This is a genomic window from Paenibacillus sp. EKM206P, from assembly GCF_011066155.1.
Taxonomy (GTDB): Bacteria; Bacillota; Bacilli; order Paenibacillales; family Paenibacillaceae; genus Paenibacillus; species Paenibacillus polymyxa_D.
Map to the genome: position 1 here is coordinate 1 of NZ_JAAMNQ010000002.1, position 115,343 is coordinate 115,343.

108 protein-coding genes, 1 tRNA gene and 1 rRNA gene (1 of these 110 running past the window's edge) are annotated in these 115,343 nt (G+C 45.0%); 79 read left to right on the plus strand and 31 right to left on the minus strand.

The features are described 5' to 3' along the window. The 3 genes from G9G53_RS03685 to gyrA all read right to left on the minus strand — a co-directional run. Positions 1-64, minus strand: a 16S ribosomal RNA gene (locus tag G9G53_RS03685); the annotation flags it as partial. Positions 65-385: 321 nt separating this feature from the next. After that, positions 386-1,474 (minus strand): HD-GYP domain-containing protein, encoded by a 1,089-nt coding sequence (locus G9G53_RS03690; protein ID WP_029518982.1) that lies wholly within the window; start codon positions 1,472-1,474, stop codon positions 386-388. Between the two features lie 212 nt (positions 1,475-1,686). Beyond that, complete coding sequence (gyrA, locus tag G9G53_RS03695; RefSeq protein WP_165145425.1) at positions 1,687-4,251, minus strand: DNA gyrase subunit A; 2,565 nt, start codon at positions 4,249-4,251, stop codon at positions 1,687-1,689. A gap of 466 nt (positions 4,252-4,717) precedes the next feature. Here gyrA and G9G53_RS03700 point away from each other — a divergent pair, with 466 nt between their 5' ends. Then, the gene (locus G9G53_RS03700) at positions 4,718-5,545 is read left to right on the plus strand and encodes a YheC/YheD family protein (RefSeq protein WP_029518980.1); all 828 of its coding nucleotides are present in this window, start codon (positions 4,718-4,720) and stop codon (positions 5,543-5,545) included. A 141-nt stretch (positions 5,546-5,686) separates the two neighbouring features. Here the strand turns inward: G9G53_RS03700 and gyrB are convergent, their stop codons facing one another. The 6 genes from gyrB to dnaA all read right to left on the minus strand — a co-directional run bounded on the left by gyrB (position 5,687) and on the right by dnaA (position 12,007). Continuing rightward, positions 5,687-7,597: a DNA topoisomerase (ATP-hydrolyzing) subunit B gene (gyrB, locus tag G9G53_RS03705; protein WP_013308100.1), complete on the minus strand. Its 1,911-nt coding sequence runs from the start codon at positions 7,595-7,597 to the stop codon at positions 5,687-5,689. Between the two features lie 30 nt (positions 7,598-7,627). Beyond that, positions 7,628-7,879 (minus strand): extracellular matrix regulator RemB, encoded by a 252-nt coding sequence (remB, locus tag G9G53_RS03710; RefSeq protein ID WP_007433255.1) that lies wholly within the window; start codon positions 7,877-7,879, stop codon positions 7,628-7,630. A gap of 16 nt (positions 7,880-7,895) precedes the next feature. Then, positions 7,896-9,011 carry a DNA replication/repair protein RecF gene (recF, locus tag G9G53_RS03715; protein ID WP_013308098.1) on the minus strand — a complete coding sequence of 372 codons (1,116 nt, stop codon included), beginning with the start codon at positions 9,009-9,011 and terminating at the stop codon, positions 7,896-7,898. A 54-nt stretch (positions 9,012-9,065) separates the two neighbouring features. Next, on the minus strand, positions 9,066-9,284 hold the full coding sequence (yaaA, locus tag G9G53_RS03720) for a S4 domain-containing protein YaaA (protein ID WP_029518979.1): 219 nt from the start codon (positions 9,282-9,284) through the stop codon (positions 9,066-9,068). A gap of 47 nt (positions 9,285-9,331) precedes the next feature. After that, positions 9,332-10,474, minus strand: coding sequence for a DNA polymerase III subunit beta (gene dnaN / locus G9G53_RS03725; protein ID WP_029518977.1), 1,143 nt, complete (start codon positions 10,472-10,474; stop codon positions 9,332-9,334). A gap of 186 nt (positions 10,475-10,660) precedes the next feature. Further along, on the minus strand, positions 10,661-12,007 hold the full coding sequence (gene dnaA / locus G9G53_RS03730; protein ID WP_029518975.1) for a chromosomal replication initiator protein DnaA: 1,347 nt from the start codon (positions 12,005-12,007) through the stop codon (positions 10,661-10,663). A 1,073-nt stretch (positions 12,008-13,080) separates the two neighbouring features. Between dnaA and rpmH the strand changes: the two genes are divergently transcribed. From rpmH to G9G53_RS03785, 11 genes are all read left to right on the plus strand, one after another. After that, on the plus strand, positions 13,081-13,215 hold the full coding sequence (rpmH, locus tag G9G53_RS03735; RefSeq protein WP_007433250.1) for a 50S ribosomal protein L34: 135 nt from the start codon (positions 13,081-13,083) through the stop codon (positions 13,213-13,215). 263 nt (positions 13,216-13,478) lie between these two features. Further along, on the plus strand, positions 13,479-13,829 hold the full coding sequence (gene rnpA, locus G9G53_RS03740) for a ribonuclease P protein component (RefSeq protein WP_029518974.1): 351 nt from the start codon (positions 13,479-13,481) through the stop codon (positions 13,827-13,829). 71 nt (positions 13,830-13,900) lie between these two features. Further along, positions 13,901-14,767, plus strand: a complete 867-nt coding sequence (locus G9G53_RS03745; RefSeq protein WP_029518972.1) for a YidC/Oxa1 family membrane protein insertase — start codon at positions 13,901-13,903, stop codon at positions 14,765-14,767. Then, positions 14,764-15,525: an RNA-binding cell elongation regulator Jag/EloR gene (gene jag / locus G9G53_RS03750; RefSeq protein WP_069012579.1), complete on the plus strand. Its 762-nt coding sequence runs from the start codon at positions 14,764-14,766 to the stop codon at positions 15,523-15,525. Before G9G53_RS03745 ends, jag begins: the two co-directional genes overlap by 4 nt. 128 nt (positions 15,526-15,653) lie before the next feature. Next, the gene (mnmE, locus tag G9G53_RS03755) at positions 15,654-17,030 is read left to right on the plus strand and encodes a tRNA uridine-5-carboxymethylaminomethyl(34) synthesis GTPase MnmE (protein WP_165145428.1); all 1,377 of its coding nucleotides are present in this window, start codon (positions 15,654-15,656) and stop codon (positions 17,028-17,030) included. Between the two features lie 97 nt (positions 17,031-17,127). Further along, positions 17,128-19,017, plus strand: a complete 1,890-nt coding sequence (gene mnmG, locus G9G53_RS03760) for a tRNA uridine-5-carboxymethylaminomethyl(34) synthesis enzyme MnmG (protein ID WP_029518968.1) — start codon at positions 17,128-17,130, stop codon at positions 19,015-19,017. After that, positions 19,017-19,739 (plus strand): 16S rRNA (guanine(527)-N(7))-methyltransferase RsmG, encoded by a 723-nt coding sequence (gene rsmG / locus G9G53_RS03765; protein WP_029518967.1) that lies wholly within the window; start codon positions 19,017-19,019, stop codon positions 19,737-19,739. The genes mnmG and rsmG overlap by 1 nt, the downstream gene beginning before the upstream one ends. A 412-nt stretch (positions 19,740-20,151) precedes the next feature. Next, positions 20,152-20,970 (plus strand): nucleoid occlusion protein, encoded by an 819-nt coding sequence (noc, locus tag G9G53_RS03770; protein WP_029518966.1) that lies wholly within the window; start codon positions 20,152-20,154, stop codon positions 20,968-20,970. Between the two features lie 186 nt (positions 20,971-21,156). Continuing rightward, positions 21,157-21,918 (plus strand): ParA family protein, encoded by a 762-nt coding sequence (locus G9G53_RS03775; protein WP_023991152.1) that lies wholly within the window; start codon positions 21,157-21,159, stop codon positions 21,916-21,918. Continuing rightward, positions 21,911-22,753, plus strand: a complete 843-nt coding sequence (locus G9G53_RS03780; protein WP_029518964.1) for a ParB/RepB/Spo0J family partition protein — start codon at positions 21,911-21,913, stop codon at positions 22,751-22,753. Before G9G53_RS03775 ends, G9G53_RS03780 begins: the two co-directional genes overlap by 8 nt. A 198-nt stretch (positions 22,754-22,951) precedes the next feature. Further along, entirely contained in the window at positions 22,952-23,473 is a 522-nt protein-coding gene (locus G9G53_RS03785) for a DUF4446 family protein (protein WP_165145430.1), read from the plus strand. On the opposite strand, the gene yyaC is transcribed toward G9G53_RS03785, so the two are convergent. Then, the gene (gene yyaC / locus G9G53_RS03790; protein ID WP_165145432.1) at positions 23,427-24,032 is read right to left on the minus strand and encodes a spore protease YyaC; all 606 of its coding nucleotides are present in this window, start codon (positions 24,030-24,032) and stop codon (positions 23,427-23,429) included. The genes G9G53_RS03785 and yyaC overlap by 47 nt on opposite strands. Positions 24,033-24,290: 258 nt before the next feature. Here yyaC and G9G53_RS03795 point away from each other — a divergent pair, with 258 nt between their 5' ends. From G9G53_RS03795 to G9G53_RS03805, 3 genes are all read left to right on the plus strand, one after another. Continuing rightward, positions 24,291-25,241: a mechanosensitive ion channel family protein gene (locus G9G53_RS03795; RefSeq protein ID WP_165145434.1), complete on the plus strand. Its 951-nt coding sequence runs from the start codon at positions 24,291-24,293 to the stop codon at positions 25,239-25,241. After that, positions 25,231-25,455 (plus strand): DUF951 domain-containing protein, encoded by a 225-nt coding sequence (locus G9G53_RS03800; RefSeq protein ID WP_025723137.1) that lies wholly within the window; start codon positions 25,231-25,233, stop codon positions 25,453-25,455. Before G9G53_RS03795 ends, G9G53_RS03800 begins: the two co-directional genes overlap by 11 nt. Positions 25,456-25,532: 77 nt before the next feature. Further along, positions 25,533-25,623 (plus strand) — tRNA-Ser (locus G9G53_RS03805). Between the two features lie 220 nt (positions 25,624-25,843). Here the strand turns inward: G9G53_RS03805 and G9G53_RS03810 are convergent. Beyond that, positions 25,844-26,161, minus strand: a complete 318-nt coding sequence (locus tag G9G53_RS03810; protein WP_029518959.1) for a hypothetical protein — start codon at positions 26,159-26,161, stop codon at positions 25,844-25,846. A 366-nt stretch (positions 26,162-26,527) separates the two neighbouring features. Further along, positions 26,528-26,722: a YjzC family protein gene (locus tag G9G53_RS03815; RefSeq protein WP_029518958.1), complete on the minus strand. Its 195-nt coding sequence runs from the start codon at positions 26,720-26,722 to the stop codon at positions 26,528-26,530. Between the two features lie 318 nt (positions 26,723-27,040). On the opposite strand from G9G53_RS03815, the gene rpsF reads away from it, so the two are divergent. From rpsF to G9G53_RS03975, 32 genes are all read left to right on the plus strand, one after another. Next, positions 27,041-27,325, plus strand: a complete 285-nt coding sequence (gene rpsF / locus G9G53_RS03820; RefSeq protein WP_013312802.1) for a 30S ribosomal protein S6 — start codon at positions 27,041-27,043, stop codon at positions 27,323-27,325. Positions 27,326-27,374: 49 nt separating this feature from the next. After that, on the plus strand, positions 27,375-27,866 hold the full coding sequence (ssb, locus tag G9G53_RS03825) for a single-stranded DNA-binding protein (protein WP_013312801.1): 492 nt from the start codon (positions 27,375-27,377) through the stop codon (positions 27,864-27,866). Between the two features lie 21 nt (positions 27,867-27,887). Further along, positions 27,888-28,160 carry a 30S ribosomal protein S18 gene (rpsR, locus tag G9G53_RS03830; RefSeq protein WP_013312800.1) on the plus strand — a complete coding sequence of 91 codons (273 nt, stop codon included), beginning with the start codon at positions 27,888-27,890 and terminating at the stop codon, positions 28,158-28,160. Positions 28,161-28,682: 522 nt separating this feature from the next. Beyond that, positions 28,683-30,422: an ABC transporter substrate-binding protein gene (locus tag G9G53_RS03835; RefSeq protein ID WP_165145436.1), complete on the plus strand. Its 1,740-nt coding sequence runs from the start codon at positions 28,683-28,685 to the stop codon at positions 30,420-30,422. Positions 30,423-30,490: 68 nt separating this feature from the next. Beyond that, complete coding sequence (locus G9G53_RS03840) at positions 30,491-31,453, plus strand: ABC transporter permease (RefSeq protein ID WP_023991143.1); 963 nt, start codon at positions 30,491-30,493, stop codon at positions 31,451-31,453. 11 nt (positions 31,454-31,464) lie between these two features. Continuing rightward, positions 31,465-32,388, plus strand: coding sequence for an oligopeptide ABC transporter permease (gene opp4C / locus G9G53_RS03845; RefSeq protein WP_029518954.1), 924 nt, complete (start codon positions 31,465-31,467; stop codon positions 32,386-32,388). 13 nt (positions 32,389-32,401) lie between these two features. Beyond that, complete coding sequence (locus G9G53_RS03850) at positions 32,402-33,385, plus strand: ABC transporter ATP-binding protein (RefSeq protein WP_165145438.1); 984 nt, start codon at positions 32,402-32,404, stop codon at positions 33,383-33,385. Beyond that, complete coding sequence (locus G9G53_RS03855; RefSeq protein ID WP_013312795.1) at positions 33,382-34,347, plus strand: ABC transporter ATP-binding protein; 966 nt, start codon at positions 33,382-33,384, stop codon at positions 34,345-34,347. The genes G9G53_RS03850 and G9G53_RS03855 overlap by 4 nt, the downstream gene beginning before the upstream one ends. A gap of 159 nt (positions 34,348-34,506) precedes the next feature. Beyond that, positions 34,507-35,448, plus strand: coding sequence for a D-alanyl-D-alanine carboxypeptidase family protein (locus tag G9G53_RS03860; protein WP_069012452.1), 942 nt, complete (start codon positions 34,507-34,509; stop codon positions 35,446-35,448). Positions 35,449-35,683: 235 nt separating this feature from the next. Further along, positions 35,684-36,742: an LCP family protein gene (locus tag G9G53_RS03865; RefSeq protein ID WP_165145439.1), complete on the plus strand. Its 1,059-nt coding sequence runs from the start codon at positions 35,684-35,686 to the stop codon at positions 36,740-36,742. Between the two features lie 45 nt (positions 36,743-36,787). After that, positions 36,788-37,216, plus strand: coding sequence for a CBS domain-containing protein (locus G9G53_RS03870; RefSeq protein WP_013312792.1), 429 nt, complete (start codon positions 36,788-36,790; stop codon positions 37,214-37,216). Positions 37,217-37,337: 121 nt separating this feature from the next. After that, complete coding sequence (locus G9G53_RS03875) at positions 37,338-37,640, plus strand: MazG-like family protein (protein WP_013312791.1); 303 nt, start codon at positions 37,338-37,340, stop codon at positions 37,638-37,640. A 5-nt stretch (positions 37,641-37,645) separates the two neighbouring features. After that, positions 37,646-38,563, plus strand: a complete 918-nt coding sequence (locus G9G53_RS03880; RefSeq protein ID WP_165145440.1) for a DUF2232 domain-containing protein — start codon at positions 37,646-37,648, stop codon at positions 38,561-38,563. A gap of 11 nt (positions 38,564-38,574) precedes the next feature. Beyond that, positions 38,575-40,563: a DHH family phosphoesterase gene (locus G9G53_RS03885; protein WP_165145441.1), complete on the plus strand. Its 1,989-nt coding sequence runs from the start codon at positions 38,575-38,577 to the stop codon at positions 40,561-40,563. Further along, positions 40,560-41,003, plus strand: coding sequence for a 50S ribosomal protein L9 (gene rplI / locus G9G53_RS03890; RefSeq protein WP_165145442.1), 444 nt, complete (start codon positions 40,560-40,562; stop codon positions 41,001-41,003). The genes G9G53_RS03885 and rplI overlap by 4 nt, the downstream gene beginning before the upstream one ends. A gap of 2 nt (positions 41,004-41,005) precedes the next feature. After that, entirely contained in the window at positions 41,006-42,364 is a 1,359-nt protein-coding gene (gene dnaB / locus G9G53_RS03895; protein WP_013373892.1) for a replicative DNA helicase, read from the plus strand. A 377-nt stretch (positions 42,365-42,741) separates the two neighbouring features. Then, on the plus strand, positions 42,742-44,028 hold the full coding sequence (locus tag G9G53_RS03900; protein ID WP_029518946.1) for an adenylosuccinate synthase: 1,287 nt from the start codon (positions 42,742-42,744) through the stop codon (positions 44,026-44,028). A gap of 203 nt (positions 44,029-44,231) precedes the next feature. After that, positions 44,232-45,056, plus strand: a complete 825-nt coding sequence (locus G9G53_RS03905) for an ABC transporter permease (protein ID WP_069012367.1) — start codon at positions 44,232-44,234, stop codon at positions 45,054-45,056. Between the two features lie 53 nt (positions 45,057-45,109). Then, complete coding sequence (locus G9G53_RS03910; RefSeq protein WP_029518944.1) at positions 45,110-46,141, plus strand: ABC transporter ATP-binding protein; 1,032 nt, start codon at positions 45,110-45,112, stop codon at positions 46,139-46,141. A gap of 98 nt (positions 46,142-46,239) precedes the next feature. After that, entirely contained in the window at positions 46,240-47,409 is a 1,170-nt protein-coding gene (locus G9G53_RS03915) for an extracellular solute-binding protein (RefSeq protein ID WP_025723151.1), read from the plus strand. Between the two features lie 2 nt (positions 47,410-47,411). Further along, positions 47,412-48,254: an ABC transporter permease gene (locus tag G9G53_RS03920; RefSeq protein WP_165145443.1), complete on the plus strand. Its 843-nt coding sequence runs from the start codon at positions 47,412-47,414 to the stop codon at positions 48,252-48,254. Between the two features lie 31 nt (positions 48,255-48,285). After that, positions 48,286-49,800 carry a hypothetical protein gene (locus tag G9G53_RS03925; protein WP_165145444.1) on the plus strand — a complete coding sequence of 505 codons (1,515 nt, stop codon included), beginning with the start codon at positions 48,286-48,288 and terminating at the stop codon, positions 49,798-49,800. After that, on the plus strand, positions 49,797-50,264 hold the full coding sequence (locus tag G9G53_RS03930; RefSeq protein WP_029518940.1) for a hypothetical protein: 468 nt from the start codon (positions 49,797-49,799) through the stop codon (positions 50,262-50,264). The genes G9G53_RS03925 and G9G53_RS03930 overlap by 4 nt, the downstream gene beginning before the upstream one ends. Beyond that, positions 50,257-51,264: a CehA/McbA family metallohydrolase gene (locus tag G9G53_RS03935; RefSeq protein ID WP_165145445.1), complete on the plus strand. Its 1,008-nt coding sequence runs from the start codon at positions 50,257-50,259 to the stop codon at positions 51,262-51,264. Before G9G53_RS03930 ends, G9G53_RS03935 begins: the two co-directional genes overlap by 8 nt. Before the next feature lie 27 nt (positions 51,265-51,291). Further along, a complete protein-coding gene (locus tag G9G53_RS03940) occupies positions 51,292-52,008 on the plus strand; it encodes a GntR family transcriptional regulator (protein ID WP_165145446.1) in 717 nt (238 codons plus the stop codon). 147 nt (positions 52,009-52,155) lie between these two features. Next, positions 52,156-52,812 carry a hypothetical protein gene (locus tag G9G53_RS03945; RefSeq protein WP_165145447.1) on the plus strand — a complete coding sequence of 219 codons (657 nt, stop codon included), beginning with the start codon at positions 52,156-52,158 and terminating at the stop codon, positions 52,810-52,812. A 365-nt stretch (positions 52,813-53,177) separates the two neighbouring features. Next, the gene (locus G9G53_RS03950; RefSeq protein WP_165145448.1) at positions 53,178-54,701 is read left to right on the plus strand and encodes a M23 family metallopeptidase; all 1,524 of its coding nucleotides are present in this window, start codon (positions 53,178-53,180) and stop codon (positions 54,699-54,701) included. 232 nt (positions 54,702-54,933) lie between these two features. Further along, positions 54,934-55,665 (plus strand): response regulator YycF, encoded by a 732-nt coding sequence (yycF, locus tag G9G53_RS03955; protein WP_025723159.1) that lies wholly within the window; start codon positions 54,934-54,936, stop codon positions 55,663-55,665. Between the two features lie 71 nt (positions 55,666-55,736). Next, positions 55,737-57,491 carry a cell wall metabolism sensor histidine kinase WalK gene (walK, locus tag G9G53_RS03960; RefSeq protein ID WP_430627999.1) on the plus strand — a complete coding sequence of 585 codons (1,755 nt, stop codon included), beginning with the start codon at positions 55,737-55,739 and terminating at the stop codon, positions 57,489-57,491. Next, positions 57,488-58,828, plus strand: a complete 1,341-nt coding sequence (locus G9G53_RS03965; RefSeq protein ID WP_165145450.1) for a YycH family regulatory protein — start codon at positions 57,488-57,490, stop codon at positions 58,826-58,828. The genes walK and G9G53_RS03965 overlap by 4 nt, the downstream gene beginning before the upstream one ends. 18 nt (positions 58,829-58,846) lie before the next feature. Beyond that, the gene (gene yycI / locus G9G53_RS03970) at positions 58,847-59,611 is read left to right on the plus strand and encodes a two-component system regulatory protein YycI (RefSeq protein WP_165145452.1); all 765 of its coding nucleotides are present in this window, start codon (positions 58,847-58,849) and stop codon (positions 59,609-59,611) included. A gap of 6 nt (positions 59,612-59,617) precedes the next feature. After that, the gene (locus tag G9G53_RS03975) at positions 59,618-60,424 is read left to right on the plus strand and encodes an MBL fold metallo-hydrolase (RefSeq protein ID WP_023991120.1); all 807 of its coding nucleotides are present in this window, start codon (positions 59,618-59,620) and stop codon (positions 60,422-60,424) included. Here the strand turns inward: G9G53_RS03975 and G9G53_RS03980 are convergent. Then, positions 60,393-60,599: a hypothetical protein gene (locus tag G9G53_RS03980; protein ID WP_025723164.1), complete on the minus strand. Its 207-nt coding sequence runs from the start codon at positions 60,597-60,599 to the stop codon at positions 60,393-60,395. The genes G9G53_RS03975 and G9G53_RS03980 overlap by 32 nt on opposite strands. A gap of 502 nt (positions 60,600-61,101) precedes the next feature. Between G9G53_RS03980 and G9G53_RS03985 the strand changes: the two genes are divergently transcribed. Then, the gene (locus G9G53_RS03985; RefSeq protein ID WP_165145454.1) at positions 61,102-62,337 is read left to right on the plus strand and encodes a S1C family serine protease; all 1,236 of its coding nucleotides are present in this window, start codon (positions 61,102-61,104) and stop codon (positions 62,335-62,337) included. 86 nt (positions 62,338-62,423) lie between these two features. On the opposite strand, the gene G9G53_RS03990 is transcribed toward G9G53_RS03985, so the two are convergent. Beyond that, a complete protein-coding gene (locus G9G53_RS03990) occupies positions 62,424-64,145 on the minus strand; it encodes a cellulase family glycosylhydrolase (protein WP_165145456.1) in 1,722 nt (573 codons plus the stop codon). Positions 64,146-64,378: 233 nt separating this feature from the next. On the opposite strand from G9G53_RS03990, the gene G9G53_RS03995 reads away from it, so the two are divergent. From G9G53_RS03995 to G9G53_RS04010, 4 genes are all read left to right on the plus strand, one after another. After that, positions 64,379-65,143, plus strand: coding sequence for a class I SAM-dependent methyltransferase (locus tag G9G53_RS03995; RefSeq protein WP_165145459.1), 765 nt, complete (start codon positions 64,379-64,381; stop codon positions 65,141-65,143). 105 nt (positions 65,144-65,248) lie between these two features. Next, complete coding sequence (locus G9G53_RS04000) at positions 65,249-65,416, plus strand: CxxH/CxxC protein (RefSeq protein ID WP_007433184.1); 168 nt, start codon at positions 65,249-65,251, stop codon at positions 65,414-65,416. A gap of 122 nt (positions 65,417-65,538) precedes the next feature. Beyond that, positions 65,539-66,444: an AraC family transcriptional regulator gene (locus G9G53_RS04005; RefSeq protein WP_165145461.1), complete on the plus strand. Its 906-nt coding sequence runs from the start codon at positions 65,539-65,541 to the stop codon at positions 66,442-66,444. A 28-nt stretch (positions 66,445-66,472) separates the two neighbouring features. Beyond that, entirely contained in the window at positions 66,473-66,961 is a 489-nt protein-coding gene (locus G9G53_RS04010) for a DinB family protein (protein ID WP_165145463.1), read from the plus strand. An 82-nt stretch (positions 66,962-67,043) separates the two neighbouring features. On the opposite strand, the gene G9G53_RS04015 is transcribed toward G9G53_RS04010, so the two are convergent. Next, positions 67,044-67,388 carry a helix-turn-helix domain-containing protein gene (locus tag G9G53_RS04015; protein WP_165145465.1) on the minus strand — a complete coding sequence of 115 codons (345 nt, stop codon included), beginning with the start codon at positions 67,386-67,388 and terminating at the stop codon, positions 67,044-67,046. Positions 67,389-67,450: 62 nt separating this feature from the next. After that, positions 67,451-67,795: a helix-turn-helix domain-containing protein gene (locus G9G53_RS04020; protein ID WP_069012356.1), complete on the minus strand. Its 345-nt coding sequence runs from the start codon at positions 67,793-67,795 to the stop codon at positions 67,451-67,453. Between the two features lie 165 nt (positions 67,796-67,960). Between G9G53_RS04020 and G9G53_RS04025 the strand changes: the two genes are divergently transcribed. The 3 genes from G9G53_RS04025 to G9G53_RS04035 all read left to right on the plus strand — a co-directional run bounded on the left by G9G53_RS04025 (position 67,961) and on the right by G9G53_RS04035 (position 70,487). Further along, positions 67,961-68,821 (plus strand): DNA-binding protein, encoded by an 861-nt coding sequence (locus tag G9G53_RS04025; RefSeq protein WP_165145467.1) that lies wholly within the window; start codon positions 67,961-67,963, stop codon positions 68,819-68,821. A 151-nt stretch (positions 68,822-68,972) separates the two neighbouring features. Beyond that, positions 68,973-69,452 carry a 23S rRNA (pseudouridine(1915)-N(3))-methyltransferase RlmH gene (rlmH, locus tag G9G53_RS04030; RefSeq protein ID WP_069290734.1) on the plus strand — a complete coding sequence of 160 codons (480 nt, stop codon included), beginning with the start codon at positions 68,973-68,975 and terminating at the stop codon, positions 69,450-69,452. 795 nt (positions 69,453-70,247) lie between these two features. Further along, complete coding sequence (locus G9G53_RS04035) at positions 70,248-70,487, plus strand: hypothetical protein (protein WP_165145469.1); 240 nt, start codon at positions 70,248-70,250, stop codon at positions 70,485-70,487. Positions 70,488-70,704: 217 nt separating this feature from the next. Here the strand turns inward: G9G53_RS04035 and G9G53_RS26705 are convergent, their stop codons facing one another. After that, positions 70,705-70,836 (minus strand): hypothetical protein, encoded by a 132-nt coding sequence (locus G9G53_RS26705; RefSeq protein WP_274386333.1) that lies wholly within the window; start codon positions 70,834-70,836, stop codon positions 70,705-70,707. Positions 70,837-71,029: 193 nt separating this feature from the next. On the opposite strand from G9G53_RS26705, the gene G9G53_RS04040 reads away from it, so the two are divergent. From G9G53_RS04040 to G9G53_RS04055, 4 genes are all read left to right on the plus strand, one after another. Then, positions 71,030-72,898, plus strand: coding sequence for a TaqI-like C-terminal specificity domain-containing protein (locus G9G53_RS04040; RefSeq protein WP_165145474.1), 1,869 nt, complete (start codon positions 71,030-71,032; stop codon positions 72,896-72,898). Positions 72,899-72,903: 5 nt separating this feature from the next. Further along, positions 72,904-73,989, plus strand: coding sequence for a DNA adenine methylase (locus G9G53_RS04045; RefSeq protein ID WP_202984578.1), 1,086 nt, complete (start codon positions 72,904-72,906; stop codon positions 73,987-73,989). 77 nt (positions 73,990-74,066) lie between these two features. Next, on the plus strand, positions 74,067-75,806 hold the full coding sequence (locus tag G9G53_RS04050) for an AAA family ATPase (RefSeq protein ID WP_165145478.1): 1,740 nt from the start codon (positions 74,067-74,069) through the stop codon (positions 75,804-75,806). Then, the gene (locus G9G53_RS04055; RefSeq protein ID WP_165145481.1) at positions 75,793-77,124 is read left to right on the plus strand and encodes a 5-methylcytosine restriction system specificity protein McrC; all 1,332 of its coding nucleotides are present in this window, start codon (positions 75,793-75,795) and stop codon (positions 77,122-77,124) included. Before G9G53_RS04050 ends, G9G53_RS04055 begins: the two co-directional genes overlap by 14 nt. A 335-nt stretch (positions 77,125-77,459) precedes the next feature. Here G9G53_RS04055 and G9G53_RS04060 read toward each other — a convergent pair whose 3' ends face one another. Both G9G53_RS04060 and G9G53_RS04065 read right to left on the minus strand, forming a co-directional pair. Then, positions 77,460-78,314 (minus strand): hypothetical protein, encoded by an 855-nt coding sequence (locus G9G53_RS04060; RefSeq protein ID WP_165146371.1) that lies wholly within the window; start codon positions 78,312-78,314, stop codon positions 77,460-77,462. Between the two features lie 5 nt (positions 78,315-78,319). Next, positions 78,320-78,841 carry a sigma-70 family RNA polymerase sigma factor gene (locus G9G53_RS04065; protein ID WP_165145484.1) on the minus strand — a complete coding sequence of 174 codons (522 nt, stop codon included), beginning with the start codon at positions 78,839-78,841 and terminating at the stop codon, positions 78,320-78,322. A gap of 568 nt (positions 78,842-79,409) precedes the next feature. Between G9G53_RS04065 and G9G53_RS04070 the strand changes: the two genes are divergently transcribed. The 4 genes from G9G53_RS04070 to G9G53_RS04085 all read left to right on the plus strand — a co-directional run bounded on the left by G9G53_RS04070 (position 79,410) and on the right by G9G53_RS04085 (position 83,390). After that, a complete protein-coding gene (locus tag G9G53_RS04070) occupies positions 79,410-81,380 on the plus strand; it encodes an elongation factor G (protein WP_165145487.1) in 1,971 nt (656 codons plus the stop codon). A 105-nt stretch (positions 81,381-81,485) separates the two neighbouring features. Then, positions 81,486-82,046, plus strand: coding sequence for a DUF4303 domain-containing protein (locus tag G9G53_RS04075; RefSeq protein WP_165145490.1), 561 nt, complete (start codon positions 81,486-81,488; stop codon positions 82,044-82,046). Between the two features lie 32 nt (positions 82,047-82,078). Beyond that, positions 82,079-82,720: a hypothetical protein gene (locus G9G53_RS04080; protein ID WP_165145493.1), complete on the plus strand. Its 642-nt coding sequence runs from the start codon at positions 82,079-82,081 to the stop codon at positions 82,718-82,720. A gap of 142 nt (positions 82,721-82,862) precedes the next feature. Next, entirely contained in the window at positions 82,863-83,390 is a 528-nt protein-coding gene (locus G9G53_RS04085) for a hypothetical protein (protein ID WP_165145496.1), read from the plus strand. Between the two features lie 67 nt (positions 83,391-83,457). Here G9G53_RS04085 and G9G53_RS04090 read toward each other — a convergent pair whose 3' ends face one another. Then, a complete protein-coding gene (locus G9G53_RS04090) occupies positions 83,458-83,838 on the minus strand; it encodes a hypothetical protein (RefSeq protein WP_165145499.1) in 381 nt (126 codons plus the stop codon). A 158-nt stretch (positions 83,839-83,996) separates the two neighbouring features. On the opposite strand from G9G53_RS04090, the gene G9G53_RS04095 reads away from it, so the two are divergent. The 3 genes from G9G53_RS04095 to G9G53_RS04105 all read left to right on the plus strand — a co-directional run bounded on the left by G9G53_RS04095 (position 83,997) and on the right by G9G53_RS04105 (position 86,883). Next, complete coding sequence (locus tag G9G53_RS04095; RefSeq protein WP_165145502.1) at positions 83,997-85,331, plus strand: SMI1/KNR4 family protein; 1,335 nt, start codon at positions 83,997-83,999, stop codon at positions 85,329-85,331. A gap of 189 nt (positions 85,332-85,520) precedes the next feature. Next, positions 85,521-86,054 carry a YceI family protein gene (locus G9G53_RS04100; RefSeq protein WP_165145505.1) on the plus strand — a complete coding sequence of 178 codons (534 nt, stop codon included), beginning with the start codon at positions 85,521-85,523 and terminating at the stop codon, positions 86,052-86,054. Between the two features lie 226 nt (positions 86,055-86,280). Beyond that, positions 86,281-86,883 carry a class I SAM-dependent methyltransferase gene (locus tag G9G53_RS04105; RefSeq protein WP_165145508.1) on the plus strand — a complete coding sequence of 201 codons (603 nt, stop codon included), beginning with the start codon at positions 86,281-86,283 and terminating at the stop codon, positions 86,881-86,883. 136 nt (positions 86,884-87,019) lie between these two features. Here the strand turns inward: G9G53_RS04105 and G9G53_RS04110 are convergent, their stop codons facing one another. Together G9G53_RS04110 and G9G53_RS04115 are read right to left on the minus strand one after the other, a co-directional pair. Next, positions 87,020-88,441: an MDR family MFS transporter gene (locus G9G53_RS04110; protein ID WP_165145511.1), complete on the minus strand. Its 1,422-nt coding sequence runs from the start codon at positions 88,439-88,441 to the stop codon at positions 87,020-87,022. 316 nt (positions 88,442-88,757) lie between these two features. After that, positions 88,758-88,997, minus strand: coding sequence for a hypothetical protein (locus tag G9G53_RS04115; RefSeq protein WP_039272034.1), 240 nt, complete (start codon positions 88,995-88,997; stop codon positions 88,758-88,760). Positions 88,998-89,341: 344 nt separating this feature from the next. On the opposite strand from G9G53_RS04115, the gene G9G53_RS04120 reads away from it, so the two are divergent. Both G9G53_RS04120 and G9G53_RS04125 read left to right on the plus strand, forming a co-directional pair. Next, positions 89,342-89,929, plus strand: coding sequence for a sensor domain-containing protein (locus G9G53_RS04120; RefSeq protein WP_165146374.1), 588 nt, complete (start codon positions 89,342-89,344; stop codon positions 89,927-89,929). A gap of 100 nt (positions 89,930-90,029) precedes the next feature. Continuing rightward, positions 90,030-91,829 (plus strand): helix-turn-helix transcriptional regulator, encoded by a 1,800-nt coding sequence (locus G9G53_RS04125; protein ID WP_165145514.1) that lies wholly within the window; start codon positions 90,030-90,032, stop codon positions 91,827-91,829. A gap of 201 nt (positions 91,830-92,030) precedes the next feature. Here the strand turns inward: G9G53_RS04125 and G9G53_RS04130 are convergent, their stop codons facing one another. Continuing rightward, a complete protein-coding gene (locus G9G53_RS04130) occupies positions 92,031-94,025 on the minus strand; it encodes a serine hydrolase (protein ID WP_165145517.1) in 1,995 nt (664 codons plus the stop codon). Positions 94,026-94,231: 206 nt separating this feature from the next. Further along, a complete protein-coding gene (locus tag G9G53_RS04135) occupies positions 94,232-95,320 on the minus strand; it encodes a GntR family transcriptional regulator (RefSeq protein WP_029518896.1) in 1,089 nt (362 codons plus the stop codon). A gap of 291 nt (positions 95,321-95,611) precedes the next feature. Between G9G53_RS04135 and G9G53_RS04140 the strand changes: the two genes are divergently transcribed. From G9G53_RS04140 to G9G53_RS04165, 6 genes are all read left to right on the plus strand, one after another. Then, positions 95,612-97,225, plus strand: coding sequence for a xylulokinase (locus G9G53_RS04140; protein WP_165145520.1), 1,614 nt, complete (start codon positions 95,612-95,614; stop codon positions 97,223-97,225). A gap of 1 nt (position 97,226) precedes the next feature. Next, on the plus strand, positions 97,227-97,922 hold the full coding sequence (locus tag G9G53_RS04145; RefSeq protein ID WP_013373853.1) for an L-ribulose-5-phosphate 4-epimerase: 696 nt from the start codon (positions 97,227-97,229) through the stop codon (positions 97,920-97,922). Between the two features lie 41 nt (positions 97,923-97,963). Continuing rightward, complete coding sequence (gene araA, locus G9G53_RS04150; protein ID WP_029518894.1) at positions 97,964-99,388, plus strand: L-arabinose isomerase; 1,425 nt, start codon at positions 97,964-97,966, stop codon at positions 99,386-99,388. A gap of 172 nt (positions 99,389-99,560) precedes the next feature. Further along, positions 99,561-100,424, plus strand: a complete 864-nt coding sequence (locus tag G9G53_RS04155) for a hypothetical protein (protein ID WP_165145523.1) — start codon at positions 99,561-99,563, stop codon at positions 100,422-100,424. A 138-nt stretch (positions 100,425-100,562) separates the two neighbouring features. Beyond that, complete coding sequence (locus tag G9G53_RS04160) at positions 100,563-101,351, plus strand: class I SAM-dependent methyltransferase (RefSeq protein WP_029518892.1); 789 nt, start codon at positions 100,563-100,565, stop codon at positions 101,349-101,351. Between the two features lie 238 nt (positions 101,352-101,589). Continuing rightward, entirely contained in the window at positions 101,590-103,089 is a 1,500-nt protein-coding gene (locus G9G53_RS04165) for a malate:quinone oxidoreductase (protein WP_029518891.1), read from the plus strand. Positions 103,090-103,353: 264 nt separating this feature from the next. Here the strand turns inward: G9G53_RS04165 and G9G53_RS04170 are convergent, their stop codons facing one another. After that, positions 103,354-104,100, minus strand: a complete 747-nt coding sequence (locus G9G53_RS04170) for an SDR family oxidoreductase (protein WP_049817054.1) — start codon at positions 104,098-104,100, stop codon at positions 103,354-103,356. A 185-nt stretch (positions 104,101-104,285) separates the two neighbouring features. On the opposite strand from G9G53_RS04170, the gene G9G53_RS04175 reads away from it, so the two are divergent. Beyond that, positions 104,286-105,209: an AraC family transcriptional regulator gene (locus G9G53_RS04175; protein ID WP_029518889.1), complete on the plus strand. Its 924-nt coding sequence runs from the start codon at positions 104,286-104,288 to the stop codon at positions 105,207-105,209. A 31-nt stretch (positions 105,210-105,240) separates the two neighbouring features. Beyond that, positions 105,241-105,816, plus strand: coding sequence for a histidine phosphatase family protein (locus tag G9G53_RS04180; RefSeq protein ID WP_165145525.1), 576 nt, complete (start codon positions 105,241-105,243; stop codon positions 105,814-105,816). Between the two features lie 91 nt (positions 105,817-105,907). Here G9G53_RS04180 and G9G53_RS04185 read toward each other — a convergent pair whose 3' ends face one another. From G9G53_RS04185 to G9G53_RS04205, 5 genes are all read right to left on the minus strand, one after another. Beyond that, entirely contained in the window at positions 105,908-106,975 is a 1,068-nt protein-coding gene (locus G9G53_RS04185; protein ID WP_165145527.1) for a DUF4367 domain-containing protein, read from the minus strand. After that, a complete protein-coding gene (locus G9G53_RS04190; RefSeq protein WP_165145529.1) occupies positions 106,936-107,526 on the minus strand; it encodes an RNA polymerase sigma factor in 591 nt (196 codons plus the stop codon). Before G9G53_RS04190 ends, G9G53_RS04185 begins: the two co-directional genes overlap by 40 nt. A 904-nt stretch (positions 107,527-108,430) precedes the next feature. Beyond that, positions 108,431-109,879 carry a DEAD/DEAH box helicase gene (locus G9G53_RS04195; RefSeq protein WP_029518884.1) on the minus strand — a complete coding sequence of 483 codons (1,449 nt, stop codon included), beginning with the start codon at positions 109,877-109,879 and terminating at the stop codon, positions 108,431-108,433. A 235-nt stretch (positions 109,880-110,114) separates the two neighbouring features. Continuing rightward, positions 110,115-110,561 carry a GNAT family N-acetyltransferase gene (locus G9G53_RS04200; protein ID WP_029518883.1) on the minus strand — a complete coding sequence of 149 codons (447 nt, stop codon included), beginning with the start codon at positions 110,559-110,561 and terminating at the stop codon, positions 110,115-110,117. An 80-nt stretch (positions 110,562-110,641) separates the two neighbouring features. Beyond that, complete coding sequence (locus G9G53_RS04205) at positions 110,642-111,223, minus strand: TetR/AcrR family transcriptional regulator (protein WP_029518882.1); 582 nt, start codon at positions 111,221-111,223, stop codon at positions 110,642-110,644. 316 nt (positions 111,224-111,539) lie between these two features. On the opposite strand from G9G53_RS04205, the gene G9G53_RS04210 reads away from it, so the two are divergent. From G9G53_RS04210 to G9G53_RS04220, 3 genes are all read left to right on the plus strand, one after another. After that, positions 111,540-112,601, plus strand: coding sequence for an LLM class flavin-dependent oxidoreductase (locus tag G9G53_RS04210; protein ID WP_025722808.1), 1,062 nt, complete (start codon positions 111,540-111,542; stop codon positions 112,599-112,601). Positions 112,602-112,625: 24 nt separating this feature from the next. Then, on the plus strand, positions 112,626-113,564 hold the full coding sequence (locus tag G9G53_RS04215) for an alpha/beta hydrolase (protein WP_165146376.1): 939 nt from the start codon (positions 112,626-112,628) through the stop codon (positions 113,562-113,564). Between the two features lie 298 nt (positions 113,565-113,862). Further along, positions 113,863-114,819 (plus strand): endo-1,4-beta-xylanase, encoded by a 957-nt coding sequence (locus G9G53_RS04220; RefSeq protein ID WP_165145531.1) that lies wholly within the window; start codon positions 113,863-113,865, stop codon positions 114,817-114,819. A gap of 196 nt (positions 114,820-115,015) precedes the next feature. Here G9G53_RS04220 and gnd read toward each other — a convergent pair whose 3' ends face one another. Further along, on the minus strand, positions 115,016-115,343 hold the 3' portion of the coding sequence (gnd, locus tag G9G53_RS04225; protein WP_165145533.1) for a decarboxylating NADP(+)-dependent phosphogluconate dehydrogenase. 1,076 nt of this gene lie beyond the right edge of the window; only the last 328 of its 1,404 coding nucleotides appear in the window; the start codon falls outside the window, past its right edge; the stop codon is at positions 115,016-115,018.

The following is a 115,343-nucleotide window of genomic DNA, read 5'->3' on the forward strand; positions in this document are numbered from 1 at the left end:
CGACTTGCATGTATTAGGCACGCCGCCAGCGTTCGTCCTGAGCCAGGATCAAACTCTCCATTAAAGACCAACCGAAGCTGGTTTATAGAAAGAGCGATAAGCTCATTTTGAAACTGACGAGATAAAAAATATCTCTTGTTTGATTTTGCGAACAAAATCGTTTTACTCACTCGTTGTTCAGTTTTCAAAGATCAAACATCCATTGTCCGCCTCGGCGTTTTGTTCAACCCCTCAGCAACTTTTATAGTGTATCATAATCCCTAGAGTTATGTCAACACTTTTTTTTCAAAAGTGTTTTTCGCTCTTCTTGATAACACTTGAAGCGACAAGAAATAATATATCATACTTTTCTTACAGTATGCAACTCTTTTTTCAAAATACTTAGTTAAGTAACAATACACTCAATATAAAGCTCTCTTTGCAGCATTAAGTTAATAATTTCCCCATCTACTTGAATCAACGGACGAGTCGGATGATCTCGATCAGCAAATATTATTTCCCCTGTACGGTTATCATTGAGGCGCACCTTGGTTCCATTATTGAATTGGGTTAACTTATGAATAAAAACTTGTACAACACTTGGGTCCAGCTTTCCAAATGATTCTGACTTGATTTGCTCTAGAACCAGATACGGTGATTGGGCAGGCCGGTATGTTTTCTCTAGAGTCATGGCATGGAATACATCAGCCACTCCAACGATTTTAGCGTAGATGTGGATTTGTTCACCTTTAAGACGCAGTGGATATCCAGTACCGTCCACTTTCTCATGATGCTGAAGAGCTGCCAAACGCACACCTTCGTTAATAGCTTTCACATTTTTAAGCAACTGGTATCCTAGTGATGTATGACTACGTATTTCTTCTTGCTCTTCCCACGTTAGTTTGGAGGGCTTGTACAGAATGGCCGGGTCCATTTTAGCGTTCCCTATGTCATGAAGCAATCCAGCAAAAGCCACCTGCATCCAATCCTTTTGAGGTAATCCGATCCATTGTGCAATGGAGTAGGAAGTAAGGGAGGTTAGCACGGCGTTGTGAAAAATATAGTCCACTTCGATCATGGCGGGCGGAGTATAGGTCATTACATTATAGCGCTGAATATGCACCAGTAAGGACTCCAATTGTCCTCGCAGTTCATATATAGATAAATTAGAGACGAGTACCGATTGAAATGCGTTCTTAACGAGCATCACCATTTTGTCATACTCATCCTGAAATTGTTCAGATTCATCTCGTCCATCTAACGAAGGTCCTTGCGATTCAGATATTCCAGATCGAACAGTCGTAGACTCGCTACTGGATTTTGTAAGATCATCCGTCCCTACCTCAACTTGCTGAATCAGGAACGCCTGTAAAATCTCCAAGTCACGTGGTAGCAGAATGCGCCCTTTCGGTAGCAGCAAGCTGCCCATTTCTGTAAATACATCGCTTTGCAATCTAAGTCCTGCTTTTAATTCGGATACGGGTACAGTTGTCATGGTCAACCTCTCTGTTCTCACAACAGCTGCTCCAGCTGCCAGTTATGATGTCATTATATTACTTGGGATTGATCCTGTACATTCATTTTATGCCATTTAAAGCATACTTGTCTGAATTCGTTAGCCAGAAAAAGAAAGACTCCCCGACCAAATAGTCAGAGAGTCTCTTCCATCTAAAATTTAGTAACTACTGTTGTTCCATATTCAGGCTCTTATTCGCCCTCAGAAGATTCTGGGTCGTTACCTTCCGCACCTTCTGTATTCGTTTCGAGAGTTGGTTCAACAGATGATAGAGATGAGCCCTCTCCAGCTTCCCCACCCTCTAATAATTCTTCAAGCAGTTCATCCTGCTCCTCATTCTTGTTCGCTCGACAAACCGTTGCAACCGAATCATCATCGCGAATATTAATCAATCTTACCCCTTGTGTATTCCGACCCATCGTGGAGATTTCCCCCATGCTGGTCCGAATCAAGGTGCCACTAGCTGTAATAATCATCAGATCCTCTTCGGTTTTTACAACCTTGAGACCGACAACTGGACCATTTTTTTCCGTAACATTAATCGTCTTGATCCCCTTACCTCCACGGCTTTGGATACGATAATCCATAACAGGGGTACGCTTGCCATAACCTTTGGCCGTTACAATCAGGATATCTAGGCTGGTATCCACGATGTCCATACCAATTACAGCATCACTCTCATCAAGGTTGATCCCTTTAACCCCTGTAGCGCTACGGCCCATAGACCGTACATCACTTTCAGGGAAACGGATAGACATGCCTTGTGCTGTACCAATAATCATTTCCTGCTGTCCGTCCGTCAGCTTCACTTCGATCAGGGCGTCATCTTCACGCAAGTTAATGGCAATCAAGCCACCTTTGCGGATATTTGCATAGTCGTCAAGCGGTGTCTTCTTAATAATCCCATGCTGAGTCGCAAAGAAAAGATAGCTATCCTCCACAAATTCCTCGATTGGAATTACCGCATTGATCGACTCACCCTGTTCAATCTGAATCAGGTTAATAATCGGTGTTCCCCGGGCTGTCCGGCTTAGATCAGGAATCTCATAGGCCTTAATTCGATATACCTTACCCTTGTCGGTAAAGAATAACAAATGATGATGTGAATTCGTAATGAACAGATGCTCTACGAAATCCTCATCTTTGGTATCCATACCAACTACACCACGACCACCGCGTTTTTGACTGCGATAGGTGGTAACAGGAAGGCGTTTGATATATCCCGTATGGGTTACAGTAATAATAACATCTTCACGCGGAATGAGATCCTCATCCAGAATACTCTCTTCACCCACTGTAATTTCAGTGCGACGTTCATCAGCGAAACGCCCTTTAAGTTCATTCAGCTCTTCGCTAATGATGTTGAGTACCAGATGCTCGTTCGCCAAAATCTCACGGTATTCCGCAATCTTTTGTATTAGCTCGTTATATTCGTTCTCAATCTTCTCACGTTCCAAACCGGTTAAACGTTGCAGACGCATATCGAGAATAGCCTGAGACTGCTCAAGAGTGAGCGAGAAACGCTCAATCAGTCCTTCACGAGCTGCTTCTGCAGTTTGGGAAGAACGAATCAAGGCAATAACTTCGTCCAGATGGTCAAGAGCAATGCGCAAGCCTTCCAGAATGTGTGCTCTAGCTTCGGCCTTTTTCAGATCAAATTCTGTCCGGCGACGAATAACTTCGACCTGATGTTTGAGATAATGATACAAGACATCCTTCAGGTTTAGAATCTTCGGTTCGTTGTTTACAATGGCAAGCATATTAATACCGAAATTCGACTGCATAGCCGTATGTTTAAACAAATTATTCAGAACGACATTCGGGTTCACATCTCTACGCAACTCAATAACGACACGCATACCCGTACGGTCCGATTCATCACGAAGATCCGTAATGCCTTCAATACGTTTGTCACGTACTAATTCGGCAATTTTCTCAACAAGGCGAGCCTTATTCACTTGGTAAGGCAGCTCATGCACGATAATCCGTGCTTTATTGCCGATCTCTTCTATGGTGGTCTTTGCACGCATGGTCACAGATCCGCGGCCCGTCTGGTACGCCTGACGGATACCAGAGCGTCCTAAAATATAACCTGCTGTCGGGAAATCCGGTCCTTGAATATAATCCATAAGTTCCATCGGCGTAATGTCAGGGTTTTCGATCAGTGCTTGTACACCATCGATAACCTCTCCCAAGTTATGCGGAGGAATATTGGTAGCCATCCCGACTGCAATCCCGCCGACCCCATTCACCAGCAAGTTAGGATAACGTGCTGGTAATACGACAGGCTCGCTCTCTTCACCATCGTAGTTCGGCATAAAATCAACGGTCTCTTTGTTCAAATCACGTAGCATTTCCATGGCAATCTTGGACAACCGTGCTTCGGTGTAACGCATCGCAGCGGCCATATCTCCATCCACGGAGCCAAAGTTACCGTGTCCATCCACCAACATGTAACGCAAGGAAAAATCCTGCGCCATCCGCACCATCGTATCATATACAGCCGTATCACCATGAGGGTGATATTTACCGATAACTTCGCCGACGATTCTTGCCGATTTTTTGTAAGGCTTATCTGGCGACATGCCTAGCTCGGACATCGCATACAAAATACGACGGTGTACCGGCTTCAGTCCGTCCCGCACATCAGGCAAGGCACGGCTAACAATAATACTCATGGCATAATCCATAAAGGATTCGCGCATTTCCACTCCGATATCCCTATTGATGATTTGCGAGTTACTTTGATCCGCCATGCTGGTCCTCCTTCTTATCCTTCAATACAATGCTCTCTATGTGAAAAGCCTAACAAGATACTGCCTATACACTCCGCTCTCTGCGCAGGATTTTGGCTGAAATCCTCATCTGTATAATTATATTACTTTCACAAAAAGAGCACAATTAAACGCATCTGTCCTCTTTACAGCGTAAATCCCTCGTCATTCTCTTTCTGCCTGTAGCAGATCGCTATTCTCTTGTACAACTCACAAGCCCTGATTATAACAAATTCCCCAGAGCTGGGGATTAGCCCCCACCATAAGGGCCTTTTCCACATACAATACGTATACGGTCAGGGTTCAATTAGCAAAATTCCGAAAAACGCCGTATTTCTCTATTATATCATTGTTTTACGCGCTTGTCCTTTAGTTTCCCTTGTTTTGTTAAAGTGTTGCGGATTCCAAGTACATGACTCATATTTCGAAAAGAAAGGGATGAGATTACTTGTCTATTCAACGAGTATCCAGTAAGTGGACCAAAACAAATGCCATTCTCCCCAATCCGACATTGGCTGCTTATGTACCGGAAACACGGTTGTACACATTTGATCACTTAAACGAAATGTTGGCCGTGTATGGTACTGTCTATATTAAGCCGGATAACGGTACTTATGGAAAAGGGGTTATGCGGGCAGAGAGGCTGACAGAGCCGCTCCCGCCGACAGAAGAAGGAATCATCGAAGAGAGAACTTGGTATGTGCTTCGCTATGAAGTAGACATTTTCACCTTCGAAAGTCTAGAAGATCTGCACAGAGTGGTTTCTTCCCGCATACGAAAACGTCCATATCTGATCCAACGTGGAATTCCACTTCTTCAGCATGAAGAACGCCCCTTCGATCTGAGGGTATTAACCCAGATGAACTTGAGACACCAATGGGAAACAACACTTATTGTAGGACGCGTAGCTGCTCCTGACAAAGTCGTCACCAATCATCACAGCGGTGGGACAACACGCTTTTTCAATGAGCTGGTCGCTCCATATATGGATGTAAAGGAAGCTGTACGACTGGAGCAAAAATTATCGAAAATGGGCGAACGGGTAGCCTGGCAGTTGCAAAAAAAATACCCACGTTTAAGGGAAATCGGATTAGATGTGGGACTGGATCAGCAAAATTATCCGTGGATTCTTGAGGTTAATACGAGACCAGCAATCAAGGTATTCTCTTCCCTTCCAAACAAAAGCCTCTATCATAAAATATTCAGATATGCAGTAGGCTACGGCCGATACTCTCCGTCGACAGGTAAACCCGTGCGCTCTAAGAAAAAAGCCTAAAACAATGAGATTAGATATTCAAATACACCCGGGCTGGTTAATGACAAGAAAAGGGACGCCCATTTGGGCGCCCCTCGTGAACTCTTACAAAATACTACCTAATGAGCATGTAATACAGCCACTAGGAAGGAACGTTACACATTAGAAATCAAGATTTTTCACGTACTTTGCATGCTCTTGGATAAAGTCACGACGAGGTTCTACATTATCACCCATCAAGGTATTGAACAGTGTATCAGCCAGCATCGCGTCACTGACAGTTACCTGAAGCATAGTACGACTCTCAGGGTCCATCGTAGTTTCCCAAAGTTGGGTCGCATTCATCTCACCCAAACCTTTATAGCGCTGTACATTGTACTTCGCGTTTTCTCCAAATTCCCTGATGATCTCATCACGTTCCGCCTCGGAGTTCGCATAACGTACAACTTTGTTACGCTCTACTTTGAATAATGGTGGTTGAGCAATATAAATATAGCCTGCATCAATGATTTTACGCATGTACCGATAGAAGAACGTCAGCAACAACGTACGAATATGGGCGCCGTCGACATCCGCATCTGTCATGATGATGACCTTGTGATAACGGGCTTTGGCGATGTCAAAGTCGTCTCCGATCCCTGTACCCATTGCTGTTACCATCGACCGGATTTCATCACTGGACAAAATACGGTCCAAGCGTGCCTTTTCAACATTCAGGATTTTACCACGAATCGGCAAAATAGCTTGAAAGTGACGATCACGCCCCTGCTTGGCTGATCCCCCTGCGGAGTCACCTTCGACAATGTACAGTTCACTAATCGAAGCATCCTTAGAGGAGCAATCCGCCAACTTGCCTGGGAGCGAACTGATTTCCAGCGCACTTTTGCGACGTGTAAGCTCACGCGCTTTACGCGCTGCTTCCCGGGCACGTGCTGCTTGTAATGATTTATCTACCACGCGGCGGGAAACAGACGGATTTTCCTCTAGGAACTCCTGGAGTTTCTCTGCGAATAAGGATTCGACAATCCCTCGCACCTCACTGTTACCCAGCTTTGTCTTGGTCTGACCCTCAAACTGTGGTTCTGGAATTTTGACGGAGATAATTGCCGTCAATCCTTCACGCACATCGTCACCGGTCAGGTTGGCATTGTTGTCTTTAATCAAGCCATTTTTACGTGCATAATCGTTTATAATCCGGGTTAATGCACTCTTGAAACCTGATTCGTGAGTTCCGCCCTCATGGGTGTTGATGTTGTTGGCAAAAGAATAAATATTTTCGGTATAGCTGTCGTTATATTGCAATGCAACTTCGACTTGAATCATATCCCGCGAGCCTTCGACATAAATCGGCTGTTCATGTAGTGCTTCTCTTTTTTGATTCAAGAATTGCACATATTCACTGATTCCGCCCTCGTAATGGAATGTATCGCTAGCTCCCGTCCGTTCGTCAGTCAAGCTGATTGCAATGCCTTTATTCAGGAAAGCCAACTCACGAATCCGCGTTTGGAGCGTATCATAATCATATACGGTCGTTTCTGTAAAGATTTGATCGTCCGGATAGAAGGTCGTTTGGGTACCCGTCTCGTCTGTATCACCGATGACTCTGACATCATACTGCGGAGCACCACGGTGATATTCCTGCTCATACAGATGTCCGTCTCGTTTAACATGAACAATCATTTTGCTGGAGAGAGCGTTCACTACCGATACCCCAACCCCGTGCAGACCACCGGATACCTTGTACCCTCCGCCTCCGAATTTACCGCCTGCGTGAAGCACAGTCATAACGACTTCCAGCGCAGATTTTTTCATTTTGGCGTGCTCGCTTACTGGAATACCACGTCCATTATCTGTAACGGTAACACTGTTATCTTCGTGAACCACAACTTGAATGCTGTCACAATAACCCGCCAGCGCTTCGTCAATGCTGTTGTCCACAACTTCCCAGACCAGATGATGGAGACCTTTGGCGCTTGTGGAGCCAATATACATCCCGGGACGTTTCCGAACCGCCTCCAGGCCCTCAAGGACCTGAATCTCGCCCGCATCATAAGACGGTTGATTCATAGACATGCCTTTCACCTACTTCTATAGATTCTATGGTTAAGCATTGGCAACAAACTGGTTTGCCCGCTTTTTGAGTGTTGTTGAGGAGATGGGGGAATAATACACCGTATTCTGAGTAACTACGATGGACTTGGCTTCCTCTTCGCCAATCATCTCGACATGCTTTTGCTGTTGGGCATGGTTCACGTATTGCTTGGAGATTTTAGAGGATTTTTCAATCGAGATATCGAAAATAGCCACAAGCTCTGACGAGCGGATGATTTTTTCTCCACCCAGATGAATATACATAGCGGTCACTCACTCCTTAGTGTTCCACATGCCCGTCGTGGACGTGATAAATATTGGCATCCTTGAGTCGTTCTGCGTTCAAAGTCTCAACCCCGGTTGCCGTGATAAAGGTCTGTACTTTGCTTTGGAAGGTCTCGATCAGCTGGGTTTGACGATAGGGATCCAGCTCGGACAAAACATCATCCAGCAGCAAGACAGGATATTCACCAATTTCCTCATGAATTAACTCAATTTCGGCCAACTTCAAGGACAGGGCCGTCGTCCGCTGCTGCCCCTGAGAGCCATACGTATGCACTTCTCTGCCGTTAATGGCAAAGGCTAAATCATCACGATGGGGTCCCGCCAAAGTCATGCCACGGCGGATTTCCTGTTCCCTCATTTGGGATAACTTTATCATAAATCGCTCCAATAAGACAGCTTCATCTTCCTCCTCTGGCTCACTGAAGGAGGGAACATAGGTTAATTTTAACTCTTCCGTCCCACCTGCGATCCCTTCATGAATAGCCTGAGCCCACTTTTGTAGCTTTGTTATAAATTGTTTCCGCTTTTTAACAATTTTAACACCATGCTCAACAAGTTGCTCATTCCATACCTCCAGCATCAGCTGCACTGACGCCATATCCTTACCCCAAGCTTGCTTGAGCAGGTTATTTCGCTGAACCAATACTTTCTGGTATTGCTGCAAATGATACAGATAGCCTGGCGCAACCTGGCCGATTTCCATGTCAAGAAACCGGCGGCGAACCCCCGGTGTTCCTTTCACAATTTCCAGATCCTCAGGTGCAAACATGACCACATTTAACGAACCGATAAAATCGCTCAATTTACGCTGCTCCAGTCCGTTGATCTTTGCTTTTTTGCCTTGTGTGGATAACGCGAGATCCAGTCTGATTTTCCCGTATTTTTTATCCACATCTGCGGCTAGGTGAGTGGAAGTAGCCCCGAAAGAGATTAACTCCTTGTCGCGGGACGTTCGATGACTTTTGGTTAAAGCTAGTACAAAAATCGCCTCTACCAGATTCGTTTTGCCCTGCGCATTTTGTCCGATCAGCAAATTAACGGGACCAAATTCATTCAGTTCCAGCTGCTCATAGTTCCGGTACTGCTGCAAAACAATGTTGTTCACAAACACATAGGGTCCCCCTTGTTACTCCGTACCTAAAAGGAGTCCTTGCCACCCAGGCGATCATGCTCCTGCTGTAACCTCGAAACTTCCGTTGTCCTCTACTTCTACGGTATCACCTGGGTACAGTTTTCTTCCACGACGTTCTTCCGGTTCACCATTCACACGGACTTGTCCCTCTTGCAGCAGGGCTTTAGCCATGCCTCCTGTGGATACACAATCGGCTAATTTTAAAAATTGATCGAGCTTGATGTATTCGGTCTGTATAGATATTGGTTTCAAGGCTTGTTCATCCTTTCGGTTGTCCTCAGGTGGGTTAACGCTAGACATCAGTTGGTTGTGCGATATGGCAGGATGATATACAGCGCATTGCTGGAATCTGCCGGTTTTAAAATAATGGGACTCATAATGCCGGTAAAAGCAATCGTCAGCTGCTCGCTGTCAATCACCTTCAGCACGTCAAGCATGTATTTGGAGTTGAACGAAATTTTGAGCGGCTCCCCCTCAAATTTGGACACCGTTACTTCCTCACGCACTTTGCCAAGCTCAGAGGAACTAGAGGAAATTTCCAAACCGCCATTTTCCAGCGACTGCATTTTTACGATATTCGTTTTTTCCTCACGGGACAGCAAATAAGCACGGTCAATTGACTCACTTAAACTTTTTGTATCCACAATCAGTTCTGTTTTGTAGGAGGTCGGAATAATTCTAGAAGTATCAGGATAGGTGCCGTCCAAGATGCGGGAATAAAATAGCACCCGATCTACTTTGAATAATACCTGATTGTCCGCTACTACGATATCCACAAGCATATTTTGGTCTGGAATAATTCTGCTCAGCTCATTCAGCGTTTTGCCCGCAATGACAACATTGCTAAAGCGCAAGCCTTCAGACGTCTCCAAATGAGCGCTGCGGGTGGCAAGGCGGTGGCGGTCCGTTGCCACAAACTTCAGTTCCCCCTCAGCCAGATTCCACAACACGCCGGTTAAAATCGGTGTCGTTTCGTGGGTGGAAATGGAGAACACCGTCTGTTTAATCATATTTTTAAGTAAATCTCCTGGCACAGAGATGACTTGATTTTCTTCAATGTTGGGAAGCACCGGGAATTCTTCAGGATCTAAGCCAACAATCTGAATTTCAGTTGCACCGGACGAGATAAAGGTTTGGAATTGGTCTTTTACCTCCATACGGATCTCCTGCGACGGCAACTTTTTGATAATTTCGACAAAGAATTTGGCTGGCAGCACAACACTACCGGGTTGTTCGACCTGAACGACAGTTTGGTCACCATCCTCCATCGGAATAAAGGATTGAATGGAGATGTCTGTATCGCTGGCGGTCAGCGTTACTCCCTGGTGATTCACATCCAGCTTAATACCACTCAGAATTGGAATCGTAGTCCGACTTGATATCGCTTTGGATACATGTTGTATAGCCTCGTTCAAAACGTTTTTCAGAATGCTGATCTTCATAAGTTCCTCCTACGGGTTTTAATCCTTCAAGCACGCGTTGACGCGGGCCTTATTTAGGTGATGTATATCTTTAAAATATATTAGTAATAGTAATAGGCGCACTGAATATGTGGATAAGTCACTGTAACCCTAATAAAATCAAGCCTATCCACATGTGTATAAATTGTGTATAGGCTCTGAACTTGTTCAGGTTGGATTTTTGATTTTTTCTATTAGGTTGTTGATAACTTTAAACAGATCCTGATCCACTTGAATGGACTTGGAGATTTTTTCGTGCGCATGAATGACAGTCGTATGATCACGCCCACCGAAAGCTTCGCCGATTTTCGGCAAAGAATAGTCGGTTAGCTCACGAGACAGATACATGGCAATCTGTCGTGGAAAAGCTACAGCCTTCGTCCGTTTACGCGCTTTAAAATCCTCCAGCCGTAAATTGTAAAATTCCCCGACTTGGTGCTGTATATCCTGGATCGTGATCATTTTTGGTCGACTGGACGGGATAATATCCTTCAGCGCCTCAGCCGCGAGATGACTTGATACATCCTGATTGGTTAAGGAGGAATAAGCGACAACGCGAATAAGCGCCCCTTCTAGCTCACGGATGTTTGTATCGATTTGATTAGCGATATACATCATGGCTTCATTGGGAATATCCAGGTTTTCTGCCCGCGCCTTTTTACGAAGAATAGCAATTCTCGTTTCCAGATCCGGCGGTTGGATATCCGTTATGAGTCCCCACTCGAAGCGAGAGCGTAGCCGTTCTTCCAGCGTTGGAATCTCTTTAGGTGGCCGATCGCTTGAGATTATAATCTGCTTGCGTTCCTCATGAAGCGCGTTGAACGTGTGGAAAAATTCCTCCTGCGTCGATTCCTTACCCGCAATGAATTGAATATCGTCAATGAGCAGAATATCAATGTTGCGATATTTATTCCGAAAACTTTCCCCGCGGTTGTCCCGGATAGCATTAATGAATTCATTCGTAAACTTCTCCGACGATAAATAAACGACCTTGCTGGCCGGATTGTGCTCCAAAATATAGTGTCCGATAGCGTGCATCAGATGCGTTTTTCCCAGCCCTACACCACCGTATAAAAACAGCGGATTGTAAGCTTTGGCCGGCGCCTCGGCGACGGCCAGCGATGCCGCATGGGCAAAACGGTTCCCCGATCCGATGACGAATGTATCGAATGTATATTTGGGATTCAGCATATGGGACACAGCTTCTTCATGAACGACCGGCTGCTGCTGAGGTTGTTGCTGAAGGTCGACCTCGGCGGGCTTGTTCTCTTCAATAACGAACTTGACCTCTAGCTGTTTGCCCAAAATCTCATAAACCGTTGCTCCGACTAGCTTGGTATAGCGGCTTTCAAGCCATTCCACGGCAAAAGTTGTCGGTGCAGAAATCACAATGGAGTGGTCATTTAGTTTCGCTGCCTTGGTAGCCTTAAACCAAGTGTCGTAACTCGGCTTACTCAGCTTGGTTTGTATGATGGATAGAATTTGCTGCCATAGTTCAGAGGTATGGCTGTCCACAGACGTCACTCCTTTTAAATCCTGACATTTTACCGAATTAAGCTGCAGAGAGCTGCTCTCGGCGCTTCGGCAAAACGCCTAAAATCACAAAAATGTTGTTGAAGGCCATAAAAAGACATACCGCCGCCTAAAACATGCGGCAGTGTGGTGAGAGAACGCAGCACAAAATGACCCTGAAAAATAGCTAATGGAAATCCCGCTGCTGACCAGCAGAAGAAAGGCGATATTTCTCAGGAGGGAATGTGCGGCACGATCCGTTCTCTTGATCCCGCAGGCCAAAACGGGACTGCAATATGTCGAAATCAAATGAAAAATGTAGAATATATCCCCAGAATCCCGAATCCGCACAAAAATAAAAAGATGGATAAATTGAACTTGTTCACAACTTTATCCACAGGGTGTTGATAATATGGAGGGTAAAACAACATATTCACATTCAAAAGTAATATCATCATAGCAAAAGAAGCCTTGTATTTCAATGACTCGTGGTTATTTATCCACAAATTCAATCTGTTGTGTACAATTTTTATTCACAACACAAGATATTGTTTATAATTTGTTCAGTTTTCGACAATAACTCTTTTTCGCTCTAAAATGTTATGCACAGGTTATGACCATTTAAATCACAATTCAGTTCTTTTTGTGAATCTGTGTATAATTGCCGTTGCCTTTTGGTCACAGAGGCTTATTTTTCTGTTGAAAATTTCCGGTAACGTTTCCGACAATATTTTTGAACGAACCTGATAACGTCGATCTGAAAATAGGATGGATTCAAGTTACAGAATGAATAAATGTAAAAAGGACAGTTTTGGAGGAGTGAAAACTACAAATAGAATGCTGATAATGGAGGAAAGACGAAAGGAATTTTATGAAATAAGGGAATAAAAGAGTGAAGTGAGTCAGCGGGGTAAAGAGGAGGAGGCTTCCTGAAGGGGAAAAAGAGGAAGAGGGTTTATAAGTACATTGACTTTGACCGCTATTTGTGGTTAAATGTACAAAGGTGTTTTTTGTGGAGATTGCTATGTTAGGTATATTCCATATAAAACGTATTCCTTGTAAGGAGGTGCAGCACAATGAGACCGACTTTCAGACCGAATGTCAGCAAACGTAAAAAAGTTCACGGCTTCCGTAAAAGAATGAGCACGAAGAATGGCCGTAAAGTTTTGGCAGCTCGTCGCCAAAAAGGTAGAAAAGTATTGAGTGCGTAATGCGTGCATAAAGACCACTACGGTGGTCTTTTTTTTCATAATTGAGGTATTCAGGGATGCGATCCCTTCTTCTTTTGTTGTAAAAATGTAGTGAAAGAAGAGGGAGAAGCCCAGCATCCTGTCCTATATTAGATGAAGCTTTTGAAAACGGATATAAAATAAGCGAGATTACCATGTTGGAATGTTGTCCATACTTCTTACTATATAAAAGGTAAAGGTTAGCTTACCGACATGTGTAAAAGAGATGAGCAAGGAGAAGCGCCGTGCAAAAAAAATTGCGTCTACGAAACCGGGCGGACTTTGGGCGCGTATACCGCCATGGCAAATCTTTTGCCAACCATCAGTTTGTGGTGTACTGGTTCCGCCGCAGAGAGGTAGAGCAGTTCCGCGTCGGAATTTCGGCCAGCAAGAAGATCGGCAATGCAGTAGTTCGCAACCGGATGCGCAGAATCGTTAAGGAAATTGTGCGCCATCATGAGCATGAATTGGTGGAGCAGATTGATCTGATTTTTATCGTTCGTAAGGGTGCAGTTACTAAGTCGTATCAAGAGCTGGAGAAAAGCGTGCTGCACGTTCTACGCAAAGCCTCGCTGCTCAAGTCTTCACGCCGATAGTCAGTATCTTTGTCCTACAGGATATGGTATGATTTACGTTGGAATGGATTGGTTAAGAAAGGGGTTATGAAGTGTCGCGTTTGAAGACTCAACGGGGAAAATGGTTCCTCCTGATTGCCTTATTGGCACTTGTTGCTGTGCTGTCCGGATGTGCCCAGACGGCCCACAATTCTTACACGACGGCAGACTTGGCCAATGGATCAGTTTGGCAAAGATATGTCGTTTACTGGTTTTCGTATGCGCTAGATACATTTGCCCAATGGTTCTCTGGAGAGTATGGCCTGGCCGTACTGGTTCTGGTGATTATCGTGCGAACCATTATTTTGCCGCTTACACTCAAGCAAGTACGTAGTTCCAAAGCTATGCAGGCCATTCAGCCGCAATTAAAAGAAATTCAAGCGAAGTACAAGGATACGCCTGAGAAAGTCCAGCAAGAGACGATGAAGTTGTTCCAGGAAAACAAGGTCAACCCGATGGCTGGCTGTCTTCCTTTGGTAGTACAGATGCCCATTTTCATCGCGCTTTATAATGCCATTTATTATAACTCGGCATTGCGGGATCATGACTTCTTGTGGCTCCAGTTAGGTAAACCGGATCACTTGTTTATCTTGCCGATTTTGGCGGCGATTACGACATTTGTCCAAACTTGGATGATGATGAAAATGAATCCGACGCCGCAGCAAGGACCGATGCAATTTTTGCTGTACGTCTATCCGGTGCTGATTCTGTTCATGTCGTACAACTTCCCATCCGCTTTGCCGTTATACTGGTTCTACAGTAATATTTACACGATCATTCAAAACTATTTCCTTTATCGGAATAAGGATAAAGAAGCAGCACTGGCAAATGTGAAAACAGCCAGTCTCGCGAAAACGGGTTCCTCCAATAGTAAGAAAAAAGGCGGCAAAAACACGAAGGGGGCTAAAAAGTCGAGATGACCAAAGTCGTGACATCAGGAAAAACCGTTGAAGATGCTGTAAGACAAGGACTCTCCCAACTGGGAGTAAGCCGTGAACGGGTAACCGTAAGCGTGTTGGAACAGCCGTCAAAAGGATTCCTGGGGTGGCTCGGGGTCAAGAAGGCGAAGGTGGAGCTTACGCTGCTCTCTGAGCCGTCTCCTGAAACCACACACGCGGCTGAATTTCATGTATCGGCTCAAGCACCTTCTAGCGTGGGACAGGCTTTATCAGAAGAAACTGGGCCTGTTGCACAGGAAGCACAGATGAACACAGAAGCACCTTCGGGACATGTAGATCCTTATGAAGAGGCGGTGCGTTTCATCCGTGAAACAGCAGCAGGAATGGGATTGGACGTTAAAGTTGATGTCCGCCACCGCAAGGATGAAAGTACACTGGATATCTCCGGTCCGTCGCTCGGTATGTTGATCGGCCGCAGAGGACAGACATTGGATGCATTGCAGTACCTGACGAATATCGTTGCCAACCGTCATTCTGACAAATTCATCCGAATTGTGCTGGATGCCGAGCAATTTCGTGCACGTCGGCAAAAAACGCTGGAGGATTTGGCAGATCGGTTGGCGAACCAGGCTATTCGTTATGGCAAGGAAGTGGTGCTGGAGCCAATGCCGTCACAGGAGCGGAAGCTGATTCACGCCAAGCTCCAACAGCATGCGCTGGTTAGAACATACAGCAAGGGGGACGAGCCCAATCGGCGCGTCGTCATTGCTAAAAAATAATCCGACGCAATGGCTCTCTGCAAGATGCAGAAGCCATTGCTTTTTTTCTTATATTTCTCGCTGAAACGGCTGCCGTCCTTGATGAAGGACGGCAATGTCGTTTCTACTTGATAGGAGGTAGAAACTTTATGCTGAGCGATACTATAGCTGCCATTGCAACGGCTGTCGGCGAGGGCGGTATTGCGGTTGTACGGGTCAGCGGGCCAGATGCGGTCACGGAAGTGGAGGCTTTGTTTCGTAGTAAAACGCCTCTAAGCAAAGCTCAAACTCACACGGTACATTATGGACATATTATAGATCCCCAAAGCCAGGAAAAGGTGGAGGAAGTTTTAGTTACAGTAATGCGGGCGCCACGCTCTTTTACGACAGAAGATGTCGTAGAAATCAGCACTCATGGCGGGGTCGTAGCCGTCAAACGGGTGATGGATTTACTATTGCTGCAAAATATACGTCTGGCTGAGCCAGGGGAATTTACGAAACGTGCTTTTCTGAATGGTCGTATTGACCTAAGTCAGGCGGAGGGTGTCATTGACTTAATTCGCTCCAAATCAGATAAAGCTTTTTCGGTGGCTTTGAAGCAGGTAGATGGACAGCTGTCCCAGAATATTCGTCGCTTGCGTCATGTTTTGGTGGAGACACTTGCTCATATTGAAGTGAACATTGATTATCCTGAGCATGATGTTGAATCTTTTACATCTGATTTAATCAAGGATAAAAGCAGTCAGGTCATGATGGAAATTGATCGGCTGCTGCATATGGCGGAGCAGGGAAAGATTTTGCGTGAAGGGTTGACCACAGCGATTGTTGGAAGACCAAATGTGGGGAAATCATCACTGCTGAACACATTGGCTCAGGGCGAGCGGGCCATTGTGACCGATATTCCGGGCACAACCCGTGACGTTATTGAGGAATATGTGACGATTAATAATATTCCACTCAAGTTGCTGGATACAGCTGGGATTCGTGAAACGATGGATGTTGTGGAACGGATTGGAGTAGAACGTTCGAGAACGGCGGTTAGTGAAGCAGATCTGCTACTCATCGTCATTAACGCCAACGAACCACTGCATGAGGATGAAATGGCATTAATGGAACAAATCCGCGGTAGACAAGCGATTGTCATTATGAATAAAATGGACTTACCGGCCCAGGTAGACCGGGATTTGTTGCTGCGTTATGTTCCTGAAGAGCTTATCGTACCGATGTCTGTGAAGGAAAATGAGGGAGCGGACCGACTGGAGCAGGCTATATCCAAGTTATTCTTTAGCGGCAAGCTGGAATCAGCGGATATGACATATGTCAGCAACGTACGGCATATTGCTTTGTTGAAGAAGGCGCGCCAATCGCTGGTAGATGCCTATGAAGCTGCTGATCAGTTTGTTCCGATCGACATGATCCAGATTGATGTAAGGCTGGCATGGGAGCATTTGGGTGAGATTGTAGGCGATACTGCGCATGATGCGCTAATAGACCAAATATTTTCACAATTTTGTCTAGGCAAATAGAACATTTAAGCATGGCTGATATAAGCCTGCTATCGTTATAGATATACAAGAGCATATTCGGCGTGAAGACCGAAATGTATAAGGAGGTAAGAAAGGTATGGGTTACCAAGGAGGCGACTATGACGTGATTGTCGTAGGCGCGGGCCATGCAGGTGTAGAATCGGCCTTGGCAGCAGCACGGATGGGCTGTCGCACGTTGATGATCACAATTAACCTGGATATGGTCGCGTTCATGCCCTGCAACCCGTCTATTGGCGGTCCTGCAAAAGGGCATGTGGTGCGAGAAATTGATGCACTGGGCGGCGAAATGGGTCGGAATATAGACAAGACATTTATCCAAATGAGAATGTTAAATACTGGTAAAGGTCCGGCGGTTCATGCATTGCGTGCACAAGCAGACAAGTTCTCTTATCAGCATGCGATGAAGGAAACGATGGAAAAGGAACCAAATTTGACCTTACGCCAAGGTATGGTTGAAGAACTGATTATGGAAGATGGTCATTGCGTAGGTGTAATCACGAAGACGGGCACAGAGTATCGAAGTAAAGCAGTTGTCCTGACCACAGGCACTTATCTGCGCGGGAAAATCATTATGGGCGAGCTAATGTATGAGAGTGGTCCGAACAATCAACAGCCTTCGTTGAGATTGTCTGAGCATTTGAGAGAGCTGGGTTTTGATCTGGTTCGATTTAAGACAGGAACGCCACCACGTGTGCATAAGGACACGATTGATTTTAGCAAAACGGAAATACAACCGGGTGATGATCAACCGAAGTTCTTTTCCTATGAAACGAAGTCTTCGGATAATGAACAGCTTCCTTGCTGGCTGACATATACTTCAGTAGAAACACATCAGATTATTAATGATAATTTGCACCGTGCGCCTATGTTCTCTGGTCTGATTGAAGGAACGGGACCACGATATTGCCCATCTATTGAAGATAAAGTGGTACGCTTCAGTGATAAGCCTAAGCACCAAATCTTTTTGGAGCCTGAAGGTAAAAACACATCTGAATACTATGTTCAGGGCTTGTCGACCAGCTTGCCAGAGGATGTACAATTAGCTGTACTGCGTTCGATTCCGGGGATGGAAAAGGTAGAGATGATGCGTAACGGCTATGCTATTGAATATGATGCAATGGTACCTACGCAGTTATGGCCTACTTTGGAAACGAAGAAAGTCCCAGGCTTGTTCACAGCAGGTCAGATTAACGGTACTTCCGGTTACGAAGAAGCTGCGGGTCAAGGAATTATGGCAGGGATTAACGCAGCTCGTAAGGTGCAGGGCAAAGAGCCTGTCGTATTGGACCGTTCGCAAGGCTACATCGGGGTCCTGATTGACGATCTGGTGACGAAGGGGACGAATGAGCCATATCGCTTGCTGACGTCACGTGCAGAATATCGTCTGTTGTTGCGTCATGATAACGCTGATCTGCGATTGACTCCGATTGGGCATGATATTGGCCTAATTACGGATGAACGATACGAGCGCTTTTTGGATAAAAAGCAAAAGGTAGATCAAGAGATTGAACGCTTGCGCTTGGCGAAGGTTCGTCCAGTTGATATCAATGAGATGCTGGAGCAAGGCGGATCTGCACCGATACAGGATGGCAGTAATTTGTTAACGGTGCTACGTCGACCAGAGATCAGTTATGCGCAAGTAGCACAAATCTCACCTTCACCTATAGCTCTTACGGAGGAAGAACAGGAGCAGGTGGAAATCCAAATTAAGTATGCGGGCTACATTGAAAAGCAATTGATGCATGTGGAGCGTCTGCAAAAGATGGAGAAGAAGAAGCTTCCAGAGGATATTGTATACAATGAAGTTCAAGGACTGGCCATTGAAGCCAAGCAGAAACTTGAAAAGATCCGTCCGATGTCGATTGGTCAGGCATCCCGTATTTCGGGTGTAACCCCTGCGGATATTTCCATTTTGCTGGTTTATCTGGAGCATTATAACCGCGTAACAGCAGCAAGGGGATCATAATGGACGCGATACAACAGCAATTTAAGCAGCGGCTGGCAGAGCATAGTATTGTGATTAATGACAGTCAGTTAGAGCAGTTTGAAGCATATTACCGTGTGCTGGTTGAGTGGAATGAAAAAATGAACCTGACGGGTATTACTGAGCGCGATGCAGTGTACACCAAGCATTTTTATGATTCTCTTTCCCTGGCTTTTTATGTTCCGTTAAAAGATGTGGAAAGCCTGGCCGATATTGGGTCAGGTGCAGGTTTTCCAGGTATTCCTTTGAAAATATGCTTTCCGCAGATTCAGTTGACTATTGTAGATTCGTTGAACAAACGTATACAGTTCTTGGCCCATGTAGTAGAGCAGTTGGGTTTGGAAAATGTTGAACTGGTTCACAGCAGGGCAGAGGAATTGGGGCGTAAACCAGGATACCGTGATAGCTATGATCTAGTGACAGCCAGAGCGGTTGCTCGTCTCGCCGTATTGAATGAATTTTGTTTGCCGTTTGTCCGTGAAGGAGGACACTTTGCCGCGATGAAGGGCAATGATCCTACCGAGGAAATCAAGGAAGCTTCTTACAGTTTGAAAGAGCTAAAGGGAAAAATCAAACATGTTCAGGCCTTCCAGTTACCTGTTGAAGATGCAGCCAGACATATGATTATTATTGAGAAAAGAGCGGCGACACCACGGAAATATCCGCGTAAGCCGGGTACCCCTTTGAAGGCGCCGTTAGTGTAAATGTTTGAAAGAAAGTGAATGTTTCACGTGAAACATTCACTTTTTTTATGGCTGATAGACTCTTTACATAAAAGCCTCTTTGTTAACATGCGTTCTTGTTTACATTTGGGGATCAAAGAGGATGCATAATTTATTCTCTGATCCTTCCGAAAAGCTGGTAGAGACGATAGGATTATGGCTGGAAAAGTGATAGAATAGAGATAATCGTTTTAATGTAAGTTGACTGCTCCTATACCCATGAATTCAGATATACATATAGGGGAGTGGGACAACAAATGTCGGGTGAGTACGTGGAGTGTACCCGCTTACGGCGCTGTTTCATATAGAAGGGTCTACGATCCGCGTAAGGAACTGTTTTTCACGAAGCGCTGTTAGTATGGTGCTATTATGAAATTAGGTGGTATTATACGGAATGAAAGAACAATTTTCCAAGCTATTTGGTTTGACGGAGCGATCTACTGGGGACGAAATAAAACAAATTCCAGTTCGGGATATTGTCAGCAGTCCTTATCAGCCCCGTACCATATTTGACGACGAGAAGATTGATGAGCTATGCCAGACCATTAAGACGCATGGTGTAATTCAACCGATTGTCGTTCGTTTCCGTAATGGGCAATATGAGATTATAGCAGGGGAACGTCGTTGGAGAGCTGTCACCAAGCTGGGTATGGAATCTATTCCAGCTATTGTTCGTGAGTTTAATGATTCACAAGCTGCATCCATCGCGTTGATTGAAAATCTTCAACGGGAAGGGTTAACTGCGATTGAAGAGGCTGTAGCTTACCAAAAGCTGATTGATCTACATCAGCTCACCCAGGAAAGCCTCGCTCAACGACTTGGCAAAAGCCAATCCACTATTGCTAACAAGATACGGCTGCTTCATCTACCGGAGAGAGTGAAAGAGGCTCTAATGGAACGGAAGGTATCCGAGCGTCATGCTCGTGCATTATTGTCATTAGAGACTGAAGAACTACAGTACAAGGTTTTAGATGAAGTCATTGCCAAGGAACTCAATGTGAAGCAGACAGAGGCACGAGTTGCCTTTTATAAACAAGTATCCACTAATAAGAAATCGAAGCGGATTTCCTTTACCAAGGATGTCCGGCTTGCGCTGAATACAATTCGTCAATCCATTGATATGGTGTCTGGCTCAGGCTTGGATATCAAGACCAAGGAATCTGATCATGAGGATCACTATGAGATTGTCATTCAAATTCCCAAACGTAAGTAAGGGATGAAGCGTACAGGCGGCAGCAATTGCCGCTTTTTCTGTCTAACGCCGAATAAAACCGCAGCATACTCAATTCTATTCTGAAATTGCCGTTATCCCTAAGATAAGGACTAAGTAACGTCTCCATAGAGCGTTTTGCAGGTATGGAGTGTAGCAGGATTCCGATTAAATTATGAGGTGAATGAAGTGTCAAAAATAATAGCCGTAGCCAATCAAAAGGGCGGAGTAGGCAAAACAACTACTTCCGTTAATTTGGGCGCCGGACTTGCTTCCCTCGGCAAAAGGGTATTGCTCGTGGATATCGACCCGCAAGGTAATACAACCAGCGGTGTGGGTATCAATAAGGCGGATGTGGCAAATTGTATTTATGATGTACTCATTAACGAGGTTGATCCTAGCGAAGCTATTGTCAGTACACAGGTTGAGGGATTAGATATAATTCCGGCAACCATTCAGTTAGCAGGCGCGGAAATTGAACTGGTGCCGACTATTTCTCGTGAGTTGAGATTAAAAAGATCGCTTCAACTCGTTAAGCATAATTATGATTATATACTAATTGATTGCCCACCATCGCTGGGTATTTTGACGCTCAATTCATTGACGGCTTCCGATTCAGTCATTATCCCAATCCAGTGTGAATATTACGCATTGGAAGGATTAAGTCAATTGTTGAATACCGTGCGATTAGTGCAAAAACATCTGAACACCTCATTGCAAATTGAAGGTGTGTTGTTAACCATGTTTGATGCTCGCACGAACTTGGGTATACAGGTGATTGAAGAAGTGAAAAAATATTTTCAAAGCAAGGTTTATCAGACGATTATTCCACGCAATGTGAGACTCAGCGAAGCACCTTCACATGGCCAGTCCATTATTACGTATGATCCCCGTTCCCGTGGGGCAGAGGTATATATTGAGTTGGCAAAGGAAGTGGTATCTTATGAGTAAACGGTTGGGAAAAGGACTTGATGCACTCATTCCCTCCCTTACGGTCAATGAAGAGGATAAGGTTGTTGACATTCCGCTAAGCCAGTTGCGTGCGAACCCGTACCAGCCTCGCAAAACGTTTGATGAAGAGTCCATTAAGGAATTAGCCGAGTCCATTCGTCAGCACGGTGTTATCCAACCTATTATTGCACGTAGTGTATTGCGAGGATATGAAATCATAGCCGGGGAAAGACGATTTCGGGCATCTCAATTTTGTGGGAATCCGACGATACCTGTGGTTGTTCGTAATTTTACGGATCAGCAGGTGATGGAGATTGCTCTGATTGAGAATTTGCAGCGTGAGAATTTGAATGCTATGGAAGTAGCAGTAGCTTATCAGGGATTAATGGATCAGTTTTCTTTAACTCAGGAAGAGTTGTCCATGAAAGTGGGGAAATCACGCTCTCATATTGCCAATTTCCTTCGCTTGCTCGCATTACCTGAAGAAGTTAAAGATCATGTTTCACGTGGAACATTGTCTATGGGACATGCTAGAGCTATTGTTGGCCTCAAAGATCCAGACATGGTGAAACAGTTAGCACAACAATGTATTGAACAGCAGTGGAGTGTTCGCGAGCTGGAGGAAGCCGTACAGCAGTTGGATCATAAGCCTGGTGAGGCGAAAGCCAAAGCAAAGGTACGAAAAAAGGACCCCTATATTGACCATATGGAAGAGTCCTTGCGTGAACGCTTTAAAACAACTGTGAAGATCAAGCACAATAAAGATAAAGGCAAAATTGAATTGAATTATTACAGTCAGCAGGATTTGGAAAGATTACTGGAGCTATTACAGTAGTTTGTTGAAATATGGACATGTCTCCTTGAGCAAAATGGAAAGTGAGATATGTCTTTGCTTTGTCTGGAATTGCAGGAATTAGAATGGTTTTGATGGATAAACTAATAGCCTTGTGTTATTTGTTTCGCTGTTCTCAAACGTATAAAATATAAGTATGCAGTAATATGATTTTTGGGGTAGAGGAGTAGAAGCAAGCATATGGCTGAATTGAATGGACTAATCATGGAACAGCTTGCCGGAATCGTTGCAGGGATCGTGCTTATTTTGCTCATCCTGTTGATTGTTATTATTGTGCAGGGTGCAAAGCTAAAGAAGATGCGGCGAAAGTATGAAACCATGATGGCAGGCAGTGGTGTCGAGAATTTGGAAACACTGTTGATTGATTTGAAGGTACAGATGGATACGATTGAGGATGAGCAGGAAACCCATCGTGCAAGTATGAAATCACTACGTAGTAAACTGACAGGCTTGAAGGGACATATAGGCATCAAACGCTATAATGCCTTTGGTGAGAGAGGAAGCGATTTAAGCTTCTCTCTGGCTATTGTAGACGACAATCAGGATGGTATGGTATTAACCGGCATTTATAACCGAGATGGCTCATATGTGTATGCCAAGCCTCTAGAAGCGGGACAATCCACTTATTCCTTATCACCTGAAGAAAAAGAAGCCGTCACTCTTGCGCAGCAAGCAGGACAGAACGGTAGTGCCACTCCTTAATCGCGGAGTATAGGCTGCCAGCAATGATATCTGATAATTTCATTACCAAATTTAGTCTTGTATTTTGCAGCACGAAGTATTCCATGAAGCCGCCGACGTTAACGATACCAGTCAAATGGATATCGCCGACCGGCGGTAATTCTTTATTTACACCTGCTCCAGGCTTGAGAGGACCATCTGAAACCTGAATGCATCCAACGCTGGAGGTTTGTCCAAGACATGCATCTATACCAATGATATAAGGCTGTTCATATCGGGCTTGTATGCCGTTCAGTGTCGTTTGCAGGTTCATGGCATGTACAGGCTCTTCTAATGTACCGTATAGGTTAAACAGAGGGCTTTTGTAGCGTGATAAATGCGTACCTACGAGCGGACCCAGACAATCTCCAGTAGAACGGTCAGTGCCGATGCAAATAATGACGATATTTTGCAGACTCGGTGCCTGATGGAGATGGAACAGTAGACGATGGATGATGGCTGATTGGATCCCGGGATCTGTGTGTGGTATTTTTAAACTTAGGGGTTCTTGCCCCGGAATGAAGTCAGATGGATGAGTCATGGAATCTTCCTTTCGCTCTGTAGTGGAGTGTGAAGGTTGCGCTCGCAGTACCTTGAGATAACAATTAGCCTGCGGGTAACATTTATGCTCAAGATAGTAGCTAGTATATGGATAAACTTATGCTTTTATACTCACAGGAAGTAGAATATTCATAGCCATATGTTTGAAGTCGGTAGATAAGCTTATATAGTGAGGATTTTGCAAAATAGAATTCGGGAAGCAGGAAGAGTAGTTCCCTTGTTTAAGGAGGAGTACAGCATGACCTTTATACATTGGTTGACCGATAATTTAGACACGGGTGACGTAGTGAAAGGTGCAATTCACTGGAAGGATGCTGTATGGAAATGGCTTACCGATAGTGCGATGTGGTCGACCTTTTTGTTTGTAATTTTGAAAATCGCGATTATTTTTATCATCACACGTATCTTTATTCGAGTTATTAATAAAATTATAGATAAGTCAATGCAACAAAAGGGAGATAACGGCAGGTTTCGATTGAACACAAGGCGGTTAACAACTGTTGGGGAATTACTGAAAAACGTAACCAATATTGTATTTAATTTCATTTTAATTATGCTGGTGCTATCGCAAATGGGCATTAATCTCGGCCCGCTGATTGCTGGAGCTGGAGTGCTTGGATTGGCCGTTGGTTTTGGGGCACAGAGCTTGGTTAAGGATGTAATTACCGGATTTTTCATTATTTTTGAGGATCAATTTGCCGTAGGAGACGTCATTCAGACAGGTACTTTCAAGGGTACAGTGGAAATGATCGGGCTGCGTACAACCAGACTGGTGAGCTGGAAAGGTGAGGTGTACATTTTACCGAATGGCTCAATTACAACGGTAACAAACTTCTCCATGTCCAACGCGTTGGCGGTAGTGGATGTGCCAATGAAGGCCGAGCGTAGCCTGGAGGAAGCAGTTGGCTTGGTAAAACAGGCAATCCAAGGCATTGAAGAATCCAATGTACAGATACTTAATATACCGGATGTGTTAGGGGTTCAGTCCATGACCACCTCAGAGTATATTGTGCGTGTTGTGGCAGAATGTATGCCGAATACAGGGGCAGTGGTAGAGCGTGATATTCAGAATAACATCAAGAAGGCTCTGGAGGATGAGGAACATCGTCAGGCAGCATTGGAGACGGCGGTAACCCTAGAAAAAGAAGACGAACAAGGAAGAAAAGGGGGAGAGAAGGGTGGAGCGTAAGTCATTTGAACTAGGGGACATTGTACAGATGAAGAAGCCCCATCCGTGTGGAACGAATGAAATGGAAATTATCCGCATGGGGATGGATATTCGAATCAAATGTGTCGGTTGCCAGCATAGCGTGCTGATTCCGCGTGCCAAGTTCGAAAAAAACATGAAGAAAGTGCTGCGATCAAAGGCCAACGCCGACGAGCAAAACACAGAAGCAAATTGAGCCAAGAAAGATGAATGGCGATGAACCAGAATCAGCTTGCGTCACAGTTGCAATGATGATATAATTATCCTTGCTGCGGAAAGGTACCCAAGAGGTCTAAGGGGGCTGACTCGAAATCAGTTAGGCGTCGCAAGGCGTGCGTGGGTTCGACTCCCACTCTTTCCGCCACTAACTTCATTAAATAAACCAATCTCTTACGTCTGTGACGTAGGGGATTTTTTGTTTGTGGAATAAAAGGTCAACAGATTGTGATAAAGTGAAAAGCACTAAGATAAACCATGAGGGTAAAGGAAGAAACGATTACAAATCTATTGGGATGAATAAGGCGTTATAACAAAAAAATGCTCCTGACAGCGGGGAAATTATTGCCGTTAGGAGCACTCTTTTGTTATAGCTGGTTAGGCGGGTAATGATAACGTTTTGTTTTTTTTGAGCCAGAGATCATCAGAAGGATCGCCGCAATCAAATGGAGAGCCCAGCCCACAAAGGGTATCCAGGCCAGCAAAGAAGTGAGTACTCCCCATACAGAGCCGTAGATCGCCTCCTGATTGCGTAACGATAGGATAAGTGTTACTGCATGCAGGATAAGCATAAATCCCAGAGCCGAGTAGCCGGTCCCCATGACAATAGCTCCCCCCACAATTGGTACGGCAAGCACCAATTCGAATATACCTGATATCCACTTTAATATTCGAGAATAGCTCATCTTTAAACCTCCGTAGATAGTAGGTCTTTGTACTTGGATATATTCTAGCAGAAGGAGCTCAATTAATCTGCATTTTACCAGGATATGCAAAAAGTCCGATAATGCAACAAAGGAGGACCACAAAGGTCCTCCATCGTAGGCGATACATTTTTAACAGGATACGATCTGTCCAATCACATCATGAAACTCGGTGTACTGACCAGCAATACCGTGTCGAAAAGACAGTGTCCTTTTACACAAACCTAACGCTTCTAATGCCCGGAATGGATCTCCTAACAGTTTGTCCGGCTACGTCGTCCAACGGAACCACACCTCTCTGTTGTATCGCCTAATCATAATATGGCCAGAACTCCTAAGAAATATACATTAGTGGACACGAGCTTTCGTTTTTTTCTTCCATTTGCGATTATGGTTGGTGGTCTCCGGAAAAGAGTCGCCTCTTTCCAGCGTTACTTGTTGCGGGTTTTGAATTTCAGTATGGAAGCTTTTTTCTCCGACCTCCATATATACGCCGTCGTTTGGGACGTTATCCCCTGGTTCGAACTCAGTCTTTTCACCCATATGGTGGCACCTCCTTAGATAAATGAATTTGGACTGCAACGGTTATTGTGCGCTGTCTTGAACAGAAACATGCGAAACCGGGTATACAGATAGTGAGTGAATCAAATGATTTCCTTTATATATGCGAAATTTTTGATGTTATATAAAAATGTATAAAGCTAATGATATGCAGTATATTTAGCTGTTTTAGGCTTATGTTTCGAATTTGTAGGTTGCATTCAGTTGTTGGATTTGGTAAACTGTTTTAGTGCGAGTTTAGGCTCGTTCCTTGCTCTCAACTGAGATTGAGGGCCTTATGTCCATAAGGAGGTGTAAAGAATGCGCAAATATGAAGCGATGTATATTATTCGTCCTGACATTGAACAAGAAGCTGTTCAAGCGACAGTCGATAAATTCCAAGGTATCATCTCTAACGGCGGTGGCGAAATTACGAGTCACGATGTAACTAAACGCCGTCTTGCGTATGAGATCAAGAAATTCCGTGATGGTTCTTTCGTTCTGGTAAACTTCACAGCAGAACCTGCTGTTGTTACTGAGCTTGAGCGTATCATGAAAATTTCTGACGAAGTAATTCGTTATCTCATTACGAACGACGTAGCTTAATTATTGTACGTGATTATGTAATGAACAACGCTCAAAGGAGGGGATTGGATTGTTGAACCGTGTCATTCTGATCGGTCGTTTGACCAAAGATCCAGAGCTGCGCTATACACCGTCTGGTGTAGCAGTAACCCAGTTCACCCTGGCTGTAGACCGTCCGTTTACGAGTCAAGGCGGCGAACGGGAAGCGGATTTCTTGCCGATCGTAACCTGGCGTCAGCTTGCTGAAACATGCGCTAACTATCTTCGCAAAGGTCGTTTAACGGCTGTTGAAGGCCGTGTTCAGGTACGTAATTATGAGAACAATGAAGGAAAACGTGTATACGTGACTGAAATTGTAGCTGATAATGTGCGTTTCTTGGAATCTAACCGCGATGGCGGTAACGGTGGCGGCAATAGCGGTGGAGCTGCGCGTGAGGAGTCTCCTTTCGGAGGCGGTAACAGCAATAGTGGACGCGGGAATAATAACTCGCGAAACAATCAGGATCCTTTTTCCGATGACGGAAAACCGATCGATATTTCGGATGATGATTTACCATTTTAATTGGGAAAGGACTGACAAAGAATGGGCTTCAGACAAAGAGAAGGCGGAGACGATAACAAAAGACCAGCTCGTCGTGGTGGTCGCAACAAACGTCGTAAAGTATGTTTCTTCACTGTGAACAAAATTACTCACATTGACTATAAAGATACAGACCTGCTTAAAAAATTCATCAGCGAACGTGGAAAAATTCTTCCTCGTCGTGTGACTGGAACAAGCGCGAAATATCAACGTATGTTGACAATCGCTGTTAAACGTTCCCGTCAAATCGCATTGCTTCCTTACACTACTGAATAGTAGTGGGTGGAAAAAAGAGACGTTCCCGATCCCGGGAGCGTCTTTTTTTGTGATTTTTTATATTGACAACAAGTCCCATCTATTGTAACTTACTAATAATACAATCCATGTTTACCCATAACGATAGTATACCTTTTAATGGCTTGTGAAATTGCAAGCTCCTCAACTCGCCAGAGTAAACATTTCGGCATTCTGAAATGTTATTTTATATTACATGAAATCCTGGTTTTTGTCATTTTCCACAAGTAAAATTCATAAACTTTACATAAATAGATGTTTTGCATTTGTATATTACATAAAAAAAGATATTGACGTGATATTATTTTACACTTAAGATAAACCTTAATAAAAATGTAATGGTTGTTAGTGTACAAAATTGACCAGAGGTCTAAAACACGTGTTTACGCTATTAGGACAGTAAGGAGGATGTGCAACTTCATTTTCAAACCTCAAGCTTTAACGAATCACCGCAGGAATGAGACAGGCTGTTAAATAAAGAACCGACTAAGGGGGATTAACAGGATGATGCAGACGAAAAAATGGGTTTCTTTGCTTATGGTGCTTACGATCGTTGGTGTTCTGTTTGCAGGATGTAGCGGAGGTGCCAATGAGGCACAGCCACAGGAAGGCAATGCGGGCAATAAAACAGAGGGAAATGAAGCAAGTGCACCTGTTACGGAGGGCGTTATTAAAGCAACTGATCTGTCGCAAAACCCTCCGGGAGCAACGAATCGGAAAGATAACATTGTGGTAGGTATGACATCACCTAAAGGGGTATTTAACCCGCTATTCTGGCAAACCAGATACGATTTACATGTGGTCAGAACAGTATTTGACTCCTTCTTACAGGTGAAGGCAGATGGTACATATGAAAATAGTTTGGCTGATAAGGTTGATGTATCGCCGGATGGTCTAAAATATACATTCCATCTGAAACCAGGTGTGAAGTATAGTGATGGCACGCCAGTAACCGTGCAGGATTATGCTTTTGTACTCAAAGTGTTGCATGATCCGAATTATGATGGAGAAACCGATGTATTGTCTTTTAAGATTAAAGGCGGTAAAGAATATCACGATGGCAAAGCAAATGATATCTCGGGGATCAAGGTCATTAATGATAATACAGTAGAGGTCACCGTTACAGAAGCAACAGCGTATACGAAGGATTTTCTGGGTGAGCAATACTTTATGCCAGAAGCTTATTATGGAAAAGGGTTCAAAAAGGGTAACCTGGACAGCATCAAGGCGCTTAATAATAAACCAATCGGCTCCGGGCAGTATGTGCTGAAAAGCTTCTCTCCGGGTCAGCAAGTCGTTCTTGAAGCGAATCCAAACTACTTCAAGGGCGCACCTAAGGTGAAATCGGTTATTTTTAAAACAACAACAGAAGAAACGAACCTGTCTATGCTGCAAACGGGCGAAACGGACATGGACAACATCACAGTTACGGAAGACAATGTAGAGGAATTAAAGGCTCTAGGCTTCTTGGACGTGAATATTATGCCGACAAATGGCTATGGATATATAGCGTTTAATCACAAGGAAAAGAAATTTCAGGACCCTAAAGTACGTCAAGCTCTAACGATTGGCTTAAACCGTAAAGAGATTGTGCAGGGCGTGTATGGCCCATATGCGAATGTCATTAACATTCCACAATCTACAGAATCCTGGTCTTATACGGATGAAGGCATCAACAAGTATGAATTTGATACAGCGAAGGCGAAGGCTTTGCTGGATGAGGCAGGCTGGAAGGTTGGTGCTGACGGGATTCGCGAAAAGGATGGCGAAAAGCTGACCATTAATTTCTCTGCGACTGCTGATAATCCAGTAGTAGAGGCCTTGCTGCCAATCATGTCCAATAACTATAAGGAGCTAGGCATCAAGCTGACTTCCGAAACTCTAGATTTTAACGCTATTATGGATAAAAAGGATACGGGCAAGTTCGATATGTTCTTCGCGGCTTGGGGCTTAACTCCAGACCCGGATACAACGACTTTTATTACGAATGGTGCACAAAATGATATCGGCTATTCCAATAAGAAGGTCGATGAACTAACGCTTGCTGGTAAGCATGAGCTGGATCAAGAGAAACGCAAACAGATTTATAAACAGCTCTATCAAGAGTTGAACAAAGATCTGCCAACTATTTTTATGTACCAACGCAGAGATATGTGGCCAGTTAATGGACGTGTAACCGGCTTGGAAATTACACCATACAAAGATTTTGAGTTCACTCTGCATAACGCTCAGATCGCTCAATAAGGGTTGCCAAACGTATGCTCAGCTCTCACGAGCTGGGCATATCACTTTATTCGTCTGGAGGAATGAATATGAAGCAGTACATTATTCGAAGACTGCTGCAACTCATCCCCACACTTATTGGCATATCCATTATCGTATTTGCGATTTCAGCCATGGTGCCGGGTGATTATATTACAGCCAAGCAGAACCCAAATATGACCGCCGAAAAGGCGCAGCAGCTACGACATATCTACGGGCTGGATAAACCGGAATACCAACGCTATTTTATATGGGCCGGTAATATGTTAAAGGGGAATATGGGGGATTCATTACAGCATAAGCAGCCGGTAACGAAGGTCATTGGCAATTATGTATGGAACTCATTTATTATCGCTTTTTTTAGTCTTATTTTCAGCTGGTTGATTGCGGTTATTGCAGGGGTATTTTCAGCCAAGTTCCAATATTCGTTATTCGATAAGTTTGTCACATTATTTATTTTCTTATGTATGTCGCTGCCTTCATTTTTTATTGGTCTATTGGTCATCAAAATATTTGCCCTGGAGTGGGGAATTCTCCCGGTTGGGGGCATGACCACAGCAGGGATGGAGCCAGGCTCATGGGCTTATATGGTGGATGTTCTCAAGCATATGTTCCTGCCGACACTCGTACTTACGATGCTGAGCACAGGAAGCCTGACCCGGTATTTCCGTACAGGCATGTTGGAGGTCATTCGTCAGGATTATATTCGTACCGCACGCGCCAAGGGCTTGAAGGAACGGACAGTTATTTTCAAGCACGCACTGCGCAATGCACTGATTCCAGCCATCACACTACTCGGCTTCGAGCTTCCGGCCTTATTTGGCGGGGCGATGATTCTGGAGAAGGTATTTGTGTGGCCAGGTGTGGGTCAGGTTTATCTGGAGTCGATTAGTATGCGGGATTATCCGTTTATGTTGGGCTTCACGATTTTCTTAGCGTTACTTACGCTTATCGGTAATTTGCTCTCTGATGTATTGTATGGCATGGCAGATCCAAGAATTCGCTTGAAGTAGGAGGGATACTATTGTCCGCAGAAACAGTCACGATTGAAACGAATCAAAAGGCGGCGATCCGTCCTGAAGCGTCTCCATGGAGAATCGCCGTTCGCCGTTTTAACCAAAACCGTCTGGCTTTGGCTGGTCTCGTTATATTAATTCTGATGGTTGTCATTTGTAGTTTTGGACCGATGATTTCACCTTATCATTTAGATGATTACAGGCTAGCTGACAAAAATTTATCGCCTAATGCTAAGTACTGGCTCGGTACGGATAAGTTTGGTAGAGATATTTTGCTGCGTACAATGCTGGCTGGCCGTATTTCCTTGACGGTAGGGCTGGTCGCCACGTTTATTTCGGTTATGATCGGCGCAACGCTGGGTGCGCTGGCAGGGTTTTATCGTAAAGGCGTGGATACGGTTATTATGCGGATTGCCGATATTTTCATGGCACTCCCTACATTACCGCTGCTTATTATTTTAGGTGCTGTTCTGTCGGATTTGAAGGTCGATCCGTCGAATCGCATTTATTTTCTGATGCTCATTATCGGGGTCCTGAGCTGGACTAGCTTGTCCCGTCTGGTCAGAGGGCAGATTCTTACGCTGCGTGAACAGGAGTTCATGCAGGCGACGGAAGCGCTAGGCTTGAGAGACCGTCGCAAAATATTCCGGCATTTGCTGCCGAACACGATTCCTACCATTATTGTTACGGCTACGCTTGGAGTAGCGGGTGCGATTATTACAGAATCTGCGCTCAGCTACTTGGGAATCGGTGTTGTGCCGCCCACACCTTCGTGGGGGAATATGATATCGGCTGCGAATAACCTAATTGACTTCCGCAAACGGCCTTGGATATGGGTTCCACCGGGAATGTGTATTCTCATTACAGTTGTAGCGATTAACCTGATTGGCGACGGTTTGCGTGACGCACTGGACCCTAAAATGAAGAAGTAGGAGACGAACGTTTATGAAAAATGCTTTGATTGAATTTCGTAACCTGAAAACCCACTTTCATACCTCTAGCGGAACTGTCAAAGCGGTCAATGACGTCAGTTTTAAAATTCGTGAGGGTGAAACGCTCTGTGTGGTAGGGGAATCTGGCTGCGGTAAGAGTGTAACAGCGATGACGATGATGCGGTTGATTGATTCTCCCCACACCTCAGACGGACAAATCTGGTTTGAGGGCAAGGACCTCCTAAAACTCAATAAAGGTCAAATGCAGCAGATTCGCGGTAATGACATTTCGATTATTTTTCAGGAGCCCATGTCTTCTCTGAATCCCGTGCTTACGATTGGGGAACAGATCACGGAGCCATTGCTGATGCATACATTAATGAGTAAAAGAGAAGCACATGCTCGGGCAATTGAGCTGATTAATTTGGTGGGGATTTCACGATCGGAAGAAATATTTCATTCCTATCCTCATGAATTGAGTGGCGGTATGCGCCAGCGGATCATGATTGCCATCGCATTAAGCTGTAATCCGAAGCTATTGATTGCGGATGAACCAACAACGGCACTGGATGTTACGATTCAGGCGCAGATTCTGGATTTAATGCGGGATTTGAAGGATAAGCTTAAAACCTCCATTATGCTCATCACGCACGACTTAGGCGTTGTGGCAGAAATGGCTGACTATGTGGTCGTTATGTATGCTGGAAACGTCATTGAAGAGGCGCCTGTCATTGAGCTGTTTAAAAATCCGCAGCATCCATATACTCAAGGCTTACTAAAGGCGAAGCCCGTCATTAATCAGAAAATGGATCGACTGTATTCCATCCCAGGACAGGTTCCAAACCCGATTGAGTTGGGGGAAAATTGTCATTTTCATGATCGGTGCTCCCATTGTATGCAAATTTGCAAGGATCAGGCTCCTCCCTTGAATGAAAAGGAGAATGGTCATAAGGTTGCCTGCTGGCTATATGAGAAAGAAGGAGGGCAACGGATATGAGCGAGCCTTTGATTCAAGTGGAAGGGCTGAAAAAGTATTTCCCGATCACAGGCGGGATTTTTCAGCGTACTGTCGGACATGTGAAAGCAGTCGATGATGTATCCTTTAACATTCATAAGGGTGAATCCTTCGGTCTGGTAGGAGAATCGGGTTGCGGCAAAAGTACGATTGGACGAACAATTCTCAGATTGATGGATAAGACAGAGGGATCGGTACGATATAAAGGAGAAGACTTGCATGCGTTAAACAAAGAGCAGATTCGTGCGCTTCGTCCGAAGTTGCAAATCGTCTTTCAGGACCCTTTTAGCTCACTGAATCCGAGAATTAAGGTCGGTGAAGCCATTGGAGAGGCGTTGCTGGATCACGGGTTGATTGATCGTAGTGAGCTGCGGAAGAAGGTCAATGAAACGCTGAATATTTGCGGCCTGTCCTCGTATCATTATGATCGGTATCCGCATGAGTTCTCTGGCGGTCAGCGTCAGCGGATCGGGATTGCACGGGCTTTGATTTTGAATCCTGATTTTATTGTGGCTGACGAGCCGGTATCTGCTCTGGATGTGTCTATTCAGGCCCAGATCATTAACTTGTTAAGTGATTTGCAGCAGGAACGCCAATTGACCTATCTGTTCATCTCGCATGATCTAAGTGTAGTCGAGCATCTTTGTAGCCGGATTGGTGTGATGTATCTGGGTTCAATGGTAGAGCTTTCCTCCAAGGAGGAACTGTTCAGTAATCCACTTCATCCGTACACGAAGGCGCTGCTATCGGCAGTACCGATTCCCGATCCCACGATTAAGAGACAACGGATTGTGTTGAAAGGAGACATCCCATCTCCGGCCAATCCGCCTTCAGGATGCAAGTTTCATACACGTTGTCCTATGGCAGAAGCACGTTGTAAAACAGAGATTCCGGTATACCGCGATGCGGGCGATCAGCATTTTGTAGCCTGTCACTTTGCCTAAAATATAATAATTAGGACAGCAAAATATCCGTCATCCTGAAGCAGAATTGACGGATATTTTGGCGTGGAATAAAAAAGGTAAAAAAATTGTATCTTTTTTTCGAAAAATTGCAGACAAAATGGATTTTTCATCGTCTAATAGAGTATGGAGGTTATTACGATGATGAAAAAACACTGGATACGTTGGGCTATTGTCGTCCCGTTACTTATTATATTGATTTTTATTACACTTGGACCCCGCCTGTTGATCGGAAAGCCGAATGTGGATGCAGAGGCAGCGGTGCTGATGGACATGCATACTGGGGAATTGCTGATGGATGTGAACGGTGATACACCTATGCCTTCCGCAAATATGTCCAAGCTCATGACCGAGCTATTGGTGCTGGAGGATATTCGGGCCGGACGGTTAGGTTGGAATGATGAAGTGCGAATTAGCCGTTACGCGAGTACGGTGGGTGGTGTAAATCTGTCTCTTCGGTATGGTGAAAGGATGACCGTATCCGAGTTGTTCCAGAGTATGGTTGTGTATTCAGCGAATGATGCCGCTGTCGCGTTAGCCGAGCGTTCAGCAGGGAATGAATCAGCTTTTGTGAAGCGTATGAATGGAAAAGCTGCCCAAATAGGGTTGTCATCCGATAGTCGCTTCAGCAATGCCTCGGGGGCAGGTCAGAGTGAATTGGGGCCCAATCACCCTGAGGATATTCAGGGAGAGACGAAAATGACAGCAAGCGACACGGCGAAGTTGGCCTCCTATTTGATTACGTCACACCCGGAGATTTTGAGAACGTCCAGTCGTACGCAGATGGAGTTGAAGGATAAAGGCATCTACATTAGTAATACGAACTGGATGCTGCCTTCCTTGGCTGGACCGTACTCTTACGCAGGAACAGACGGACTGAAAGCAGGGTACACAAGCGATGCTGGATACTGCTTCACGGGTACCGCTGAGCAGCATGGAAGACGGCTAGTTGCTGTGGTGCTGGGTGCTCCGAGCAAGGAAGAGCGTTTTGAGCAGACCCGGAGGTTGTTCGATTATGGTTTTGCCCTGTCGACTTCTTTTCCGGTGCGACTACAAAATTTGGCGAAACTGGCTCCACATTAAGGGAAAAATGACTTTGAAAGCTACATAGGATACGAATAAAAACATGAATTGGGGCTTTGACCGTGAGGTCGAGGCCCTTTTTGGTATGAATTCGAGGAGCTGACCACGCCATGACACTTTTGACAACAAGGTAGCAGACCTTTTATGCTTTGAGGGGAAGTTTTCGCTTCATGAGGGATCAATTCGGTTTAATGAAGAGATGGGATTTGTGACGGAAAGAAGGAAGGTACCGGTTATGGAGAGAAGACATAGGAGAAGGACCCGTGGAAAGACCAAAAAGAAAAAGGGGTTTACCGCTCTATATATTTCATGTATTGTTTTATTTTTGATTGCATTGGGAGGCTACCTGTTCCGCAAACAGCTGACACTGGTGGCTTTTGACTGGTTTGTATCACCGACGTTGGAAAGCAAGCTGGAGAAATCCTATCAGCCCCGACAATCCGGGGAACAGCAGCAGCAAGAGACAGTAGCTTACCGTAAGGAACCTTTTTCGGTACTGTTATTGGGTACGGATCAAAGACCCAATGAAAAGGCGCGTGGTCGCTCGGATACGGTTATGTATGCGGTAGTACGGCCCGCGGAATCGCGTGTGCTTCTGGTTTCTATTCCAAGGGATACGTACGTACAGATTGCCGGACATGATCCGAATCGCGATGGCGAGGATGATTTTGATAAGTTGGGGCATGCTTATGCGTTCGGAGGCGAAGATATGTCCATGGCTACAGTAGAGAAGTTGATGGAGCATAAGGCCGATTATTATGCTACGATTAATTTCCAGGGTATTCAGGATGCGGTGAATGCAGTGGGTGGAGTTGTGCTTCCAATCGACAAGCCCATTGAGAATAAGAATCCGCTGCATATCAAGTTCCGTATTGAGGCGGGCAAGCCGCTTTATAATGGTGAGGAAGCCATGTATTATGTTAGATATCGGGAAGATAGCGACTTCAACCGTACCAAACGGCAGCAAATTTTCCTGAACGCTATGGCGGATAAGCTGCTGAATATCAACGGAATTACCAAGATTCCAGAGTTGCTCGATATTATGGGAGCCAATTTCAAAACCGACATGGAACCTACTTTTATTACTGGGCTTGGCAAGCAGGCTATTTCACAGGGGAATCCGCAAATTTCAAGTTTTACGATTACGGGGGAAGGGTTCAAGAAGAAGGGCCTGTATTATGACCGGGCTAATGAACAGGAACTTGAATATGCCAGACTCATAATTGCCAACTGGCTAGATTCCGATACAACCCCGCAGACGCTGAGGCTTCCCGACAAGCAGGACATTCAGTGAATAATCAATTGATTTATATTTGATTTTGAGGGGGATTCGTTTCTCATGAATATCGCTTTTTTCTTGCTTCCCAAACAGGAAGTTGCTTGTGTAACGGCGGATGCTACTTTACGGCAAACGTTGGAACGGATGGAATATCACCGTTTTACAGCGGTTCCTATTTTAGATAAGGAAGGTAGATATACAGGTACGGTTACAGAAGGTGATCTGTTGTGGCATATGAAAGAGTCCGAGGGAAAAATCACCTTTGAAAACGCTTCTAAGTTTATGCTTAAGGACGTTCCGTTGCGGGTTACGATGAAGCCCGTATCCATTGATGCTAACATGGAGGATTTAATCAATTTGGCTAAGGTACAGAACTTTGTGCCCGTTGTAGATGATATGGAACGGTTTATTGGCATTGTACGTCGGAGCCAGATTATTGAGTATTGTGAAAAATTTGTATCCAGGGAATCGCTTAATACTTCAAGCTAAAATAAGCAACAAAGCTGCTCCGAAAATAACAATTTACCCTATGGGGTAACAGTTATTTTCAGAATAGGATATGCTATAATGGAGAATAAAGCTTTTTCAGAGGGGTGTGACTCTTCATCATATGCCTAAAGAAATGGATGTAGTTAAACGAGCCAAGGTTATTGAATGGCTTAAAACAGAGGTGCTGGACCAAGTCTCCCGTTTGTTTAAGGCAATGTGGGAAGGCAGTACAGCCCGCATTGGTGATTGCTTGGCGAGCTTAGTGATGAGCAGTTATATTTTGGGGAGGCGCCTTGGAGTGTCTTACCGTGAATTGGATGATCTACTCATCGACAAGCTAAGAAAGCACAGAAAAGAAGGACACCAGCTGGAGGATTGGTATCAGGACATTTCCGCACTGGAAGAACATATGCGTAAGAGGTGAAAACGTTGAAATTCCGCTTGGCAACTGTAGCATGGAGCGTCATTTATTTGCTTCTGCTGCTGACTCTATTGACACCATTAAGAATCATTACCGTATTTTTGCTGATTGTGCCTGGCGCTGTATTGTTTTCATCGCTGCCTTTCAAAGGATTTCTGGTTCACGTCATACCGGTGCTGTTCATTATAGCGCTACTCGATGTGTATTCGCTGCTCCCTGCGATTTATTTTCTGATTCCTTCAATCATGATGGGACGGATATATAAAAAGGGAGGACCTGCTTTTCAGGCGTTGATGACCGGAATGGGCATTATTTTAGCTGAGTTGTTGGTTGTTCTGTTTATCGCTACGTATTCCTTTGGGTTTGATCTTTCGCAGTATCTTCGTGATCAGGCTGCGATATCGGCAAGTATTGTACAGCAGGTTTTGAGTGTTAATCCGATGTTTTCAAACATGAATTGGACGGCAGAGGATACGCAGAAACTCGGCACAATGCTGATTGGAAAAATTCCGTATGTGCTGATCATGACCTCGTTCATATTGGCAGTGATTACGCATGCTTTGGCACGTCCGGCATTGAGCAGTCTCGATGTACCAGTACGCAAAATGAAGCCTGCCCGTGAGTGGAGGCTACCGCGCGCGCTGATCTGGTATTATCTGCTGGCAATTGTAATTGAATGGATAGCAGGGTCTTCCGATAGCAGCTGGATTCAAATGGTCTCCATTAGTATGCTGCCGCTGATTCATGCATGTTTTATTATCCAGACGATTGGTTTTGTATACTTCTGGACGCATAGCCGTAAAATGAGCCCGGTGATTGCGTTGCTGCTGTCGCTCGTCGTTCTGGTGTTCCAGCCGCTCCGCATTATAGGTATTATTGATTTGGCCTTTCCGCTGCGTGAAGCTATTACAAGATCAAAGAAATAGGGTGAACAGTCATGCCTAAATTTCTACAAAAACGCTGGCACGGCTATCAGACGGTCTGGGCGTTTTTACTGCTGCTGGTGCTTGTCATATGTATTTCCATGTACAACTGGGAACTGGGTGTGATGGGACTGCTGCTGTCATTCTTGCTCGGCGGGCTGATGCTGAAGACGGAATTGGATTTTCGTCGGGAACTGAATCAATATATCAGCGGTCTTTCCTTCCGGATCAAGCGGGTGGAAGGGGAAGCGATTAGTACATTGCCGTTCGGCATCATTTTATACAGTGAAAATCGAACGGTAGAATGGCACAATCGGTTTGCCGGGGAGATGTTCGAGGAGCAATCGCTAATTGGTGAGTCTCTTCAAGATTTGTTTCCTCAACTCGCAGGTGCCCTAAGCACCAAAAAGGAAACAAAGGAGTCTGCTCGTGAGCTGAAGGTGGAGCTACAGCATGATGAGCGTCATTATCAGTTTCTGATTGTGCCCGATGAGCGTCTGATATATTTGTATGAAGTAACGGAGTTGGCGGTGCTACGCAAGCAGTATGAAAACGAGCGATTGGCGCTCGGTATCGTCATGCTCGATAATATGGACGAGGCTGCTCAGGGAATGGACGATCAGCAACGAACCGCGCTTATTGCGAAGGTATCAAGCGAGATTACATCTTGGGCTAATCAGTACAATATTTATTTGCGTCGATTATCTTCTGAGCGTTATCTCATTATGCTAAATCATAAAGCGCTTCAGGAGCTGGAGCAAAGTCGATTCGTCATTCTGGATACCGTAAGGGAAATGACGGCGGATTTGAAAGTACCGATGACACTAAGTATTGGCTTGTCCTTCGGTGCAGAGAGCATCAAGGAGCTAGGTGAGCTGGCCCAATCCAGTCTAGATATGGCGCTCGGACGTGGGGGCGATCAGGCAGCAGTGAAGGCGGGACAACGCCTGTCCTTTTACGGAGGCAAGTCCAATGCTGTCGAGAAGCGTACCAGAGTACGTGCCCGAGTCATTGCACATGCGTTGCGTGATCTGATGCAGGAGAGCGACCGTGTGCTGATCATGGGACACAAAATACCGGACATGGATGCAGTGGGAGCGGCCATCGGTGTGTGGAAGGCTGCGGCACTCTACAATGTAGAGGCACATATCGTACTGGATAAATCCAATCCGTCTATCGACCGAATGATGGAGCAGGTAAACAAGGATGAGAAGTTATCGCAAGCGCTCATGACGCCAGAGCAGTCGCTCCAGCTGATGACTGAGCACAGTCTGCTGGTCGTGGTGGACACGCACAAGGCCTCCATGACAATTGAGCCGCGTTTGGTGCAAACGGCCAGCCGGGTGGTGGTTGTCGACCATCATCGTCGGGGCGAGGAATTTATTAACGATTCGGTTCTGATCTACTTGGAGCCATACGCGTCATCGGCCTGTGAGCTGGTGACCGAGCTGCTCCAATATATTCATGAGAAGGTCCAACTGACACCGCTGGAGGCAACATCACTGCTGGCAGGGATTACGGTGGATACCAAGCATTTTTCCCTGCATACAGGCTCGCGCACATTCGAGGCAGCCGGCTTTTTACGGCGTAGCGGAGCAGATACTGTTATGATCCAGCGCATGTTAAAAGAGGACCTGGATGAATATATTGCTAAGGCGGAAATTATTAAGCATGCTAAAATGATATATGGGCATATCGCAATTGCGGTGACAGAGCCCGGACAGAAAATACCGCAGCTCCTGATTGCTCAGGTGGCGGATTCATTACTCAATATGACGGATGTACTGGCCTCCTTTGTGGTCAGTGAACGTCCTGACGGCCTGGTGGGGATCAGCGCCCGTTCACTCGGACGCATGAACGTACAGGTCGTCATGGAACGGCTAGGCGGCGGAGGACATCTGACGAATGCGGCGGTTCAGCTGGATTGCCCGCTGGAGGAAGCCAAGCGCAGAGTGGTCGACGTGCTGGCCGAAATTGATGGGGAAGAGGGGTTATTTGAATGAAAGTGATATTCATTAAAGATATGAAGGGCCAAGGCAAGAAGGGGCAGATTAAGGAAGTGTCGGACGGTTATGCAGCGAATTTCCTGTTGCCGCGTGGTGTTGCCCGTCCAGCGACAGAAGGGAATATGAAGACGCTGGAAAATCAGAATGCTGCTGAGGAAAAGCGCAAGCAAGAGGAAAAGGAAGAGGCGCAAGCGCTCGGCAAAAAGCTGGAGGAGACAGAGGTTCAGCTCAAGGCGAAGGCTGGTGAAGGCGGAAGGCTGTTCGGCGCGATTACAAGCAAGCAAATTGCGGAGGCAGTAGCTAAAACCGGCATCAAGCTGGACAAACGCAAAATTGAACTGGAAGAACCGATTCGTACGTTGGGCGTGACTCAAATGACCGTTAAGCTTCATCCTGAGGTCAAAGCTACGCTGAAAGTACAGGTGATTGAAGAATAATTATGGGCGGCGAATTTTTTGATCGGATTCCTCCGCAAAATCTGGAGGCTGAACAGGCGGTTATCGGGTCTATTTTGCTCCAGTCTGAAGCACTGATTACCGCAATGGAGCGGGTGCAGACCGAGGACTTTTATGATAAGGCTCATCAGATGATTTACGAAGCAATGATTGAGCTGGGTGAATCCGGACAGCCGATTGACTTGGTTACGCTGACCTCGAAAATTCAGGACAAGGGACAGCTAGAGGATATCGGTGGTGTCAGTTATCTGGCGAAGCTGGCTCACGGGGTGCCAACAGCGGCTAACGTAGATTACTATGCCCAGATCATTGAAGAAAAAGCGATGCTTCGTCGCTTGATTCGTGCAGCTACGCAGATTGTGAGCGAAGGCTATAGCAGTGGCGAGGATGTCGCTGGTATGCTGAGCGATGCTGAGCGCAAGATTATGGAGATATCCAACGGGCGCTCAGGTAGTGGTTTTATTGCCATCCGCGATGTCGTGATGGAAGTGTTTGACCGCGTTGAATTGCTGCATCAGAACAAGGGCAATACGACTGGGATTCCGTCCGGGTTTGTTGATTTGGACAAGATGACGGCGGGGTTCCAGCGCAATGACTTGATCATTGTGGCCGCCCGTCCATCCGTAGGTAAAACAGCGTTTGCTCTGAATATTGCGCAAAACGTTGCGGTTCGGGCAAAGGAGACAGTAGCCATCTTCAGTCTGGAGATGTCGGCCGCTCAGCTCGTGCAGCGGATGATTTGTGCCGAGGCCAATCTGGACGCGAACGTCATGCGGACAGGTGAGTTTAAAGGCGACGACGATTGGGCGAAGCTGACGATGGGCATTGCAGCCTTGTCAGAGGCGGAAATCTATATCGATGATACACCCGGCATCACTGTGGCGGATATCCGTGCCAAATGCCGCCGTCTCAAGGCGGAAAAGGGACTGGGTATGATCGTAATCGACTACTTGCAGCTTATTCACGGACGAGGCAAAGCAGGCGAGAACCGGCAGCAGGAGGTATCTGAAATCTCACGGACATTGAAGCAAATCGCTCGTGAACTTGAAGTGCCTGTAATTGCCCTCTCCCAGCTGAGCCGGGGTGTGGAGCAGCGTCAAGACAAGCGGCCGATGATGAGTGACTTGCGGGAATCGGGTTCTATCGAGCAGGATGCTGATATCGTGGCGTTTCTGTACCGGGATGATTACTATAATCAGGAAACAGAAAAGAAGAATATTATTGAGATTATCATTGCCAAGCAGCGTAACGGCCCGGTCGGTACGGTAGAGTTGGTCTTTCTCAAAAATTATAATAAATTCGCTAATTACGAGCGTGCCCATTCGGATGCGTTCGCCGGATAACATATTAGTATCATTAAAAAAGGCTCTTTCGACGCGGATTTCGCGATCTCGAAGGGGTCCTTTTTTATAGAATTCACATATTTTCATATAAGGAATGAAACTCTCAATTACGAACAATACTATTTTCATGTAATATAATGTTCGCTTTTTATTTGACTTTAAAAAATGGTGCTGTTACACTTATAGTGCTGCTTCAACGCAGTGGGGAGAACATTACGCCCGGGGCTTTCCGAACCTACGGAATGTCTGCGACGGACGTTTTTTCCTGCTGTCCGAGAGCGCTCCATATCTGCTCGCTCAGGCGGTTGAAGTCGGATATGCGTAGTGTGTCAGCTCAAAATCAGAGTGTCTGTGGGCACTCCACGGAGGAATGAAACATGTCAACTGTAGTCGTTGTGGGAACACAATGGGGAGACGAAGGCAAAGGTAAAATCACGGACTATCTGGCGGAAAGCGCTGAAGTAGTGGCCCGTTACCAAGGCGGAAACAATGCTGGTCATACGATTCTCATTGACGGTAAAAAGTACAAGCTGAGCCTGATTCCATCCGGCGTTTTTTATGAAGATAAAAAGTGTGTTATTGGCAACGGCATGGTCGTAAATCCAGCCGCTCTTATTGAAGAAATTACTTACATTCATGATAATGGTTTTTCCACAAAAAATCTGGTTATTAGCGACCGTGCACATGTGATTATGCCGTACCATATGACGCTGGATGTGCTGGAAGAAGACCGCAAGGGTCCTAACAAAATTGGTACTACCCGTAAAGGGATCGGCCCTGCTTATATGGATAAAGCTGCACGTAACGGTATTCGTATTGCTGATTTGCTGGATGCAGAGGAATTCGAAAAGAAGCTGCGCCATCAAACGAAAGAAAAAAATCAAGTGATTGAACAAGTATATGGCGGCGAGCCATTGGATGTAGAAGCAATACTAAAACAGTATCTGGAATATGCTGAATTTATCCGTCCTTATGTAGGAGATACATCTGTCGTGTTGAATGATGCAATTGACGCAAATCAAAAGGTACTGTTTGAAGGTGCGCAAGGCGTTATGCTTGATATCGACCAAGGTACGTATCCTTACGTTACGTCCTCCAACCCGTCGGCTGGCGGCGTATGTATTGGTTCCGGTGTGGGACCATCCAAGATTCAACAAGTCATCGGTGTAGCTAAATCGTATACAACTCGTGTTGGCGATGGACCCTTCCCAACTGAGCTGAACGATGAAGTCGGCGATTACATTCGTGAAACAGGTCATGAGTACGGTACGGTTACAGGTCGTGCTCGTCGTGTAGGCTGGTTTGACAGCGTCGTTGTGCGCCATGCCCGTCGTGTCAGTGGATTAACGGGTCTTTCCCTGAACTCGCTGGACGTATTGACTGGCCTGAAAACGGTGAAAATTTGCACAGGTTACAAGTACCGCGGTGAGGTGATTACGCATTATCCGGCTAGCCTGAAAATGCTGGCGGAGTGCGAAGCGGTATATGAAGAAATGCCAGGTTGGAGCGAAGACATCACTGGCGTGAAAACGCTGGAGGAACTGCCTGAGACTACACGCAATTACGTACAACGCGTGTCTGATCTGACAGGTATCCCAATTGCTATTTTCTCGGTTGGGCGTAATCGTGATCAAACGAATCAGGTGCTTCCGATTTATTTGTAGGACAAGAATGATATAGCTATTAATACATGTTCAAAGAGAGAGGCTGTTAGCAGCCTCTCTCTTTTTTTATTCTGTGAAGTGTTAAATGGTATCTTTCCCTTTACATAATCTTATCTTCCTTGTCGATTTGTGATAACAAACCCTCTCTATAATCCAAATAGAAAAGAGATTTGGACGTCTAGACGTCTTGAGAGGGATGAATTATGAACTGGTATCTTCGCTCACTCGGCACACGCAAAATTGTTGAATTCATCGTGCTTATCATTTTCGTCATCTTTTTCCTGGGGCCTCTGACCAATCTCCTCCTCTTGGCGGTTTCAGGAAAATGGCAGTATCCTGCACCGCTCCCGCAGAGCTTGTCACTGGAATGGTGGAAGTTTGTACTTACCCAGGATGATGTAGTCAGCTCGATTTCCCTATCCTTCCTGATTGCGATTACCGTTACGGTCTGCTCCATTATCGTATGTATTCCTGCTGCTTATGCCTTTGCACGAATTTCTTTCCCGCTCAGTAAGTGGTTCCTTTTCTCATTCCTGCTTACGCATGCTTTTCCGAAAATGGGTTTGTATGTGTCCATTGCCGTGCTATTCTACCAATTCGGTTTGATGAACACTTTTGCAGGCATTGTGCTCATCCATATGGTAAACACACTCATGTATATGACCTGGATTCCATCCTCTGCCTTCCGCAGCGTACATCGTGCACAGGAGGAGTCGGCGCGGGATGCTGGAGCCGGACCCTTTCGGGTGTTTTGGAAAATCACCTTTCCTATGGCGCTGCCCGGCATTGTGGTTGCCTCCATCTTTACCTTTCTTGCTTCACTGGATGAAGCACAGGGGACACTTCTTGTCGGAACGCCGGACTATAAAACAATGCCAGTCATCATGTATTCCATCATTGCTGATTATCCGAGCACAACAGGTGCTGTTTTCTCAGTCATTCTAACCCTGCCAACGATCATTCTGCTATTGGCAGCCAAGCGTTTTGTAAGTGCCGATGTACTGGCAGGCGGATTTCAGGTGAAATAACGTAATTGGTCAAAAGAGGAGTTTGCAAAATCCTGAAAAAGGAGCCTAAGCTAATGCCCATTCAATTATCCATTCAAGAGTTAACCAAGCGCTTCAAGACAGGAGACGGAGTCAAAGGCATTTCACTTGACGTGATGAAGGGAGAGCTGGTGACACTGCTGGGACCTTCCGGCTGTGGTAAAACAACTGTGCTTCGCTCCATTGGCGGTTTTTTGGACCCGGACAGTGGCGACATTCAGATTCAGGGTAAAAGCGTACTCAAGCTGCCGCCCGAAAAACGTCCGACGGCTATGGTGTTCCAAAGCTATAATTTGTGGCCGCATATGACCGTGTATGACAACCTGGCTTTCGGGTTGAAGATTCGAAAGGTGAAGAAGACAGAAATTGACCGTCAGGTGAAGGAAGCGCTAGCGCTGGTTCGGCTAGAGAGCGCAGAGCGTAAAACGCCGGGACAGCTCTCGGGAGGTCAGCAGCAGCGGGTAGCACTCGCTCGGGCTTTGCTGCTAAAGCCTGATGTATTGCTGCTGGACGAGCCTTTTTCCGCGCTTGATGCCAAATTGCGCATGGAGATGAGAGAGGAGCTGCGTGATATTCAGACCCAGACAGGAATGACGATGGTGTTCGTCACCCATGATCAGGAGGAGGCGCTGTCCATTTCCGACCGAATCGTCGTTATGAATGCGGGCCGGATTGAGCAACTTTCTTCGCCGCAGGAGATTTATGACAAGCCACAGTCCCTTTTTGTAGCGGGTTTTATTGGCCGTATCAATTTATTAAAGGGGGTGAGCACAGGTCGCAGTGTCTCTGTGAGCGGAATACCGTTTGCACAAGAGCATGAATACACAGGTGAATCCATGGTTGGTGTAAGACCAGAGGATATTGTTCTGACGACGGAAGAAAATGGTTCTCTAGCCGGAACAATCAGACAAGTGATGATTCTAGGGCATTATGCGGAAGTTTCGCTGGATAGCGGTACCCATCATCTGAAAATGTTTGTGCCGCGTGAACGAGCGGCCGAGCTGCGCAGTGGAGAGCACATCAGATTCAGCTTCAGTAAAATAGTTACTTTTCCAGCAGCACAGTGAAGATTCACGATCAACCTCTATATCGCATCAATGTCCGTCACGAACGCATCATCTGATGATGCTGCGAACTTGTGCAACTATCTAAAGGAGGCAACAACGTGTTTGGGAAAAAGAATATGGGTCTGGTTTTGGCAGGGGTACTTAGTTTATCGTTGTTGGCTGGTTGTGGTAACGGCGGTAATGCCGCCACGGCTACAGGGGAAGCCAAGTCTACAAAAGCGGGGGCCGCTACGGGAACGACGGAAATTTCCTTGTACACTGGAGGGTCTCTGAACGTCAAAGAGCTGTGGGAAACGTTAATCAAGGACTTTGAAGCTAAAAATGATCACGTTAAGGTCAAACTGGTGTATTTGCCAGCAGGGACCGGAGGCGCATCTACACTGGATCGCCTGATTGCAGCCAAGAAAAGCGGGCAAACCGATACAGATATCGACCTGTACGAAGGCAGTCTGGATGACATCACCAAGGGGGTAGGCGAGAAACTGTGGGAAACGGTTGACGCTGCCAAGGTTCCAAATTTGAAGAATGTTGATGAAACATATCTCAAGCAAGTCAACAATCAGGCCATTCCATATCGTGCCTCTTCGGTTGTCCTTGCCTATAACAGTGCAAAAGTAGCGACGCCTCCGAAAACAGCCGACGAGCTGTACACGTGGATTCGCCAGCATCCAGGCAAGTTTGCTTATAACGATCCGTCTACGGGTGGGTCAGGCAGCTCGTTTGTGAACACGGTGATCTATAATTTCCTTCCGCCAGAGGCGATGAACAGTGATGATCCGGCAAATATGAAGAAATGGGATCAAGGCTTCTCACTGCTTAAGGAGCTGGGCCCTTCAATGTACCAAAAAGGAGTCTATCCTAAGAAGAACCAAGGCACGCTTGATATTTTGGCGAGTGGAGAGGTTGATATGGTTCCAGCCTGGTCTGATATGGCGCTCGAGCAGCTGGCTAAAGGGCTACTTCCAGACACGGTGAAGCTGACACAGATCGATCCTGCTTTTACAGGGGGACCCTCTTATCTGATGGTTCCTTCGCTCTCCTCCAAAAAAGAAGCCACTCAGGAATTCTTGAATTATATACTGACGCCTGAAGCGCAAACGGTGGTTATTAATAAAATGTACGGCTACCCGGGGATTAAGTGGAATCTGATGCCAACGGAGCTGCAGGAGAAATTCAACAGTGTATCTTCTGGATACCGCAGCTTTAACAGCGGAGAGCTTCAGCAGGAAATTTACAAACGCTGGCAAAGTGAAGTAGCGGGCGGTTGATCATGAGTTCATTGTCCAAAAGGGGGATGCTGGGGCTTGCCCTGGTCATCCCGTCTTTTCTCATTTTGCTGGTCGTCGTTATTATTCCGATTCTTTATGCCGTGAAGGAAAGCTTGATTGATCAATATGGAACGGGCTACGGGCTGGCCAACTATATTCGGCTGTTCACGGAACCTGCCATGCGTAGAAATATCATGTATACCATTAGTGTCACGCTAGTCTCGACGGCCCTTACTCTGGTCATCAGCTATGCTTTGGCGATTTATCTGAGATTCGGCAAAGGGGTTGTCGTGAAGTGGATAGGCCGGTTGTATTTTATTCCGATGTTTGTTCCCGGTGTAATTGCAACGTATGCGATCATTACCATGTATGGCAATCACGGTTGGGCTGCACGTCTTTTGCTGCCGCTTGGAATTGAAACGATCCCGAGGATTATTTATGACTACAAGGGTCTGGTGCTGGCTAATTTGTGGTTCAACATTCCGTTCGCAACCATGCTGCTCAGCTCGGCACTTGCCAGCATTCCAAACGCTGTCGTCGAAAGTGCCAGAGATGCTGGAGCCAGCACGATGCAGCTGTTTGGTCGCTTTATTTTACCCCTTTCCTATAAAACGATGTGGGTTGCGGTGACCTTCATTTTCATGGGAATCATGGGCAGCTTTACGGCTCCCTTCCTGATCGATGCCAACTCACCACAAGTGTTGGGTGTTGCGATGCAGCAGGTGTTTTCCAGCTATCAGGAGACGCATACGGCCAGCGCAATGGCAGTATTTATGTTTTTACTGTGTTCTTTTATGGGCTACTTTTATATTCGGACAATGGTGAAGGATGCGGATGCCAGCTAGACTGCCGTCATACACTAAGGAGGTTACAGGGATGAATAGCCAAGCAGAGGTACAAATTACCGGGTTTAGTGGGCGAGTGTGGGAAAAGGATTTGCTGGATTGCGGTTATCGGATTGCCTTACACAAAGCGGAGGTTGAGCTCAGCCCGGGAAACGGGTTCCGGTTTAGGTTCTCCATGCCAGAAGACGGATACGCGGAGCTTGATCTGTTCGCCAGATCAGACAGTGACTGGGCTGCGACAGATCGAGAATCTGCCTTCGTACGCCTCTACCTAAATGAAGCCTATAATCAGGATGTCATTTTGTACTATGGCAGCAGTCAGGGAGTGTATACCCGTTTGTTGGGATACCTAAAAGAAGGCGATTACGAGGTCTATGCTGAATTCCGCGAACTGGAATCGGCTCCGCTTGTATCTCGAGCATGGATTGACGGGGTTGAACTGCGCTGCGTGGCTGATTCCTCTCCAAGATCACTGATTTATCGCCATACCCCGCTTTTATATGGCCGCAATCTGTCACATCCCTATGAGAATCGCTTTACGGATACACCACTTGTTTTGTTCTATTCCATAGAAGTGAACGAGGGGAAGACGGTCATCGAATACCAGATGATGTTCAGCCATGAAGATGAGGGAACGCCCGCGCCGCTGCTTATGAGCAAATGGGGAAGAACCACCGATATCGAATGGATGTACCGCGTCGAGCTAGATGCAGGGGGCAATGTTCTGGAAGCTGTTTTCCAGGGGGCACATCATATTACGACTGCGTTTAATGGCAGTTATGATCTGGGTGGCCATCCTGTTCTCCAATCCGCAACAACCAATGGAAACTTTAAGGATGACATTTCATCGGACTATCGTTTTATGCTGCCGCCTGCTTTCCAGTGGAAACCAGAGGAAGAGCCGCGTGAGGCGGTCATGAGCCGTTTTCCTTTTGCCTATCAGGTCACTGGGTGGGAGATGGAACGTCAGCAGGAGCTGGAAATGCCGTCACAAGCGTCTTCCATTGCACTTGCACACCAGCGTAGCTATGTGTTTATCCAGACTTCCAAACGTCCCTTACGGGATTCAGGCAGAGAATCGTCTCCAGGATTCAGGCCGGGCTTCAATCGGCGCGAGGAAGATGCATGCGTCGATATCCAGCTTCGTCTTCACGGCTCGGAGCAGTGGGATTCATCATGCCACCATGATCTGAGACTCGGGGAGTTTAGAGCCGCTTATGAGGGGGCAGAGTCACATTTTTCTACCACGGTCAAGCTATCTGGAGAGGCTGTGCTTGAGGATATAGCTGAAATTAGAGCCGTATTGCTGGAAGGCGGTGCGGATAGCATGGAAGTGGCTGGACTGTGTGCCTTTACGTTAAACGAGGATAATCTCCCGCAGTTTCCAGGTATTCATACAGACCGGGTGATTGAGCTGACGCGGCTTCAACCCGTAGGTGTTTTATGGACAGCCGACAAAGACGTGTCGGGTGATGAAGGACATCCTGTGAATGATATGGTGAAGCAAGTTGTAAATGAACCGTCCAGCAAGGATGGGCAGTCATGAGCAGACTACTGTATGTGGAAGGAACGGTCGACAGGACCTGCACCCAGAGCCATATTACGTACTCCTTCCATATTCCGCAGCCGACTGAAACGATTCGTATTCACTTCTCTTACACGCCCAAGTTATTGGAGGATCAAGAGCAAGCACGAGGAATCATTGAGGAAAGCATGTGCAAATACGGATACGACGAGCCGGGGCATTCATCCGATCTATGGAAGAAGTATATACCGCTGCAAAATTTATTAACGCTGTCTGTCGATGATCCTGTCCGTCACCGGGGAAATGCGCACCGTCCCGAGATGCAGCAGGAGCATTGGCTCGGTTCGTCTGCGGCTTCGCCGGGGTTCCTTGCAGGAGATCATCCGGCGGGCATGTGGCGGATTACGGTCAGTCTGCATGCCGTTGTGACCGAGACGCTTGCCTACCAAATTCATGTATTGGGGGAGGAAGCAGCATATGCTTAAATGGATTCCAGCTGAGCTTCACACCCATACGCTTCACAGCGACGGCAAGCACACGCTGGAGGAGCTTGTTCAAAGCGCAGTGGATCTGGGACTTGAATGCATCGCTATGACGGATCACAACACGCAATCGGCACTTGCGGATCAGGAAGGGGTTCAGCGGCAGTTCGGTCTCCCGATCATTTCAGGGATGGAGTGGACGACCTTTTACGGGCATATGCTGACGCTTGGGGTTGACCGCTTTATCGACTGGCGTGTGCTGGGGCCAGATGACATTCATGAGGGGATTCGGCAGGTGCATGAGCAGGGAGGCATTGCAGGGATTGCCCATCCGTTCAGGATCGGAAGTCCGATCTGTACGGGGTGCTTTTGGGAGTACACGATTCAGGATTGGCACGAGGTGGATTATATAGAGGTCTGGTCAACGCTGATGCCATCTATTAAGCGGGATAGCCAGCGGGCGTTTGCCATGTGGACCGATTTGTTGAATCAGGGGTATCGCATCACTGCCGTAAGCGGTCGGGACTGGCATGTATCTAAACCGGATGATTCACTTCCGGCTGTTACATATCTGGGAGTTCATGATGAAGCAGAAGAGCGAGAAGGTTTAGAAGGCCGGGCAGTTGAGGCGATTCGCCACGGTTCAGTGTCAGTTACGATGGGACCGCTACTGACGATGTGGGCGCAGATTAAGGGCAGAGAACATCGTTATCACATCGGCGAATGTATAGAGCTGACTGTAGAGGATCCACTATCTGTGACGGTTCAATTGGATGTAGAAGGAAGAGCAGCCCATTATAATCTCAAGCCTCAGAATCTTCGTCTTCTGCTGACAAGTAGTCAAGGCATATGCTCGGAGATTCAGATCCCTGCCCAAACAGGAGAATATACGCTGTCATTGCAAGACCCGCTAGGAAAGGGCTGGATACGAGCGGAGCTTTACGGCTGCATGGAAGACTGCGTGATGATGATTGCTTTTACGAATCCGATTTATATGGCTTAACACAATAGAAAGGCTGGGCTTCGGACGGTGTCAACAAAACAAGAGAACATCAAGCAGCGTATAGAAGAATATATGAAGGTTAATCAAATGGGTCCGGGGGATCGTCTGCCGTCGGAAACTGCACTTTCCCAATCGTTTCGTGTCTCGCGTACGACGCTACGGGGAGCTATTCGCCAACTGGAATCGGAAGGTAAGCTACTAGTAAAACACGGGAGTGGCACGTTTGCGACTTGCCCGCTGCCGAGTATTCCAAGCTCGCTGGACCGCCTGTACAGCATCGGTGACATGATTCGTTCGGCAGGGCTACGGGAAGACGAGCAGCTGGAATCCATTCAGAGAATTTCGGTTTGTCCTCCTGATATTGCCGAACAGATGAGATTTTCCGAGAATGAGCCCATGATTGCTCTAGAGCGTACACGTACTGCCAACGGAGAGGCTGTAGCCCACTCTATAAACTGGATGCCAGAGAAATTAGCCGCTCCCATTTTGGAAGATGACTCTTTTTCAGGCTCGCTTTTTCAGAGTCTTGAGTTCAAGGCGGGGGTACGAATTGTTGGAGCCTATTCCGAGCTTACCGTTCCAAACTATGACGACGCACATATGACACGTCTGCTGAAGCATCCGCAGGCTACGGTATTACTATTGAAGCAGCTTCACTATGATGAAATGAACAGGCAGGTGCTGTATTCCCTCGATTATGTCCGCAGTGACATTTTTCGTTTCTGGGTGCGTCGTACACGCTAATTCAATTAGAATGTGGCATCTCCTATTGAATGGTGCTAGTTTTACATATTTCATGGGTTAAAAATCGTCATATCTCGTCAATACTGATCTATATGCACTTCATGATGATACACACATGGCAGGATGCGTATAAGGAGGTAACGGGATATGAGGTGGCTTGGATGGCTGCTCAAAAAAGGAATGACGGTCGTGTTGGTTAGCGCACTAACGCTGGCAGTGACAGGTGTAGTCGTTAATGCTTATGTTCAATCGCTGCTACGGCAGTTTAACATTCAGCTTGATCAACAGCCCATATGGGGATTGGGTTGGCTAAAAGGCAGCGCGGGCACTGACCCAAGCACAGACACGGGGAAGAACAAGACGACAGGAAGTGGCTCGGGAAGTGTAACACCGCCTGATGATGCGTTGCCTGTCATGGGACAGGGCTTAGAAGAAAGCGGAAGTGAGGCAGGTGGCGCAGCCAATGGCAAGGTATCTCAGGAGGGGGCTGCGTCGGCCGGAACATCAGGCAACGAGTCACGGAAGCAGGCAGAAGGTACAACTACACCCGAAACGAGTATTGAAGGCCATGATTTAGTGATTACGCCCGACCATTTGACAGAGAAGAAGAACAACTTACCGGCTGCACAGAAACAGGAAATTTTTGCGATTCTGATGAATAAGCTGCCGCCGGAGGAGATGCAGAAAATATCAGCCGCGATGGAAGGCGGTCTCACTGAGCAGGAGCTTCAGGATATTCAGCAGGTGCTTGCGAAGTATTTGACCAAAGAGGAATATAACAAGCTGATGGCTTTGCTTAAATAAGTATTTTACAAAAATCCAATAAGCGACTTCCAATGAACAAGATATAGAGCGAAATGGGTTAGTTTGTCTAGATGAATTCATGGGCAATGCTTATGCTCAAAATAGGATTGTAGAATCCGCGCCATGCGCGGATTTTTTTGCGTGTCAGGAAGTAATTGGGGTGTAGTTGAATTCTTTGTAAAGGCTATGTTAAAGTAAACAGTGTTGTGAAAAGGTTAAATTTTTGAAACCTTTTACGCAACTATGCAATGATAGATAGCGACTAATATCATAGATGCTTGTGAATACAGGCTAAATTCATAGTGTGAAAGACCAATAAAGAACGCATTTATATAGAGATAAGATATGCTGAAAAGGAGAGAGTCATGAAGGTTTTGAAGGAGCAGGATTCACCAGACAGCAGGAATGCAGCTTCCAACGTTGCAGACAAGTCTGCTGTAGAAACGGGGAAATTAGCAAAGTGGTGGAACGGTCGAAGAAAATGGCTGGGCTGGACGGCAGGCGGTGTGGTGATTGCAGGCAGTCTTATTTTTGCAAGTAATCAGTATGTCGGGGCTAACACAGTTCCTTATTATAAAGTGTATGTAAAGGGCGTCGAGGTCGGAAATATCTTGAATGAGCAACAACTTAAACAGCTATACGCAACGAAGAGCAAACAGTATAAGGATAAGTATCCCGGCGTGGATATGGTGCTCAATACGAACGCGGTAACGACAGATATTGAGAAGGCATATAAAGCGGATATTGACAGCGCAGCTACGCTGAAGAAGCTGGATGGTATGCTGACAGCGTATGCCAAAGGGGTAGAAGTGAAGGTCAACGGACAGACGGTTGGTATTGTAAAGGACAAAGCGACTGCACAGGCGGCTTTAAAGCAAGTACAGAAGAAGTACACACCTGTGGGTGAGGGTACATCTACAGGCATCAAGGGGCTGGTTCGCAAAACATCCGTGGGCAGCAGCCATACGAGTGCTAGTACTAAAACCCCTAAAGCATGGCTGGAGTCTGCCAGTATCCGTGAGAAAATCGCGTACGAGCCTGTGAAAGCAGACCCGAACAAGGTGCTGACGGAGACTGAGGCAGTCAAAGTGTTGACTGAGGGGCGTGAGGCTCCTATCACGTATACAGTGCAAGAAGGCGATTCTCTGTCGTCGATTGCAACTAAATTTAATATGACCGCTTGGGAGATTAAGCAGAACAATCCCGGCTCGCGTGAGCTGTACTTGCAAATTGGGGACGAATTGAAGCTTACTGCTCCAAAGGCTCCGGTTACGGTGCGAACAGTAGAGAAGGTCGTCGAACAGATTGCCATCGAGCCTGAGGTTGAGATTCGCCAGAGCGATGAACTGAAGGCAGGAGTTACTAAAGTGGTCCGACCGGGACAAGCAGGTCTTAAAGAGATGGACTATCGTTTGACCAAGGAGAACGGTGAGGTCGTGCAAGAGGAATGGCTCGGTCAAAAGGTGCTACAGCCGTCTATTACTGAGGTGGTTCTTAGAGGAACGAAGGTTGTGGGAGAAGGCTCAGGACAGTTCGCTTGGCCGGTGTCCGGGGCATCGATGTCGAGTAGCTTTGGCGCACGCTGGGGACGTATGCATGAGGGTGTGGACTTGGTCGGTAGTGCTGACATTCACGCATCAGATGAAGGCGTAGTATCATTTGCAGGTCAGCAGAATGGGTATGGAAATGTCATTATGATTGATCATGGCAACGGCTACCAAACCGTGTACGGGCATTTGAGCAGCATTGGCGTTCATGTAGGACAGGTGGTTCAGCAAGGCGAGTCGATCGGGGTCATGGGGAACACAGGACGCTCGACCGGAACGCATCTGCATTTTGAAATTCGTAAAGATAATACGCCACGCAATCCAATGACGTATTTAAGATAGGTTGGATGTTTATATCGAGAGGTACATGATTTATGAGGATCAAGGGGAAAGACCATGTTTTTCTGCATGCTTAACAGTAGGTGCAGGCATGGTTTTTTTCTGCGTAAAGAAAAGGGTCTGGAGAAGTAATGGAATGGCACACAGGTATGATAGAATAGAATAAACATCTTATAGGTACTGACAAACGAAAATTAATTATAGATTATGATCCGTGAGAAGAGGTGAACGCTGTATGCAGGGAACGATTCTGGTAGTGGATGATGAGCAGCCCATCGCTGATATTTTGAAATTTAATTTAGAAAAAGAGGGCTATCAGGTGATTTGCGCCTTCGATGGAATCAGCGCGGTGGATATTGCGGTCAAGCAGCAGCCTGATCTGATCCTGCTGGACCTGATGTTGCCGGGCATGGACGGCATGGACGTATGCCGCGAGGTGCGCGGACATCAGCTCCAGACGCCGATTATTATGCTGACCGCTAAGGACGGCGAAATCGACAAAGTGCTGGGGCTGGAGCTGGGCGCGGACGATTATGTAACAAAGCCGTTCAGCACGCGGGAATTGCTGGCACGAGTGAAGGCACAGATGCGCAGACAGCAACGCGGCGGGGCAGGCGCGTCGGAAAGCCGACCGCAGGAAGATAAGCAGGGGCTGCGTGTGGGCGACCTCTTTTTTGATACGGATATGTATACAGCTTACAAAAACGGAACACCGCTTGACCTGACGCACCGCGAATATGAGCTATTGCACTATATGGCGAAGAATGCTGGAAAGGTCATGACGCGAGAGCATTTACTCCAGGCGGTGTGGGGCTTCGAATACTACGGGGATGTGCGGACAGTGGATGTGACCATTCGGAGGTTGCGCGAGAAGATTGAGGAGAATCCGAGCAAGCCGGAGACCATCCTGACACGCCGTGGCCTTGGATATATCGTGAGCGGGGGCAAAGGTGGCCTGCGGGCATGAAATGGCTGTCTTTCTTTCGTACCATTCATGCAAAGCTGATTATTATCTATGTGCTACTGATCTTGGTGGCTATGCAGCTGATAGGGGTTTATTTTGTCAGCTCGATGAAGAACTCCCTCACGAGTAATTTTACGCAGGATTTGCAAGCACGGGCGGAGATGCTGTCCGTGCTTGCGGAGCAGGATCTGAGTGGCAGCGACGGCAAAATGGAAGAGGACAGCGTGGAAAGTCTACGTGCACGCGTGAATAATTTATTCGATTTCAGCGGCGCGGAAATTCAGGTGCTGGATGCCAGCGGGAAAGTATTAATTACTTCCCAAGGTTCACACGCCGATTATGTCGGACGCAAAAATACGCAGACAGTAGTCAGCCGCGCACTCCAAGGAATCCGAGATAACGAGGAATACATGGTGGACGAAGATAATGTCCGCAAGAAGGTCGTCGCCAAGCCCGTTATCAGCCAAGGCAAGATTGTCGGCGCGGTATACATCGCCGCTTCAATGACCGAGCTCTACGATACGATGAAACGCATTAACAATGTGTTTCTCTCAGGTATGCTCATTGCGCTCGCGTTGACGGCTGTGCTGGGCGTGGTATTGGCCCATACGATTACGCACCCGATCAAGGTAATGACACGCCATGCAACGGAGGTTGCCGAGGGCAAATTCGACCAGCAGATGCCTGTATTTGGTGAAGATGAGATCGGTAGGCTCAGCGTGGCCTTTAACTATATGACAGGCCGTCTGCGTGAGGCACTGTCCCAAAATGAAGAGGAGAAGGAGAAGCTCTCCTCCATCTTGACCAATATGAGCGACGGTGTGGTCGCTACTGATGACAATGGCCGGGTCATTCTGGTCAACCGTCGGGCCAGCGCCATGCTGGGCGTGAACGAGAACGAAATGACCGGCAGGCATATCGCGGTACTGCTGGGGATCGACCCGGAGGAAACCGAGGCCCTGTATAGCGGTTCTTCGGCCTCCACGCTCTTGCAGCTGGAGCCAGCTGGTCAGGATGAACCCATCGTCATCCGTGTGACATTCACGCCGATTCATCGGCGGGAAATTGGCATTACGGGGACGATTGCCGTGCTCCAGGACGTGACGGAGCAGGAGGAGATGGAGACGACACGGCGGGAATTCGTAGCGAATGTATCCCATGAGCTGCGCACTCCGTTGACGACCATCCGCAGCTACGCTGAAGCGCTGGATGACGGCGCGATGGCTGAACCGCAGCTCGCAGAGCGTTTTGTGGGCGTGATCCGCAACGAGACAGAGCGTATGATCCGGTTGGTTACGGATTTGCTGCATCTGTCACGGCTTGATTCCAATGAGGCGCCTTTGCGGATGCAACCTGCCGATGTGATGGAGATGCTGGACGAAGTCGCAGATCGGTTTTCTTTTCAAATGAAGCAAAAACACATTCGCTCAGGGATGTTCGTAGAGCAGGGAATCGGTAAAGTCGTGATCGACCGGGACCAAATTGAGCAGGTGCTGGACAACCTGATGTCCAATGCGCTGAAATATACGCCAGATGGCGGAAGTATTCGGATCGAAGCTCGCCGCAACAGTGAGGGAATGCTGTCCATTTCGGTACAAGACACCGGAATTGGTATTCCCAAAAAAGACTTGGACCGGATTTTTGAACGGTTTTATCGTGTAGACAAGGCGAGATCGCGCAATATGGGCGGCACGGGACTGGGACTGTCGATTGCCCGGGAAATTGTAAAGGCGCATGGGGGCCAGATTTTTCTGGAGTCGGAATACGGTCAGGGAACCTGTACGACCTTTACGCTACCCATGTCGAGTGAAGGGAGGGAAGCACAGTGAAGGAACGTTTGAAGTCCTGGACGCTTATTTTGCTGGTTGCTTCCAGCCTGGTACAGACTTATTTTTTAATTTACCGCCTTCCAGGCAGTGATTCTGTACTCACTTCAGAAACGAACTATGTCAAAACCGAAAGCATGGGGCAGGAGGAAAAGATTGAGAACCTCGTGTTTCCTGATAAAATGCTAATTCACCAAGGTGAGAAGAAGCATACCGTTTTTTATCCGGGTGTTACTTTTTACGATTTAATTTATACACGGCTGGAAAGCCGAAGCTTTAACAACTTTCAACGTCGAAGTATTCAATCGGCGGACTGGGCACAGATTCGCAGCGAAAACGAAGGCATCGAATTATCCTTTTCAGGCGGAGTCCCGGTTTCATTACTGGAGCGGGTTATGCGTCTGACGCCGGATTCGGTGTTTCAGGGAGAGACGATTAACCGCATTTGGATCTATATAGACGAAAAGAATGCCAAGCCACACGCGCTCTTTTTCAGTGCCAGAGGCGATGTGGTGTATGAGGCGAACCAGTTCGATATGACAGTAGAGGACATCCGCCAGCATGTGAATTTCGGTAAAAATGCCCCGTTGTACGAGCTGGTGAATAATCAGTACTACATTCCCGTGGATGATCTGGAAACTACGCAGCCTGTAGTGCATGCTGGATTGTTTACGACAGAGCAAATGCAGCGGAATTTGTTTTTCGATCCGGGGATTACGCGTAATATTCAGGAGAAGGACGGCTCCCAAATTTATACGGATAGCAAACGTAGTCTGCAAATCAAGCAGGAGCAACGTTGGATGAGCTATACCGATCCGAGTGCGCCAGGAGCGGGTGGAAGCAGCCCGATTAGGGATGTGCTGGCCGCAGTTGATTTTGTGAATCAGCATGGCGGTTGGGATGCTTCGTATCAGCTGAAATTGAGGAGCAGTGATGAAAATCGTACATCTGTGATGTTTCAGCAGTATTATGGTGCTTATCCAGTGCTCGACACACCATCGTTCCGCTTTGGTACGATTTCGCTGCAAATCCAGCAGGAAACGGCTTCTGTCTATGAACGTTCGTTGCTGTATCTCAAGGGAGGAGAGCAATCCTCGAAGAAGGTTATGCTGCCGGGCGGCGAGCCTTTGAAGAAGCAACTGGAGACTGTAGGCAAAGGGAAGACGATTCGGGATCTGACTCCCGTATATCAACCGGAGCTGACCAATGATGGATTGAAGCTTGCTCCTGAATGGCGCGTTTCGTTCGGTGACGGTTCTGTTGCAGAAATTCTTGCTGTTCCTGTAACGACAGCATCCAACACAACACAAACGAAGCCAGACCGGGAGACAAAGAGGTGACAGGAAGGGGGAACGGGAATGGATTGGAGCCGCGCCAAAAACGTATTGATCTGTACATTTTTGCTGCTCAATGTGGTATTGGGTTACCAATTGTGGCATGATGCGCAGGAAACGGCAGGGCCGAGTCTGGATTTTACTTCATTGGATGAAAATACGCAGCGTTTAATGGAAGAGAAAAGCATTCAGGTGCTGGCTCCGATTCCCGGCGATACCCCGCAGCTGCCTAAACTCTCTTACACATACGTTCATAGTGGAGAAAAGGATGATCGTGTGCAGCTGGTGAAGCCGGTGGACAGCAAACTGGTATTCACTCATGATGCGTTAGTTGAGGCATTGGAGCCACAAATCAAGGATATCGATAACTTTCAGTACGATCCACTGGATGTTCAGGAGGAATTGGCATCCGGACAAGCAGATGCTTTTGTTCTTCATCCGCTGGTTCAGGGCAAGTGGCCGCTATTTAATGTGAAGTTGGCTCTGTTTTACAGCAATCAGAAAATTACAGGGTATCGCAAAATTAAGGTTGAGCTCCAGCCTTCGGATGAGGCAAAGAAAATGCTGCCTGCGTCCAAAGCACTGGCAAGGCTGATCGATGGCTATTTGCCGCGTGATACGATTGTGAAGGATATCCGACTCGGTTATTACGGACAGACCTTTAACTCCGATAGTCAGGTGGCTGCCCCCGTGTGGCGGTTTATGCTGGACAACGGGAAAGGTGTGTATTATGTGCAGATGAACGGAGATGTCATTAGTCCAAAGACAGAACATATAGAAGGGTCTTGAACAGATATGGGGATTTCATTTACCGTGCTGTCGAGCGGTTCGACCGGCAACGCTACCGTTGTGCGGAACGAAGACACGACATTGCTCATCGATGCAGGTCTCAGTGCGAAGCGTATTGACGAATTGCTGAAAGAACGCGATCTGAGCGGAGAAGAGTTGGATGGTATTTTGGTCACGCATGAGCATTCCGATCATGTTAAAGGACTAGGCGCCATGGCGCGTAAATATAATTTACCTATATATGCTAACGAGAAGACATGGTTTGCCATCAGCAATGCTGTTGGGCAAATTGCAGACGATAACCGTAGAATATTGGAGACAGGCGCAACACGAGAATTTGAGTCATTACGCGTGGAGTCTTTTGGTATATCCCATGATGCGGCCGAGCCTGTAGGATATAGCTTTTATGATGGGGCGGAGAAGCTGAGTGTAGCGACCGATCTTGGCTATGTCAGCGACAAAGTGAAACAGGCGATATCAGATGCGGATGTATTGGTGCTGGAGTCTAATCATGATGTGGAAATGCTGCGTATGGGTCGTTATCCGTGGAACATCAAGCGCCGTATTCTCAGCGATATCGGTCATTTATCTAATGAGATGGCGGGCGCGATTCTTAGCGAGCTGCTGACAGGACGGACGAAGCGAACGTATTTGGCACATTTGAGCCGCGACCACAATATGATGGAACTTGCGAAGCTGACTGTGCGTGGGGCGATGGAAGACCGCGGCTGTTTTTACAAGGATAGTGAGTTTCGATTGTGTGATACGTACTATGATCGTCCTACACCTTGGGATAAGGTAAGTGAGCCATAAAGCTGTCCAGCTCGGCGGCTTTGCGTTCTACCTCTTCACGGGTCACTACGCCTTTGTCCACCAGTAGTTCAATCAATGTACTTAGCGCCAGTGTATTGCGGTAATGCTCGTCTTTCAAATCCGCCAGCTTGGCAGCCATGCGAACTTCATCCATAGCCGAACGATGTGAATTCATCATATATTCCTCCTAAAAAATATTTTAGAAATGGCGTGCAATGAGCTTGGTTCTGCCTGTGGTTTTGCTAAGTGCTGTGATACAATAAAGCTAACAACGGAAAGCTTTCTGAAGGAAGGCTCTCATCGAAAGTATAGGCAGCTTTAAGCGGACGGGAACAGGCCAGAACGTCTCTATGAGACGATCATTTTGTAATAGAATAGAAGACTTGTTACTATTGTAGTCCATTGGTTTGGAAATCATTCCTCTTTTTTCCTCTATTCGGAGTCAGATTCGGCGTGTATGCTAATTTATGAGATTCGGTTGCTTAGGAAGGCACCATTTGTGGTGATTAATAAGTAGGCCGGAACGATTGGTTGCTGGATTCCGATGATAAGGGATATTCAATCCATTTGAGATGTTCAACGGAGCAGGTTCTCTGTAGCATAGGTTGGCGCAAGCCCGAATAGCCCTAATTTTTTAGTGAGTGTCGGTGCATGACAACGAAGGGGAGAGGATTAGCATGGGCTTGTTTGAGGACGATTTTTATTCAACGAAGGTATCCACACGTGCGGCTAAAAAAATGGCATTTAAGGCGCGCCGTGGAGGACGGGGACGTTGGCCACACAGGAAGCGTGGAGTAAGTCCGGTGCAAGCTGCTGTCATTAGCGGTGCAGTCAGTGCAGTGATTGCCGTGCTTCTGTTCAGCTTTATTACAGGTCTGCCCTCCACTACAGCGGTAACCGGAGCCAGTCACTATCCCTTGCGGCAAGCAGCGGGTGACCCGTATGACCGGATTGTGCAGGCGGCAGCCAAAGTGCGCCCAGCCGTCGTTAGCATCGTGAATCTGAAAGATGAAGAGGGTAAAAGTACGGAACAATCTGCGCTTGGATCGGGTGTCATTTTCCGAGTGAGTTCGGGCAAAGCCTTCATTATGACGAATAACCATGTGGTCGAAGGATCAGATGATCTGGATATTGTAACGGTAGACGGTGTCAGAAAAGAGGCAAAGCTGATCGGGAAGGATCGCATTAGTGATATCGCGGTACTGGCAGTTGACGATAAAGGCATTAGCACAGTAGCGGATATCGGCGACTCCAGCAAACTTCGTCTGGGTGAAACGGTCATTGCTATTGGCAACCCGCTTGGCTTGGGAGATACGCTTACCTCCGGTATAGTAAGCTATACGAATCGCATCATTCCGATTTCCATTAATCAGGATGGGGTATATGACTGGGAGCAGCATGTCATCCAGACCGATGCGGCGATTAATGAGGGAAACAGCGGCGGCGCGCTGGTCGATCTGGACGGACGTGTGATTGGCATCAATACGATGAAAATCGCTGATACTGGTGTTGAGGGACTTGGTTTCGCTATTCCCGCCAATGAGGTAATGAAAACGGTGAATGAACTGGTTGAGGACGGCAAGATCACCCGCCCTTATCTGGGGGTATACACGGTCGATCTCAATAATGAATATGCACCGCTGGATGAAACTCAGCGCAAGGAGCTCAAGCTGCCGGACAGCGTGAAGAATGGAGCAGTCGTTCTGGAAGCCCACGGTCCTGCCAAAGAGGCTGGCTTGAAGCTGAACGATGTCATTACAACGTTTGATAGCGAACCGATTAACTCTACGCTGGATTTACGTCGCTACTTGTACGATAACAAGAAGATTGGCGATGAGCTGAAAGTTACTTTTTACCGGGCAGGCAAGGAAGAATCGGTGACGTTAAAATTAACAGATAAGCCGGAAGGCTAAGGTTTAATTTATAGGCTTAACTATAAAAGGGCGTTCACCGGCTTAGTTCCGGGAACGCCTTTTTCGGTCTTCTGCTGCGCCTTAGATTAAGATGTCGTTCCCGTTACACGGGTTCCGCTCTTAGTGATCTTGTATGTCACCACATCGCCGCTCCAGAAGTGGAACTTTAGCGTGACTTCACCATCTTTTACACTATTAAAAAATTCAGGCAATAGCTTGATCCCATTGGCATCATAGGCAGGGGAAAAGGTATTGCCAAATTCTTTATAGGGTGTCCAATCCTGTGGACCGGCGTTACCACCATTCGTATACACGGCTTCCATCGTGGCAAGCTGGCTACCACGGAAGTCTGTTGGAATGGTAAAGGCTTGAGTAGTCCCTTCGACAGCACTTAATTTTGGGGTATCATACACGACGACTCTAAAATTCCAGTCTGCCCCCTTGTTAAACTTAGCGGTAATGGCGGCATTCTCCCCATATTTACCGGAAGTGGTCAGGCTGGTGAGCAAGCTGGCTTTGAAGGTTAATATGTCTCCGCTCAGCGTATAGTCGGTGCCCTGTGTTAGTTGCTTGCTGTTAGCACTGAGTGTGTTCAGCTGATTGCCGTTCAGGTTTAAAGTAATCTTGGTATCCTGAGTAGGGGTGCCTTTCTTCAAGTGAATGAGGTCACGGTCTGCATTGGAGGAACGCCCTTTTAGGCTGGCCTTAATAACATTAAAGAGTTCAGGGTCAGACCATTTGTACGTTGTGCGATTAAAATGCTGGCCGTTATCCCAGAGTATGCCTGTTATTTTCTTCTCCTTCATGTAGTAGGTCAGGAACTCGAAGAATTTTAGCTTTTCGCCCTGTTCAATCACGCCTGTATGTTTATCGAAGCCGAGCAGGCCATATTCACCGACAATGACCGGAATCCCCTTGGCTACAAAGGTGTTATAGACGTTATCAAAGGTTTGGATGATATCGTTTTTAGTATCTTTATCAAAAGTAGTATGGCCTGCAATATTTACACTGAAAGGCCAATAACCATAATAGTGGACGGTGGCAATCAGGTTGGGATCGTTCAGCTTGGTTATCGTGTTGTACAGCTCATTGATTTTGGTCTGAGCAGGTGCGGTGTCCAAACCAGGCAGAACAAGGGGACGAGTGGCATTTTTACCGCCAGAAGCACGGACAATTTTGTGGAAGGATATATTCAGTTCCTGGAGCATCTGGTTCATTTTCGCTTCATCCGTAGTCCCTCCTTCGGAGAAACGGGGTTCGTTAATACTTTCGAACATCAGCTTGTTAGGCTGGTCTTTAAAGCGCGGGGCAATTTGTGTCCATAATGCGTTATAGCGAGCTAGCACCTCATCATGTTTGGGCTCCATACTGCTTACCCACGTCCATGAATCATGATGGACATTGATCATGACGTACAGATTGGCATCTAGTGCCCAGCGAACAACCTCTTCCACACGGTTCATGTAGGCAGACTCAACGGTATAGTTCGGTGCTGCTCCAATGTGTTTATCCCAGGTGACCGGGATGCGTATGCTTTTGTACCCTTGGGCAGCAATTTGCTGAATCAACGCCTGGGTAATGCGCGGATTGCCCCAGGCTGTCTCATCCGCGCCGACAGCATCCAGAGAATTTCCTAAATTCCATCCAGGCTGCATGGCTTCTACATACGATTGCATGCTGCTCGCAGCCGCAGCTTGTGGTGCTTGTTCGTCAGATTCGGCAGCAGCGGCGACGGATGCGAACGTAGATAACAATAGAGTGATGGCAAGCGTCAACGACAGCAATGAAACGGGTCTTCGTTTTAACATAACAGGCCCCTTTACAAAGTTATTTTTGAAAGCGCTTTCTAATAAAACACTACCATACTATTTGAATATGGAATACCTGTATAATTTATATAAAAATCATGTGTTAATTAGATATTTTAAATTTGTAAGCGTTATTATTGAAAAAATACAGAAATGAGTGTAGAATCTATGGCCCTACGTGGATTGTAGTATAGCATCGGATTTGTAAATACAAAAGAAAGAAGGAGATGAATATGAATAAGTGGGACACGGAAGAGGCCATTCGACGCTGGGATATGCATGCAGGAAACTTTACGGCCAAGTACACGGAGGAAGGGGATCGGTCTCGCGAAGTCCTGCTGAATCCGGCATTGCAAGCTTGTATGGGGCCCCTTGAGGGCAAAAAAGTGCTGGATGCCGGCTGTGGCGAAGGTTATCTAAGCCGGAAAATGGCCAGGGCGGGTGCTTGGGTAGAGGCTGTCGATTACTCGACAGAGATGCTGAGGCTAGCCAAAGAGCGAACGCCGTCAACGTTGGGAATTACATATCACCATGGCAATCTGGAAAAGCTAGAGATGTTCGGGGACCAGAGCTTTGATCTGATTGTGTCCAATATGGTCATACAGGACTTGGCTCATTATGAGCGGGCGATTGCCAAAATGCAGCGGTTATTAGTTCCAGGAGGCAGCTTTATTTTTTCTATTCTGCATCCGTGCTTTCTGACGCCTCAGAGTGGATGGGTGAAGGACGAGACAGGGAAAAAGCTGTATTGGAAAGTGGATCAATATTTCAACGAAGGCCCTTTGGAGCAAGCGATCCCTTATGATCAGGAAGAAAAGCTTTTGTACTTTCACCGTACGCTGGGCAGCTATGTACAGACCATTGTTGAGGCAGGCTTGTTGTTGGATGGGATGATCGAACCGAAGCCGTCTGCTGACATGCTGGAGAAATATCCCCATTTCCGTGAAGACCTGAACGTCAGTAATTTCCTCATTTTTAAGACCAAACGTCAGGGATAGTGGGCAAGCCCTTTCCTTTCCGCGTCAAGTGTGGTAGAACAAAAGAAGGCAGTTTTGACACACTTACAACAGGAAGAGCTTCAAACGGAAAGGGATGCAACTGGAATGTACGTGGTATGTAAAGAGCATGTGGAACTGGCAATTGATATGTTCGTCGATGAATACGAGGATGCACCGGATGTCGTCGATCTCAAGGAAACGAAATTTTCGGATTGGGACCCTCCAGTGAAGTGCAAGGAATGTGAGAACAAAGCCGAGTTTTTGGTCGTCTAAAAAACAAGCACGGGCGTTTCGGGCAGAAACGTCCTTTTTGTATACCAGGATTTATTGCAAAAACACTCATACATAGAGCTATATTTATCCCTACCACGTACTGAGACAGGAGTGAACGATGGATGGACCCTTTACTGCATTCGTTATTTCGTCCGCTTCAAGTCAATGGAAGTGATTTGTCCACGTATTATATCGAACAAAAGCCGTCTGCCGCGCTGAAAGCTTACGTGGCCTGTTATTGGGAGTCCGGTCCGGCTAATAGGGTGGTAGAGGGGAATCTAGCAGCTTCGTACGAAGAAACCATGGAGCGGGTATTACCTGACGGCTGTACGGATATTCTATTAGAATACGATCCGGTGAATAAGCGTCAGGAACTCTCGTACTGCGGGACATTTACGCAACCATTTGTGTCCGCCAGACAAGCAGGGTCCGAGACACGTATTTTTGCGGTGCGATTTTTTCCGGGCGGGGCACATTATTTTCACGGGATGCCGACTCACTTGTTTACAGGCGGTAATTATCGCTTGGAAGATCTCTGGCCCGAAAGCATCACCATCATAGGTGAGCGCATTATGGAAGCGCAGAATTTCAATGAACGGATGCGCATAATGGATAAGTATCTTAACCAGCTTCTGCTGCGCCAACGCACGAACGATTGTGACCTGATGAAAAACTTGCTGCATCGCATCTTTGTGAGCGATGGGAGTGTGGGGGTTAAGGAGCTTGCGGAGCGTGAGGCGATCAGTGAAAGGCAGATCAATCGTAAGTTTGGACAATGGATCGGAATCAGCCCGAAAAAGTTCAGTGAAGTCGTCCGCTTCCAGAGCGTTCTGCACAGCATCCAAAGCGGCGGGGGGCTGGATTGGACGGAGCTGGCATTGAAGCATAGCTTTTTCGATCAGGCGCATCTGATCCGCGATTTTCGCAGGTTTTATGGAGATTCTCCACTTACCGCGGCTAAGGATTTACGGAAGTTGTCCGATTTTTACAATACACGCCCAGAGGCTTCGGCTATACTGAAAATATGAACAAGAATGGCAAAGGAGAGATGAAAATATGAGTGGAACGCTGCAAGTTCGCGATCATTTGCTGAATGAGCTGGAGACGGGAGTACGGACGGGGGAAGCCTTGATCCGTAAAATACGCCCAGAGGATTGGGGCTTTCGCCCACAGGATAATTTCCGCTCATTGCTGGAGTTAGTACATCACTTTGTACTTATCCCAGCTTCGGACCTTGCGATCATGCAGGAGAAGTCTGAGGGTGAAGTGGGAAGCATTGAAAGCAGCCTGTCCGGGGTGGAAGATCCCGAGCGCTTGGCTGTGACTTTCAGGCAGAATTTTGAGGCTTATAAGGCTTACATTCTTTCACTCAGCGAAGACGATTATCTGAACCGTTCGACGAAAGCTTTCTATATGGAGCATGGACATTTGCAGGTTCAATGGCAGATTGAGATCTTGACCCACGTATTCCATCATCGTTCGCAGATTTATAATTATCTGAAGCAACTGGGACATGAAGTGAGCTTTTTTATGTTGTATGCTTGAGTATCTTTTATAAAACGTTTGGAGGGCACCTGTGCGGTGCTCTTTTTTTGTATTATTTAAGGCCTTTATAGGATGGCATGACTTACTTGAACGCACGTGAAACTTCTTTACTAACTCGTCTGAGAATGCCGATTTGCTCCTCATTCAATCTGCTGGTCAACGCTACAAACTCATCTATTGCCTCTTGCCGAATCGTTTCGTCTTTAGTCATATGTTCTTTGGAAAACATTAATTCACTGATAGACACGTTTAAGGCAGTTAACACTTTCTCCAAGGTATCAATCGAAAAGTTCCTTTCGCCACGCTCTACCGATCCGATATATGCATCATCTAATCCTGAAAGTTCCGCAAGTTGTTGCTGTGTTAATCCCTTAGCTTTCCGAATCGTTCTAATTCTTTCCCCAACCGAATTCCGTAATTTTGTCATATTAACCACCTCATAACAAGCTTATGGAAGATGAAGTGTAGAAGTCAGGTAGAAAAAATTGTTCAATTCTTTTTTTGTTGTAACTCGACTAAACCAACAATATTTTTAGTTATAGTAGTAAGAATTTCGAGCTCTGTTGTTTCTCTTGAATTTATGAGTAACATAAGTTCATTTATGATTTGTTTTCGATCTGTATTTTCATCGAATTGAAAAAGTTCAAAGGGTGGAACCTTTAATGCTAGAATTATTTTTTCCAACGTCTCCAATGAAATATTTCGATCTCCACGTTCTACTCCACCAATATAACTGTAATGAAGTCCTGCTGCTTCTGCCAGTTGTTCCTGTGTCCATCCTTTAGCTTTTCTTAGTTCTCGTATTCGGTTTCCGACACTTTCTGGTAAACTCATGTAATCACCTCCACTTAAGGTTAGAAGAGGAGAGAATATCGTTACAGACCATCTTATACAAAATAAATACATATAAAACTGTACTCTTAAGTACTTTTTATATTGACCTCCTTTTTCACTTTCTATACAATTGGTTCTAAATGGAAACATAAGGAGGAGCTACTCTTGAGAACTTCTATCCTGAAATCACTCAAACCGGACATCATTGTTGAAATGTTAGAGATGGCTGTGACTTTTGAAAATTGGAAGAAGGTGATGGAAACGGCAGATATTTTGTACCAATGTGTACAGCGTATCTATGAAGAACGACAGTATCATAAAGCAATGGAATTACCCATTCCGCATGTCCATTTAGAACGTCCATTGGTATATTATTTTGGGCTCAGTCACCTGATGTGTGGAATGGCTCACCAGAACCAGGGTACATATGAGCAGGCAAGGGAGTGCATCTATAAGTATGCTGAGCTGGGGTGGATGGAGGATCTAAAGGAAGAAGATAATCAGGTTGTCGAGGAGTTCAGGTTTTTAGCCAAAACTAATTTATATGCAGTAGAAATTTTGTCTGGAAATATAGAGCTTGTCGAGGAATACGTAGCCTTTTTACAGGATAATCTAGAGGAAATATTACCGGGGCTGAATACCGTATTACAGGCAGCGCTTATGTATCATTTGGATGTAGAGGATATTTTACATACGTTTGCAGAGCAGATTGATGAATTCGGGAGTTATGAAGACGCAGAGAACATATCTTACTATTATAGCTACTGCTATCACTTGGCTTTGTACTATCGGGAGTACGATAGATTACAGGATGCAGTGGGACTTACTTTGCAGGCGATGCAACTAGCCGATCAGTCGGGCAATGATGGTCAATTTAAGAAATGTACAGCATTGTTTGAATCACTGCGTGAGTCAGCGACTACGGAACAAATCAGCCAATACCGACAGATGCTAATGCAGAGTCTTGATGAATACGAAACGGATAGGCATTTCATTGTGAAGAGCGTAATGGATAATCCGCTATGACCTGAACAGGGAATAGGCTCGTAGCGGAGAGGAAATAGATAGGTAAGAGACGTTTCAGGTGCTAAAATAACTATGTTAAGGGTATCTTTTCATGTTAGGGATCGTAAATGCGATTTTACATTATTATTCGACATAGATAGGGGTATGGAATTTGTTTATTCAGCTTATAGGTGTTGGCAAGTTAAAAGAGAAGTATTTGGTCATGGGAATTCAGGAATACGCTAAACGGCTGGGCCCGTACATTAAGTTTCAAATGATCGAAGTAGCCGATGAAAAGGCTCCTGATACACTGAGCGAGGCGGAGGTTCGACAGGTCAAGGAGCGAGAGGGCGAGCGTATTCTTACTCATGTGAAAAGCGAAGCACACGTGATTGTGCTCGCCATTGACGGCAAACTGTGGAGCTCGGAAGAACTCGCAGAGGAATTGGACAAGCTCGGCACCTACGGTACAAGCCATGTTGTCTTCGTCATTGGCGGCAGTCATGGTCTCTCTGACGAAGTCCTCCGTCGCGCTCAGCAGAAGCTGAGCTTCGGAAGGATGACTTTGCCACATCAGCTGATGCGGTTGGTGCTGGTGGAACAGATTTACCGGGCGGTGAAGATTAATCGGGGTGAACCGTATCATAAGTAGGGTAAAGCAGAGAATGCAGTTAATATTGGGATCGCGTGGATTAATAAGTTGTTGTGGGTAAAGAGAAACTCATTCAAACATCCGATTTTAGTAATATTTAGGAATGAATTGAGAAAGATTGTAGTTGATGAAATATGGCGCTACAAGAGTGAGATTAATTTAACAAAGTCCCAAAAGAAGCGCTTAATGTCCGAATACGTTGATTTTACAAGGGGTTTATAGAAGAACAAGGTCTTGATGTACTAAATGTAAAAATATCATAGACAATATTTTAAATGGTATTGGAACTCTACTGAATGAACAATCCTAAAAATTAGCTTCAGATGAATTCAGGACATTTTCGCTTCTTTTGAATGCATTAAAGCAATGGGTCTCAGCTGAATCGGCTGCAATCGATAGATATTTGCTAGGAGTCACAGCTAGACAAACATGTCGAGAAGCAGTTAATAGATACCTTGTTACTGGAGAAGGACTCGGAGGACTAGCCGAATTGCATCACCCAATGGAGATGGAAGACTACCTATATTGTAGAGTAAAAAGGGTCATGATTAATTAAGCAAAAACATCAGAAGAATAGTAATGTTGTCAACGACGAGATAGGTCATATTTGGGATAAAGTTATACTGATAAAATTTAAAACAACTAAATTTTGGTTTCTACCCGATGCTTTTAAGAATTCTTTGCCTAAGTTAATAAACACATAGATCACCTTACCCTATATCATATTTCTTTGCAGCCGAGGAAAAGAGACTGCTGTTAATTCTTGAGGTTGGTCCAATACAAAGGGCATTAAGATTGAATTTATTGAATCACATAGCTAAAAGTAATAGTAGCGAGTTCTTTAAAGTCATGGTGAGTGTATTGACAAGTATGAATGGCAGATTCAAAAGATTGAGATTTAAAAATATTGAAATTGATGATTGGTCAGATGCAGATCATGCATTTGAACGTATGAGTTCTTTAATGAAGAAATTCCAGTTTAAAGAGTTTAATATTGCACTTGAAGGTATTTTAAATGGATTTTTTTTAGACTAGATGGATGATAAAATCTAAGATTCACAAAGAGAGTGTAAGAAGCTTATACTGCCTTCTCCCCCTCCTGGTGAAGTGGCTGGGGACTTTGTATTTTCCAACATATGAGTTAATCTTAGTGCTATGAAATTAATATTTCACTACTTCACAAATCACTACACGAAGAAATGTAACCTACGTGGGCGGTTTAAAGCAGAGCTAGTACTACGATAAGAGGTCTTTAATAGAAGACTTCTACGGAATGAATGTTCAGTTCCTCGACGATCTGCCACAAAGGCTTCGTCTGCTCTTGAACATATTTGACTGCTTCACATTTGAACGTCTCATTAAACCGTTGGCGTTTCTGGCTCATCTTCAGACACATCTTCATTTTGGCATGTTTATTATCGCTGCACTAATTAGAAGTGTACATTTTTGATTCTAGTTGCAGTTTACCTTTTATAAAGGTTTATAAAATGATTGTCGAAAATTTGTACAATTAAGAACGCATGTTTGTTATAATATAATTGAGTAATAATGAGTTATTTTGGAGGAGAGTAATAATTATGAGCGTAGGTGCATATAAAGATACAATAAAGCAACAATTAGGTGCCTTTTATACACCTGCGAAATTAGCAGATTATACTGCAGAGTTAATGGTTGAATATGCAGTCAGTGGCTGGGAAAATGATTGTATTTCTTATAGTGAACGGGATAAGTATCTTTATTTAATTCAAAAGCTCCTGCAATGGAAAGTATTAGACCCTGCATGTGGAGATGGTTCTTTACTAAGTAGCCTTGAGAAGGCGATATATCATAAATACGAACAGTTAATGCTTAACTCTAGGAAGTACAAGTTTACTCTTGAGAATCAGAATAATAAGATTGTTACGTATGGAATTGATATTGATAAGACTGCAGTAGCCGCGTCTAAAGAAAATTTAAAAGAGCCCTATAAGTATTCTAAGCGGTCAGCGAAAATTATACACGCTGATTTTCTTGTCCCCTTAGGTAAAGCGCAGGACCCTAATAGAGCTCATTATATGAGTACAGCTATTTTTAAAAATAAGAAGATTAATGGATTAATTGCAAATCCTCCATGGGGAGCCATTCTGAATCATTCTCGTGAAAAACTGTTGAATGACTATGGCTTTACGTTAGCTTCAGGTCAGTATGATAGCTATGAATTATTTGTTGAACGCAGCCTTGAAATAGTTGAAGAGGGTGGAATAATAGCCTTAATACTTCCAGATTCTATTTTTTTGCCTGAACATAAATCTTTAAGAAGTCTATTGCTCCAAAACACAACCATAAAATATATTGCCAGATTAGGTGAAGGGTTTTTCCCTGGTGTTTATAGGGGATGTGTTGTTCTGATACTGAGCAATAAAACAAATGAAGAGAATAACTTAATAAAGGTATTCCGCTTGAATCATTTATTAAGAGAAGAGATTTTTAGCGGAAAAATATCGCTTAAGGAAGCAGAGCAAAAGTGTGCATATACCATTGCGCAAACTAGATTTATTGCTGATAGTGAATTTAGATTTGATATTGATGTAAAGGAATCGGATTTTGAAATAGTACTAAAAATGGAAGAAGGGATTATTAACTGGGCCACTATTCTAGAAAGCGGTCGTGGAGTTGAATTGTCTAAGAAAGGAAATATTATTCAATGTTCAAGTTGTCATTTGTGGCAACCTGCGCCAAGAACGAAGATAGAGTCTGTAAAGTGTACACATTGTAAGGAAACATTTAATTATGAAAGTGCAAGAAAAGAGTGCATAGTTTCTTCAAGACCCAAGATTACAGGACACTGGGTTCCGTTTATTGTTGGGGAGGATGTTTCTAGGTATAAGGTTCAAACACGGAGATATATAAAACTTGGGTATGAAGGCATAAACTATAAGTCTCCTACAATTTTCAGCAAGAAAAAGATACTGTTTCGGAAGACAGGCATAGGTATAAATGCAGCAATAGATTCGCAAGGGTTTACAACGTCACAAACTGTTTTTCATTTCAGTCTTAAAGATGACACATACAACCAGAGCTTCATGTTGGAATACCTACTTGGAGTTTTAAATTCTCGTGTAATGCTCTATTATTACCTAAAAAAATTTGGTGAGACAGAATGGCGCTCGCATCCATATGTAACTCAAAAGACAATAACTCAGTTTCCTATTCCTTTATTGCAAGGTAACATAAGAAACCAATCTTATGCATTGGAGATTAGTAGTTTGGTCAAGGAATATAATTTAAGCAACAGTTCTGTAGTAGACATTGAAATTGATAGACTAGTTGCGGGATTATTTGGTCTATCAGTGGATGATTGTCGAAAAGTCTTACAAACTATTGAAGAGGCTCAGCAACTAAGGTTAATTAGTCAAATGAAGATAGTTAATAAAAACGAATTATATCCGAGAATTATTGCAGAATAACATCTTTGAAAGGAAAGTCGATGTACAGATATATAGGAAACAAGGCTAAACTTATTGATGTATTAATAGATGAGATTCGCAGTATCATTGGAACTACGGGGAAAGTGGCTGACCTCATGTGTGGCACTGCGACCGTATCATCTGGGTTAAAGAGTGAAGGTTATGAAGTTGTAGCGGCGGATGTTATGACATATGCATATTACCATGCTATGGTGAAGCTACTCATTAATAATCCTCCGGTTTATGGTAAATTGTTAGAAAAAGAGATTAAAATTAACGAATCAGCTGGTGATGATGGTTACCAAAAAGTAATATCTTATTTAAATAGCCTACAACCAAAGAAAGGTTATTTTTTTAGGGAGTTTTCTCCTGGGGGGGTACCTTTCAATGGAACACCATCTAGGAAATACTTTACTAGTGAAAATGCAATGAAAATTGATGCAATACGGGAAACATTGTACGAATGGGAAAATGATGAACTCCTCTCTGAAATTGAGATTGCACTTTTGAAACACGACCTAATATTAAGTGTTAATCCTATTGCAAACATATCCGGGACCTATGGTCATTTTCATTCTAAGTTTGTTGGAAAATCATTAAATCAATTCAAATTGAAGGCTCATTTTGAATACGATTTATTCTCTGAGTTCCAATCAATAAATCATACTGTATTAAAAGGGTACGCAGAGGATTTAGCAAAAGATATTGAAGTAGACCTATGTTATATTGACCCGCCATATATGAAAAGACAATATGCTGCAAATTATCATATCCTTGAAACGCTTGCCCGCGGTGATGAACCAGAAGCTGTAGGATTAAGTGGGTTACGTCCTTGGAGAGATCAATACTCTGATTTTTGTTCTAAGGTGAGGATTCGGGATTCCTTTAAAAAAATCCTTACGAATGTAAATACGAAAAACTTTTTAATTAGTTATAGTGAAGATGGTTTATTAAGTTTAGAACAACTGGTAAGCTTTTTTGAGGATTTTGGGAAGGTGCATGTAAAAGAAGTAAAGTATAAACGATTTAGAAGTAATAACAGTCCTTTAGGTCAGGAAATTAATGAATACCTTATTTGGGTGAAAAAATAAGGAAAGGAACCATGGTGAATGGTTCCTTTTTCCTCTTTTATGATAAAATATGATTATCTTAATGAGGAGGAACAACGATGTCGTTTATAGTAGATGGTATTTTTTACAAAAAAATTAACCCAGGTGATTTGTGGAATATTGAGAGACCGCCTGGAATAGTCACAGGTGGAGGGGGGCAAACTTATATAAATCTAGCTATAGATGACACCCAACTGGTTGAATTTCTCAAATATGGTCATACCACACCGAAACCTGCTGACCACAAAGGAAGAAACACAATTGAAATTGTTGCATCGACTTTAGGTAATCCAACACAAACATCAACAATAACTTTCGACCCAAGGTCTGGACGAAATGATTATACTATAGCAAATCAGCATAGAAACCGTCATCCTGCATGGACTTCTACGGCTGGGTTCCCTAGTGTTCCAACAGGGTGTAGAAGTGCTGATGATGTTAAAGGGACAGGGATAACGACAGACCTAGTAATTGTGATAATAAGGACGTTAGATGGAAAATATACAGCAGGTTACTTTAATGTTCCGTCTTTACCTAGTGATTGGAAGGCGGGTATAGGGCTTGAGAATATTTTTAGTGGGAACACTGGAATAAGATATTTTAAAAGTGAAGTACCACAAGCAATACCAATGATTATTTCGGAGGCACTTAAATCGTGGGAATATAATCCTAACGTTTTACTTTACGGACCACCGGGGACGGGCAAAACATTTGCTATGCAATGGTTGTGGGAAAATATCGATAAGCCGGTGATGGATATACTGGAGTTAGATAATTCTAACCTTAGTAATCCTTTTAAGTACGTAGGTGACCCTCTTGAATTTTTCAAAGGTAACTTAAGAAAAGAGTGGCTTACGTTTCATCAGAACTTTAGCTATGAGGACTTTATTATAGGTAAATTGCCTGTACCATCTCCTTCTGGTGGATTTTCTCTCAAACCAAAGGCCGGCATCCTCCTAGATGTTGCTTTGAGTGTTAATAAAGATTCAGGGGCATTTGATAAGGCAATTATTTTTATTGATGAGTTGAATAGGGGAAATGTTTCAAAGATCTTTGGACAATTAATAACCTTTTTAGATTCAGATAAGAGAGGCTGGGATAAACATGGTGATGAAAATCCAATGAAAATACCAGTTCCATTACCTGAACTTCAAGTGAGGGGAGATAAGACAGAGGAAGTTACTATGATTGATGGTAGTAGCCAAGAGATACCATTCCCTCATTACTTTCCATCTTCTATTTATATATTGGCAAGCATGAACTCGGTTGATAGAGCTGTTGCACCTCTTGATTCGGCTTTAGCAAGAAGATTTGAAAAGATTAATTGTGGACCAGACTATGAATATTTAGAAGAACTTTTTGCGATTGATAAAGTACAACTTGAAACCACAACATCAGCAAATTGGAATTCAAAAGACGTTGCTTACAAGCTGTTAGTTAGGGTTAATGGTTATGTTAGCAAAAATCTTGGGGAGGACTTCGAACTGGGGCAATCTTATATAACGAAGGTATCAATGGCAACCAGTGAAATCGAAGGGTTTAATTTATTGGCAAATAATTGGGAGAAAATGATATTGCCACAATTGGTTGAAAAGTTTGGTAATAGACAAGATATACTAGCAGATTTCCTTAAGATTAATGAAGCAATTGCGGAAGCTACTTTGTCACCATTCTATCCATATCGTTATAAAATCGTAGATGGGGTCGAGACAGATTCTGTTTTGAAGAAAAGCTTAAAAGAATTGGGTACTGAAGAGCTTGCCACTGTGTTGAGGTATTTGGCTGATGAGAGACACTAGAAAAAGGTTTCATTTGGTCCTAGAGGAATATGATAAAAACCCGAAATTATTAGAGTTTATTAGTGAGGTTGAAGCCGAAAAAAAACTCGCTGAGATTAATACATCTATGGTTGAATGGAAGAATAAGTTGGGACTTTCAAGTCTTCCTATTGAGATTTCTAAAATTAATAAAAGGTTTATTCAATTTTATGCTAAAGGTGTAACCGGATTTATTAGTATAGGTAATCTTAGTATAGAAATTAAACCAAAGTTTCTAGAGTCAACGGATAATGGTGATGAGTGGCGTGCTGCTCTTACCAAAGCATTAATAATAACCAATCAACAGAATATGTTCGATAAATCATTCACATCTTCAAAACAGTCGGGTTATTATTTATCAGATTTAATGGCGGAAACGTTTCTTATTTCTTTAAGGGAAGGAATCGAAAATGGATTACCAAAATCTTACGAAGAAGAAAGAGAGTTAACACAACACTTTAAGGGGAAGTATGACACAAGAAGGTTTATAAATTTTTTTACACAACCGCACTTAATTCCTTGTGTTTTCGATGAGTACACTGAGGACTATTTGATTAATCAGCTACTAAGATGGGCGGCATTAGAATTATCTAAATCCGTTGCTTCCGTAAGCTTATCAAATCAACTTGTGGAGTTGGCAAATCAAATATCCGCGAGTAACCTTATTCATTTTGATGTAACGCGAGTAAACAATCTTTACCTATCACCTCAATATAGCTATTTAGATGAAGCACTTTACATCTCAAAGCTTCTCATAATTAATAAAAGTTTGGAACATGGAGACGGTGAAAATAGGTTGAGAGGTTTTTTGTGGAACTCAGCAGTGGTGTTTGAAGAACTTATGAAACAAGTTGTGAAACGGATATGCAAGGCTAATCAGTATACTTTTACAGATAAATCTGTAACTTTTATAGATTTAGTTGAGCAAAATGGTGCACTTCCTCAAAAGCCGCAACTAAAGACATCACCTGATATCAGAGTCATGGTTGGTAATAAAACGAGGTTTCTTCTTGATGTAAAGTATAAAGTGTGGAGAAAGCAGCCTAAAAATGAGGATATTTATCAGGTAATAGCTGGAGCAAGAGTAGTGGAATGCCCAGTAGTTTCTTTATTGTACCCCTCAACTAAGCATAATGATAAGCTTCTTATATACAATATAAGAGGTAAGGGGTATCCCCTAGTGTTAGGGACTATATTTGCCGATATAAGTTTGTTAGCACATAAAAAGGGATTTGAGCAGTTGGTAAAGAGTGTAGAACAGAGCATTAATGAACTTTCAGATTGTTACTACGCCCGTTAAAGATAATAACAACTGGTAGGTGCTGAACCGCAGAGGTTTTATCAAAGTTAGGGGGCGGTATTTCATTAATGATAAACCGTTTATAGATTGTCAACAGTAAATTAGACAACTTTTCGTATTATCAGGTTAGCCAGAATGTCAGGAGTGGTTTTGGCTTAATATACTGATGTATACTTTATGGTCAGACTGGGAACAAAAAAACCGTCGATCATTTTCGGATTAACGGTTTCAAAAATTCAATTTTCCCATGTATGTCTCGACTGTTTTTTGAAGCATTCTAGAGCAACGGGTTTTGAGGGGGTAGGTCTTTTATAGGTAGAGTAGGGATCAAACTACTATTTTGGGTTAGCATTACTCATCCAATGATCTACATAAAGCTGGCTTACAACCTCATCTTCTTTTTGCTGTTTCATTTGCTGTAACCACGTTTCTGCTTGCGCCAGGTTGTCAAAGCTGCCCATTACCACAGCGAACTTGCCGGTGCGGGTTTTAACCATGCTGCTTCCTTTATCATCAAACTGTTCGGCCAGCATGGCCAGTGCTTCCCCCTCTTCCATGTCCTGACTTCGCACAAAGAACAGCTCTCGCGGCTGCGAACGGTTTGCAGCAGAGAACAGCTTAAGCTGGATGTAGCCAGGATCTTTATACTCTGATACGGAATAATCCACATTCTCCTTAAGCTCAATTACAAAGCGGACGGCCGAATCATCCAGAATAATATTACGATATACGTCTTTCACATAATTAAGAGCTCGAATATCCTTCTCGATTTTGGCATAATCAAGCTCACGTACTCCGTTAAAGGTGAAAACTAGCCGATCTGGACCTGCAAGTCGCTCTACGGTGTAGGCTGGAGCAGACGCAAGCTGATTGCCATCGACCTTGAAATGAATGCTTAGCGAGTCGCTTTCCTGTTTGGTTGTTACCACTGCCCCATCTGTGAATTGTCCCCCGCTGCCTATTTGTAGGGTTTTCACGACAGACCCGATGATCGGCACATCAGACAGCGCCAGAGCTACGGTTGGCACATTAACTGTAATGACTATAGCCGCGCAGGCCGCAACCAAAGAAGAACCGCGCCACACTCGTTTATTCCATTTTAGTTTATGTGCACGCTTGCGAGCATCCTGAATTACTTCTGAAAGATTGGACGGTATTTCGATCTCATCATATTTTTCTTTACCATACATCCGCTTCAACCTTCTTTCTCCGTTAGTTGTAATTTGAGCTTATTGAGAATGCGATAAAACTTGGTTTTTACAGTATTTTCTGAAAGTGAAAGCACCTCAGCAATATCCTTGAATCGCTGGCCTTCAAAAAATTTTAGAATGATAAAGGACCTTTCCTCAGGCTTCAAAACTTCAAGGGCCTCGTACAAGTCCATCTTTTCTTCCAAACTTACATTCGAATCAGCAGATGTTAGCGACTGTTGGCTGTCCTCTATATACGTATATTTCTTCTTCCGCCTTAAATGATCAATCGCACAGTTGATGACAATCCTCGCAATCCAGGTTTCTATATAGTCCAGACTTTCCAGTTTCTTATATGAGAGAAAAGCCTTATACGATGCCTCTGATATGATCTCAAGCGCGTCCTGTTGATTCTTGACGTATGAGTATGCGATCCGGTACATTCGTTCTTTGCATCCCATCAGCCGGTCGCTAAACTGTTGTTCGGTTAACGACGCATTTTCTTTGTTCAGTTGATACACCCCCATTGCTGGTTATACCTCGACTTTCATTGTTTATTGTGTAATGTATGTTAGACAGACCAGCGTCCCAAATAGTTTCATCACTCTAATGGATTTTTTTCACCCCGCTATAAACTGGGTGTTTGCCGTTACTAGGACAGGTGTCCCTACATAGAAATAAGTTGATGAGAAAGGCTTATGTCATAAGTAGGGATCGTATAAAGTAGATGGCACAAAAGTTGAAAAAGAAAAGTACACGGCGTTTTTCCAAACTTCCAAGGAGCCCGTGTGTACAAAAAGCTGTGGAATAAGCGTGTGGCAATTACGGAGAACCGTACCATAAGTAGGGCTAAACTTGAAATTGCGAAATTTATCAGGACTATAAAAAGCGGCAGTCTTCGACTTTTTCGTTGACTGTCGTCTTTCTTTTACATTACTAATGCAGGTTAAAGTGTTATAGAAATGTAGCTCGTTATATTTATCCTCTATCTATGAAAAAAGACCCTCACTCAAAACCAACTCCTACCCACTCTCCCGATTTCTATGATTTAATAAAATGAGCAGTATCAACAAGAAGCGTTGAAAGTGGGATTCTATGAAGCGACTAACGATTGGCCTGTTCGCCCATGTGGATGCAGGTAAGACAACTTTTGCGGAACAGCTGCTGTACCATACGAACAGTATCCGGTCCCGGGGGCGGGTGGATCATCAGGATGCGTTTCTGGACAGCCACGATATTGAGCGGGCAAGGGGTATTACGGTCTTCGCAGATCAGGCGGTAATAGAATATAAGGGAGATAGCTATTACATAATAGACACGCCTGGGCACGTCGATTTCTCCCCGGAGATGGAGCGGGCGATTCAGGTCATTGATTATGCCGTCCTGATTGTAAGCGCAGTTGAAGGTGTCCAGGGCCATACGGAGACGGTCTGGCAGCTGCTGCGCAAGCATCGGATTCCGACGTTCTTCTTTATTAACAAGACGGATCGGATCGGCGCGGATGCAGGCAGAACCGAGGAGGATATCCGTCAGCAGTTGACGGGGGATGTATGCTGCATTACACAGAGCTTCGCTGACGGCATAGTCGGCGAGCCGCTGCGGGAGGCCATGGCAGAGCGGGACGAAGCCTTGCTAGAAGCATTCCTGGAGGGGAGAGAGGATTCCGGCTTCTGGCTGGAGGCCTTGCAGAGGATGATAGCGGCGGGTCTTCTCTTCCCCTGTGCTTACGGCTCTGCGCTTCAGGATACAGGCGTCGTTGAATTTCTGGATCAGCTGCATCTGCTGACGACAACCACTTATGACGAGAACGCTACGTTTCAAGGGCGGGTTTATAAAATTCGGCACGATGCAGGCGCAGGCGGAGCGAGACTCACGTTCATTAAGGCGCTGGGCGGTCGGTTAAAGGTGAGAGAACAGCTTAGCTACGAGAGCGGCGGCGTTCAATATGACGAAAAAGTTACGCGGATCTTCTTGTTTAACGGCCTTAAATCGCAGCCGGTGGAACAAGTGGAAGCCGGCGATTTGTTTGCGGTTGCCGGCTTGTCCGCCGCCGAAGCTGGGCAAGGCCTTGGGTCGATATCAGACAAGTTAACTTACGATTCGGAGCCGACGTTACAATCGAAGGTAGTATTCGACAATTCGATACATGTACAGAAGGTGCTCGGTGCTTTTCGCACGCTAGAGGCGGAGGAGCCGTCTCTGAACGTCATTTGGGATGAGAAATTGCAGGAGATTTCTATCCGCGTCATGGGATTGATTCAACTGGAAGTGCTGGAGCAGCTTGTTAGAGAGCGGTTTGGCTTTGCTATCTCTTTTGGACAACCGGAAATCTTGTATAAGGAAACGATTCAATCGGCTGTGAAAGGGTACGGCCACTTCGAACCGCTCAGGCATTATGCGGAAGTGCATCTACTGATTGAACCGGGAGCAAGGGGCAACGGCATCATGCTCGATAGCAGATGTCATGCCGATGATCTGAATGTCAGCTATCAGAATTTGATTCGGAATCACCTCTATGAACGGGAGCATCACGGACTGCTGACCGGCATGCCGGTCACCGACGTGAACATTACGCTGCTGAGGGGACGCGCGCATAAAGAACATACCCATGGCGGCGATTTTCGTGAGGCTGCCTTTCGAGCACTACGGCAGGGTCTGGAGAAGGCGGACAACGTGCTGCTGGAGCCCTTTTACGATTTTAAAATCAAGGTCGCTATCGATGAAATGGGCAGGGTGCTGTCCGATATTCAGCGTGCTTCAGGTACTTTTAATCCGCCGCAAACAACCGGAACGCAAGCGGTGGTCACGGGCAGGGTGCCTGTATCGACTTTCATGAACTACAGTGCCGAATTCGCATCCTTTACGCATGGACGAGGCAGTATCCGCTGCGTGTTCAGCGGCTACGACCGCTGCCATAATACGGAGGAAGTCATAGAGCGGATGGGCTACCGCAAAGAGGCAGACCCACTGTATACATCCTCCTCTATCTTTTGCGCCAAAGGGGCGGGTTACTCGGTGCCATGGGATGAGGCGGAAGCCAAGATGCACCTTGAATTAGAACCCTAATCGCCCATATTTCCAGGATTCAGGTGAATAGTAGGTAGATTTAGGATGAACAATCTTTATAATGGAAATAACATGTATATTTTATAGGGCTAAGGGGCGATTGTCGTGAAACCGACGCAAGGAATAGAGGCGCTGGCGGCAGAAATCGCCGATGTGGCTAGGACATCCTTTCGCACTCTTTTTGAAAACGGTGAACGTTACTATTACTGCACGCTATTTACTACTGGAGAGGGACATGCGCCAAGCATCTCCGCCTGGTTATGGGAGGCCTTGGAGAGGGAAGCGGCCAGGCAAGGAGACGAAAGCGACACGCCGGGATCAACGATTGCGGAACTCATCAAATGGTCCTATGCCGATTCACCCTATTGTTGTTTCAGAGATGAGAACTTCGATGATGTTAAACAATTGTTTATGAAGCGTCCTTCTATTGCGGAGCTTGAAGCTGACGAATGGAATCGTGAATTTGATTCGAGGCTGAAGGCCATGGAGCTGGCGATGAAAATGCTCGATAATGAAGGCGTGTTTGCCTTGAATCAACCGCGAGAGGCTGTATGCGTCCTTGTCGAGGTCATGCCGCCGGATGAGATCAACACCGAAATCGCCCTGCGTTTGAATCAGGCGGAGTCTCCGGCAATGCAAGCATGGCTGGCAGAAGCGGCAGAGTAAGGTATTCGTGTTTCTTGAGGGAGAGTTGTAAAATGCCTAATGAAAATCAAATGAATATTTTAGTTGAGAGAACAGATTGTATTCTTTATTATGCGGGATCGCCTCTATCGAACGAACATAGTGCAGGCTGGATCGGCGGGAATGCACCCGAGTTTTTTGATGATCAACCAGACCTCATTCACGAAGGTAACCAAAAATATGTCTTTTACTTGAGCCTCGTCCATCCCTTTAAACCGGAGAGCATGATTTCGATCTTCATCCCTGAAGACTATGAGGAGTATTTGGAAAACAACATGTATCCTAATTGCCCGATCAAGGTGATTGAGCATCCCATTTCGACTGAAAGCGTCAAAGATATGTTTACTAACCCGGGTCTTATAAAGCATGTAATTTCAAACGGGGAACTAAGCCATGACGAAAAGTCGATGGATCAGCCTTTTTTGATCAAAGTAGGCGGAAACCCGAGACTTATTCAAAATGAAGACTATTATTTTGCGAAGCTGAAGGAGGAGTCATTCTCTTTTTTATTTCAGGTAGATGAAGATGGCTACCCCGAAACGTTGCTTCAAGAGGATTACAATTATCCTTTTGGTTTTGGATCACTATATGTTTTCGCCAAAGTGGGGACGAATGAGATACAACATCCAGTAGCAGGTTTTTGGCAATTCTCTTGATTTAGCGTGGGGACCGTTGGGCGGACTTGAACGGCGGTGAGCCCGCCAAACGATTTTTGGCGTGCGTATGTCCTATTCGCACAAGCAGGCAACCCGCCCCTGGCGTAAACTGAATTATAATCAGTGAGCGAGGTGAACTTCCATGGCACAATCGAAGGAGATGCGTGCACGGGCTAAGAAATTTCAAGGCCGTCCGGTCTGTGTCACCCTGCACAGCGGAGAGACCTACGTCGGCTACATCACCGACGTTAATCGCGGCGGGTTGATACTTGCCAGTGCTGGGGCTCCTCCACGCGCTTCTTCCGGGAGGCAAAATTCCCAATCTCTCAAACGCAGAGCCAGTTCGCATGCCCCGGGCGTCCGTCTCGGCAACCGGAAAAGCGGCGCACGTAAACCGTCTGGCCGTTCGCGCTCCCGCAAGCCGGACGCCAAGGTGTCGGCATTCCTGCCGATGATGGGCTCGCTGTTAGGCGGCCTTGGCGGCTCCACTGCAGGCGCAGGAGGGCTTGGCGGTATGCTCGGCGGCGGCTTGCGGCTGTTCGGCATGATCCAGAAATTTGTCCCGGTCGTGAAGATGGGCTACGGCATGATCAAGTCCATTCGCCCGTTTCTCGGCGCCGTTAAAGGCTTGATGCCCCCGGCCAGTCCGGCCACGCCGGATAACGAATAATCGTATATCTGTGAACTGTAAGCTCCCTTTGAGTGGTCAAAGGGGGCTAGTCCACAAACCATTATCACTACCACTGTCTAATCCAAATCGGTTTTAACTCGGAATAGCCCATTTCCTTTAGTAAATCCCAGGCATGATCCAGAACGTGAGGCTTCCCCTGGACCCAAAGTTCTTGTCGTTTTGCCATCAAGAAAGAGATGATTTCAGCAATATGTTTGGGTTTACCTAGATGGATGACAGTTTCTATTTCATTATTTTGGGCTGAAATGTCATAAAAGGACCAAAAAGTATGAGGCTCTTCTTCAGGAGGATTCGCCTGAAAGATGAGCGTGATTTTGATGTTTTTATTCTCTTTCGGAGATAGGTTTAGGATGAAGCGAGACCCGCCTGAGTACCAATAAACGAAGGCATAACCGTCGACCGTAATATTTCTTAATTGGCTTTTCATTATTTTCTCCCTCACGATATGTTGTTTAAAATGAGCTGCGTTTGATGAGTCTCTAGATACATAACACTTTTAAGAGGTACGACCCATAGAAAAAATAATAAAATTGCTGGATAAGCAAACAAAGGAAACCTGGCTATGGTCAACAGGAGGGTTCAAATATGTGGTTTGGCAAGAAAGAAACGCAACTGGATCGAATAAAAAACAAACTGAGCCAAGCTATGCGCAAAGACGCGGGTTTCTCAGTGTTTGGATCATCCTCACATCAATATAGGGTTAAAGAGAAGCTTACAGCAAAAGAGCTGGCGGACTGGCAAGCCCACAATCAGGTCACACTTCCTGAGCCTTATGCGCTGTTTTTAACGAACATCGGCAATGGAGGCGCCGGACCCTATTATGGAATATATTCAATTGAAAAGGCAACTTCCTACACCGAGCGCCAAGCGCTCCTTGCAAAATCCGTTCTGTACCCCGGGATGACCAAAGAGGAATGGAACCGTCTAATTGAGCCCCTGACCAAGGACGAGGACATTCCCGATGAGGAATACGACGACACCTGTAATAAGGTGTTGGGCGGCATGTTGTGCATAGGCACCCAAGGCTGCGAATACGACATGTATCTCGTACTTGAGGGGAAATATAGGGGGAGAATTGTGTACACCTCCGATTTTCATCCCGATCATCCTTTTTTCTTTGTCTATGAAGACAGCTTTCTGGACTGGTACGAGCGCTGGCTGGATGAAATTATTCTGGATTATGATATCGGGTGGTTTGGCAGTCGAATGCCGGGTGATGAGAATGCGCTGATCCAGATTTATCAGAGCGCTCCAAACGAAGAAATCCAAGCCAAAGCGCTTGATGGAATGTTCAAGTTTAAGAAAGTCTCTCAGCTGACCCTTGCCTTTTTGGAAAAAATTGCGGAGCAAAGCCCCAAAAATCGAACCACAGCCATTTGGCTCATCTGCAAAGCTTCTTTTGACACGGGTAGAAAGTATCCTCTGGAGCTGTTGCAATCGGATGAACATGAGGATTTTCTGCAAGCTTTACAGATTCTGCACGCTTCCAGTAAAACTGAGGATTTAACGGAGTTTATTCCAGTGATCTTGCAAAGGCTTGACCGGATTCACGACCCGGAAACGTTGCGTTATGCAGGGTATATCTTGGAAGAGTACGGTGCGATTACGCTCCAGAACTTTGCGCCTTTCTTGTGTCACGCCGACCCGAAAATGCAAACCACTGCCATCTATGCTGCGCGCAGTTGCGAAAACAAGCTGGGAAGCTGGCAGATCATTGAACAGATGTTGATGGGGGCCGGCCCGCAGGTTCTGAATAACTTGATTTTATACTGGGGCATTATTCCACATGAGAAGCTGCTGTCTTATTATAAGGAGGTATGGCCGAAATACAAAAGCAATCCGAATTTCAGAGAAAAATTTATCGGTTGTTTGCGAGAACTGCATTTGCCCGATGATTATTTCGACAAAGACGAATCGTGAAGAAGGTGTACATGAATTATCCATAAAATGTAAACGAAATCGGATTTACGAGGAAGCCGAAAAAATGCTAAAACGCTACTGACATCCCGTTGTCAGTAGCGTTTTTGTATATTAGGGGTATGCGAATATCGCAGTGCTTTGAGAGGGGCGACCTTTCTCAAAATCTTATTATAGAGGTGGAATTTATTTATGAAAGATATCAATTGGGAAGTGGATCCGGACCACAGCTCCGTCGAGTTTTCGGTGACGCATTTAATGATTAGTAGAATTAAAGGAGTATTCGAGCATTTCCAAGCGATCTTGAGTTTTGACCCCAACAATTTAAAAACCATGGGTATTCAGGCTTCCATAGATGCAAATAGTATTACAACTCGCCAATCGCAACGAGATGAACACCTGAAGAATGACGACTTCCTTCATGCAGCCAAGTATCCAACCATTACGTTTCAAAGCACCAGCTGCGTCCTTGCTGGCGAAAGGCAATATGAACTTACGGGCAATCTAACTCTGCATGGAGTAACCAAACCCATCACTTTTCATACCTTTTTTGAAGGACTAAACAAAGACCCTCGCGGCCGGGAACGTGTAGGATTTCATTCAACAGCCAGTATTGACCGCAATGAATTTGGCTTGACATTCAACTCGCCTCTGGAAAAAGGCGGGGTTATCGTCGGAAATGAAGTGAGAATCGAGCTTTATATCGAGGCAATTAGAATAGAATAGCAGTCCTAAAGGCCATCCTTTTAGCGGGGTGGTCTTTAAACTTGCCGTTACAGGTAGGGTGGTGAACCGTATCACAAATAAGGGCGGAAATTTTGAAGCATAATTGTACAGAAACGGACCAAGACTAAGAGCTTACTAATAAGAATGTGGACTAAATGGCAATGCTTCGATAGAATATCATTCTATATTGTTGTGTTTTTTATTAAGGCGGATTGGGGAGGTAATCATGGGAAATACGGATAAGTTTGAAATGATAGCTAATGTATATGACACTTCTGAAAGAATTCAAATTGCAAAGGCATCATCTGATGCCATTCGTGAGTATGTAGTTGACGCTAATAGTAAGAATGCTATTGATTTTGGGTGTGGAACAGGTCTTGTCGGAATGAGCTTGTTAAATGATTTTAATTCTATGCTTTTTCTGGATACTTCACAAAACATGATTAATCAAATAAAGCAAAAAATTACTGATCTTCACATTCAGAATGCAGATACATTATGTTTTGACTTTGAAAAGGAAGGTCTAACGGATTTACATGCGGACTATATTTTTATGGCTCAGGTTCTGCTCCATATTCATGATGTTGAATTTGTTTTATCCAGATTATTTGATGTTCTAAATGAAGGAGGACATTTACTAATCGTAGATTTTAATAAAAATGAAAAAGTAGTTTCAGATATAGTTCATAACGGATTTCATCAAGAAGAGCTGACTGACATTATGACTAAAATAGGATATAGAGATATTCAGTCCAAAACTTTTTTTAACGGAAGTAAAATATTCATGGGACAAGATGCATCTATGTTTATTCTTGATTCTCGAAAATAAACTTTTAGGCAGAAATCAGCTCTCCTTATAGTTAGCGGTTCTAAGGTACAACGAAATAAAAGGCCGCCCCTTATGAGACAGCCCATGCTTCTTGTACGGTTTTAAACTTATGATTCAATCTGTGCCTAGTAATGAATTAATTATGTTCAGGTGGCTTTTTTATAAACCAACCCAGCGCCAGAATAAGTATTGCCAGAATAAATTCAATCCAAAAAACCGTTTGTAGACCGGAAACCATGCTTTGTGTCTTCTCATGCATCGCAGTGGGATTGAGCGAATGGTGAAGATAATGATTGGCTCCAGACGACATGATGCCGACGAACAATGCGATGCCAATTCCCCCTGCAATCTGTTGGAGCGTATTATATATGGCTGTGCCATGAGGAACCAGGTGACGTGGAAGTTGATTCAATCCTGTCGTCTGAGCCGGCATGACGACGAATGACATGCCTAAGAATAAGAGGATATGATTGAACAGAACGGAGCCTTGTGTTGTATCACTGTCGATGCCGGTAAACAGCCACAACGATATGGCGATCAGGAATAGCCCGGGCACAATGACGAGTCTCGGCCCGAATTTATCGAGTAATTTCCCCGATACCGGCATCAGCATTCCGTTCAAAATGCTACCCGGCATTAGAAGTAAGCCTGTCGCAAATGCTGTCAACTTCATCACATCCTGCATATAGAACGGCAGCAATGTTGTTGTGGCGAATAGAACCATCATCAGAATTACAATCAATACCGCAACCAGAGAAAAAGTGGAATGCCGGAATACGGAAAGATTGATCAACGGCTCTTTGATCTTAAGCTGGCGCCATACAAGCAAGAGCAGGAAAAGGCTACCTATTGCAATCGATCCGTAACCTTCTGGCTCAAGAGAGACACTTGTTTGGCTGAAGCCATAAGTGACGCAGCCGAAACCGACGGTTGACATCACAATGGATACAAGATCGACCCTTGGCTTGGTCAGTTCTGTCACGTTCTTTAAGTACACGAATGCATAAACCATCGAAAACAGTGCGACAGGAATCACCATGTAGAACAGCCATCGCCATTGAAAGGTATCGATAATTAAGCCAGACAAAGCCGGCCCGATGACAGGGGCGACCATGATGACCAGCCCCATGAGACCCATGGCGGCACCCCGACGTTCTGGAGGATAGAGAGCGAGAATCGTATTCATCATCAACGGGATCAATAATCCTGTCCCGCAAGCCTGAACAACCCTGCCCATCAGCAAGATTCCGAATCCCGGGGATACTGCACACAAGCAGGTACCGGCCAAAAATAACGCCATCGCAGACATAAACATCTGGCGAGTCGTGAACCATTGCTGTAGTAATGCGGTCACCGGCACCAGTACGCCGATCACGAGCATATACCCCGTCGATAACCATTGTATGGTCGAAGCAGCAACGCTAAATTCTCTCATCAACGCAGGAAACGCATGGGTAAGTAAATTTTTGTTAAGAAACGCGACAAATGTACCGATGAGTAGAGCGGTTAATATTGCCCCTCTCTTCATTCCTCTTGCATCTTGAGCCTGATTGTCCATCTTCTACCTCCCGATTGTTCATTACGTTCCGTCCATTGTTTGTATATCGCTTAACCCGCAACGCCTGAAGATCATTTTACGTGGAGTGGGATGAATTGGAAAAAGCGAAATTGCCCATCATACTCGGAAATTCATTCATATTTCGAAAGCATAAGGGGGGCTCCACCACGGTGTCGCTCATTCGCGCATTATTTCTTGACAAGATGAGGTTAGGGGATTATGATAACGTGCCGGTCAACTCTATAAGGCAAATAAAATCAAAAAGGCTGACTTTTCGTAGTGCCTTGGCACTGGAATCGTCAGCCTATCGTGCAGATTATCCTACACCATCACTTTCTAACAAAGAATAAAAATTATCACGGTCTTGGTCATCAAATTTGCCAAGTGTCCTTACCCTAACAAATTCATGTCCGCCATACATGTCTATTTCCTCACCGTACCTATTGTAGAGCGCGATCATATTGCCATCCTGATTCAACTCCAAGTACCCATAACATTTTGCTTCAGGAACTTCACCGTAAAAGAGCGTAAATTTGATTTTGATCACTCTGTGCATGCAGATCCTCCCTTCCTGTCTTTCGTATTGGCTTTGAATATATATAGTATTCTCCATAAAATGTCAAGAGATAAGGTTTCTACGTATCTCTAAATGTTATTCAATTAATAATGGCAAGCTCAATATATGGATAGTGTAAATTTCAAGTTTCTAAGTTTTTGGTGGGCAGTTTTTGTTTAGCCGTGCGATCCAAAATTGCCGTACACACAGTAACTACTGTTGTTTTTCCCCATTAGGTTCGCAGACCGCTTTCGCTTTGTGTCATATGACATTATGGCACTGGCGGATTTGACATCAAGAGCCGTAGGATACGATGACTACTTGTAAAGGATGTGGGCTCTTTGATGACAAGAACCGTCGTCAGCTTTATTCAAAATGGCTATTTCCTACTGCTTACTTTCGCTACCGGATTGTTTTACTTTTGCTTTTATCTGGTCGCTCTTACATTAGGCTTGAGTCTTTCGTTTACCGTCGCGGGCGTCCCTCTGATTACTCGCATTTTGCGAACTACAAACACCTTCCTGCAATTTGAACGCACACAGACCAAGATCTATACGGATATTACCACAGAGCTTTACGTTAAACCAATAAACACCGATGCCTCTATCTGGCTTCAAGCAAGGAAGGAGCTGCTAAATCGGCGCAACTGGATCGCTATCGGCTGGCTGATGCTGAAGCTTCCGGTGGGGATTTTAAGCCTCATTAGTGCAGCCTTGCTTTATATAACTCCACTCGCAATGATTGCGGCCCCGCTCCTCTTTCCACTATTTAATTATTATTTTATGGGTGTACCTATAGATACTGTGATAAAATCCGTACTGGTTTCGGCCTCAGGAGTCATATTCACTATGGTGAGCTACAGGCTTGCGAACAGCTTCACGCGTATGCTAGGAGGCTACACCCGTCGTATGATCAAGAGTGTGAACCGGTAGCCGGAATGTCCCGGTCTGGATTTAAAAGTATTGTTGGATAATGATCTGCTCTATAATAGTTACGTAATGTCATACTGATAGTTCTTAGGGGTTGATGGTTTTGTTCGATATGGTAAAGCAGTGGTTCTGGTACGACTGGTTCATGCTTATGATCCGCTTGATTTGCAGTACTTCTCTCCTGCTCACTATCATAGAGCGGCAAGCTCATTTCACGCTGCCGCTTTGGGTTCTTGTGTTTTGGCAGCTTATTGCTTTTTCCGTTCCCTGGCTGTGCTTGCAGCTCAATTATAGATACTACCTGCTTACCGAGATTGTGATCCCGGGCGGGCTCTGCCTGTATTTAGTTTTGTTCTTTCCAGAAGCCTACCTCACATTCCTGGTATATGCATTTTTGATTGCCTCTAATAGCAAACAAAGAACATATCTTTGGTCAGGTCCTTTATCCATACTGCTCCTACCCGCTATAGTTAAGCTGCTTGCAGAGCAGATTGATTTTTGGATTATGACCATTCAATTCGGGACGGCTTATGCATTCGGATTTTCCTTCCATTTATTGATGGTCAATCATCGTCAAAGTGAAATTATACGCGAGCAAAATGCGGTGCTGGAGCAGTACTTGTCCCAAATCGAGCGCATCACGCTGGCCGAAGAGCGGAATCGGCTCTCCAAAGAGCTCCATGATACCGTCGGTCATGCGTACACTTCCCTCATTATGGGGTTGGAAACCTTGCGCCCTGAGCTAGAGACGGATACAGGAACGAAACGGCTCGATTCCCTATTGAACCTGGCCCGGGAAAATATGGATGAAGTGAGAGGCTATGTGCATCAAATCGAATCGCCGCATGAAGAACTCCCACTGCTTCAGTCTTTGCGGAAGCTGGCAGAGGAGTTTCAGGAGCATGCTAAGGTGTCGGTTCGTTTCCAGGCCTTCGGGGAGGAATACCCTGTAACGAAGCAAGCGAAGATAGCGCTGTATCGCTGCTTGCAAGAATCATTGACGAATGCCGTGCGTCATGGACACTCGACGGAGATTACGGTTTCAGTGCAATTCGAGCCTCAGCAGACGAGGCTGGAAATTCAAGATAACGGCCGTGGGATGGAACATGGACGGGATGGTTTCGGCTTGAACGCCATGAAAGAGCGAGCGATGAATTTGCAAGGTCATGTTGGCGTCTATACCCAACCGGGCGAAGGCACCCTCGTTACCTGCACCCTGCCACGACAAACGGAGCTTAAGGATGATGTCATCCGTCTGTTGGTCGTCGATGACCAGCCTTTTATCCGTGAAAGTCTACGGATTCTTCTCGAGGAGCAGCAAGATTTGCAAGTCGTAGGGGTGGCAGAAGATGGCGAGCAAGCCATCGAACTGTGCAGGCAGGTTCAGCCTCAGCTGGTGCTCATGGATTTGGACATGCCGAACCTGGACGGAATCTCCGCATCCCGTACCATAAAACAAACGTGGCCCCACATCCGCATCTTGATTCTCACCACGTTCGAAGATACTGGACAGGCTTTGGAAGCGCTGCGAAGCGGAGCGGACGGATACCTATTGAAGTCGATGAAGCCGGTAGAGCTCGCCGAAACAATACGCACGGTCTATCGCGGAGGCACGCTGATCGATCAGGAGATGTCGCACAAATTGTTTGCACAGCTGGAAGCCGCCAAGAGCGGAGACGTTCCGTCGACAACCAAAGTGGCCGCGACCTATGATTTAACTTCACGGGAGCTTGAAATTTTACGGTTCGTGTCGAAAGGACTGCGATATAAAACCATTGCTTCCAAATTGTATTTATCCGATGGTACGGTTAGAAACTATGCGTCATCGGTCTATCTGAAGCTGGGGGTTCGCAACCGGGAGGAAGCAGTGCAAAAGGCCCGGGAGGCAGGGCTTATGGAATAACTTTCGGTACGCCTCCTTAGGTGCCTGCTAGTACCGTGCCCTTATCGGTTGGCTTTTGCTTGCCCATAACATCCTCGAATGGGCGAGATGAGCCAAAAAGCGCGAGTCATGGGGAAATCCCCCCTGCACTCGCGCTTTTTTTCGTTAATCCCGAAGTAAGCACTGTCCTTTACGGTAGAAAATTTACTTAATCCTTTTGAATTAGTGACTGATTGGCAACGTATAGTAATTAAATGCTTGATCCAACAAGGCACTGGCTTCTTGACGCTTCAAAAGCTGTTTGGGGCGGAAGTCTATGGAGCCGTCTAAATTGATCTTGGTATTCGGGTCCATGATACCTTGGGAAACAAGAGCTGTGATGGCTTTAACTGCCCAAGCATCCGTTTCGCCACCCAATTTAACCTTAATTCCAGGCTCAACCTGTTTCAGGTTCTGGATCATTACCGCCGCCATTTGTCTAGTGATAGGAGAATTAGGCTGATAATTACGTAGTCCGGCCATCATCTGTTTTGTATTCGGTTCAATCATGAAAGGTTGTTTATACCACCCGTGGGCGCGCAGCAGCACTTCTGAGAATTCTCTCTGAGTCATCGTTCCTTTCGGATCGAAGAGGTGGGCTGATTTTCCGCTCATGACTTTCAAAGCATTAAGGTTGTTTATATATGGAATATATTTACTATCCGCAGGTACATCAGAAAATGGTGAATCAATGTTTATTTTTTGCGCATAAGCAACGAGGTCTGGGAGTTGCATGTAATACAAATATGCAATATGGCCTGCTTGATTTTTATTAAACGTCAATTTATTACCTGATTCATCTTCAAATAATAAAGGGTGGATCATTTTTAGTGTATGTTTGCCTGATGTTCCTGTCTCCATTATTAATTTCCCGTCCGAATACGAAACCTTCGTCCTTAAGGCAGCGATACGCGTGTTTTGGTATAATCCCACGTAGTCTTGGGCCTGCTGCTCACTTATTGTCGCGTAGGTTGACTTTGGAAGTTCTGATTTTCTCGGATAATAATGATTCATAAATTCTTCATACACGTCAAGACTCATCATGGAGTCGTTATTGTAGGACATGTACATTGCTGTATTCTTCTCAGGCAGAATAACAATCAAGGAAGAATGCCCTGTAACATTTCCTCCTTTTAGAATCACATGCTGATTATTCATCTTCTCTTTGAAGTAGCCTTCGAATCCAATTGTTGTGACCGGGAACTCCTTATCAGGGAATAATTGGTATGTGTGCATTTGCTCCATGCTCTTTGGACTCACTACTTCTTTACCTTTGTACTTGCCTTTGTTCAGGTGCATAATAAGGTACTTCGCCATGTCATCTGCTGTTGAGACGATACCGCCTTCAGGTTTTTCCGTTGGTTTAAACCCGTCCAAGGGTATCAGTTCGCCTGTTGGTCCATAGTGAGCAGCCATTCTGCTTAACAATTGGGGGGTAAACCGCACATTCGTCGAATTCATGCCTAACGGTTTGAAAATATTCTTTTCCATATATTTGGAATATGACATACCCGTTACGTTTGCTACAGCATATCCCGCTAGCATGAAACCAAAATTGTCATAAGTGTACGCTTCTCCTGGAGTCCTGACAACAGTTGGCATATTTGATGCAATGAACTTCTTCATCGGAAAATATTTGTCCGCGTATTCTGGATGCATTTCCATGGAAATATCTGGTTCATCAAATCCGCTTGAATATGTAAGTAGATCAAACATCGTCAGTTTTTTTCCTGTTTTATTCGGAACCTTTATTCCTCCTAAATACTCTTGGATATCGCGTTTTAAATCCATTTTCCCCTTATCGACCAACTGCATAGCTGCCAATGCAGTGAATGACTTTGTAACAGAGCCGATTTGGAAAACGGTATTTTTATCAACAGGAATTTTTTTGCCCTTGTCGGCATACCCGTAACCTTTGCTTAGCATCACTTTCCCACCTGCAACGACCACAAAATTAGAACCAACTGTATTATACTTCTTCATCTTGTCCGCAAAAACGCCATCTGCAAAAGCTTCTAGTTCCTTAGCATCTCGCGGTCCCTCCAAGCTAGCCTTCTCAGATGCAACTGGTACGTTAACGGGTGCGGCAACTGATGCGCCGTTGGGTGCCATACACGCGGTAGTTACCGTAGCAGATAATAGTAGAACCGCGAGACTGGTGTGAATCATTTTTTTCATGAATGATTTCTCCTTGAAATGTATTTTTGCCTTATAGCGTCCGGCAAAACCAAGTATGGCAAAGGACTTGTCATACCAACAAGTTACATTTCGCCACCCACCATACCAAGTCACTCCAAAGTGTCATATGACAATTAGGCACTAGGTTTAAAGGGCGATGGTTCATTCAGAAAAAACGGAAATTCACCACAGTTACATATCCTTTTTCACTTCAGTTTCTTCTTAACCGTCTCTCCTTCAATTAACACAGGCTGATAATAGGTGTGGTTACGTAGATCCTTTTTCCCTTGAAGTTTCTTAATAACCCAATCGGCGGCATCACGTCCCATTTGTTCCTGGGGGTGCGTTAATGTCGTTAGTTTGATGTTTGCATTCTTGGAAATATAGGAATTATCTTGACCAATAATGGATAAGTCTTCGGGCACCAATATCCCAAGTTGTCTGCATACATGTACAACTTCTAATCCTACCTCGTCGTTATAGCAGACAATTGCGCTTAACTCGTCTCTTTGTTCGGTCAGAAATTTCCTCAAATTGGTGGACAAATCCTGCTTCGTTTCAGTATAGAATGAGAGCACTTGCTCGGGGTGAAACCGTAATTTGGCTTCTCCAAGCGCTTTGATATAGCCTTTCATTCGATACTTTCCTTGTAAATCGTCCATTTTGGCAATGATACCAATCTGTGTGTGTCCGTTAGCGATCAATTCTTTGGTTGCCAGATAGCTGGATTGTACGTCATCGAGGCAGAAGTAAGGAACTTCCAACTCTTCATAATAGGCATTAATCATGATGAAGGGAACATCCTGTTCCTTGAACGTCAGATAATAAGCGATATTGGGATTATATAGATTGCTCTTCGTAGGCTCAATGATCAAACCATCCACACCAAAGGACAGCATCATCTCCAAGGCTTTCTTTTCCTGGGCGACATCATTATTGGTACTCGCTAATAGTAATGAATAATTATCTTCATTTAATCTGGCTTCAATCCCGCGAATTATCGAGGGGAAGATGTAATCAGAGATGTAGGTCGTGATGACTCCGATGGTTTTATTACTGGAGTTCCCACCAGTCTTTGAGCGGAATTGGTTACTGACATAGGTGCCAGATCCTTTTTCACTTCTTAAGAAACCTTCGTTGGATAGTTCCAAAATAGCCTTCCGAACCGTCTGGCGACTAACTTTATACTTATCCTGCAAAGCGAATTCCGTTGGAATTTGTTCTCCTACGCTGTATGCCCCTGAAAGAATATTGCTTTTTATATCCTCAAGGATGACCTGATACTTTGGTTTCACTTTATTCCTTCTTTCCAAGTTGTTCTAATACTAATTAATGCATCTATAATATTTGTATGTACATATTTTAGCATAATTATGAGTTTATTATAATCTATTGTCCTATCTGTATAAATACTAAAGTTAAAACTAGAAAAACACTCGGTTTGTCAAAGTATTTGTAAGTATAACTATGGTTTTGTGTTGACAAATGTACGCACAAAAAATATACTAAGGCTGTAAACAAAAGAAAGCGCCTTCTTTCAATTATTGCGATTATAACAGTTGTTCAGAGAGAGGAGTAACGTGAGCATGGATCAAGACATTAAACAAGCGATTACTAAGGGAGAAACCTCACTTGGTATCGAATTTGGATCCACACGTATCAAGGCAGTGCTGATTGATCATCGTTTTGAAACCATCGCATCTGGAAGCTATGAGTGGGAAAACCTCCTGGTAGATGGATATTGGACGTACAACTTAGAGAGTATTATTATGGGCCTGCAAGAGGCTTATCGTGAAATGAAGCAAGAGGTTGAGCAAAAATATGGAGTCACCCTTCGTACGGTTGGTTCTATAGGATTCTCTGCAATGATGCACGGCTATATGGCTTTTGACAGCAAGGGTGAGTTGCTTGTTCCGTTCCGGACTTGGCGGAATGCGACAACCGGGGCTGCAGCAAAAGCTTTAACTGATAAATTTCAATTCAACATTCCTGAGCGATGGAGTATTGCTCACTTGTATCAAGCGATATTGAACGAAGAGCAACATGTCCCTCATATTGATTTTATGACGACGTTGGCTGGATATATCCACTGGCTGCTGACTGGCGATAAGGCAATTGGTATCGGAGACGCTTCGGGGATTTTCCCAATTGATGAGACTACACATGATTATAACGAGTCGATGGTTAAGCAGTTTGATGAACTCATTGCAGCCAAAGGCTACGATTGGAAGTTACAAGACATTATTCCTAAAGTTCATATCTCAGGCGAGCAGGCAGGTGTACTAACCGCAGCGGGAGCGAAAATCTTAGATAAATCCGGAGACTTACAACCTGGTATTCCGCTTTGTCCTCCAGAAGGTGATGCGGGAACAGGAATGGTCGCTACGAATAGTGTGAGAAAACGTACTGGCAACGTGTCTGTGGGAACTTCGGTTTTTGCCATGATTGTATTAGAGAAGGACCTTTCAGCGGTATATCCGGAAATTGATCTGGTGACCACACCGAATGGTAATCCGGTCGGCATGGTTCATGCCAACAACTGTTCAAGTGATCTCAATGCTTGGCTGGGCTTGTTCCGTGAATTCTATGAGGCCATGGGGCACAAGGCGGATCCGAATCAATTGTTCAGTGTGTTGCTGAATAAGGCTTTGGAAGCGGATCCAGATGGCGGTGGTTTACTCAGCTATGGCTATTTGTCAGGGGAGAATATCACCGGAATAGAGAAAGGCAGACCGTTGTTTGTCCGCTCTCCTGAGAGCCGTTTCAATTTGGCCAATTTCATGCGGACTCATCTGTTCACTGCATTTGCTGCTTTGAAAATCGGAATGGATATTTTGACGAAGAAAGAATACGTCGCAATTGACAGCATTCTGGCTCACGGTGGTTTATTTAAAACCCCTATCGTCGGACAAAAGATTGTTGCGGCTGCTATGAATGTCCCGGTATCCGTGATGTCAACAGCTGGAGAAGGCGGAGCGTGGGGTATGGCTATTCTGGCTTCTTACATGATGAACAAGGATCAACAAGAAAGTCTGGAAGACTTCCTCGACCAAAAAGTATTTAGAGATGTTGAGGGACAAGAAATTCATCCTGACGGTTCCGATGTTAAGGGATTCGAAACATTCTTAGAACGCTATACACAAGGCCTGGCGATTGAGCAGGCTGCTGTAGATAATCTAGTGGAAAACTGGAGGAATTGACGTGTTAGAGCAGCTGAAAGAAGAAGTATTTCAAGCCAATCTGGATTTGCCTAAACATGGACTCGTGAAATACACCTGGGGTAACGTAAGCGCTGTTGATCGTGAGCGTGGCTTATTCGTTATCAAACCGAGTGGTGTTAGTTATGACACGATGAAACCTAGCGATATGGTGGTTGTTGATTTTGACGGCAATGTTGTTGAAGGAGAGATGAGACCTTCATCGGATACACCGACTCATGCCGTACTTTACAAGCACTACGCAGAGATCGGCGGTATTGTGCATACGCATTCGACTTGGGCGACGATTTGGGCTCAGGCAGGCCTGGATGTACCTGTAATGGGGACTACTCATGCAGACACCTTCTATGGTTCTGTTCCCTGTGCTCGTTTCTTGACACAAGAGGAGATTGATCGTGGCTACGAAGCCGAAACCGGCCGTGTCATCATCGAAACTTTTGAGCAGCGCGGGCTGGATATTTTAGCAGTGCCAGGTGTCCTGCTTAAGGGTCATGCTCCCTTCACTTGGGGTAAGGATGCGAAATCTGCAGTCATGAATAGCGTCGTATTGGAAGAAGTTTCTAAAATGAATTTATTCGCACGGGAATTGAATCATTTTGCCGAAGAATTGCCGCAGCGGATTCTAGATAAACACTATTTGCGCAAACATGGGAAAGACGCCTACTACGGGCAAAAGTAAGACCAACTAAACTAACAAACGAAGAAAAGAGGATGAATGTTATGTCAACAGTAGGTACAAAACAGTTCTGGTTTGTCGTAGGTTCACAACATCTGTATGGAGAAGAAGCATTAGCAGAAGTCAAAGCACACGCACAAGAAATGACCGATGCCCTAAATAAGAGCGGCGTTCTGCCTTATCCGCTTGTATTGCAAGATCTGGCGGTTAGTGCAGACAAAATCACCAGCCTTATGAAAGAAGTCAACTATCGTGATGAGGTTGCTGGTGTCATCACTTGGATGCATACCTTCTCACCTGCAAAAATGTGGATTCGCGGTACTAAATTGCTGCAAAAGCCGCTACTTCATTTGGCCACACAGTACAATGAAAGCATTCCTTGGGCTACAATTGACATGGACTTCATGAACCTCAATCAGGCAGCTCATGGTGACCGTGAATATGGGTTTATCAACGCCCGCTTGAAGAAACAGAATAAAGTGGTTGTAGGTTACTGGGAACGTGCAGAAGTGCAAAAACAAATCGCAGAGTGGATGGATGTAGCGGTTGCTTATAACGAAAGCTTCAATATCAAAGTCGCCCGCTTTGGCGACAATATGCGTAATGTTGGCGTTACGGAAGGTGATAAGGTCGAAGCCCAAATTCAATTTGGATGGACTGTTGACTACTTCGGAATTGGCGACCTCGTTCAGTACGTCAATGCTGTGAAAGAAGAAGAGATTGATGCTTTGTTTGCGGAATACTCTGAACTTTATGAATTCGATTATGGTACTTATAGCAAGGAAGCTTGGGAAGCCAGTGTAAGAGTGCAAGCAAGCTATGAAATTGCTATTAAACGATTCCTGGATCATGGCGGCTATACTGCCTTCACTACGAACTTCGAAGACCTCTATGGTATGAAACAGCTCCCTGGTCTTGCCGTTCAACGTTTGATGGCACAAGGATACGGATTTGCTGGTGAAGGAGATTGGAAGACTGCAGCGCTCGATCGCCTGCTTAAAGTCATGAGCCATAACCAATCCACTGGCTTTATGGAAGACTACACCTATGAATTAGCGGCTGGGCAGGAATCGATCCTTCAATCCCATATGCTTGAAGTTGACCCAACGTTGGCGAGCAACAAGCCTAAAGTCATCGTTTCTCCGTTAGGTATCGGCGATCGTGAAGATCCAGCCCGTCTGGTATTTGACGGCAAGGCAGGAGACGGTGTGGTGGTTTCCATGGCTGACTTTGGCACGCATTATAAACTGCTGATCAATGAGGTTACGGCATTTGAACCGACAGTTCCTGCTCCAAATCTTCCGGTAGCCCGTGTACTGTGGAACGTGAAGCCAAACTTCCAGGATGGAGTTAAGGCATGGATTGAGAACGGTGGCGGTCACCATACTGTGGTTTCCTTGAATCTGACTACAGACCAAATTGTTACTTATGCAAAACTGGTTAACCTGGAATACGTAATTATTAAATAACTAGAAGATAGCCATCTATAAAAGCATTGGGTCAGTCCTTAGGATCCAATGCTTTTTTATTGGTTTTCTAAGGATGTCGAGATAAAGGAAAGGTTCCTAAGCTATCTGGCGATATAACGAGACAATTGGACTCTCCTTTTGGCAATCATTTAATTCATAAGGATGTGATACTATGGCGAATGTACCAGCTACGAAAACGAAACTGGTTATCGTCGAAGGCATACCTGGCTCTGGCAAATCCACATTATCTAGATACATACATGACATGTCAAATACACATCAAATAGAATCGGAACTATTTTTAGAAGGAAATTTACGACATCCCGCTGATTATGAATCGGTTGCATGTATGCCGAACGAAGAACTTGATCGGCTCCGATCAATCTATTCCGAGGTGTTTCAATACATTGATCCGTTCGTATCTTTGAATGGCAACGACTCTTTAATCGCATATGCGCTTGCGCAGCAATCAGCCCAAAATAAAATTCCTTCTAGTTTGTATGAGGAAATCCAGCGTTATGAAATCTACGATGGAGTACCCGTGGAAAAGTACTGCGAATTGATGATCCAACGTTGGAAGTCTTTTGTTAAAGATCAGCGAGAAAAGGAAAAGCTAATCATACTCGAATGCTGTTTTTTACAGAACCCAGGGTGTGCATTACTCGCCCGGCATGATGCTGGAAATGATCGATTTGTTCGGCATGTATTACAGATTGCGGAGCAAATTCAGGAGTTAAATCCAATTTTGTTCTATTTGAAGCAACCTGATGTGCGTGAGACGATTGAGCGAGTAAAAACGATGAGATCTCAAGAATGGTTAGATTTCACGATTTGGTACCATACAGAGCAAGATTATGGAAAGAAGAAGGGGCTTCATGGGTACGAGGGATATATTCAGTTCCTTGAATATCGACGAGAGCTAGAATTACAAATTATTGAGCAACTTCCTTTTCAATCGTTTGTTATGGATAACTCCGATTATGATTGGGTGAATCAACAACAGACTGTTTCGAATATCATGATGAAGTATTTATAAACCATGAAGCTCATTCGAGGAAACGTTAGTGCAATTAGAAAGGGCCTGTCCCGTAAAGATTGGCCCAAAAACTTGCCGTTACAGGCAGCCCTGTGACTCTCATGTTTTAAAAGTTCAGTAGAGAGAAGGTTATAAGCTATGAGTGATTATGGTCCAGATCTATTTAAAGGTACCGCTTGGTACTACTCTAGGTATCGACCTCCTTATCCTTCGTCGCTTATTCGGTTTTTAGTTAACAAGTTTTCTCTGAATGGGGAAGGTCGCTTGCTTGACTTAGGATGTGGAACGGGTCAGCTAGCTCTAAGATTTAGTGATTGGTTTGAAGAAATAGTAGGTGTAGATACTGAATCAGAAATGCTAGATGAAGCAAACCGTTTGTCCAGTGATAAAAGGTTGGACAATGTTAAATGGGTACAAGGAAGGGCGGAAGAGCGCGTATGTGACTGGGGTGTCTTTCGCCTCGTTATAATTGCGAAAGCATTTCATTGGATGGATAGAGAGTCCATTCTTGACATTCTGTATAACAGTTCTGATACTAATGGTGGCGTAGCTATTATTGATAATACTGGGAAGCAGGAACCCTTACTTTGGCAACTCAAGGTCAACGAAGTAGTGAGACGTTGGCTAGGAGACGCAAGAAGAGCTGGTAATAGCACTTACACTCCCCCAAAGGAGAGGTATGAGGATATTGTAAGAAAATCTGGATTCAAAAATGTCCAAAGACATATTTTACCGAGTTATTCATATACATGGACTGTTGATTCGATCATTGGAAATCTGTACTCTACATCATTTGCTTCAAGACGCCTTTTTGGTGATAATTTAGTACGATTTGAAAATGATTTAACATCTGTTCTACTAGATATGGACTCCACGGGTGTGTTTACCGAAGAATTGTCAGTGTCTGTTATTACTGCTAGTAAGTGAAGCCCCAATAATACAGCGTGTTGAGATCCATTCTTATTATTTTGCAAAGAAAATTCTCACTTTTTAGCAGAAATGATTTATAATTATCAGATAATAGACAATATAATTTTTAAAAGATTATATTTTAGTTATAATAGAGACAGAAAAGATATGTTCCTGAGTGGAGCCTTGCTTCTTGTATCACCTAAGCAGGAGGGCCTGCTCTTTTTTGCAAATATAAGAGATAAGGAAGGTTTTTATGAATAGCATTCAGAAAAATACAGACGTTATCTTAATTGGTGCCGGAGTCATGAGCGCGACTCTGGGATCATTGCTAAAAGAGTTAGCACCAGAATGGGAAATTAAAGTGTTTGAGAAACTCGCAAACGCAGGAGAAGAAAGCTCTAACGAATGGAATAATGCAGGTACAGGCCATGCTGCACTGTGCGAACTGAACTATACATCCGAAAAAGCTGATGGATCTATAGATATTCGTAAAGCTGTAGACATTAATGAGCAGTTTCAGCTTTCAAGACAGTTTTGGTCTTTTCTTGTAAACAGCCATTTGATTCGTAATCCTCAGGACTTTATCAAGCCAATACCTCATATGAGTTTGGTAACAGGAGAGAAAAATGTATCTTTTTTGAAAAAAAGGTTTAAAGCGCTTTCAACTATTTCTCTATTTCAAGGCATGGAATTTTCCGACGACCCTGAAAAGCTGAAGGAATGGATTCCGCTAATTATGGAAGGCCGTACATTGAATGAACCAATCGCGGCAACCAAAATCGACTCTGGAACAGATGTCAACTTTGGTGCTTTAACACGCATGTTGTTTGAGCATTTAAAAAGTAAAAACGTTGAGATCAATTACAAGCATAGTGTAAAGGATATTAAACGTGCGAGCGACGGCTCGTGGAAAGTCAAAGTCCATAATCTGGATAACGGTAAAATCGAATACCATACTGCCAAATTTGTCTTTATCGGTGGTGGGGGTGGAAGTCTACCTTTGCTACAAAGAACCGGTATTCCTGAGTCCAAATATATCGGGGGATTCCCGGTAAGTGGACTATTTATGGTATGTAACAATCCTAAGGTTGTCGCCCAGCATCATGCGAAAGTATACGGTAAAGCTAAGGTTGGTGCTCCTCCCATGTCTGTTCCGCATCTGGATACAAGATATATCGGTAACCAAAAAGCACTGCTATTTGGACCGTTTGCCGGCTTCTCACCGAAGTTCTTGAAAACGGGCTCAAATTTGGATTTGATCGGATCTGTAAAACCCAATAATCTCATCACGATGTTGGCGGCAGGCGCAAAAGAGATGGCATTGACCAAATACCTGATTCAGCAAGTGATGTTATCGAATGAAAAGCGTCTGGAAGAATTACGCGAGTTTATTCCGAACGCCAAAATCGAGGACTGGGGGATCGTGGTAGCGGGTCAACGTGTGCAGGTGATCAAAGATACGGAGGGCGGTAAAGGAACACTTCAATTTGGTACAGAAGTGGTTAGTGCTGCTGATGGTTCGATAGCTGCACTGCTCGGCGCCTCTCCGGGTGCTTCTACTGCTGTTCACGTTATGCTGGAAGTATTGGAAAAATGCTTCCCACAACATATGGAAGAGTGGGAACCAAAAATAAAAGAAATGATTCCTTCTTATGGGGTGTCACTAGCGGAAAACCCAGAGCTTTACCAAGAAATTTATGACTCCACAACGGAGGTGCTCGGTCTGGGCGAAAGGGAACCGCTTCATCGTTAATTTTTACATGGCTAGTAACTCGATCATCCAAATATTTTTAATAAAAAGCACAGTAATCTTACGATATATTTTAGAGTCCAATAAGCAACAACACCAAGCGGTGGGGAGAAGTCCCCACCGCTAAAAATGTTTGTTTAACAAAACAAAGTTTTGCAATCCTTCTGCATTTTCGATGTCACATGGATGAACAGCTTCCATGGTAAAGCTTTATGTATGAATAGATAGGGGCGCACTCACAAGAGGAGGTGCCCCTATCTATTTATGTTATATTTGTGCGGTTGGACGGATCACGATTTCGTTCACATCAATGTCAGCCGGTTGTTCAATTGCGAATCCAATTGCGCGGGCTACCGCGTCTGGTGTCATGGCTAGTTTATCCCGGATGACGGCGAGTTGATCTCTTATAGCCGGGTCTGTTAAACTTTCGGTGAAATTTGTCTGCACAATACCTGGCGAAATGATGGTTACGCGCAGTTTATCACCAGCCTCCTGGCGCAACCCCTCTGAGATGGCGCGTACGGCGAACTTCGTACCAGAGTAGACCGACTGGTTCGGAACGGTCTTGTGTCCTGCTGTAGAAGCAGTGTTCACGAAATGTCCGAAACCCTGTTTGCGAAAGACAGGCAACGCTGCAGCAATGCCATACAAAACGCCTTTAATGTTGACGTCAATCATGTGCTCCCAATCTTCCACGCGCAGATCATCGAGAGGGGATATAGGCATAACGCCAGCGTTGCTGACGAGAACATCCAGCTTCCCGTATCGTTCGCAAGCCAAAGTAACGAGGTTGCATAGATCCTCGCGCCGTCTCACGTCAGTGCGTGCATAGACAGCTTCGCCACCCCTATTCGTAATACGTGTCGCCAGTGCTTCAAGGCGGTCCACCCCGCGCGCGCCAAGCACGACTTTTGCTCCACGCTCGGCAAGCAACAGTGCTGTTGCTTCTCCAATTCCGCTGCTTGCACCTGTAATCACGACGACTTTGTTCTCTATTCTTCCTTCCAAACTCATAGCCCCATCCTTCTTTCTTTGATCTATTTGCCTTAGGCCCTTTGTTGGCCTTGCAAGTAAATTTTAAGTAGAATTCAATTGAGACAGGTAGACCGATCAAGTCCAATTCTTGCCTAATCCTATTCGGCGTGCATATAATTAGCACATCAATATTAGCGTTCAACGGAAAGGAAGGTGAAGCATGAATGGTTTCGTCTCCTCCCCCCTCTGATATTTCTACGAATCTACAAGAACTGATTCGTCTGATTGATCAACGCGCGTCTTCGGACGGTACGTTTGTTTCGTCTGTGCCAGGACTTTATTTCAGACGTGCAAGCCATGTGTCCGAGCTGAATCATACGGTCCATATGCCCTCCCTGTACGTGGTTGCGCAAGGCTCAAAGACAGCAATGCTGGCTGGAGAAAACTATGTGTACGATCCAACAACCTACATGGTCACATCAGTTCAACTTCCCGTAACTGGTAAAATAACTCAAGCCTCGTCGGAGCTTCCTTATCTCAGTCTTCAATTATCCATTAGTCCAGACGCCATCCTGGACATTATCAAGAAGAGTCCTCCTCCATGTAACGTTAAGACTGGACGCGGCATACTGGTGAGCCAATTTGACCCTCTGCTGCTTGATGCGCTGCTTCGGCTTGTCAGACTTTCGGATACGCCTGCGGATATTCAGTTTCTTGCGCCGCTTATCACGCACGAGATCCTTTATCGTGTATTACAAGGTGAGCAGGGAGCTTTAATCAGGCAATTTGCCGTAGTTGGCAGCTATGCACATAGCATCTCCAAAGCGATCCATCTGATTACCCGCGATTACTCTAAGCCTCTTGTGATCGAGGAATTGGCGAAGGAAGTAAACATGAGCCCTTCTTCCTTACACAAGCACTTTAAAAAGGTAACGGCTATAAGTCCTCTGCAGTATCAGAAGGCCATTCGACTGCAGGCTGCACGCCGCTTACTGCTCTCGGAGGGATTGGAGGCCGCCACTGTAGGCTTTCGCGTTGGCTATGAGAGTCCTTCGCAGTTCAGCCGAGAATATGGACGCATGTTTGGACGGCCACCGATGAGTGATGTTAAACATTTGCGTAATTCTCTTAGTGTCTCAGTTGATTGAGAAGTTTATCGGGTGATCCGTGGAGGTTAATATGAAAACTTTCATTTACATGGTGAGACATGGCGAATCACCAAAGACGGAAGGAAATGAAAGAACAAGAGGTTTGACTGATAAAGGTAAGTCAGATGCTTTTCAAATAACTGAGTTATTGAGAGGAGAGGGGATCGAGGTTTTCGTTTCAAGTCCATATCAACGGGCAATCCTAACCATTCAAGAATTAGCTCAATGCTCAGGACAAGAAGTTTTAATACTCGAGGATCTTAAAGAAAGAATTTTTTTGAATGAAGACAACCGAATGCCTGATGATGAATTATTCCCTTTGTTAGATAAGTCATTTTCTGATCCCAACTTTGCTTTAACGGGAGGAGAGTCTAATGCAGTTTGTCAGAATCGAAGTATAACAGTCTTAAAGGAATTGCTAAAAATCTACCGAGGACGGAAAGTCGCATTAGGCACTCATGGAGCTGTAATGACTTTAATGATGGGGTATTATGACAAGCAGTACGATTTGGATTTTTTACTACACACATCCAAGCCAGACGTATACAGAATGGAATTCAATGATCAGGAATTAGTTGAGGTGAAAAGATTGTGGAACATGCCGTAATAGTTTGTGAGGAAAAGGTATAAGGACTATTCTCCAAAAAGAGACCACCCCTAAAAAAGGATGGTCTCTCTTCAAAGCTTTTCTTTTATAGCTATTGCGGTGAACCGTTAAGCAAATCCTCGGCTATTTTTACCAGGTCTTCCTTGGTCAGTGGACTGTCCTGGTTATCAGATATGTTGAAGTGTAACCGTCTTTTTTCATCAAGCCAGCCCAGTCGGTTTTTTCCGGCCTCCAAGGGATTGCTTGTTTTGCTTGCCCTGATGTAATAGGCCTTGGTTCCTTTAATTGTCAGTTGCTCAGCCGAATCCTGTTCATTTTGCATGATGGTTGTCTTTGTGACTTCAGGAGTGTATTTGGTGACGGTAATGTTTACATAGTCGTTTCCTCTCGCATACCGGGCAAAGGAGGTGTCTGACTTGTCCCAGCTCAGCTTTTGAATAAACAGATGTTCACCCTCCGGTGCAGCTTTGGCCTGTTGCATCAGTTTATCGGTTAAAGCTCGATATTCCTTTTTATCCATCATCCTAGGATATGCAGCGCCTGGATAGACGTATCCGAATTCAAACTGATAGCCATCTGGTAGATGAGTGGGGTTGCTGAATAATGGAGCCTCAGTTCGCTTGATTTCATCTTGTAAGCTGTTGAAACTTGAAAGTTCAGCTGGCTTGTACGCAAACAGGGCCGGATTAGATAGGTTGTTCTGATTCATAGAATCGTCCTTGACGTAATAGGCAGCATACTCTCCGGGCTGCAAGCGATCTTTCACTTTTTCGTTCCACTGTGCGTAGGTGGAGGTATACGTTTTCGAGGCGTCCGTTTCGGCAGGTGTTTTGGCGGTATTTAATACAACGTCGCCCTTACTGTTGCGGAATTCAAGATATTGCGAAGCGGCGTATCCGGTCACAGAAGCCCCTAACACAAAAAGTAAGATCATAATGGGAGCGGTAATGCGCGGTTGAAGACGCATTTTTACAATGAACCCCTTTTTGGGCGTCACCTTTTGGTAGACCTGTTCCATCACTTTGTCAGAAACGTCAAAAGCTTGGATTTTTAGGACACTTTCTGGTTCTGTCAGCTTGTCCATGTTTTTTAAGTCTTTGTCTTTTGGATCGGTGTATTTCAGATTTTGTTCCTGATTTCTGCCTTGTAATTCACGCATTTCGGGTCCTCCTTTATGGGTTCCATTATTTTTTTAAGCTTTGTTTTTGTTCTGCCGTATTTTTTCTTGATAGCTTCCTCGCTCTTGTTCATAATTTCCCCGATTTCTCCAAACGTTTTTTCTTCAAAAATGCGCAGCACCAATAGGTTTCGTTCTTCTGCATTCAGTTGGTCTAATGCCCGGCTCAGCGGTTCACTGAAAAGCTGACGTTCCAAAACCTGCGCAGCACTGTCTGAAGTCATATTAGTTGAGGTGAACAGGGTAATCTTAAATTTGCGCTGTAGATTCTTCCTGCGAATCAAGTTCAGGCAGTGATGATAGGCCATTTTATACAGCCAGGAGGAGAAGCCCATTGTCAGTTTGTACATGTTAATTTTTTCAAAAGCTTTGACCAAAATATCCTGTACGGCTTCTTCTGCCTCATGCTCACTTCCTAATAGCCGCCAGCAATACACAAATATCTGACGCTGATACTCCTTCACAATGTAGGCGTAATCCTGGATTTCGCCAGCTTGAACTCGTTTGATTTTGTATTCGATTTCCTCATTCAAAAATTTAGGCACCTCCTCTGATCAAAAAGAAAACTATACCTGTATAACAAATGAAGATGACCGAAAGGGACACCTTTTCTAAATTTTTTTAGTATTAAATCTACTCTCTAAGAGAGTACGATAAAGCAGAACAATTATCACCAACGGTGTTGATTTCATAGGGCTTGGATTTTTATTGTGGAAATAAATAGAATGATGAAGTATACCTATCAAAAATTTGAAAAGAGATTGTAAAAATATAAAAAGGAGATAAGAAATGAGGGTTTATGATAATAGGGGAGTCCAGATGGTGGTTGCACTTTTATATCCTGTTATAGCATTTGTTATATTAAGTAATAGTCATAGGATAGGTTCATGGACTATCCCGGCCATTATTGCAATTTTGTTTTGTCTGTTATGGAAAAATACTCTTTATGTAATCATCTCTAATGTCTTGATGTGGATTGTATCAGTACCTATGTGGTGGCTGCTAGTTGAACGTGTGAAAACAGACCAGGGCGCTGAAATTTTCATTTCGTCATTACCATTCATTATATTGTTATACATATTTGCTGTATTGCTACCCGAAATTTCAATTGTTCTATTTAGACATTACATTTTTAATAAGTTTAGACGTCGTAATAGTAAGTAATCTCTGAAACGATTCAGGAGTGCTTTTCCAAAACAACCTATGGATTAGGTAAAGTGGAAGGAATGAGAGATAAAATAAAATTAAGTTAAGTCATTGATAAGGTGAAGATGACTATTGGTTTTATCCAAGAGAGCACACAATTTTCTTGCAAATTCAAAATGGAAAGATGAATTAAACGATCAAGAGGTAAACTCGGCAATCCCGCCCGTTAGCTAACGAAAACTATCGGCTGTACGGGCGGGGTTGCCTCACCTTCTTTTATGCAGCATACATCTACTTATTATTCCCTTTGCGTACCTTTAACAGCTTACCCTTTACGGTTGTATTCTTCATAATCTCAAGCACCAATGGACCCTTGCCATTCAGAATCTCGACATCTGTCACATTATCTAGAATCGTAATGATCCCGATATCATCTGCGTTGACTCCGTCAAGCTTAGCGATGGTCCCCACGAAGTCGACAGCTCTAAGTTTTTTCTTCTTACCGCCGTTAAAGTTCAGCTTCATAATCTGTTGGTTTAATTGCTCGCGCTTATCTTTTTTGAGTGCGGTTTTTACATGCAGTTTTTGCTCAAAATCTTCTCTACGGAGGTCAACAGCCTCTTCTGAGGGAGCCTTTACCTGCGGAATCGCGAATCCAATATATGCTTCGATATCAGCTAATCTTCGGCCATCCTTAGGAGTGATGAGGGAAATGGCCTTCCCCGTTTTGCCAGCACGTCCCGTACGTCCTGTGCGGTGAACATAGCTTTCCTTCTCAAGGGGAATATCGTAGTTAATGACATGGGTGATATTCGTGATATCAATTCCTCGTGCGGCAACATCTGTTGCAATCAAGTAACGAAATTGACCCCTTCTGAATGCATTCATTACCTCAAATCGCTCGTCTTGCTCCATGCCACCATGAATGCGATCACATGGATATTCAAGATCAGCCAATGCCCTGAATAATGTATCTACATTCTCCTGCGTACGACAGAAAATAATGCAGCTGTCAGGATTCTCAACAATGAGCAGATCTTGCAGTAGTGCCAGCTTGTCTGACTCCTTCACCTGAATAAGAGAGTGATCAATTGTAGCGGTCGTTATACCAGTCGCTTTAATCTCAATTCTAACAGGATCTTTCATATATTTACGTGACAGTGTGGCTACGTCCTCAGGGAAGGTAGCGGAGAATAACATGGTAACCCGATCACTAGGCAGCGCTTGAATAATCGACTGAACTTGCTCGATAAAGCCCATATTCAGCATCTCATCAGCTTCATCAATCACGAGATAGGCAATCCGATCTAACGGTAACGTCCCTCGTTCAATATGATCCAGTACACGTCCTGGCGTACCTACAGCCACATGCGTCCTTTGTTTTAACTCAGCCTTTTGGATATGAAAAGGATGTTTCCCATAAAGGGGTGTTGCTTTGATCCGCTTAAAGCGTCCAATATTCGTGATGTCTTCGGTGACCTGTAACGCGAGTTCACGGGTTGGCGTCAGGATTAAAGCTTGGGGCTTATTCTCATTCCAATCTACTAGCTCACAGATTGGAATGCCGTATGCTGCTGTTTTGCCGCTACCTGTTTGCGATTTGGCGACAAGATCCTTCTTTTCAAGCGCCACAGGAATGACTTCCGTCTGAATCTCTGTTGGCGTCTCATAGCCCAGGCTATTCAGCGCTCTTACAATTTCTTCACTTAATGCGTAATCTGTAAAATGCTTCTGACTCATTTTCAACCTCTTCTGCGCTGTATTTGAATACCATTACATATATAATGTCATCGTGTATCGAACTTATACTCATCTAGTATACTCTATATCCAGACAGCAAAGGGAGGCCATGAAGGCATGGGTATCAGCATGTTTCCATATCCGCATGCGTGAAAACATGTGTTACGAACAAAGGGCACCCAATCGGGTGCCCTTTGAACTGCCGTTAGCGCGGAAAATCGTATCAAAAGTATTGTTACGATGAAAAGTGAACCCAATCTCTCCCTTGGACAGCATCCATCTTTTTAAAGAAAATTTGAGCGCGTTTATTCTCGGTAGAAGTTATCCAGGCCATATGAGCATAGCCTTGATTTCGTGAGTATTTTTGACATTCTAAAAAAAGCTGTGTTTCTACTTCTGTATCTCTAAATGGTTCCAATACAAATAGATCGTTCATAACAGTGACTTTGTCTGCTTTCATCGTGCTAAAGGTAAAGAATAATGTAGCAAAGCCGATTAATTCTCCATTTTGTTCCGCCACAAATTGTATACCGCTTTGCTGCTCAAAAAGGGTGTGTATCAAATTATGGATTTTTTCGATAGGTGGCCTAGGGTTTTGATAAAAACCAACGATGTATTCATACATTAACTCGGTTAAACTGTTTAAATCATCAGGCTTAGCGTTCCTTATTAAAAATGACATTAGATGCACTCCCTTTTTTATTAGTTTTGAATTATTATACATAATAAAGCATATATATTCAAAACTGAATTCATTCCGAATTACTTAAGAAGTGTAAGTGTCACCTCTATCGTGTTATCAATAAATGATCGTTCTGGACGAGACTTTATCATTACGGTCAGTCCAATTAACGATACGACTAGCGCCTGTGATACAGCCTTCGCATTGAGCCCGATCTCAAGCTCACCTGATTGTATACCTCTTTCAATGGTTTCTTGAAATATAACCGCTAGGTACATTTGATGCTCCCTTGTAAGAATTTCAAACTTCTCATCATGGGGCGCAAGTTCAACCATTGTATTAATGCAAAAGCATCCTTTTCTAGGATTTTCCGCATATTCCTCATCGACCACACCTTCAAAGAAAGTCCGAAATGCTTCTTTTACAGATGGATTGCTTTGAAGTTTGGTTCGGATCAGAGAAGCACGGGACATCATGTATTTGCGCAGCGCAGCTTCGAACAATTCTTTTTTGCCTCCAAAAGTGGAATATATACTGGGTCGTTGAATTTCCATTCTGGAAGTTAAATCACTCAATGAGGTAGCTTCATATCCCTTCTCCCAAAATATTTGCATAGCTGCATCTAATACTTTATCTTCGTCAAATTCGCGGATTCGTCCCATAATCAATACCTCTCATGTTCGTAATTTTATTCTTAATTCCATGACTCTGATCATAATTGTTAGGGGTCTTTATTTGCGTACCAGTTAGTATGTTATTATCTTATAATTAGCCCGTTATATTGTCAAATGCAGATTGGTTTATCGCACCAAGGAGATATCAGTATGAGGATAAATCAAAGATTTTTACTATATTTATTGACAGTACTCTTTTTAATGAGTTATATTTACTGGGAAAAATATTTTACCGATCGGTATGATATTTTACCGATATTTAATTAACATACAAAGAAAGCTATTAGAATAGGAGAGATGGACGATGGAGATAGGTATTACTTCGTTTGTAGAAACAAAGCCCGACGTTCAGACAGGTGAAGTGATAAGTCACGCACAGCGATTGCGCGAAGTTGTCGAGGAAATTATCCTTGCTGATCAAGTGGGGCTTGATGTGTTTGGTGTAGGTGAGCATCATCGGAAGGATTATTCGGCATCTTCACCAGCAGTTGTGCTGTCAGCGGCTGCAGCGCAGACGAAACGGATTCGGCTGACCAGTGCAGTGACAGTGCTTTCTTCAGCTGATCCCGTTCGCGTTTTTCAGGATTTTGCTACGCTGGATGGTATTTCGAATGGACGTGCGGAGATTATGGCGGGTCGAGGTTCCTTTATTGAATCTTTTCCACTGTTCGGCTATGACTTGGAAGACTATGATGAGCTGTTTGAACAACATTTGGAATTGCTCCTTAAAATACGGGAGTCCGAAAAAGTAACCTGGAAAGGCGGACATCGGCCAGCAATTAACAATTTGGGTGTGTATCCACGGCCGGTTCAGAATCCTTTACCCATATGGGTTGGCAGCGGGGGCAGGCAGGATTCTGCTATCCGGGCAGGTCTGTTAGGACTGCCCTTGATACTCGCGATCATTGGCGGGAATCCGGTAAATTTTGCACCACTTGTCCAGCTTTATAAGAAGGCAGCAGCGCACGCCGGTCATGATGAATCAAAGCTTAGGGTTGGGTCGCACTCGATAGGATTTGTCGGAGAGAATAATGAGCAAGCTGCAGATACATATTTCCCTTCTACGATGGCAGGTATGAATAGATTGGGCAGGGAGCGGGGCTGGGCACATTATGATCGTTCTAGCTACGATGCCGCGCGCAGCTTTGAAGGTGCGCTGTATGTCGGCGATCCAGAGACTGTTGCCCAGAAGATCATTCACCTTCGCAAACATGTAGGTGTTACTCGCTTTATGTTGTATGTTCCGTTAAGCACGATGCCGCATGCCGAAGTGATGAGAGCCATTGAGCTGCTAGGAACAGAGGTAGCACCCCGAGTTCGGAAGGAAATAGCCAAGTGGGAAGCGGAGACGGAGAAAAGATTGTAAAAACCAAACATAGGAGTGATTTGCATGGATTTTGAAAATCGTTTATTACCAGAATTAAGGTCAGTAATCGCACAATTTCCTGGTTTTCAACTGGAAGAGAATTTAGAGCTGAGCAGAAGCTATTTGTCTAGTCCTCCTATTGAGCAGTCGGAGCACGTACGCACGACAAGCCGGATGATTCCGAGTGTAGCAGGCGAGATATTAGTCAAAATCTACGAACCTGCTCAGCGAACTGACGTTAGGCTTCCGGCCATGCTGTGGATTCACGGGGGAGGCTATGTGATGGGCCATCCTGATATGGACGATGCTTTGTGCGAACGCTTCGTGCAGGCGGCCAAATGCGTCGTCGTATCGGTCGATTACCGACTTGCTCCTGAGCATCCCTACCCGGCTGCCATCGATGACTGTTATGCCGCTTTGACGTGGATGACCGACGAAGCGGAGCTGCTGGGCATTGACTTAGATCGGGTCGCCATTGCAGGAGCAAGTGGGGGCGGCGGGCTGACCGCAGCACTTGCTTTAATGGCTCGTGACAAAGGTGGGCCAGCCCTCATTTTCCAAATGCCGCTGTATCCGATGATCGATGACCGCAGTATTACGGCGTCAAGTCATGAAATTACGGCCGATAACGCACCATGGAACCGGAAGAACAACTTGGCGGCCTGGAACATGTACTTAGGCAATCGTACCGAAGATAGCGAGGTGTCCCCATATGCGGTGCCGTCGAGAGCAGAAAGCTTGGCTGGCCTGCCGCCGGCTTATACGTGCGTAGGCCAGCTCGATCTATTCCGAGATGAGACGATCGAATATGTGGGACGCCTTGCCCAAGCGGGGGTGGACGTCGAATTCCATCTGTATCCCGGCACATTCCACAATTTTGAGGGAATAGTTCCACAAGCAGAAGTAAGCCAACGTGCTAGCCAAAGTTATGTAGACGCAATTGCAAGAGCCCTTAATCCTTAAACTATTAAATAGGCAGTCTCCAAAGTGATATGTTCCCAAAAGAGTAGGCAGGTTAAAACTTGCTACTGTAAGGGGAGCATATCACTTTTTGCATCAACCTTTTTTTGTCATTTCGGAGTTGTTTGGGATAAAGGAGCACCAGGTTTTCAGTCGCCCCGCAATGATGTAAAGTTTTTCGGGTAAAATCTTTACTTTTACATGTAGCAGATAATAACCTTACATTCTTATAATTGGAAATGTAAGCGATTTATTTAAGAGTAGGAATATTAAAAAACTATACGTATGAGGAGGAGATTGTATGTCGAAATTTAAAGTGGGCAAGTTGGTAAGCAGCTTGGCGTTGGCGGGTGTGTTGTTATCATCAGTTCTGATAAACCCGGCTAGTGCCAGTATGGCGAACGGTGACAAATTCCTGGGGAATGTCATTGCGGGCAGTGTCCCTCCTAGTTACGGGACATACTGGAATCAAGTGACGCCGGAAAACTCGACTAAGTGGGAATCGGTTGAAGGCAACCGTAACAACATGAACTGGTCACAGGCCGATACCGCCTACAATTATGCCCGTAGCAATGGCTTCCCGTTCAAGTTCCATACGTTGGTATGGGGTGCCCAGGAGCCAGGTTGGGTTAGGGGGCTGTCGGCTGCTGATCAGAAAGCGGAAGTGACTCAGTGGATTAAAGCAGCAGGTCAACGCTATCCGAATGCGGAGTTTGTAGATGTGGTGAATGAGCCGCTGCATCAGAAGCCGTCCTATCGCAATGCCATTGGTGGTGACGGGTCGACCGGATGGGATTGGGTCATATGGTCGTTCCAACAGGCCAGACAAGCCTTCCCCAATGCTAAGCTGCTGATCAATGAATATGGAATTATCAATGATCCTTCGTTAACCGACCAATATGTCAATATTATTAATCAGCTCAAGAGCAGAGGCCTGATTGACGGAATTGGTATCCAATGCCACCAGTTTAGCATGGACACTGTTTCAGTTAACACGATGAACACTGTACTGAACAAGCTGGCGGCAACAGGATTGCCAATCTATGTGTCGGAGCTGGATATAACTGGCGACGACAACACCCAGCTTGCCAGATACAAGGAGAAATTTCCGGTATTATGGAAGCATTCTGCGGTGAAGGGAGTTACGCTCTGGGGGTATATCCAGGGACAAACTTGGAAGCCGAACACACATCTGCTGAACTCTAACGGCACGGAACGTCCCGCGCTCCAATGGCTGAGACAATATCTGCAAAGATAAGCTATGGGTGGCACTTAAACCCCAACAGATGCAAACTTTTGCCAAATGTCTGGGCTGGGTAGATGTTTATTTGAAGAAGTCTTGGCTGAAATGTTATACGCCCAAGGCTTCTTTTTATTTAGCTTAAACGAGGAGTGCCCTAATGAAGGGAAGGAACCACTTCATTAGGGCACTGGAGATTTACTACCACTATCGATCACTGCCAGTTTGTATGAAAGGACCCTGCTGCATCACTTCGTTCATAAGTATGGGCACCAAAATAATCCCTTTGTGCTTGCAAAAGGTTAGCATTTGAAATGCCTGTCCGGTAACTATCGAAATAAGTAAGTGAAGCACCTAAACATGGAAACGAAATAGCAGAATTAATACCCTCACAGACTACTTTTCGCAATCCCAATTGATATTCTTTAACCTTTTCAGCAAAATACGGGGCGATTAATAGATTAGCCAAATTCGGCTGTTCTTGATATGTTTCGCTTATTACATTTAAGAATTCGGCACGAATGATGCAACCACCACGGAAA

Coding starts and splice junctions, on each gene's coding strand:
- G9G53_RS03690 (WP_029518982.1), bottom strand. CDS start 1,474: ATGACAACTGTACCCGTATCCGAATTAAAAGCAGGACTTAGATTGCAA.
- gyrA (WP_165145425.1), bottom strand. CDS start 4,251: ATGGCGGATCAAAGTAACTCGCAAATCATCAATAGGGATATCGGAGTG.
- gyrB (WP_013308100.1), bottom strand. CDS start 7,597: ATGTCTATGAATCAACCGTCTTATGATGCGGGCGAGATTCAGGTCCTT.
- remB (WP_007433255.1), bottom strand. CDS start 7,879: ATGTATATTCATCTGGGTGGAGAAAAAATCATCCGCTCGTCAGAGCTT.
- dnaN (WP_029518977.1), bottom strand. CDS start 10,474: ATGAAGATCAGCATTCTGAAAAACGTTTTGAACGAGGCTATACAACAT.
- rpmH (WP_007433250.1), top strand. CDS start 13,081: ATGAGACCGACTTTCAGACCGAATGTCAGCAAACGTAAAAAAGTTCAC.
- jag (WP_069012579.1), top strand. CDS start 14,764: ATGACCAAAGTCGTGACATCAGGAAAAACCGTTGAAGATGCTGTAAGA.
- mnmE (WP_165145428.1), top strand. CDS start 15,654: ATGCTGAGCGATACTATAGCTGCCATTGCAACGGCTGTCGGCGAGGGC.
- mnmG (WP_029518968.1), top strand. CDS start 17,128: ATGGGTTACCAAGGAGGCGACTATGACGTGATTGTCGTAGGCGCGGGC.
- rsmG (WP_029518967.1), top strand. CDS start 19,017: ATGGACGCGATACAACAGCAATTTAAGCAGCGGCTGGCAGAGCATAGT.
- noc (WP_029518966.1), top strand. CDS start 20,152: ATGAAAGAACAATTTTCCAAGCTATTTGGTTTGACGGAGCGATCTACT.
- G9G53_RS03780 (WP_029518964.1), top strand. CDS start 21,911: ATGAGTAAACGGTTGGGAAAAGGACTTGATGCACTCATTCCCTCCCTT.
- G9G53_RS03785 (WP_165145430.1), top strand. CDS start 22,952: ATGGCTGAATTGAATGGACTAATCATGGAACAGCTTGCCGGAATCGTT.
- yyaC (WP_165145432.1), bottom strand. CDS start 24,032: ATGACTCATCCATCTGACTTCATTCCGGGGCAAGAACCCCTAAGTTTA.
- G9G53_RS03795 (WP_165145434.1), top strand. CDS start 24,291: ATGACCTTTATACATTGGTTGACCGATAATTTAGACACGGGTGACGTA.
- G9G53_RS03810 (WP_029518959.1), bottom strand. CDS start 26,161: ATGAGCTATTCTCGAATATTAAAGTGGATATCAGGTATATTCGAATTG.
- G9G53_RS03815 (WP_029518958.1), bottom strand. CDS start 26,722: ATGGGTGAAAAGACTGAGTTCGAACCAGGGGATAACGTCCCAAACGAC.
- rpsF (WP_013312802.1), top strand. CDS start 27,041: ATGCGCAAATATGAAGCGATGTATATTATTCGTCCTGACATTGAACAA.
- rpsR (WP_013312800.1), top strand. CDS start 27,888: ATGGGCTTCAGACAAAGAGAAGGCGGAGACGATAACAAAAGACCAGCT.
- G9G53_RS03835 (WP_165145436.1), top strand. CDS start 28,683: ATGATGCAGACGAAAAAATGGGTTTCTTTGCTTATGGTGCTTACGATC.
- G9G53_RS03840 (WP_023991143.1), top strand. CDS start 30,491: ATGAAGCAGTACATTATTCGAAGACTGCTGCAACTCATCCCCACACTT.
- G9G53_RS03850 (WP_165145438.1), top strand. CDS start 32,402: ATGAAAAATGCTTTGATTGAATTTCGTAACCTGAAAACCCACTTTCAT.
- G9G53_RS03855 (WP_013312795.1), top strand. CDS start 33,382: ATGAGCGAGCCTTTGATTCAAGTGGAAGGGCTGAAAAAGTATTTCCCG.
- G9G53_RS03860 (WP_069012452.1), top strand. CDS start 34,507: ATGATGAAAAAACACTGGATACGTTGGGCTATTGTCGTCCCGTTACTT.
- G9G53_RS03865 (WP_165145439.1), top strand. CDS start 35,684: ATGGAGAGAAGACATAGGAGAAGGACCCGTGGAAAGACCAAAAAGAAA.
- G9G53_RS03870 (WP_013312792.1), top strand. CDS start 36,788: ATGAATATCGCTTTTTTCTTGCTTCCCAAACAGGAAGTTGCTTGTGTA.
- G9G53_RS03875 (WP_013312791.1), top strand. CDS start 37,338: ATGCCTAAAGAAATGGATGTAGTTAAACGAGCCAAGGTTATTGAATGG.
- G9G53_RS03885 (WP_165145441.1), top strand. CDS start 38,575: ATGCCTAAATTTCTACAAAAACGCTGGCACGGCTATCAGACGGTCTGG.
- rplI (WP_165145442.1), top strand. CDS start 40,560: ATGAAAGTGATATTCATTAAAGATATGAAGGGCCAAGGCAAGAAGGGG.
- dnaB (WP_013373892.1), top strand. CDS start 41,006: ATGGGCGGCGAATTTTTTGATCGGATTCCTCCGCAAAATCTGGAGGCT.
- G9G53_RS03900 (WP_029518946.1), top strand. CDS start 42,742: ATGTCAACTGTAGTCGTTGTGGGAACACAATGGGGAGACGAAGGCAAA.
- G9G53_RS03905 (WP_069012367.1), top strand. CDS start 44,232: ATGAACTGGTATCTTCGCTCACTCGGCACACGCAAAATTGTTGAATTC.
- G9G53_RS03910 (WP_029518944.1), top strand. CDS start 45,110: ATGCCCATTCAATTATCCATTCAAGAGTTAACCAAGCGCTTCAAGACA.
- G9G53_RS03920 (WP_165145443.1), top strand. CDS start 47,412: ATGAGTTCATTGTCCAAAAGGGGGATGCTGGGGCTTGCCCTGGTCATC.
- G9G53_RS03925 (WP_165145444.1), top strand. CDS start 48,286: ATGAATAGCCAAGCAGAGGTACAAATTACCGGGTTTAGTGGGCGAGTG.
- G9G53_RS03930 (WP_029518940.1), top strand. CDS start 49,797: ATGAGCAGACTACTGTATGTGGAAGGAACGGTCGACAGGACCTGCACC.
- G9G53_RS03935 (WP_165145445.1), top strand. CDS start 50,257: ATGCTTAAATGGATTCCAGCTGAGCTTCACACCCATACGCTTCACAGC.
- G9G53_RS03945 (WP_165145447.1), top strand. CDS start 52,156: ATGAGGTGGCTTGGATGGCTGCTCAAAAAAGGAATGACGGTCGTGTTG.
- G9G53_RS03950 (WP_165145448.1), top strand. CDS start 53,178: ATGAAGGTTTTGAAGGAGCAGGATTCACCAGACAGCAGGAATGCAGCT.
- yycF (WP_025723159.1), top strand. CDS start 54,934: ATGCAGGGAACGATTCTGGTAGTGGATGATGAGCAGCCCATCGCTGAT.
- walK (WP_430627999.1), top strand. CDS start 55,737: ATGCAGCTGATAGGGGTTTATTTTGTCAGCTCGATGAAGAACTCCCTC.
- yycI (WP_165145452.1), top strand. CDS start 58,847: ATGGATTGGAGCCGCGCCAAAAACGTATTGATCTGTACATTTTTGCTG.
- G9G53_RS03975 (WP_023991120.1), top strand. CDS start 59,618: ATGGGGATTTCATTTACCGTGCTGTCGAGCGGTTCGACCGGCAACGCT.
- G9G53_RS03980 (WP_025723164.1), bottom strand. CDS start 60,599: ATGAATTCACATCGTTCGGCTATGGATGAAGTTCGCATGGCTGCCAAG.
- G9G53_RS03985 (WP_165145454.1), top strand. CDS start 61,102: ATGGGCTTGTTTGAGGACGATTTTTATTCAACGAAGGTATCCACACGT.
- G9G53_RS03990 (WP_165145456.1), bottom strand. CDS start 64,145: ATGTTAAAACGAAGACCCGTTTCATTGCTGTCGTTGACGCTTGCCATC.
- G9G53_RS03995 (WP_165145459.1), top strand. CDS start 64,379: ATGAATAAGTGGGACACGGAAGAGGCCATTCGACGCTGGGATATGCAT.
- G9G53_RS04000 (WP_007433184.1), top strand. CDS start 65,249: ATGTACGTGGTATGTAAAGAGCATGTGGAACTGGCAATTGATATGTTC.
- G9G53_RS04005 (WP_165145461.1), top strand. CDS start 65,539: ATGGACCCTTTACTGCATTCGTTATTTCGTCCGCTTCAAGTCAATGGA.
- G9G53_RS04010 (WP_165145463.1), top strand. CDS start 66,473: ATGAGTGGAACGCTGCAAGTTCGCGATCATTTGCTGAATGAGCTGGAG.
- G9G53_RS04015 (WP_165145465.1), bottom strand. CDS start 67,388: ATGACAAAATTACGGAATTCGGTTGGGGAAAGAATTAGAACGATTCGG.
- G9G53_RS04020 (WP_069012356.1), bottom strand. CDS start 67,795: ATGAGTTTACCAGAAAGTGTCGGAAACCGAATACGAGAACTAAGAAAA.
- G9G53_RS26705 (WP_274386333.1), bottom strand. CDS start 70,836: ATGAGCCAGAAACGCCAACGGTTTAATGAGACGTTCAAATGTGAAGCA.
- G9G53_RS04040 (WP_165145474.1), top strand. CDS start 71,030: ATGAGCGTAGGTGCATATAAAGATACAATAAAGCAACAATTAGGTGCC.
- G9G53_RS04050 (WP_165145478.1), top strand. CDS start 74,067: ATGTCGTTTATAGTAGATGGTATTTTTTACAAAAAAATTAACCCAGGT.
- G9G53_RS04055 (WP_165145481.1), top strand. CDS start 75,793: ATGAGAGACACTAGAAAAAGGTTTCATTTGGTCCTAGAGGAATATGAT.
- G9G53_RS04060 (WP_165146371.1), bottom strand. CDS start 78,314: ATGTATGGTAAAGAAAAATATGATGAGATCGAAATACCGTCCAATCTT.
- G9G53_RS04065 (WP_165145484.1), bottom strand. CDS start 78,841: ATGGGGGTGTATCAACTGAACAAAGAAAATGCGTCGTTAACCGAACAA.
- G9G53_RS04070 (WP_165145487.1), top strand. CDS start 79,410: ATGAAGCGACTAACGATTGGCCTGTTCGCCCATGTGGATGCAGGTAAG.
- G9G53_RS04080 (WP_165145493.1), top strand. CDS start 82,079: ATGCCTAATGAAAATCAAATGAATATTTTAGTTGAGAGAACAGATTGT.
- G9G53_RS04085 (WP_165145496.1), top strand. CDS start 82,863: ATGGCACAATCGAAGGAGATGCGTGCACGGGCTAAGAAATTTCAAGGC.
- G9G53_RS04090 (WP_165145499.1), bottom strand. CDS start 83,838: ATGAAAAGCCAATTAAGAAATATTACGGTCGACGGTTATGCCTTCGTT.
- G9G53_RS04095 (WP_165145502.1), top strand. CDS start 83,997: ATGTGGTTTGGCAAGAAAGAAACGCAACTGGATCGAATAAAAAACAAA.
- G9G53_RS04100 (WP_165145505.1), top strand. CDS start 85,521: ATGAAAGATATCAATTGGGAAGTGGATCCGGACCACAGCTCCGTCGAG.
- G9G53_RS04105 (WP_165145508.1), top strand. CDS start 86,281: ATGGGAAATACGGATAAGTTTGAAATGATAGCTAATGTATATGACACT.
- G9G53_RS04110 (WP_165145511.1), bottom strand. CDS start 88,441: ATGGACAATCAGGCTCAAGATGCAAGAGGAATGAAGAGAGGGGCAATA.
- G9G53_RS04115 (WP_039272034.1), bottom strand. CDS start 88,997: ATGCACAGAGTGATCAAAATCAAATTTACGCTCTTTTACGGTGAAGTT.
- G9G53_RS04120 (WP_165146374.1), top strand. CDS start 89,342: ATGACAAGAACCGTCGTCAGCTTTATTCAAAATGGCTATTTCCTACTG.
- G9G53_RS04130 (WP_165145517.1), bottom strand. CDS start 94,025: ATGAAAAAAATGATTCACACCAGTCTCGCGGTTCTACTATTATCTGCT.
- G9G53_RS04140 (WP_165145520.1), top strand. CDS start 95,612: ATGGATCAAGACATTAAACAAGCGATTACTAAGGGAGAAACCTCACTT.
- araA (WP_029518894.1), top strand. CDS start 97,964: ATGTCAACAGTAGGTACAAAACAGTTCTGGTTTGTCGTAGGTTCACAA.
- G9G53_RS04155 (WP_165145523.1), top strand. CDS start 99,561: ATGGCGAATGTACCAGCTACGAAAACGAAACTGGTTATCGTCGAAGGC.
- G9G53_RS04160 (WP_029518892.1), top strand. CDS start 100,563: ATGAGTGATTATGGTCCAGATCTATTTAAAGGTACCGCTTGGTACTAC.
- G9G53_RS04165 (WP_029518891.1), top strand. CDS start 101,590: ATGAATAGCATTCAGAAAAATACAGACGTTATCTTAATTGGTGCCGGA.
- G9G53_RS04170 (WP_049817054.1), bottom strand. CDS start 104,100: ATGAGTTTGGAAGGAAGAATAGAGAACAAAGTCGTCGTGATTACAGGT.
- G9G53_RS04175 (WP_029518889.1), top strand. CDS start 104,286: ATGGTTTCGTCTCCTCCCCCCTCTGATATTTCTACGAATCTACAAGAA.
- G9G53_RS04180 (WP_165145525.1), top strand. CDS start 105,241: ATGAAAACTTTCATTTACATGGTGAGACATGGCGAATCACCAAAGACG.
- G9G53_RS04185 (WP_165145527.1), bottom strand. CDS start 106,975: ATGCGTGAATTACAAGGCAGAAATCAGGAACAAAATCTGAAATACACC.
- G9G53_RS04195 (WP_029518884.1), bottom strand. CDS start 109,879: ATGAGTCAGAAGCATTTTACAGATTACGCATTAAGTGAAGAAATTGTA.
- G9G53_RS04200 (WP_029518883.1), bottom strand. CDS start 110,561: ATGTCATTTTTAATAAGGAACGCTAAGCCTGATGATTTAAACAGTTTA.
- G9G53_RS04205 (WP_029518882.1), bottom strand. CDS start 111,223: ATGGGACGAATCCGCGAATTTGACGAAGATAAAGTATTAGATGCAGCT.
- G9G53_RS04210 (WP_025722808.1), top strand. CDS start 111,540: ATGGAGATAGGTATTACTTCGTTTGTAGAAACAAAGCCCGACGTTCAG.
- G9G53_RS04215 (WP_165146376.1), top strand. CDS start 112,626: ATGGATTTTGAAAATCGTTTATTACCAGAATTAAGGTCAGTAATCGCA.
- G9G53_RS04220 (WP_165145531.1), top strand. CDS start 113,863: ATGTCGAAATTTAAAGTGGGCAAGTTGGTAAGCAGCTTGGCGTTGGCG.